The sequence below is a fragment of the Citrobacter sp. BDA59-3 genome (genome assembly GCF_015167655.1).
GTDB classification, from domain to species: domain Bacteria; phylum Pseudomonadota; class Gammaproteobacteria; order Enterobacterales; family Enterobacteriaceae; genus Phytobacter; species Phytobacter diazotrophicus.
In genome coordinates this window covers 4,138,188-4,250,356 of record NZ_CP063427.1, presented here as the reverse complement: position 1 = coordinate 4,250,356, position 112,169 = coordinate 4,138,188, and the positions used below count along the sequence as shown (strand labels likewise).

122 protein-coding genes, 5 tRNA genes and 1 other RNA gene (2 of these 128 cut by a window edge) are annotated in these 112,169 nt (G+C 53.5%); 44 read left to right on the top strand and 84 right to left on the bottom strand.

Annotated elements, in window-relative coordinates:
* Positions 1–102: the 5' end (the start) of a nucleoside recognition domain-containing protein gene (locus tag IP582_RS20015; RefSeq protein WP_039077663.1), read on the bottom strand. Its footprint begins 831 nt before the window's first position; 102 of the gene's 933 nt are visible here — the first part of the coding sequence; the start codon lies at positions 100–102; the stop codon falls past the left edge of the window.
* A gap of 272 nt (positions 103–374) precedes the next feature.
* On the opposite strand from IP582_RS20015, the gene IP582_RS20010 reads away from it, so the two are divergent.
* Together IP582_RS20010 and IP582_RS20005 are read left to right on the top strand one after the other, a co-directional pair.
* On the top strand, positions 375–1,166 hold the full coding sequence (locus IP582_RS20010) for an OBAP family protein (protein WP_039077662.1): 792 nt from the start codon (positions 375–377) through the stop codon (positions 1,164–1,166).
* An 18-nt stretch (positions 1,167–1,184) separates the two neighbouring features.
* Positions 1,185–2,018 carry an MBL fold metallo-hydrolase gene (locus IP582_RS20005; protein ID WP_193794233.1) on the top strand — a complete coding sequence of 278 codons (834 nt, stop codon included), beginning with the start codon at positions 1,185–1,187 and terminating at the stop codon, positions 2,016–2,018.
* 56 nt (positions 2,019–2,074) lie between these two features.
* Here the strand turns inward: IP582_RS20005 and IP582_RS20000 are convergent, their stop codons facing one another.
* From IP582_RS20000 to IP582_RS19965, 8 genes are all read right to left on the bottom strand, one after another.
* The gene (locus IP582_RS20000) at positions 2,075–2,992 is read right to left on the bottom strand and encodes a bestrophin family protein (protein ID WP_039077660.1); all 918 of its coding nucleotides are present in this window, start codon (positions 2,990–2,992) and stop codon (positions 2,075–2,077) included.
* Between the two features lie 179 nt (positions 2,993–3,171).
* A complete protein-coding gene (locus IP582_RS19995; RefSeq protein ID WP_039077659.1) occupies positions 3,172–3,867 on the bottom strand; it encodes a response regulator in 696 nt (231 codons plus the stop codon).
* An 85-nt stretch (positions 3,868–3,952) separates the two neighbouring features.
* Positions 3,953–4,609, bottom strand: a complete 657-nt coding sequence (locus IP582_RS19990; protein WP_228007915.1) for a GNAT family N-acetyltransferase — start codon at positions 4,607–4,609, stop codon at positions 3,953–3,955.
* 403 nt (positions 4,610–5,012) lie between these two features.
* On the bottom strand, positions 5,013–5,432 hold the full coding sequence (locus IP582_RS19985; protein WP_193794231.1) for a hypothetical protein: 420 nt from the start codon (positions 5,430–5,432) through the stop codon (positions 5,013–5,015).
* Positions 5,433–5,468: 36 nt separating this feature from the next.
* Positions 5,469–6,200: a proteasome-type protease gene (locus IP582_RS19980; RefSeq protein ID WP_071194752.1), complete on the bottom strand. Its 732-nt coding sequence runs from the start codon at positions 6,198–6,200 to the stop codon at positions 5,469–5,471.
* 18 nt (positions 6,201–6,218) lie between these two features.
* Positions 6,219–7,037, bottom strand: a complete 819-nt coding sequence (locus IP582_RS19975) for a transglutaminase family protein (RefSeq protein ID WP_193794230.1) — start codon at positions 7,035–7,037, stop codon at positions 6,219–6,221.
* The gene (locus IP582_RS19970) at positions 7,034–7,963 is read right to left on the bottom strand and encodes an alpha-E domain-containing protein (RefSeq protein ID WP_039077654.1); all 930 of its coding nucleotides are present in this window, start codon (positions 7,961–7,963) and stop codon (positions 7,034–7,036) included. The genes IP582_RS19975 and IP582_RS19970 overlap by 4 nt, the downstream gene beginning before the upstream one ends.
* On the bottom strand, positions 7,963–9,396 hold the full coding sequence (locus IP582_RS19965; protein ID WP_039077653.1) for a circularly permuted type 2 ATP-grasp protein: 1,434 nt from the start codon (positions 9,394–9,396) through the stop codon (positions 7,963–7,965). The genes IP582_RS19970 and IP582_RS19965 overlap by 1 nt, the downstream gene beginning before the upstream one ends.
* A gap of 276 nt (positions 9,397–9,672) precedes the next feature.
* Between IP582_RS19965 and IP582_RS19960 the strand changes: the two genes are divergently transcribed.
* Entirely contained in the window at positions 9,673–10,017 is a 345-nt protein-coding gene (locus tag IP582_RS19960; protein ID WP_193794229.1) for a nitrous oxide-stimulated promoter family protein, read from the top strand.
* A 29-nt stretch (positions 10,018–10,046) separates the two neighbouring features.
* Here the strand turns inward: IP582_RS19960 and IP582_RS19955 are convergent, their stop codons facing one another.
* From IP582_RS19955 to hypA, 6 genes are all read right to left on the bottom strand, one after another.
* The gene (locus IP582_RS19955) at positions 10,047–10,475 is read right to left on the bottom strand and encodes a molybdopterin-binding protein (RefSeq protein ID WP_107223858.1); all 429 of its coding nucleotides are present in this window, start codon (positions 10,473–10,475) and stop codon (positions 10,047–10,049) included.
* 132 nt (positions 10,476–10,607) lie between these two features.
* The gene (gene hypE, locus IP582_RS19950; protein WP_110296181.1) at positions 10,608–11,618 is read right to left on the bottom strand and encodes a hydrogenase expression/formation protein HypE; all 1,011 of its coding nucleotides are present in this window, start codon (positions 11,616–11,618) and stop codon (positions 10,608–10,610) included.
* On the bottom strand, positions 11,615–12,736 hold the full coding sequence (gene hypD, locus IP582_RS19945) for a hydrogenase formation protein HypD (RefSeq protein WP_039077648.1): 1,122 nt from the start codon (positions 12,734–12,736) through the stop codon (positions 11,615–11,617). The genes hypE and hypD overlap by 4 nt, the downstream gene beginning before the upstream one ends.
* The gene (locus IP582_RS19940; RefSeq protein ID WP_039077647.1) at positions 12,736–13,008 is read right to left on the bottom strand and encodes a HypC/HybG/HupF family hydrogenase formation chaperone; all 273 of its coding nucleotides are present in this window, start codon (positions 13,006–13,008) and stop codon (positions 12,736–12,738) included. The genes hypD and IP582_RS19940 overlap by 1 nt, the downstream gene beginning before the upstream one ends.
* On the bottom strand, positions 12,999–13,871 hold the full coding sequence (gene hypB / locus IP582_RS19935) for a hydrogenase nickel incorporation protein HypB (RefSeq protein WP_193794228.1): 873 nt from the start codon (positions 13,869–13,871) through the stop codon (positions 12,999–13,001). Before hypB ends, IP582_RS19940 begins: the two co-directional genes overlap by 10 nt.
* Positions 13,872–13,874: 3 nt before the next feature.
* The gene (gene hypA / locus IP582_RS19930; RefSeq protein WP_071194748.1) at positions 13,875–14,222 is read right to left on the bottom strand and encodes a hydrogenase maturation nickel metallochaperone HypA; all 348 of its coding nucleotides are present in this window, start codon (positions 14,220–14,222) and stop codon (positions 13,875–13,877) included.
* Positions 14,223–14,458: 236 nt separating this feature from the next.
* Between hypA and hycI the strand changes: the two genes are divergently transcribed.
* Positions 14,459–14,932 carry a hydrogenase maturation peptidase HycI gene (gene hycI, locus IP582_RS19925; RefSeq protein WP_193794227.1) on the top strand — a complete coding sequence of 158 codons (474 nt, stop codon included), beginning with the start codon at positions 14,459–14,461 and terminating at the stop codon, positions 14,930–14,932.
* A 374-nt stretch (positions 14,933–15,306) separates the two neighbouring features.
* Here hycI and IP582_RS19920 read toward each other — a convergent pair whose 3' ends face one another.
* Both IP582_RS19920 and ascF read right to left on the bottom strand, forming a co-directional pair.
* On the bottom strand, positions 15,307–16,731 hold the full coding sequence (locus tag IP582_RS19920; RefSeq protein ID WP_039077643.1) for a 6-phospho-beta-glucosidase: 1,425 nt from the start codon (positions 16,729–16,731) through the stop codon (positions 15,307–15,309).
* A 12-nt stretch (positions 16,732–16,743) separates the two neighbouring features.
* On the bottom strand, positions 16,744–18,192 hold the full coding sequence (gene ascF / locus IP582_RS19915) for a PTS cellobiose/arbutin/salicin transporter subunit IIBC (protein ID WP_193794226.1): 1,449 nt from the start codon (positions 18,190–18,192) through the stop codon (positions 16,744–16,746).
* A gap of 253 nt (positions 18,193–18,445) precedes the next feature.
* Between ascF and IP582_RS19910 the strand changes: the two genes are divergently transcribed.
* The 4 genes from IP582_RS19910 to hypF all read left to right on the top strand — a co-directional run bounded on the left by IP582_RS19910 (position 18,446) and on the right by hypF (position 24,561).
* Entirely contained in the window at positions 18,446–19,459 is a 1,014-nt protein-coding gene (locus IP582_RS19910) for a LacI family DNA-binding transcriptional regulator (protein ID WP_193794225.1), read from the top strand.
* Between the two features lie 133 nt (positions 19,460–19,592).
* Positions 19,593–20,138, top strand: a complete 546-nt coding sequence (gene hydN / locus IP582_RS19905) for an electron transport protein HydN (RefSeq protein ID WP_193794224.1) — start codon at positions 19,593–19,595, stop codon at positions 20,136–20,138.
* A gap of 34 nt (positions 20,139–20,172) precedes the next feature.
* The gene (gene fdhF / locus IP582_RS19900; RefSeq protein ID WP_193794223.1) at positions 20,173–22,323 is read left to right on the top strand and encodes a formate dehydrogenase subunit alpha; all 2,151 of its coding nucleotides are present in this window, start codon (positions 20,173–20,175) and stop codon (positions 22,321–22,323) included.
* 6 nt (positions 22,324–22,329) lie between these two features.
* Entirely contained in the window at positions 22,330–24,561 is a 2,232-nt protein-coding gene (hypF, locus tag IP582_RS19895; RefSeq protein WP_193794222.1) for a carbamoyltransferase HypF, read from the top strand.
* A gap of 197 nt (positions 24,562–24,758) precedes the next feature.
* Here the strand turns inward: hypF and norW are convergent, their stop codons facing one another.
* Together norW and norV are read right to left on the bottom strand one after the other, a co-directional pair.
* Positions 24,759–25,892: an NADH:flavorubredoxin reductase NorW gene (gene norW / locus IP582_RS19890; protein WP_193794221.1), complete on the bottom strand. Its 1,134-nt coding sequence runs from the start codon at positions 25,890–25,892 to the stop codon at positions 24,759–24,761.
* Positions 25,889–27,337: an anaerobic nitric oxide reductase flavorubredoxin gene (gene norV / locus IP582_RS19885; RefSeq protein ID WP_193794220.1), complete on the bottom strand. Its 1,449-nt coding sequence runs from the start codon at positions 27,335–27,337 to the stop codon at positions 25,889–25,891. The genes norW and norV overlap by 4 nt, the downstream gene beginning before the upstream one ends.
* Before the next feature lie 179 nt (positions 27,338–27,516).
* On the opposite strand from norV, the gene norR reads away from it, so the two are divergent.
* Positions 27,517–29,034 (top strand): nitric oxide reductase transcriptional regulator NorR, encoded by a 1,518-nt coding sequence (gene norR / locus IP582_RS19880; protein WP_193794219.1) that lies wholly within the window; start codon positions 27,517–27,519, stop codon positions 29,032–29,034.
* On the opposite strand, the gene gutQ is transcribed toward norR, so the two are convergent.
* The 7 genes from gutQ to srlA all read right to left on the bottom strand — a co-directional run bounded on the left by gutQ (position 29,031) and on the right by srlA (position 34,068).
* Positions 29,031–29,993, bottom strand: coding sequence for an arabinose-5-phosphate isomerase GutQ (gene gutQ / locus IP582_RS19875; protein WP_193794218.1), 963 nt, complete (start codon positions 29,991–29,993; stop codon positions 29,031–29,033). The two genes, norR and gutQ, sit on opposite strands and share 4 nt — an antisense overlap.
* Positions 29,986–30,759, bottom strand: coding sequence for a DNA-binding transcriptional repressor (locus tag IP582_RS19870; RefSeq protein ID WP_193794217.1), 774 nt, complete (start codon positions 30,757–30,759; stop codon positions 29,986–29,988). The genes gutQ and IP582_RS19870 overlap by 8 nt, the downstream gene beginning before the upstream one ends.
* Positions 30,760–30,826: 67 nt before the next feature.
* Positions 30,827–31,186: a transcriptional regulator GutM gene (gene gutM / locus IP582_RS19865; RefSeq protein WP_039077632.1), complete on the bottom strand. Its 360-nt coding sequence runs from the start codon at positions 31,184–31,186 to the stop codon at positions 30,827–30,829.
* Between the two features lie 180 nt (positions 31,187–31,366).
* Positions 31,367–32,146, bottom strand: coding sequence for a sorbitol-6-phosphate dehydrogenase (gene srlD / locus IP582_RS19860; protein ID WP_039077631.1), 780 nt, complete (start codon positions 32,144–32,146; stop codon positions 31,367–31,369).
* 17 nt (positions 32,147–32,163) lie between these two features.
* Complete coding sequence (srlB, locus tag IP582_RS19855; RefSeq protein ID WP_193794216.1) at positions 32,164–32,526, bottom strand: PTS glucitol/sorbitol transporter subunit IIA; 363 nt, start codon at positions 32,524–32,526, stop codon at positions 32,164–32,166.
* Between the two features lie 10 nt (positions 32,527–32,536).
* Entirely contained in the window at positions 32,537–33,508 is a 972-nt protein-coding gene (locus tag IP582_RS19850; RefSeq protein ID WP_193794215.1) for a PTS glucitol/sorbitol transporter subunit IIB, read from the bottom strand.
* Positions 33,505–34,068: a PTS glucitol/sorbitol transporter subunit IIC gene (srlA, locus tag IP582_RS19845; RefSeq protein WP_193794214.1), complete on the bottom strand. Its 564-nt coding sequence runs from the start codon at positions 34,066–34,068 to the stop codon at positions 33,505–33,507. Before srlA ends, IP582_RS19850 begins: the two co-directional genes overlap by 4 nt.
* Positions 34,069–34,336: 268 nt before the next feature.
* Here srlA and mltB point away from each other — a divergent pair, with 268 nt between their 5' ends.
* The 20 genes from mltB (at position 34,337) to IP582_RS19745 (ending at position 49,494) form a co-directional block, all read left to right on the top strand.
* Positions 34,337–35,434: a lytic murein transglycosylase B gene (gene mltB, locus IP582_RS19840; protein ID WP_193794213.1), complete on the top strand. Its 1,098-nt coding sequence runs from the start codon at positions 34,337–34,339 to the stop codon at positions 35,432–35,434.
* Between the two features lie 226 nt (positions 35,435–35,660).
* On the top strand, positions 35,661–36,338 hold the full coding sequence (locus IP582_RS19835) for a metal ABC transporter ATP-binding protein (RefSeq protein ID WP_193794212.1): 678 nt from the start codon (positions 35,661–35,663) through the stop codon (positions 36,336–36,338).
* Entirely contained in the window at positions 36,335–37,198 is an 864-nt protein-coding gene (locus tag IP582_RS19830) for a metal ABC transporter permease (protein ID WP_193794211.1), read from the top strand. The genes IP582_RS19835 and IP582_RS19830 overlap by 4 nt, the downstream gene beginning before the upstream one ends.
* Positions 37,198–38,076, top strand: a complete 879-nt coding sequence (locus tag IP582_RS19825) for a metal ABC transporter substrate-binding protein (RefSeq protein WP_193794210.1) — start codon at positions 37,198–37,200, stop codon at positions 38,074–38,076. The genes IP582_RS19830 and IP582_RS19825 overlap by 1 nt, the downstream gene beginning before the upstream one ends.
* 124 nt (positions 38,077–38,200) lie before the next feature.
* On the top strand, positions 38,201–38,698 hold the full coding sequence (pncC, locus tag IP582_RS19820) for a nicotinamide-nucleotide amidase (RefSeq protein ID WP_039077623.1): 498 nt from the start codon (positions 38,201–38,203) through the stop codon (positions 38,696–38,698).
* Positions 38,699–38,787: 89 nt separating this feature from the next.
* Positions 38,788–39,852 (top strand): recombinase RecA, encoded by a 1,065-nt coding sequence (gene recA / locus IP582_RS19815; RefSeq protein ID WP_039077622.1) that lies wholly within the window; start codon positions 38,788–38,790, stop codon positions 39,850–39,852.
* A gap of 69 nt (positions 39,853–39,921) precedes the next feature.
* The gene (recX, locus tag IP582_RS19810; RefSeq protein ID WP_193794209.1) at positions 39,922–40,422 is read left to right on the top strand and encodes a recombination regulator RecX; all 501 of its coding nucleotides are present in this window, start codon (positions 39,922–39,924) and stop codon (positions 40,420–40,422) included.
* Between the two features lie 129 nt (positions 40,423–40,551).
* Entirely contained in the window at positions 40,552–43,179 is a 2,628-nt protein-coding gene (gene alaS / locus IP582_RS19805; protein ID WP_193794208.1) for an alanine--tRNA ligase, read from the top strand.
* A 243-nt stretch (positions 43,180–43,422) separates the two neighbouring features.
* Positions 43,423–43,608: a carbon storage regulator CsrA gene (csrA, locus tag IP582_RS19800; protein WP_000906486.1), complete on the top strand. Its 186-nt coding sequence runs from the start codon at positions 43,423–43,425 to the stop codon at positions 43,606–43,608.
* Positions 43,609–43,929: 321 nt separating this feature from the next.
* Positions 43,930–44,022, top strand: a tRNA-Ser gene (locus tag IP582_RS19795).
* Positions 44,023–44,025: 3 nt separating this feature from the next.
* Positions 44,026–44,102 (top strand) — tRNA-Arg (locus IP582_RS19790).
* Between the two features lie 63 nt (positions 44,103–44,165).
* Positions 44,166–44,242: transfer RNA gene (locus tag IP582_RS19785), tRNA-Arg, on the top strand.
* 192 nt (positions 44,243–44,434) lie between these two features.
* Positions 44,435–44,511: transfer RNA gene (locus IP582_RS19780), tRNA-Arg, on the top strand.
* Between the two features lie 62 nt (positions 44,512–44,573).
* Positions 44,574–44,650: transfer RNA gene (locus IP582_RS19775), tRNA-Arg, on the top strand.
* Positions 44,651–44,953: 303 nt separating this feature from the next.
* The gene (locus tag IP582_RS19770; protein WP_039077619.1) at positions 44,954–45,268 is read left to right on the top strand and encodes a BON domain-containing protein; all 315 of its coding nucleotides are present in this window, start codon (positions 44,954–44,956) and stop codon (positions 45,266–45,268) included.
* 115 nt (positions 45,269–45,383) lie between these two features.
* Positions 45,384–45,950, top strand: coding sequence for a fructose-1-phosphate/6-phosphogluconate phosphatase (gene yqaB / locus IP582_RS19765; protein ID WP_193794207.1), 567 nt, complete (start codon positions 45,384–45,386; stop codon positions 45,948–45,950).
* The gene (locus IP582_RS19760) at positions 45,947–46,375 is read left to right on the top strand and encodes a YqaA family protein (RefSeq protein WP_193794206.1); all 429 of its coding nucleotides are present in this window, start codon (positions 45,947–45,949) and stop codon (positions 46,373–46,375) included. Before yqaB ends, IP582_RS19760 begins: the two co-directional genes overlap by 4 nt.
* A gap of 80 nt (positions 46,376–46,455) precedes the next feature.
* Complete coding sequence (gshA, locus tag IP582_RS19755) at positions 46,456–48,000, top strand: glutamate--cysteine ligase (RefSeq protein ID WP_193794205.1); 1,545 nt, start codon at positions 46,456–46,458, stop codon at positions 47,998–48,000.
* A gap of 152 nt (positions 48,001–48,152) precedes the next feature.
* Positions 48,153–48,668 carry an S-ribosylhomocysteine lyase gene (luxS, locus tag IP582_RS19750; RefSeq protein ID WP_039077615.1) on the top strand — a complete coding sequence of 172 codons (516 nt, stop codon included), beginning with the start codon at positions 48,153–48,155 and terminating at the stop codon, positions 48,666–48,668.
* Positions 48,669–48,720: 52 nt separating this feature from the next.
* The gene (locus IP582_RS19745) at positions 48,721–49,494 is read left to right on the top strand and encodes a helix-turn-helix domain-containing protein (protein WP_193794204.1); all 774 of its coding nucleotides are present in this window, start codon (positions 48,721–48,723) and stop codon (positions 49,492–49,494) included.
* 2 nt (positions 49,495–49,496) lie between these two features.
* Here the strand turns inward: IP582_RS19745 and leuA are convergent, their stop codons facing one another.
* Positions 49,497–51,146, bottom strand: coding sequence for a 2-isopropylmalate synthase (gene leuA / locus IP582_RS19740; RefSeq protein WP_193794203.1), 1,650 nt, complete (start codon positions 51,144–51,146; stop codon positions 49,497–49,499).
* 436 nt (positions 51,147–51,582) lie between these two features.
* Here leuA and IP582_RS19735 point away from each other — a divergent pair, with 436 nt between their 5' ends.
* A complete protein-coding gene (locus tag IP582_RS19735) occupies positions 51,583–51,918 on the top strand; it encodes a hypothetical protein (protein WP_228007914.1) in 336 nt (111 codons plus the stop codon).
* 50 nt (positions 51,919–51,968) lie between these two features.
* The gene (locus IP582_RS19730; RefSeq protein ID WP_193794202.1) at positions 51,969–54,020 is read left to right on the top strand and encodes an FKBP-type peptidyl-prolyl cis-trans isomerase N-terminal domain-containing protein; all 2,052 of its coding nucleotides are present in this window, start codon (positions 51,969–51,971) and stop codon (positions 54,018–54,020) included.
* Between the two features lie 34 nt (positions 54,021–54,054).
* On the opposite strand, the gene IP582_RS19725 is transcribed toward IP582_RS19730, so the two are convergent.
* From IP582_RS19725 to IP582_RS19660, 14 genes are all read right to left on the bottom strand, one after another.
* Positions 54,055–55,170 carry an AAA family ATPase gene (locus IP582_RS19725; protein WP_193794201.1) on the bottom strand — a complete coding sequence of 372 codons (1,116 nt, stop codon included), beginning with the start codon at positions 55,168–55,170 and terminating at the stop codon, positions 54,055–54,057.
* The gene (locus IP582_RS19720) at positions 55,167–55,874 is read right to left on the bottom strand and encodes an RNA ligase family protein (protein WP_193794200.1); all 708 of its coding nucleotides are present in this window, start codon (positions 55,872–55,874) and stop codon (positions 55,167–55,169) included. The genes IP582_RS19725 and IP582_RS19720 overlap by 4 nt, the downstream gene beginning before the upstream one ends.
* Before the next feature lie 294 nt (positions 55,875–56,168).
* On the bottom strand, positions 56,169–57,707 hold the full coding sequence (emrB, locus tag IP582_RS19715) for a multidrug efflux MFS transporter permease subunit EmrB (RefSeq protein WP_193794199.1): 1,539 nt from the start codon (positions 57,705–57,707) through the stop codon (positions 56,169–56,171).
* 15 nt (positions 57,708–57,722) lie between these two features.
* The gene (gene emrA / locus IP582_RS19710) at positions 57,723–58,895 is read right to left on the bottom strand and encodes a multidrug efflux MFS transporter periplasmic adaptor subunit EmrA (RefSeq protein ID WP_039077608.1); all 1,173 of its coding nucleotides are present in this window, start codon (positions 58,893–58,895) and stop codon (positions 57,723–57,725) included.
* A gap of 127 nt (positions 58,896–59,022) precedes the next feature.
* On the bottom strand, positions 59,023–59,553 hold the full coding sequence (gene mprA / locus IP582_RS19705) for a transcriptional repressor MprA (RefSeq protein WP_039077607.1): 531 nt from the start codon (positions 59,551–59,553) through the stop codon (positions 59,023–59,025).
* 546 nt (positions 59,554–60,099) lie between these two features.
* Entirely contained in the window at positions 60,100–61,284 is a 1,185-nt protein-coding gene (locus tag IP582_RS19700; RefSeq protein ID WP_193794198.1) for an MFS transporter, read from the bottom strand.
* Positions 61,285–61,574: 290 nt separating this feature from the next.
* Entirely contained in the window at positions 61,575–62,570 is a 996-nt protein-coding gene (gene proX / locus IP582_RS19695) for a glycine betaine/L-proline ABC transporter substrate-binding protein ProX (RefSeq protein ID WP_193794197.1), read from the bottom strand.
* A 71-nt stretch (positions 62,571–62,641) separates the two neighbouring features.
* On the bottom strand, positions 62,642–63,709 hold the full coding sequence (gene proW / locus IP582_RS19690; RefSeq protein ID WP_193794196.1) for a glycine betaine/L-proline ABC transporter permease ProW: 1,068 nt from the start codon (positions 63,707–63,709) through the stop codon (positions 62,642–62,644).
* Positions 63,702–64,904, bottom strand: coding sequence for a glycine betaine/L-proline ABC transporter ATP-binding protein ProV (gene proV, locus IP582_RS19685; RefSeq protein ID WP_193794195.1), 1,203 nt, complete (start codon positions 64,902–64,904; stop codon positions 63,702–63,704). The genes proW and proV overlap by 8 nt, the downstream gene beginning before the upstream one ends.
* A gap of 455 nt (positions 64,905–65,359) precedes the next feature.
* Positions 65,360–66,322 (bottom strand): class 1b ribonucleoside-diphosphate reductase subunit beta, encoded by a 963-nt coding sequence (gene nrdF / locus IP582_RS19680; protein WP_193794194.1) that lies wholly within the window; start codon positions 66,320–66,322, stop codon positions 65,360–65,362.
* Between the two features lie 10 nt (positions 66,323–66,332).
* Positions 66,333–68,477, bottom strand: coding sequence for a class 1b ribonucleoside-diphosphate reductase subunit alpha (gene nrdE, locus IP582_RS19675; protein WP_193794193.1), 2,145 nt, complete (start codon positions 68,475–68,477; stop codon positions 66,333–66,335).
* Positions 68,450–68,860 (bottom strand): class Ib ribonucleoside-diphosphate reductase assembly flavoprotein NrdI, encoded by a 411-nt coding sequence (gene nrdI / locus IP582_RS19670; protein ID WP_193794192.1) that lies wholly within the window; start codon positions 68,858–68,860, stop codon positions 68,450–68,452. The genes nrdE and nrdI overlap by 28 nt, the downstream gene beginning before the upstream one ends.
* Complete coding sequence (gene nrdH / locus IP582_RS19665; protein ID WP_193794191.1) at positions 68,857–69,102, bottom strand: glutaredoxin-like protein NrdH; 246 nt, start codon at positions 69,100–69,102, stop codon at positions 68,857–68,859. Before nrdH ends, nrdI begins: the two co-directional genes overlap by 4 nt.
* A gap of 251 nt (positions 69,103–69,353) precedes the next feature.
* Positions 69,354–69,680, bottom strand: a complete 327-nt coding sequence (locus IP582_RS19660) for a DUF883 family protein (protein WP_193794190.1) — start codon at positions 69,678–69,680, stop codon at positions 69,354–69,356.
* Between the two features lie 163 nt (positions 69,681–69,843).
* Here IP582_RS19660 and IP582_RS19655 point away from each other — a divergent pair, with 163 nt between their 5' ends.
* A complete protein-coding gene (locus tag IP582_RS19655) occupies positions 69,844–70,188 on the top strand; it encodes a DUF2002 family protein (RefSeq protein ID WP_039077596.1) in 345 nt (114 codons plus the stop codon).
* Between the two features lie 32 nt (positions 70,189–70,220).
* Here the strand turns inward: IP582_RS19655 and alaE are convergent, their stop codons facing one another.
* Together alaE and IP582_RS19645 are read right to left on the bottom strand one after the other, a co-directional pair.
* A complete protein-coding gene (alaE, locus tag IP582_RS19650; protein ID WP_047369158.1) occupies positions 70,221–70,667 on the bottom strand; it encodes an L-alanine exporter AlaE in 447 nt (148 codons plus the stop codon).
* A gap of 474 nt (positions 70,668–71,141) precedes the next feature.
* Positions 71,142–71,321, bottom strand: coding sequence for a hypothetical protein (locus IP582_RS19645; protein WP_071194717.1), 180 nt, complete (start codon positions 71,319–71,321; stop codon positions 71,142–71,144).
* A gap of 215 nt (positions 71,322–71,536) precedes the next feature.
* Here IP582_RS19645 and IP582_RS19640 point away from each other — a divergent pair, with 215 nt between their 5' ends.
* A complete protein-coding gene (locus tag IP582_RS19640; RefSeq protein ID WP_039077593.1) occupies positions 71,537–71,695 on the top strand; it encodes a YqaE/Pmp3 family membrane protein in 159 nt (52 codons plus the stop codon).
* 146 nt (positions 71,696–71,841) lie between these two features.
* Positions 71,842–72,693 carry a hypothetical protein gene (locus IP582_RS19635; protein ID WP_193794189.1) on the top strand — a complete coding sequence of 284 codons (852 nt, stop codon included), beginning with the start codon at positions 71,842–71,844 and terminating at the stop codon, positions 72,691–72,693.
* A gap of 32 nt (positions 72,694–72,725) precedes the next feature.
* On the opposite strand, the gene IP582_RS19630 is transcribed toward IP582_RS19635, so the two are convergent.
* A complete protein-coding gene (locus IP582_RS19630) occupies positions 72,726–73,331 on the bottom strand; it encodes a short chain dehydrogenase (RefSeq protein ID WP_193794188.1) in 606 nt (201 codons plus the stop codon).
* Between the two features lie 99 nt (positions 73,332–73,430).
* Between IP582_RS19630 and IP582_RS19625 the strand changes: the two genes are divergently transcribed.
* Positions 73,431–74,330 carry a LysR family transcriptional regulator gene (locus tag IP582_RS19625; RefSeq protein WP_193794187.1) on the top strand — a complete coding sequence of 300 codons (900 nt, stop codon included), beginning with the start codon at positions 73,431–73,433 and terminating at the stop codon, positions 74,328–74,330.
* Here the strand turns inward: IP582_RS19625 and IP582_RS19620 are convergent.
* The 9 genes from IP582_RS19620 to smpB all read right to left on the bottom strand — a co-directional run bounded on the left by IP582_RS19620 (position 74,305) and on the right by smpB (position 82,204).
* Positions 74,305–75,735: a DNA cytosine methyltransferase gene (locus IP582_RS19620; protein ID WP_193794186.1), complete on the bottom strand. Its 1,431-nt coding sequence runs from the start codon at positions 75,733–75,735 to the stop codon at positions 74,305–74,307. The two genes, IP582_RS19625 and IP582_RS19620, sit on opposite strands and share 26 nt — an antisense overlap.
* 144 nt (positions 75,736–75,879) lie before the next feature.
* Positions 75,880–76,521: an NrsF family protein gene (locus IP582_RS19615; protein WP_079497826.1), complete on the bottom strand. Its 642-nt coding sequence runs from the start codon at positions 76,519–76,521 to the stop codon at positions 75,880–75,882.
* Positions 76,508–77,080, bottom strand: coding sequence for an RNA polymerase sigma factor (locus IP582_RS19610; RefSeq protein ID WP_193794185.1), 573 nt, complete (start codon positions 77,078–77,080; stop codon positions 76,508–76,510). The genes IP582_RS19615 and IP582_RS19610 overlap by 14 nt, the downstream gene beginning before the upstream one ends.
* 20 nt (positions 77,081–77,100) lie before the next feature.
* Positions 77,101–78,324, bottom strand: a complete 1,224-nt coding sequence (locus tag IP582_RS19605; RefSeq protein ID WP_193794184.1) for a protein-disulfide reductase DsbD — start codon at positions 78,322–78,324, stop codon at positions 77,101–77,103.
* Positions 78,325–78,366: 42 nt separating this feature from the next.
* Positions 78,367–78,930, bottom strand: coding sequence for a peroxiredoxin (locus IP582_RS19600; RefSeq protein ID WP_110296153.1), 564 nt, complete (start codon positions 78,928–78,930; stop codon positions 78,367–78,369).
* Positions 78,931–79,567: 637 nt separating this feature from the next.
* A complete protein-coding gene (locus IP582_RS19595; protein ID WP_039077584.1) occupies positions 79,568–79,972 on the bottom strand; it encodes an H-NS family nucleoid-associated regulatory protein in 405 nt (134 codons plus the stop codon).
* Between the two features lie 528 nt (positions 79,973–80,500).
* Positions 80,501–80,887, bottom strand: coding sequence for a hypothetical protein (locus IP582_RS19590; RefSeq protein WP_193794183.1), 387 nt, complete (start codon positions 80,885–80,887; stop codon positions 80,501–80,503).
* 176 nt (positions 80,888–81,063) lie between these two features.
* Positions 81,064–81,426, bottom strand: a transfer-messenger RNA (tmRNA) gene (gene ssrA, locus IP582_RS19585).
* Between the two features lie 295 nt (positions 81,427–81,721).
* Entirely contained in the window at positions 81,722–82,204 is a 483-nt protein-coding gene (gene smpB / locus IP582_RS19580; RefSeq protein WP_039077570.1) for an SsrA-binding protein SmpB, read from the bottom strand.
* Positions 82,205–82,361: 157 nt separating this feature from the next.
* Here smpB and IP582_RS19575 point away from each other — a divergent pair, with 157 nt between their 5' ends.
* Both IP582_RS19575 and IP582_RS19570 read left to right on the top strand, forming a co-directional pair.
* Positions 82,362–82,799, top strand: a complete 438-nt coding sequence (locus tag IP582_RS19575; protein WP_197718602.1) for a type II toxin-antitoxin system RatA family toxin — start codon at positions 82,362–82,364, stop codon at positions 82,797–82,799.
* On the top strand, positions 82,789–83,079 hold the full coding sequence (locus IP582_RS19570) for an RnfH family protein (RefSeq protein WP_193794182.1): 291 nt from the start codon (positions 82,789–82,791) through the stop codon (positions 83,077–83,079). The genes IP582_RS19575 and IP582_RS19570 overlap by 11 nt, the downstream gene beginning before the upstream one ends.
* Positions 83,080–83,085: 6 nt before the next feature.
* Here IP582_RS19570 and IP582_RS19565 read toward each other — a convergent pair whose 3' ends face one another.
* The 4 genes from IP582_RS19565 to nadK form a co-directional block, all read right to left on the bottom strand.
* On the bottom strand, positions 83,086–83,601 hold the full coding sequence (locus tag IP582_RS19565; RefSeq protein ID WP_193796313.1) for a ClbS/DfsB family four-helix bundle protein: 516 nt from the start codon (positions 83,599–83,601) through the stop codon (positions 83,086–83,088).
* 57 nt (positions 83,602–83,658) lie between these two features.
* Positions 83,659–84,000, bottom strand: a complete 342-nt coding sequence (bamE, locus tag IP582_RS19560; RefSeq protein WP_039077567.1) for an outer membrane protein assembly factor BamE — start codon at positions 83,998–84,000, stop codon at positions 83,659–83,661.
* A 148-nt stretch (positions 84,001–84,148) separates the two neighbouring features.
* Positions 84,149–85,810 (bottom strand): DNA repair protein RecN, encoded by a 1,662-nt coding sequence (recN, locus tag IP582_RS19555; protein ID WP_193794181.1) that lies wholly within the window; start codon positions 85,808–85,810, stop codon positions 84,149–84,151.
* 86 nt (positions 85,811–85,896) lie between these two features.
* Positions 85,897–86,775: an NAD(+) kinase gene (nadK, locus tag IP582_RS19550; protein WP_039077565.1), complete on the bottom strand. Its 879-nt coding sequence runs from the start codon at positions 86,773–86,775 to the stop codon at positions 85,897–85,899.
* Between the two features lie 122 nt (positions 86,776–86,897).
* Between nadK and grpE the strand changes: the two genes are divergently transcribed.
* Entirely contained in the window at positions 86,898–87,491 is a 594-nt protein-coding gene (gene grpE / locus IP582_RS19545) for a nucleotide exchange factor GrpE (RefSeq protein WP_193794180.1), read from the top strand.
* A 48-nt stretch (positions 87,492–87,539) separates the two neighbouring features.
* On the opposite strand, the gene IP582_RS19540 is transcribed toward grpE, so the two are convergent.
* On the bottom strand, positions 87,540–88,826 hold the full coding sequence (locus IP582_RS19540; protein WP_039077563.1) for an HlyC/CorC family transporter: 1,287 nt from the start codon (positions 88,824–88,826) through the stop codon (positions 87,540–87,542).
* A 13-nt stretch (positions 88,827–88,839) separates the two neighbouring features.
* A complete protein-coding gene (locus tag IP582_RS19535; protein WP_039077562.1) occupies positions 88,840–89,628 on the bottom strand; it encodes an inner membrane protein YpjD in 789 nt (262 codons plus the stop codon).
* A 168-nt stretch (positions 89,629–89,796) separates the two neighbouring features.
* Here IP582_RS19535 and ffh point away from each other — a divergent pair, with 168 nt between their 5' ends.
* From ffh to rplS, 5 genes are all read left to right on the top strand, one after another.
* Positions 89,797–91,158, top strand: a complete 1,362-nt coding sequence (gene ffh / locus IP582_RS19530) for a signal recognition particle protein (protein ID WP_193794179.1) — start codon at positions 89,797–89,799, stop codon at positions 91,156–91,158.
* Between the two features lie 255 nt (positions 91,159–91,413).
* On the top strand, positions 91,414–91,662 hold the full coding sequence (gene rpsP, locus IP582_RS19525; RefSeq protein ID WP_039077560.1) for a 30S ribosomal protein S16: 249 nt from the start codon (positions 91,414–91,416) through the stop codon (positions 91,660–91,662).
* Positions 91,663–91,680: 18 nt separating this feature from the next.
* On the top strand, positions 91,681–92,229 hold the full coding sequence (gene rimM / locus IP582_RS19520; RefSeq protein WP_047369183.1) for a ribosome maturation factor RimM: 549 nt from the start codon (positions 91,681–91,683) through the stop codon (positions 92,227–92,229).
* 30 nt (positions 92,230–92,259) lie between these two features.
* The gene (gene trmD, locus IP582_RS19515) at positions 92,260–92,997 is read left to right on the top strand and encodes a tRNA (guanosine(37)-N1)-methyltransferase TrmD (RefSeq protein WP_039077558.1); all 738 of its coding nucleotides are present in this window, start codon (positions 92,260–92,262) and stop codon (positions 92,995–92,997) included.
* A gap of 69 nt (positions 92,998–93,066) precedes the next feature.
* Positions 93,067–93,414, top strand: a complete 348-nt coding sequence (rplS, locus tag IP582_RS19510; protein ID WP_006178051.1) for a 50S ribosomal protein L19 — start codon at positions 93,067–93,069, stop codon at positions 93,412–93,414.
* 168 nt (positions 93,415–93,582) lie between these two features.
* Here the strand turns inward: rplS and IP582_RS19505 are convergent, their stop codons facing one another.
* The 25 genes from IP582_RS19505 to IP582_RS19390 form a co-directional block, all read right to left on the bottom strand.
* The gene (locus IP582_RS19505) at positions 93,583–93,801 is read right to left on the bottom strand and encodes an ogr/Delta-like zinc finger family protein (RefSeq protein WP_193794178.1); all 219 of its coding nucleotides are present in this window, start codon (positions 93,799–93,801) and stop codon (positions 93,583–93,585) included.
* A 67-nt stretch (positions 93,802–93,868) separates the two neighbouring features.
* Positions 93,869–94,969 (bottom strand): phage late control D family protein, encoded by a 1,101-nt coding sequence (locus IP582_RS19500; RefSeq protein ID WP_193794177.1) that lies wholly within the window; start codon positions 94,967–94,969, stop codon positions 93,869–93,871.
* On the bottom strand, positions 94,966–95,463 hold the full coding sequence (locus IP582_RS19495) for a phage tail protein (RefSeq protein ID WP_193794176.1): 498 nt from the start codon (positions 95,461–95,463) through the stop codon (positions 94,966–94,968). Before IP582_RS19495 ends, IP582_RS19500 begins: the two co-directional genes overlap by 4 nt.
* Positions 95,460–98,699, bottom strand: coding sequence for a phage tail tape measure protein (locus IP582_RS19490; RefSeq protein ID WP_193794175.1), 3,240 nt, complete (start codon positions 98,697–98,699; stop codon positions 95,460–95,462). The genes IP582_RS19495 and IP582_RS19490 overlap by 4 nt, the downstream gene beginning before the upstream one ends.
* The gene (locus IP582_RS19485; protein WP_193794174.1) at positions 98,692–98,811 is read right to left on the bottom strand and encodes a GpE family phage tail protein; all 120 of its coding nucleotides are present in this window, start codon (positions 98,809–98,811) and stop codon (positions 98,692–98,694) included. Before IP582_RS19485 ends, IP582_RS19490 begins: the two co-directional genes overlap by 8 nt.
* A 14-nt stretch (positions 98,812–98,825) precedes the next feature.
* On the bottom strand, positions 98,826–99,149 hold the full coding sequence (locus IP582_RS19480; protein WP_108700775.1) for a phage tail assembly protein: 324 nt from the start codon (positions 99,147–99,149) through the stop codon (positions 98,826–98,828).
* 57 nt (positions 99,150–99,206) lie between these two features.
* Complete coding sequence (locus tag IP582_RS19475; protein ID WP_193794173.1) at positions 99,207–99,722, bottom strand: phage major tail tube protein; 516 nt, start codon at positions 99,720–99,722, stop codon at positions 99,207–99,209.
* Between the two features lie 11 nt (positions 99,723–99,733).
* Positions 99,734–100,906 (bottom strand): phage tail sheath protein, encoded by a 1,173-nt coding sequence (locus IP582_RS19470; protein WP_193794172.1) that lies wholly within the window; start codon positions 100,904–100,906, stop codon positions 99,734–99,736.
* 263 nt (positions 100,907–101,169) lie between these two features.
* The gene (locus tag IP582_RS19465) at positions 101,170–101,403 is read right to left on the bottom strand and encodes a hypothetical protein (RefSeq protein ID WP_193794171.1); all 234 of its coding nucleotides are present in this window, start codon (positions 101,401–101,403) and stop codon (positions 101,170–101,172) included.
* 2 nt (positions 101,404–101,405) lie between these two features.
* Complete coding sequence (locus IP582_RS19460) at positions 101,406–102,668, bottom strand: phage tail protein (protein ID WP_108700779.1); 1,263 nt, start codon at positions 102,666–102,668, stop codon at positions 101,406–101,408.
* Positions 102,658–103,272, bottom strand: a complete 615-nt coding sequence (locus IP582_RS19455; RefSeq protein ID WP_193794170.1) for a phage tail protein I — start codon at positions 103,270–103,272, stop codon at positions 102,658–102,660. Before IP582_RS19455 ends, IP582_RS19460 begins: the two co-directional genes overlap by 11 nt.
* The gene (locus IP582_RS19450; protein ID WP_193794169.1) at positions 103,265–104,173 is read right to left on the bottom strand and encodes a baseplate assembly protein; all 909 of its coding nucleotides are present in this window, start codon (positions 104,171–104,173) and stop codon (positions 103,265–103,267) included. The genes IP582_RS19455 and IP582_RS19450 overlap by 8 nt, the downstream gene beginning before the upstream one ends.
* On the bottom strand, positions 104,173–104,514 hold the full coding sequence (locus tag IP582_RS19445) for a GPW/gp25 family protein (protein WP_193794168.1): 342 nt from the start codon (positions 104,512–104,514) through the stop codon (positions 104,173–104,175). Before IP582_RS19445 ends, IP582_RS19450 begins: the two co-directional genes overlap by 1 nt.
* The gene (locus tag IP582_RS19440) at positions 104,511–105,083 is read right to left on the bottom strand and encodes a phage baseplate assembly protein V (protein ID WP_193794167.1); all 573 of its coding nucleotides are present in this window, start codon (positions 105,081–105,083) and stop codon (positions 104,511–104,513) included. The genes IP582_RS19445 and IP582_RS19440 overlap by 4 nt, the downstream gene beginning before the upstream one ends.
* A gap of 66 nt (positions 105,084–105,149) precedes the next feature.
* On the bottom strand, positions 105,150–105,596 hold the full coding sequence (locus IP582_RS19435; RefSeq protein WP_193794166.1) for a phage virion morphogenesis protein: 447 nt from the start codon (positions 105,594–105,596) through the stop codon (positions 105,150–105,152).
* A complete protein-coding gene (locus IP582_RS19430; protein WP_193794165.1) occupies positions 105,589–106,020 on the bottom strand; it encodes a phage tail protein in 432 nt (143 codons plus the stop codon). The genes IP582_RS19435 and IP582_RS19430 overlap by 8 nt, the downstream gene beginning before the upstream one ends.
* Positions 105,974–106,228 (bottom strand): Rz1-like lysis system protein LysC, encoded by a 255-nt coding sequence (lysC, locus tag IP582_RS25415; RefSeq protein WP_255520056.1) that lies wholly within the window; start codon positions 106,226–106,228, stop codon positions 105,974–105,976. Before lysC ends, IP582_RS19430 begins: the two co-directional genes overlap by 47 nt.
* Positions 106,128–106,550, bottom strand: a complete 423-nt coding sequence (locus IP582_RS19425; protein ID WP_193794164.1) for a hypothetical protein — start codon at positions 106,548–106,550, stop codon at positions 106,128–106,130. The genes lysC and IP582_RS19425 overlap by 101 nt, the downstream gene beginning before the upstream one ends.
* Positions 106,547–107,056: a lysozyme gene (locus IP582_RS19420; RefSeq protein ID WP_193794163.1), complete on the bottom strand. Its 510-nt coding sequence runs from the start codon at positions 107,054–107,056 to the stop codon at positions 106,547–106,549. The genes IP582_RS19425 and IP582_RS19420 overlap by 4 nt, the downstream gene beginning before the upstream one ends.
* Entirely contained in the window at positions 107,043–107,258 is a 216-nt protein-coding gene (locus IP582_RS19415) for an HP1 family phage holin (RefSeq protein ID WP_193794162.1), read from the bottom strand. The genes IP582_RS19420 and IP582_RS19415 overlap by 14 nt, the downstream gene beginning before the upstream one ends.
* Before the next feature lie 4 nt (positions 107,259–107,262).
* Entirely contained in the window at positions 107,263–107,469 is a 207-nt protein-coding gene (locus tag IP582_RS19410; RefSeq protein WP_108700789.1) for a tail protein X, read from the bottom strand.
* Positions 107,469–107,936 (bottom strand): head completion/stabilization protein, encoded by a 468-nt coding sequence (locus IP582_RS19405; RefSeq protein ID WP_193796312.1) that lies wholly within the window; start codon positions 107,934–107,936, stop codon positions 107,469–107,471. The genes IP582_RS19410 and IP582_RS19405 overlap by 1 nt, the downstream gene beginning before the upstream one ends.
* Positions 107,937–108,034: 98 nt before the next feature.
* Entirely contained in the window at positions 108,035–108,691 is a 657-nt protein-coding gene (gene gpM, locus IP582_RS19400; protein WP_108700790.1) for a phage terminase small subunit, read from the bottom strand.
* A 2-nt stretch (positions 108,692–108,693) separates the two neighbouring features.
* Positions 108,694–109,848, bottom strand: coding sequence for a phage major capsid protein, P2 family (locus IP582_RS19395; RefSeq protein ID WP_108700791.1), 1,155 nt, complete (start codon positions 109,846–109,848; stop codon positions 108,694–108,696).
* Positions 109,849–109,863: 15 nt separating this feature from the next.
* Positions 109,864–110,682 (bottom strand): GPO family capsid scaffolding protein, encoded by an 819-nt coding sequence (locus IP582_RS19390; protein WP_193794161.1) that lies wholly within the window; start codon positions 110,680–110,682, stop codon positions 109,864–109,866.
* A 145-nt stretch (positions 110,683–110,827) separates the two neighbouring features.
* On the opposite strand from IP582_RS19390, the gene IP582_RS19385 reads away from it, so the two are divergent.
* Positions 110,828–112,169 carry the 5' portion of a terminase ATPase subunit family protein gene (locus IP582_RS19385; protein WP_193794160.1) on the top strand. The gene runs 425 nt beyond the window's last position, so the window shows 1,342 of its 1,767 coding nt (coding positions 1–1,342); it begins with the start codon at positions 110,828–110,830; its stop codon lies beyond the right edge, outside the window.

Below are 112,169 nucleotides of genomic sequence, written 5' to 3'. Positions count from 1 at the left end.
TTTCATCACGATGAGCATAACAACCATGACGGGAATAAGCGTGTAAAGCGCAACATCAACAGACGCCTTTCCTGCTGACATAATGACATCAATAATATTCATTAAGCTATCCAGTGAAGATCCACGCAAGGCAATCTACACCTCCGCGACAGTAAGTAAAATCCATGTCGTGCTTTTATAATTTAGTCGGATGGAAGTGACGCTTTGTTGGCTGAAGGACATAAGGAGAACGTCTGACGCATTGGGGAATATCATGCCAAATGCGATAATTCTCTAGCTTATTATTTTTATTATCCCGCTTAGTTTAAGATTTTTATCGTTCAATCTCCTTTAGTGTACTACGTTCAATAATGTCACTGTGCTGAGGAGAGCGGATGAAACCATTATCTCTATTGATGTTAACAAGCCTGGCGTTAGCGGGATGTGGGGCGAATAATTCGCCGCCGAAAACCCCCGTTCCCGGCGAAAAAACCTCTGCCCAAATGCGTACCCTCGAAACCGGTGCGCAAATGATTCAATCCCGCCCGCCAGTCGATGCGATAAGCGCCTACCTCGACGGGTTCCATTTCTATAACGGCGATAAAAATGGCCAGATGGAAGCCCATCACTATGTGACGGTGCTTAATGACGATGTCATGCAGGCCGTGATTTATGACAGCAACACCAAAGATGCCCGGCTGATGGGCGTTGAGTACATCATTAGCGAACGTTTATTTAAGACCCTGCCGCCAGAAGAAAAAAAGCTTTGGCATAGCCACCAGTATGAAGTGAAGTCCGGGAGTCTCATTGCCCCTGGTTTACCGGCAGTGGCGGATAAGTCACTGATGAAAAAGATTGTGAATACGTACGGGAAAACCTGGCACACCTGGCATACCGATCGTGACAAGACCCTACCGTTGGGTATTCCGGCGCTAATGATGGGCTTTACCGGGGAAGGGCAGCTTGATCCCCGGCTACTGGCAGACAGAGACCGTCGGTTTAATGTGCAAACGCAGGCTATCAAGCGTGAGCGTGAAGATCTGGTGGCCCACCCTGTCGTTGACGGCGCTAACGCATGGCAACGCGGCGAGGTGATTCAACTCAAGCGGACAACCGGCGGCGGTGAGCATGCACAGGGCGAAACCGCGCATTTTGGCGCATCCGAGCAAACCCTGCAGGCAAAGTGACTATGATCCGGAGGCCTAATGAAAATTCACCACCTCAACTGTGGTTGCATGTGCCCGTTTGGCGGCGCGTTTTATGATGGGTTTAGTAAAGGGCTTCACGCGCATCTGGTCTGCCACTGTTTGCTGATTGAAACGGACCGGGATGGGCTGATTCTGGTGGATACGGGGTTCGGTCGTGACGATATACGCCACCCCGGCCAGCGTTTGTCTGGCTTTTTCCGCCTGATGAATAATATCCAACGGCGGCAAGAGCTGACGGCGCTTGCACGTATAGAAGCGCTCGGGTTTAACGCGGCGGATGTGCGGCATATTATTCTGACACATCTTGATTTTGACCATGCGGGTGGGCTTACCGACTTTCCTCACGCCCGGATACATCTGTTGCAACAAGAGATAGATACCGCGCATCAGCGCCACAGTTGGCTTGCACGTGAACGCTATCGACCCGGACAGTGGGGCGGAACTTCCGGCTGGGTTGGCTACCAGCCAAAAGGGGAGAACTGGTATGGCTTCGAGGCGGTGACCGCGCTTGAAAGATTGCTGCCAGACATCCTGCTGGTTCCGCTGGCGGGTCATACGCTGGGGCATGCGGGCATTGCCATTCGCCAGCCGCAGGGCTGGCTGCTGCACGGTGGCGATGCATGGTTTTATCGTGGCGAAATGCGACAACCAACGCGCCACTGTACGCCGGGCCTGCGTTTTTATCAGTGGATGATGGCAATGGATAATGATGCCAGACGCCATAATCAGCAGCGACTTCGGGCGCTTTCCTGCCGCCACGGCGATGAAATTACCTTTTTCTGTAGCCATGATGCGCAAGAGTTGCAGACATTAGCGGCCCCCGAACACTAAGCGCGTCGGTGTAATCGCGACCCGTTTCAGGTCGCGATAACCGCATGAGTGGTCGTTTAAATCAGGTTGAAACGCTTATCCGGTACAGGCAATGGCGGCAGCGGACTTTGCCCGGTGATATCCATCAGATTGCGTTCTATCGTGGTGCAGATGGCGTTCAGTGCCAGGTTATTGGGGTGTGTGCCAAACGGATGTTCCATCTCTTCGGCAATCGAATCCCATGACAGGAAAGCGTAAGAGATAAACGCTGAAACAAACGGTGTCATCAGGTGAAGGTCGGACACCAGCGCCAGCGGCAGAAGGGTACAGAACAGATAGACCGTACGCTGTAAAATCAACGCATAAGCGAAGGGAACCGGCGTGTTGGCGATACGCTCGCAGCCCCCCAGGCAACGCGACAGCTCGTTAAGATTCTCATCAATATTCTGCCAGACAAAATCATTGATCTTGCCTTCCCGGCGCAGGCTGGCGTACTCCTTGCCAATGAAAATCAGGATGCGATGACAGGCCGAAGTGCTTTTCATCACCTCGGCCGCCGCGTCCGCAGGCAGCAAACGTTGCATATCCTGGGTGGCATCTTGTTGGCGAAGCTGGTGGTTCAGACACCAACTGAACGCGGTCAGGTAGTGGGAAAGCTTCTGCTGGATTGCCGTATCGTCAGGCAGGGCGCTGACGGTCTGCCGCATCAGGCTGCGGGAGGTGATCGTCACCGAACCCCAGATCATTCTCGCTTCGGTGTAACGGCTGTAGCTGGCGTTGTTACGAAAGCCAAGAAATATGGCAATGGCGATACCCAGCAGGCTAAACGGGGCAACGGTCAGGTGAATGTTCAAATTCTCGTAGTACGGCCAGGCAATGATCGCCACGATAGACATGAACAGGTTCAGTCCCAGCCGGAAGATAATCATCGATAGCACGGAGCCATGCCAGTTAAAGAGCCGCACAAACCAGCTCTGGGGTGGACGTATGATCATACGGATTCCTTGACGGTCTATTGTTTTATTGTTTGCAGGTGGCCGGTGTGAATCCGGCGCGGGAATTGTAGCCTGATCGGATTTTCCCGCAAGCTGATGCGAAAGGAGGAGGTAGAACGCAGGGCTTAGTAAGGCATCACGCACCCGCAGACCGGGTGCGACACGATCGGCCGGAGGAGTTATGGCTGTCGGAACCGGTAGCCGATGCCACGCACGTTGAGCAGCACCTCTGTGATCCCGGCGGATTCGAGTTTCTTGCGCAGATTATAAATATGGGTATCCACGACACGCTCAAGAGCATCGCTTTCCGGGAGGCACTGTTCCAGTAATGAAAGGCGCGACCAGGCGCGAACGGGTGAGCGCATAAGCAGGGTTAATAATGAAAATTCGGTGGGCGTCAGCTCAAGTAAAACCGGTTTTTGATGGTCGACCGTTACCGTGGCGGTCATTGCTGTGGTGTCGACTTCCAGACCTTGCCAGCGCAGGATCTCTTGCGATTCAGCCTGATGATGACAGCGTCTCAATACAGCCTGGACCCGCACAACCACCTCTTTGGGATCGTAGGGTTTGACGATGTAATCATCCGCACCGTAGCGCAGGGCGCCAATTTTATCGGGAAGATCGCCCATCGCCGAAATCATAATGACAGGCGTAAGCCCGTCGCGACGCACTGCGGCCAGCACTTCGCTGCCGTTCATTGACGGCAGCATGATATCAAGCAGAATAAGGTCCGGTTTCCACTGCCGCGCCATATCAAGCCCGATGCGTCCGTCGCCGCAAATCGCAATGTCGAAATTTTCCCGCTTAAGATAGGCCTCAAGAACGCCCGCCGCATCGGCATCATCTTCAATTATCAGCACCCGACGTTGACTCATCGCCTCTTCCTGTTGCACAGAACCTGTTAAGCATGATGATACCCTGGGCAACGGCTTTGCGATATCAGGGGCCACGGCGGTTTACTTAGCGGAAATCCTTAAGTTTTTTCAACTGCCGTCCCATACCGTCGAAATTATTCTCTCTCAGCCAGGCTTTGATCGGGATCTCTAAATCGTGCCATTCGCTGGCGATGATTGAGAACAGCGCGAGGTCTTCCGAGTGGCCTTTAGTCACTTTTTTGTCCCGCAATATTCCTTCTTTGCGAAAGCCGAAGCGCTCGGCAGCTTTAATCGCCCCGTCATTGAAAATGTTTGTACGCCATTCACATCTGCGGTAGTGGAGCGCATCAATAAAATAAGCCAATACTAAATAGATTGCTTCGGTGCTGATGCGTGTTTTTTTTAACGCTGGCGTCCAGTTGATATCCGTAAGCTCGAACGTGCCGTGTAGTGGATTAATCCTTGTGATGCAGAAAATGCCTTTCACGGTGTCGTCATTTTTATCAATAACCGACATGTGCATGCCATTTTTTGCGCCGATAAGCTCGCGAAAATAGTTATAACACGCCTCTTTGGTGGCAGGTCGCTTTCCTGGTAAATAGGTCCAGTCACGATCATCATCAATACTTTGCCAGGCATGAAATAAATCTTCTGCATGATCGACAGACAGCGGCGTAACCATGCAATAATTTCCGCTAAGGGAGAATTTTTCAGGGGTGTTTCTGGGCGTCCAGTCTTGCATTTCCTGCCCCAGGCACTGGCCGTAGCTATTTCGGTATTGCATAATATGCCCCCTTAAATGAAGGTCATTCTCATTGAATTAAAAACCATTGCATTGTAATGCTAATTATATCAATGGTAGCTTATCAATAATACGATCATGATCGTGTTTCCCGTTAATAAAATAATTTCGCGGCATAAAGCGTAATTATTAAGCGGACGTATATTTCATCCATCTGGTATTTTTTTTAGCGACCATAAGAAAAATTACCGTAATAAAAATATGGAATAGCATACGTGTTAATATTTTCTTTGGAATGGGTTTTATCACTATTATTGTGCCAGTGTAGTACTTGTTAACAATACCGGAAAGGGGGGCAGAAGAGTGACCTCAGCGGCTTTCACCGCCGGGATCGAACAATATATTACTGACTGGTTAAATTCTGGCATTCCGCAGCGGCGTACTGTGCGGCGCTGAGCGGCACATTATCCAGTGCCTTTTTAATGGCGGAAGAGGAGGAGAACTGGTTGACCGCGTCCCTTTGCATGATCTCAAAACTTTTTTGAATATTCGCGGTGATGTCGTCGCAATTTGCCCCCTGATTCAGGCCGCCAATCACCACGTTATTGATGCGCTCGGACATTTCGGCCCCCATTTTTTGGCCCATTTTTGCCGGGTCTGCTTTGCCTTCTTCCGGCATGGCGCCGGTAAGTAGCGCAGACTTATACAGCGCCTGGCCCAGGGTGACTTTCGCTGCCGTGACTGTCTCTTCGTTCGATGTTGATGCCAGCACGGACGTTGACGCTGAAAGCAAAAATAATGTGCTAATGACTGCCAGTCTCATTGAGAAGCTCTTTGTTTATTACAGGTCTCGCCCAACTTAGCCCTGCGCCGGAAAAGGCGGCAACTGGCGGAAGGTGTTAACCAGGCCTTCCGACCAGGCTTTGCGGATACCGGTAAAATAGGGATCGTTTTCCGTGATGCGTCGCTGTTCGCTGGCATCATAGGTATTCGCGCGATAAATCATGACATCCAGCGGCATACCGACGGACAGATTACTGCGTAACGTCGAATCGATGGAGATCAAGGCGCAGCACATAGCGTGCTCCAGAGGGGTATCGACCGTCAACACCCTGTCGATAATCGGCTTGCCGTATTTGCTCTCGCCAATCTGAAAGTAGGGGGTGTCATTCGTCGCTTCAATGAAATTACCTTCGGGATAGATATGAAACAGGCGCGGGACTTCGTTGCCAATCTGCCCACCGAGCAGCATATTGCAGCCAAAATTGGTACTGCTGTTTTGCTGCGCCGCGCTGTCGCGGTGAATCACTTCGCGCACTGTCTCCCCGACCAGCGTGGCGGCGTCATACATCGTCCCCATCTGCATCAGGTTTGGCGTATGCTGGCCCTGTATCCGTTCGTTAAGCAGGCTGACAATACTCTGTGTTGTGGCCAGGTTCCCCGCCGACTGGATCACCAGCACCCGTTCCCCCTCCTTGCTGAACACATGGAGTTTTTTAAACGTTGCGATGTGGTCGACACCCGCATTGGTGCGGGAATCGGAAGCAAAAACCAGCCCGTCGGAAAGACGCATGGCCACACAGTAAGTCATTAAAATACCTTTATTAATTCATTGTTGCTGCTGCATCTGATGTTGTCGCTCAAACAGACTTACCTCGGCAGCGGAAAACATCTCTTCGCAGCCGCCGCCAAAACGGCTACCCCGCACCGGGCAGGCATCCAGATAATCCATTCCGATCGCCAGGCGAAGATGTTGGTTCAGATCACGCGTGTTATTAGTGATATCAAAACTTTGCCAGCGGCCATCAAGCCAGGCTTCTGCCCAGGCATGCATCGCCACATGCTCGGTATCCCGGCTGTAAACATAACCACTGACGTAGCGCGCCGGAATGCGCAGGCTACGACAGCAGGCCAGGAAAACGTGCGTATGATCCTGGCACACCCCTTTTCCTTTGGCAAAAGCGACGGCGGCGGTGTCGTGAACCTGGGTGGCGCCGGGCGTATACGGCATTTTCAGGCGTAATTCCGCCATCAATTCTTCCAGGCTGCCAGGCGCATCTTCTTCCCGGTAATAACGCCGGGCAAATTCGCGGATCGGCGAGTCCGGGTCGGTTAACGGAGTCGTGCGCAGGAACACCAGTGGAGAGAGTGACTCGCTGATCTCTTCCTCTTCTTCTGCATTATCGGCGATCTCAACCACACCTTGAGCATGAATGATTATCTCTTGATGAGGGTGATCGAGGGTTAAAACATGCATCAGATTCCCGTATGCATCGGTCGTCGCTACCGCCGAGGCGGGCAACAGCAGGTTCCATTCCTTAATATACTGGCGACCAGAGGTTTGCGGCGTCAGACGCAGATACTGCGTACTGAACTTCACCTCTTCATCGTAGTGATAATGCGTCAGGTGATTAATGGTCAGTTTCATAACGCCTCCAGATAGGTCTGGCGGATACTGTCGGCCAGCTCATTGATTTTGGTAAGAAAACGGTTTAACCACTCCTGAAGATCGTCGGCCAGGGCATCATCAAGGGAGCCGAAACGCAGCTCCACATGCAACTGATGGGCAAGACGCAGCGGAACGCGCGCCCGCTCGCTGCCAATCATCTCCAGTTGTTGAACCAGGTCGCCGACGCAGGCATGCAGCGAGCGCGGCACGTCATTGCGAAACACCAGTAATTCGGTGACGGTTTCCCGGCTGATTGGCTGGCGATAAATACTGTGGTAGGCCTCCCGGGCGCTCACCGCACGCAATAACGTATCAAGACGGTAATATTCGCGTACCGGATCCGGGTCATTGCTGAGCTGCTGATCTTTTAGCGCCAGCAACTGGGCGGTGGCGAACGCACGCTCAATCAGGGTACCGATACGGATAAAACACTGGGCGTCGTTACGCAGCAGGGTGCCGAACATGGCGCCACGGAACAGATGCGCCCGTTCTTTCACCCAGTCGAAAAAGGCGTCGATACCAATTTTATCCACCCCGGTCTGGCGCAGATTGCGGATATCGATACGGGTGGTATTGATGCACTCCCACACTTCCGATGAAAGACTGCCGCGCACGGCATGGGCGTTGTTCCAGGCCATTTCTATACAACTGTAGATACTGCTCGGGTTCTGCCCATCAAGGGCAAAGAAATTCAGCAGATTATTCATACTGAACCGGGCATAACGCTCCTGAAACAGCTCATGCCCGAACGTCAGATTGAGCGGCAGGGCTAAATCATGCTGTTGCTGGCTGTGGCGCGGCATCATTGATAATTTGTAGGTCACGTCAAGGACGCGGGCAAAGCTCTCTGCCCGTTCCAGATAACGGGCCATCCAGTACAGTTCGCTGGCGGTGCGGCTTAACATTATTCATCCTCCTCCATCACCCAGGTGTCTTTCGTGCCACCCCCTTGCGAGGAGTTCACCACCAGCGATCCTTCGGTCAGCGCCACGCGGGTCAGCCCGCCAGGCACCAGCCTGATCTCTTCGCCGTACAGGGCAAACGGACGCAGGTCAATGTGGCGTGGAGCCAGCCCTTCCTCGACAAAGGTCGGGCAGGTAGAGAGCGCCAGCGTGTTTTGTGCAATATAGTTGCCGGGGTTTGCCAGCAGCCGCTGACGGAACGCATCGATCTGCGCCCGGGTTGAGCGGGGGCCGACCAGCATGCCGTACCCGCCTGCGCCGTGGACCTCTTTCACCACCATCTCATCCAGATGGGCCAGCACGTAGCTCAGGTCTTCGGCTTTACGGCACTGCCAGGTGGGGATATTGCCGAGGATAGGCTCCTCAGAAAGATAAAAGCGGATCATGTCCGGCACGTATGGATAGATGGATTTGTCATCCGCCACGCCGGTGCCAATCGCATTGGCCAGCACCACGCCACCTGAACGATAGACCGACAACAGGCCCGGTACACCCAACATTGAATCTGAGCGAAACGCCAGCGGGTCGAGGAAGGCATCGTCAATACGGCGATAGATAACATCGACCCGGCACGGGCCTTCGGTGGTGCGCATATAGACACCGCCTTCTTTGACGAACAGGTCGGCGCTTTCTACAAGCTCTACCCCCATTTGCTGGGCAAGAAAACTGTGTTCGAAGTAGGCGCTGTTAAAGCGACCAGGCGTCAGCACCACCACGCAGGGGTCATCAACGTACGTGCTTTCACGCAGGGTTTGCAGCAGGTAACTGGGGTAACGTTCGACCGGCGCGATATGCGAACTGGCAAACAGATCCGGATACAGGCGCATCATCATCTTACGGTTTTCCAGCATATAAGAGACGCCGGATGGGGTGCGCAGGTTATCCTCCAGCACGTAGTACCCGCCGTCACTGTCGCGGACCATATCAATGCCGGTGATATGGGCATAAATATTGTTGTGCAGATCGACGCCCTGCATACAGGGCTGATACTGCTCATTAGCAAGCACTTGCTCACGGGGGACAATTCCGGCATTGAGAATATGCTGGTGGTGGTAGATGTCGTACAAGAAGGCGTTGAGCGCTTTTACCCGCTGGCGTATTCCTGCATCAAGCATCCGCCATTCGTGGGCCGGAATGATACGCGGCACGCTGTCGAATGGAATTAAACGCTCTGTTCCTCCTTCTTCACCGTAAACATTAAACGTAATGCCGACGCGGTGAAACAGCAGCTCGGCCTGCTCTTTCTTCTGGTGAATGGCATGCTGGTCAGTTTGCTGTAACCAGTGCCACCAGGCGTCATAATGCTGGCGCTGCTGACCTTCTGCGGTGAGCATTTCATCGTAGTAAGGCGCGCTCGGAAGCGTCATTTTTATCATTGTCATCCCCTGCATTCCGCTTGATGAAGATAGAGTTAAAATGCAGAAAACATGCCAGCGCACCAAAAGCGCGGCTTATCACGCTATGGCGAGGCGGGACGCACCGTTATGAGGAGAAAGTGGCGAAAAAGCGCACCACAATGGCGTATAAGCGGCAGAAAAAGGGGAGTGATGGTGCAAGTGTAAAGACGGCTGCACCAGCCGGAAAAGCGGTAATAAGTGTTCGCCTGACTCGTTTATAGATGTAAAATAAATGCATTTTTAAGGGGGGCTACGATGACGGGAAAACGCATTCGCCGCGAAAAACTGACCATTCGCTCTATGATTACGCTTTACCAGCAGCGCTGTCCGCAGGCGCTGGCGGATGAAGCGCACTATCAGGCGTTGAATGATTACGCGGATAAACGGCTGGATAAATGTGTGTTTGGCGAAGAGAAACCGGCCTGCAAACAATGCCCTGTGCACTGTTACCAGCCAGCTAAACGTGAAGAGATGAAGCAGATTATGCGCTGGGCCGGGCCGAGGATGCTGTGGCGACACCCTGTGTTGACTATCCGTCATCTGATTGATGACAAACGTCCTGTTCCCGAACTGCCGGAAAAATACCGCCCTAAAAAATAACGCCGTGGCGGGCACGGCGTTATCTGTTCTCAGGCGCGAGTGGCTATAAGAATAGACGATGCTTTAATCAGGGCAATGACGCGTTTTTCCGGTGCCAGTTGCAACGCCTCACAGCTTTCGTTGGTCACTACCGCCACTATTTCAAAACCGGCGTCTGTGGCGACATGTACGGTTGCATTTACCGCCCCTTCGGTCACGGCGCTTACCGCTCCGGCAAACTGATTACGGGCGGAGAATTTCAGGCCGCAGTCCTCGGTTGCCAGCGTGATCCACGGCGCTTTAATCAGTGCGATGGCTTCTTTTCCGGGATTCAAACCCAGCGCTTCCTTACTGCTGGATGTGACGATAGCGACAAGCTTCGCGCCTCCTGCGAGGGTTAATTCCACTTCATCGTTTACGGCACCGTGCGCGGTTGCGCTGACTTTACCGACAAGTTGGTTACGAGCTGAAACGGCCATGTTGCCTCCGGGATAATGAGAAAGAGTCAGTTATCTCAGGTCATTGTCTGTTTATCCATACCCATTTTCTTATCATGGGTATAGCTGTGCAGACCAATGCGGGCAACGTGGCGCTTCCACGCAGAGACAGCATCAGCAAATCCGCGGCAGGGGCTCGGCGTGCGGTAAGTCCAGAATACGCTTCACACCGTATAAGCCCGCCAGCCGCACCCCTTTACGCTCCACCACTTCGCCGATGATCGCGGCATCCTGGCCGAGCGGGTGGGCGCGTAACTGAGCCAGTACCTGCTCCGCCGACTGGCGCTGGACAGCAATCACCAGCTTGCCTTCGTTAGCAAAATTCAGCGCTTCCAGCCCTAATAGCTCGCACACGCCGCGCACCGCAGTTTTCACCGGCAGGTCACGTTCGTTAAGTTCGATACCATAACCGCTGGCGGCGGCAAACTCATGCACCACGGCGTTGACTCCGCCGCGCGTCGCATCGCGTAGTGCTTTCACGCCCGGAATATCGCGCAATTGTTGAATCAACGGGGTTAACACCGCACAGTCGCTGGTCAGTTCGCCGTCCAGCCCCAGTTGTTCGCGCAAATTGAGAATGGTCGCACCGTGATCGCCGAGCGTACCGCTGACCAGCAGCACATCACCGGCCTCAAGGGTGCTGGCGCCCCAGCGGATATTGGCCGGAATAGCGCCAATGCCTGCCGTATTGATAAACAGCTTATCTGCCGCCCCGCGCTGCACCACTTTGGTATCGCCGGTAACAATGGCGATATCCGCGCGGCGGGCGGTTTCCGCCATGCTGGTGACCACGGCTTTCAGGGTCTCCATCGGCAGGCCTTCTTCAAGAATAAACCCGCAGGAGAGATAGCGGGGAACGGCGCCGCTTACCGCCACATCGTTCGCCGTGCCGCAAATGGAGAGCTTGCCGATATCGCCGCCGGGGAAGAACAGCGGGTCGATAACGTAGCTGTCGGTGGAAAAGGCCAGTCGGTCGCCGCTGGCGGCGAGAGTCGCAAGATCGAGACGCGCCTGATCTTCCTGTTCACTGAGCCACGGGTTCGCGAACGCATCGATAAAAAGCTGGCTGATAAGCTGTTGCATCGCCTGTCCGCCGCTGCCGTGCGCCAGTTGGACTTCATTCATACTTCGCACTCCTGAGCACGATATTGATACCAGGCGGCGCAGGCTCCCTCAGATGAGACCATCAGTGCGCCAAACGCGGTTTGTGGGTTACAGGTATTGCCGAAAAGCGGGCACTGATGGGGCTTACATTTGCCGGTCAGTACTTCGCCGCAGCGTGCGCGTGGGTCATCACAGGCTTGCTGCGGCGCAGGATTAAAGTGGGCTTCGGCATCAAAACGCTGATAGGGCGCGGTTAAGCGCACCCCGGAGTCGCCAATCATTCCCAGTCCGCGCCATTCGCTATCGCCCCGGACCTCAAACACCTCGCTAATGGCCTGTTGCGCGAGAGGGTTGCCTTCGTCCGGTACCACGCGACGGTACTGGTTTTCTACCTGATGACGGGCGCTGATTTTCTGTTCGACCAGCATCAATACGCCTTGCAGCAGGTCCAGTGGTTCAAACCCGGCCACCACCAGCGGGCGCTGGAACTCCCCGGCGATAAAACCGTAGGCATCGGTGCCGATCACCATGCTAACGTGACCCGGCGCAAGAAACGCGTCGATACCGTTATCCGGTTCCTCCAGCAGGCTGCGCAGGGTCGGAATGATGGTGATGTGCTGGCAGAAAAAGAAAAAGTTACTCACATCCTGCAATTTTGCCTGTTGCAGCGTGATGGCGGTGGCGGGCATGGTGGTTTCGAAGCCGAGCCCAAAAAAGACTACTTTGCGCTGTGGATTCTGCTTTGCCAGGGTCAGCGCATCCAGCGGGGAGTAAACGATACGCACATCCGCGCCGCGCGCTTTCGCCTGCAGCAGAGAACCGTTTTTCCCCGGTACACGCATCGCGTCGCCGAAGGTACAGAAGATCACTTCCGGATGGCTGGCGATCTCCACGCAGGTATCAATGCGCCCCATCGGCAGGACGCACACCGGGCAGCCTGGCCCGTGGATAAACTCAATGTTGTCCGGCAATAACTGATCGAGGCCGAACTTAAAGATCGCATGGGTGTGGCCGCCACAGACTTCCATCACCCGTAGCGGGCGCTTCGCGGTATAGGTGAGCAGCGCGGCCCGCTCACCTAAGTGAGCGATAAGCTGCATGACCTGTTCCGGCGCGCGGTATTCATCCACAAAACGCATTATCTCTCCTCACCAAACAGCAGCGCGCCAACATCCGGCTCGACATCGTACATATTTTGTAGTGCCGCCAGTGTCTCGCGGGCCTCGTCTTCGTTTATCACGCTCATGGCGAAGCCCACATGCACCAGCACCCACTGCCCAAGGCGAGAATGCCCCGCTTCGTCCGTGCTGCCCACCAGCGTTAAGTCGACGTCGCGCTGAATACCGCAGACATCGACTTTCGCCTGATTACCATCAATGGCGCTAATTTGTCCCGGAACGCCTATGCACATCGTTGGGTCTCCAGCCAGTCCAGCCAGCGGTCCATACCTTCACCGCTGGTGGCAGAAACCAGAAAAATTTCGATAGAGGGGTTCACTTCGCGGGCGCAGGCGAGGCATTTTTCGACATCAAATTTGAGGTAAGGCAGCAGGTCGATTTTATTGAGCAGCATGATGGAGGCCGCAGCAAACATGTGCGGGTATTTCAGCGGTTTGTCTTCGCCTTCGGTCACCGACAGCACGGCGACTTTGTGACGTTCGCCGAGATCAAAACTGGCCGGGCACACCAGGTTGCCGACGTTTTCGATAAACAGAATGCCATTGTCCGCCAGCGGCAGGCGCGGTGTGGCGTCGGCAATCATTTGCGCATCCAGATGACACCCCTTGCCGGTATTGACCTGAATCGCCGGGGTGCCGGTCTCGCGGATGCGCGCGGCATCGTTAACGGTCTGCTGATCCCCTTCGATTACCGCACAAGGCACACGGGCGTTGAGACGGGTCAGGGTTTCGGTCAGCAGGGTGGTTTTACCGGAACCGGGGCTGGAGACCAGGTTCAGCACTAACTGATGTCTGGCGGCGAAGCGGGCGCGGTTATGCGCGGCGATGCGATTGTTTTTATCTAACACATCGATTTCCACTTCCAGCATCCGCCGCTGGCTCATCCCTGGCGCATGGGTTCCGGCTGCGCCGTGGCCGTAATGTAAATCACCATTTTCCGCCGCCGTCGGGCTGAAATTGTCGGTCTTGACGCCTGTGATTTTCATTGTCGGACGGGCAGCGGGAGCAAAAGGCGCGCTGCGAAACGCAGAATGGGGATTATGCTCGTCGCCCTCGATATAGAGGTTACCTTCCTGACAACCACATGTCGTACACATTGCTCACTCCTCGATTTCCAGCCGCTGAATCTGCATGCCGTCGTCGGCGACGATGTGCAAATTGTCGCTGTTGCATTGCGGGCAGCGACGCACGTGCTGGCTTAGTAAGGTCACGTATTGCTGGCAGCTTTCGCACCAGCACTCCGCCTGTTGTTCTTCGATGTGCAGTGTACAGCCCTCTGCCAGGGTGCCACGGCAGACCAGATCAAAACAAAACGTCAATGCGGCAGGTTCTACACAAGAAAATGCGCCAACTTTGATCCAGACCTCAGTTACGCGCCTGGCGGCGTGCTGTTTCGCCTGTTGTTCAATAATCTCCAGCGCACGCTGGCACAAGGTAATTTCATGCATACTGCCTCCTCATTAATCAGGCGCGTGTTGCAATTACAGTGCCAGGGTTATTCGCTTTATTGCGGTGAGGATCAAGGCGCTAATACATTGTTTTCCGGCAAAATAGCCGCCGCTGATAGCTTCGGGCATTCCATTGATGACGAAAATGACGATCGCGCATTTCCCGGACGTCAAAAATGACCAGGCGGCAATCTATTGATCGGGTAAACACCACCATCAGGTGGCGAGGAGAGAACGTGACGGACGTATTGCTCTGTGTGGGGAACAGCATGATGGGTGACGATGGCGCAGGCCCGCTGCTGGCGGAGATGTGTGCGGGGACTCCGCCCGGAAACTGGCAGGTGATTGACGGTGGCAGCGCGCCGGAAAACGACATCGTAGCGATCCGCGAGCTTCGCCCCGACAGACTGTTGATTGTCGATGCGACAGACATGGGGCTAAACCCTGGCGAGATTCGTATTGTCGATCCGGACGATATTGCCGAGATGTTCCTGATGACCACCCATAATATGCCGCTTAATTACCTGATCGATCAGTTAAAAGAGGATGTGGGCGAGGTGATTTTCCTCGGTATTCAGCCGGATATCGTCGGCTTTTATTACCCGATGACGCCCCCGGTAAAAGAGGCCGTCGAAACTGTCTATGCACGCCTTGCCACCTGGCAGGGTAACGGTGGGTTTGCGCTGCTGGAAGCCGGGGAAGAGGAGTAGTTGGCCGTCCCGGATGGCGGCGCAAGCGCCTGATCCGGGCTACCAGACGTTCAGGCCGCACGAAATAGTCCACTCGCCCTGTGGGGTGAGGAATCCCCACAAAAATGCGAGCACGAACGGTCCCCTCTCCCTGAGGGAGAGGGCCAGGGTGAGGGGGAAAATGCGGCTCTGATGGTCATTCCGTTCACCTTATGTTCCTTGCTTTTCTGTCGCGACAGAACCCGTGAACGTGCCAGGGGACTCAACCCCCTCGCTGCATGCCCTGCGACAGGGGGGCACAAAGATGTCGCTGTGGTCGTCATGCTGGAAAACGGGTCAGCCATGGATAACAAGGTTGAAGACGTTCACAGTATCTACAACATAACCGGCAGCGCTTAGTCCAAATCTGCCCCGTTGCTGGCAATCACTTTTTTGTACCACCAGAACGATTTTTTGCGCTTACGCTCCAGCGTACCGTTACCTGCGTCGTCACGGTCAACATAGATAAACCCGTAGCGCTTGCTCATCTCACCGGTGGAGGCCGCTACCAGATCGATACATCCCCAGGTGGTGTAACCCATCACCGGAATACCGTCTTCAATGGCATCGCCCATGGCACGGATATGCTCGCGCAGATAGCTAATACGGTAATCGTCTTCTATTTCACCCTGGGCATTGAATTCATCTTTTGCACCCAGCCCGTTCTCCACCAGAAACAGCGGTTTCTGGTAACGGTCATACATCATATTCATCGTGATACGCAGGCCTAGCGGGTCAATGCCCCAGCCCCATTCGCTTACCTGAATATGCGGGTTACGCAGCGATTTGACGATATTAGCCGCCGAGGTATTTTGCGCATTCATTTCGGCAGAAGCGCAGCGCGAGGCGTAATAGCTGAATGACACAAAATCAACAGTATTTTTCAGGATCTCGTCGTCACCCGCTTCTTTTACAATGCTGACGCCTTTTTCGCGGAACACGCGGGCCGCGTAGGCCGGATAGGCACCGCGCGCCTGCACATCAATAAAGAACAGGTTTTCCCGGTCTTTTTCCAGCGCCGTCCACACATCTTCCGGCTTACAGGAGTAGGGATAGAAATTGCCGCCTGCCAGCATGCAGCCCACCTGATTTTCCGGGTTCACCTCATGGGCGATTTTGGTCGCCAGTGCGCTGGCAATCAGCTCGTGGTGCGCCGCCTGATATTTTACCTGGTCCTGATTTTCGCCCTCTTCAAACACCAGCCCGGCACCGGAGTACGGGCTATGCAGCATGATGTTGATTTCATTAAAGGTCAGCCAGTATTTCACCAGACCATCAAAGGCTTCAAAGCAGGTGCGGGCGTAGCGGGTAAAAAACGCCACCATCTTGCGGTTACGCCAGGAACCGTATTCGGTAACCAAATGCATCGGCACATCAAAGTGGCACAGTGTCACCAGCGGTTCGATACCGTACTTTTTGCACTCTGCGAACATGTCGCGGTAAAACGCGATGCCCTCGGCGTTCGGCGTCAGCTCATCACCCTGCGGGTAAAGGCGGCTCCATGCGATAGAGGTACGAAAGACGGTGAAGCCCATCTCCGCCATCAGCGCGATATCTTCCTTGTAACGATGGTAGAAATCGATCGCCTGATGACTGGGGTAGTATTCGTCTTCACGCAAAGTGAAGCGTTTTTCCAGACCGAGTTTCACCGGCAGACGGTTCGCGCCGTGGGGAATGGTGTCGACGGTGGTTAACCCTTTACCGCCTTCCAGATACGCCCCTTCGGCCTGGTTGGCGGCAATGGCGCCGCCCCATAAAAATCCTTTCGGAAATACAGACATGCGTTACCTCGCTTATTGCGCCCGGGCTTCATGAACAACGGCTGTGTTTGCCGCCTGCGGTTTCTGCGCCTCTGCTTCCACCGGGATATCTTCAAAACCGAGAAGCAACGTCAGAACAAAGGAGAGCACCACCGCCAGCGCCATCACGCCGAATACCCAGACAATGGTCATTGGATTAGCCGGATCGAAAAACTGTACGCTGGTAAACAGACCCGGCGCCGCCATGGAGTGGCTAGCAAGCCCGGCTATCCCCGCGACGGCACCGCAGATAAAGCCGCTTATCAGGCTCGCAATCAGCGGACGTTTCAGGCGAACGGCCACGCCGTACAGCGCCGGTTCAGAGATACCGGCCAGGATAGCCGAAGCCGCTGCCGCAAGGGCAGTCTGGCGCAGCTCCGGGTTTTTGGTTTTCCACGCCACCGCCAGAGACGAGCCGCCGAGCGACAGGTTAGCGCCAATCTCTGACGGCATTACCATGCCTTCTTTGCCTGTTTCGGCAATGGTTTGAATGATAGTGGGAGTAAATACGCGGTGCATCCCGGTCATCACCAGCAGCGGCCACAGGGCGCCCATAATGGCAACGGACAACCAGCCCAGATAGCCATGAATGGTGTAGACCAGCGCGGAGATGGCGCTACCAATCCAGATCCCCAGCGGGCCAATCAGCACAATAGCCAGCGGTGCGGCAATCAGCACAATCAGCATCGGTTTCAGGAAGTTTTTCGTCACCGCCGGGGTAATTTTGTCCACCCAACGTTCGATATACGACAGACACCAGGTCATCACCAGCGCCGGAATCACGGTGTAGGTGTATTTCACCGCCGTCACCGGCACCAGCGCAAACTCCACATGCTCACCCTGCGCGGCTTTCGCCATCAGTTCGATAAAGCTTGGGTGTACCAGCACGCCCGCAATGGCAATCGCCAGCGACATATTGGTTTTAAATTTCACGGCGGCAGACGCGGCCACCATCAGCGGCAGGAAGAAGAAGGCACCGTCGCCAATCACCGTCAGAATAGTCAGCGTTGAAGAACCTTTTGGCAGCAGGCCGGACATTTCCAGCACCATCGCCAGCAGTTTGACCATCGAGCCGCCGATGATCGCCGGGATCAGCGGTGACATGGTGCCGATCAGCGCATCGAGAATACCTGCGCCAATGCGCTTAAGGGTCAGCCTCTGTTTACCGACCGGTTGAGCGGGCTGCATATCGCCGGGCAGCAATGTCACCACTTCACGATAGGCATGCGACACCGTATTGCCGATGATGACCTGGCACTGGCTGTCGTTGCGTACCACGCCCATAACGCCGCTAATGCCTTTGAGCGTCGCGCTGTCAATTTTGGCGTCGTCTTTCACCACGAAGCGCAGACGCGTCATGCAATGGGTGACGGCAGCGATGTTGTCAACACCACCTAACGCGTTCACCACCGAGCCGGCAAGCGCCGCATAATTCTTCGACATCGGGTTATATCCTGTTTTATCAATAAGGTACGGCTCCATTGCTCTGTTTTACGCAGGCAATGAAACATCAGATAGGAAACCGGTTCCACAAAATAATGATGAGTTTCATGTATTCAAACAAGATCAAAAATTCATCTTTATCTATTTTTGTGATGATGATCGCTTAATATTTTTTGACCGTTTTTATCCCATTGCGACATTCTTTAGTGGGTGAAGTACACTGCATGGCATCGAAATCAAACGGATAAGCAACATGACCACAATGCTTGAGGTGGCAAAGCGGGCAGGGGTGTCGAAGGCGACAGTCTCCCGTGTGCTATCGGGCAACGGCTACGTCAGCCAGGAGACCAAAGACCGGGTGTTTCAGGCGATCGAAGAGAGCGGATATCGCCCGAACCTGCTGGCGCGCAGTCTGGCGACGAACAAAACGCAAACGCTGGGGCTGGTGGTTACCAACACGTTGTATCACGGGGTCTATTTTAGCGAGCTGCTGTTTCATGCCGCGCGGATGACCGAAGATCAGGGGCGGCGTTTAATTCTGGCAGACGGTAAACACAGCGCTGAAGAAGAGCGCGAAGCGATTCAATATCTGCTCGATTTAAAATGCGATGCGATCATTATTTATCCGCGCTTTTTAAGCGTCGATGAAATGGACACTATCGTCAAAAGCCACAGTCAGCCCATTATGGTGCTTAATCGTCGATTACGTAAAAACAGCAGCCACTGTGTCTGGTGCGATCAAAAAGCCTCCAGCTTTAACGCGGTGGCGACATTAATTGCGATGGGGCATCAGGATATTGCATTTATTACCGGCTCGCTGGATTCCCCGACCGGTATTGAGCGGCTTTCTGGCTATAAAGACGCCCTGGCGCAGCACGGCATTGCGTTACGTAATGAGTTGATTGTAAAAGGGAAGTGGTCACCGGAAAGCGGGGCGGCAGGCGTGGAAACGCTGCTGGCAAAGGGTGTCAGTTTTAGTGCGCTGGTGGCGAGCAATGATGATATGGCGATTGGCGCCATGAAGAGACTGGATGAGCGGGGAATCGCTGTACCCACGCAGGTTTCGGTTATTGGATTTGATGACATTGCCATTGCCCCGTATGTTATTCCCGCACTCTCCAGCGTTAAAATCCCGGTCACGGAGATGATTAAAGAAACCATCGAGCGGTTAATTTTTATGCTTGATGGCGGTGAGTTTAATTACCACCAGCCATTTCTTGGCGAATTAATGTTACGTGATTCACTCATTCCCGGCCCCACACGCTAACCTCGTCAACTGTCATCGTCACTTCTGTCGATGACAGGATGCCATCTTATAAAATCTGATAAATAACAATGACATAATAACTGGCATGAAACGTGTATATCCGGCGTGATGAAACTCATTGCTGGAGAAGACGATGAACCGTTTTATTATGGCGGATGCCAGTAAATGTATTGGCTGTCGCACCTGTGAAGTTGCCTGTGTGGTCTCACATCAGGAACAACAGGACTGTGCGGCCCTTACCCCTGAAATCTTTTTACCCCGCATTCACGTTATCAAAGGCGTCAACGTATCGACGGCAACACTCTGCCGCCAGTGTGAAGACGCACCCTGCGCCAATGTCTGTCCGAATGGCGCCATCAGCCGCGACAAAGGGTTTGTCCATGTCATGCAGGAACGCTGCATTGGTTGCAAAACCTGCGTGGTCGCCTGTCCCTACGGCGCCATGGAGGTCGTGGTCCGCCCGGTCGTTCGCCATAACGGCATCGGCCTGACCATGTCCGGGCAGAAGGCTGAAGCCAACAAATGCGATTTATGCTACCAACACGAAAGTGGCCCGGCCTGTATTTCCGTATGTCCGACCAAGGCGCTGGTCTGCGTTGACCGGGAAATACTGGAAAACATGAGCGAAGAGAAGCGTCGTCGCACTGCGCTGGAAAGTGCCGTGTCGCTGGGTTTTTAAAAAATAACTTTCACTTTTAACAGGTCTGTTACTGATGAAAAAAATTACGAGCGTATGTCCCTATTGCGGCGCTGGCTGCAAACTGAAACTGGTCGTGGATAATGACAAAATTATCCGCGCCGAAGCGGCGGACGGGGAAACCAACCAGAACGAACTTTGCCTGAAAGGCTACTACGGCTGGGATTTTCTTAACGATACCAAACTGCTGACGCCTCGCCTGACACAACCGATGATCCGCTATGAGCGCGGCGGTAAACTCACCCCGGTGAGCTGGCAGGAGGCCATTCGCTATACCGCAAAACGGCTCAGTGAAATCAAAGCCAAGTTCGGCCCCCGCGCCATTATGACCACCGGTTCATCTCGCGGCACCGGCAATGAGACCAACTACGTGATGCAGAAATTTGCCCGAGGGGTCTTACATACCAATAACGTCGACTGCTGCGCACGTGTTTGTCACGGTCCTTCCGTTGCCGGGTTACAGCAAACCCTGGGCAACGGCGCAATGAGTAACTCCATCGGCGATATCGAAAACTCCCGTTGCCTGCTTGTCTTTGGCTACAACTGTGCCGATTCGCACCCAATTGTGGCAAGAAGGGTGGTTAAAGCAAAACAGAACGGGGCGAAAATTATCGTCTGCGATCCGCGCCGCATCGAAACCGCACGCATCGCTGACCAACATTTACAGCTCAAAAACGGCTGCAACATGGCGCTGGTGAACGCCTTTGGTTATGTCCTGCTGGAAGAAAAACTCTACGACCAGCGCTACGTCACGAACTTCACCACCGGGCTGGATGCCTACCGGGAAATCGTCAAAGACTATGCGCCGGAAGCGGTTGAACATCTGACGGGGGTTCCGGCACGCCAGGTCCGTGAAGCAATGCGTACTTACGCCGCCGCGCCGACCGCCACCATTATGTGGGGGATGGGCGTTACGCAATTTGGTCAGGCGGTGGACGTGGTAAAAGGGCTTTCGAGCCTGGCGCTGCTGACCGGTAACCTCGGGCGTGAGAACGTCGGCGTCGGCCCGGTGCGTGGGCAGAACAACGTGCAGGGCGCCTGCGACATGGGTGTGATCCCGAACCAGTTCCCTGGCTACCAGGATGTGGTTGATCCGCATGTCCGCGCCAAATTCGCCAAAGCCTGGGGAATCGATCCGGCGGTAATGGATGACAAAGTCGGCGTGCGTATCACCGAGGTGCCGCATCTGGCGCTGGAAGGCAAAGTTAAAGCCTATTACATCATGGGTGAAGATCCGTTACAGACCGAAGCCGATCTCAGCCTGGTGCGCAAAGGCTTTGAGGCGCTGGATTTTGTGGTCGTACAGGACATCTTTATGACCAAGACCGCGGAACAGGCGGATGTGCTGCTGCCTGCTACCTCCTGGGGCGAGCACGGCGGCGTCTTTACCTGTGCGGATCGCGGGTTCCAGCGTTTCGAAAAAGCCATCGAACCGCAATATGACGTCAAGCGTGACTGGGAAATTATCAGCCTTATCGCTACCGAAATGGGCTACCCGATGCATTACGACAATAACCAGCAAATCTGGGACGAAATGCGCGAACTGTGCCCGCTGTTCTACGGCGTAACCTACGAAAAAATGGGCGATATGGGACACGTTCAGTGGCCGTGCCCGACGCTGGATCATCCGGGAACGCGTTATCTGTATAAAGATAACAAATTCGATACTCCGGACGGGAAAGGCCTGCTGTTCGCCGCGCCATGGCGTGCCCCGGCCGAGGTGCCGGACGCGGACTTCCCGCTGGTGCTCAGCACCGTGCGCGAAGTCGGCCATTACTCCTGCCGCTCAATGACCGGTAACTGTGCGGCGTTGCAAACGCTCGCAGATGAGCCGGGTTTCGTGCAGATAAATCCGCACGATGCCGCACAGCTAGGAATTAAAAACCGGCAACTGGTATGGGTGGAGTCACGCAGGGGGAAAGTCATCAGCCGTGCCGATGTTAATGAGCGTGTTAATACCGGTTGCGTGTACATGACTTATCAATGGTGGATTGGCGCGTGTAATGAACTGACGCAGGATAATCTTGATCCCATCTCTAAAACACCGGAAACCAAATATTGCGCGGTGCGGGTGAGTGCGATCAACGATCAGGCCTGGGCCGAGGAGTACACTCAGTCGACCTATCAGCAGATGAAGACACGCTTGCGGCATGCAGCGTTGCAATAAATAACGATGACCCACAACGGCGTTTGTATTCGCGTCTATGGAAAAGTACAAGGGGTGGGCTTCCGCCCCTTTGTCTGGCAACTGGCGCAACAGCTCAATCTTACCGGTGATGTCTGTAATGACGCCCAGGGCGTCGAAGTACGCTTATGGGGCGATGAACGCCGTTTTCTCCCGTTGTTGTACCAGCAATGCCCGCCGCTGGCGCGCATTGACGATACGCAGGTTACGCCCTATCAGTGGCCACAAGCGCCGCTCAGTTTTACTATCCGCGAGAGCGCGGGCGGCACGATGAATACGCAAATTGTTCCCGATGCCGCCACCTGTCCTGCCTGTCTGGCGGAGATGAATGACCCGACAGAACGTCGCTATCGCTATCCATTTATCAACTGTACCCACTGCGGCCCGCGTTTTACCATTATTCACGCCATGCCTTATGACCGCCCCTACACCGTGATGGCGGCATTTCCCCTGTGCCCTGCCTGCGAGGCGGAGTATCGCCATCCGGCTGACCGCCGTTTTCATGCCCAGCCCGTTGCCTGCCCGGCGTGCGGCCCGCAGCTTGAGTGGCGCAGCGGAAAACAGCAGTTGACTGGCGAGGCGGCGCTACAGGCCGCCATTGCGCTGCTCAACTCCGGCGGTATCGTTGCGGTGAAAGGTATCGGCGGTTTTCATCTGGCATGTGACGCACAGCGGCAGACGGCGGTGGAGCATCTGCGTGCCCGTAAGCATCGCCCGGCGAAACCGCTGGCGGTGATGCTCCCCTCAGCAAGCGGCCTGAGCGAAGCGGCCACCCGTTTGCTGACCACGCCCGCGGCACCCATCGTGCTGGTGGCGAAAACGTTGCTGCCAGAACTGTGCCCGGCTATTGCTCCGGGGCTTGATGAGGTGGGGGTGATGCTGCCCGCCAATCCGTTACAACATCTGTTAGCCCAGGCGTTGCAGCGCCCGCTGGTGATGACGTCCGGCAACCTGAGCGGCAAGCCGCCTGCGCTGACAAATCGCCAGGCGCTTGACGACCTGGCAGAGATAGCGGACGGGTTTCTGCTGCACAACCGCGATATTGTGCAGCGTATGGACGATTCGGTGATACGCGAGAGCGGCGAGATGTTACGCCGCTCGCGTGGTTACGTGCCGGATGCCGTGCAACTGCCGCCCGGATTTCGCCATATCCCGCCCATGTTGTGTCTGGGGGCGGATATGAAAAACACCTTCTGCCTGGTGCGGGATGACAGCGCCGTGTTAAGTCAGCATTTCGGTGATTTAACCGATGAAGGGGTAGAGACACAGTGGCGTAACGCCCTGCGTCTGATGCAGACGATTTATGACTTTACCCCACAGCAGGTGGTCGCCGACGCGCACACGGGCTATCGCGCCACCCACTGGGCACAGGAGACGGGGCTTTCGCAGCACACCGTGTTGCACCACCACGCACATATCGCGGCAACGCTTGCAGAGCATGGCTGGCCACGCGACGGGGGAGATGTGATTGCCCTGGCGCTGGACGGTATCGGCATGGGGGAGAACGGGGCGCTGTGGGGGTGCGAATGTCTGCGCGTGAATTATCGCGAGGTTGAGTATTTGGGCGGGTTGCCCGCCGTGGCGCTCCCCGGCGGCGATCTGGCGGCAACCCAGCCGTGGCGCAATCTGCTGGCACAGATGCTGGCGTTTGTCCCTGACTGGCAGAATTTCCCGGAAACCGCCGTGCTGCAACGACAGAACTGGCCTGTGCTGGCGCGGGCCATAGCGCGCAATATCAACGCGCCGCTGGCGTCATCGACCGGGCGGCTGTTTGATGCCGTCGCCTGTGCGCTGGACTGCGCGCCGCTGCAGTTAAGTTATGAGGGGGAGGCGGCCTGCCGACTGGAAGCGCTGGCGATGGGCGGCGCGGATGTTACGCATCCGGTCACGCTGCCGCTTGATGGCAATCAGCTTGATTTAGCCACCTTCTGGCAGCAATGGCTGGCATGGCAGGCACCGGCCGCGCAGCGTGCCTGGGTCTTTCACGATGCGCTGGCGTGCGGCCTGGCGCAGCTTGCCCGTAAGCAGGCGGATGCGCGGCAGATTGCCACGCTCGCCTTTGGCGGCGGCGTGTTGCATAACCGTCTGCTGAAAGCCCGGTTGTCGCATTATCTTGCGGATTATACGTTGCTCTTCCCACAGCGTTTTCCCGCAGGCGATGGCGCAATCGCGTTGGGGCAGGGGGTTATCGCCGCCGCGCGGTGTCTGGCGCAGGGGTGAGGCATCGTCCCCGGTGGCGCTGCGCTAACCGGGGCTACGAGGGGGGGCGGCGTATCCAACAACCCTCTCCCTCAAGGGAGAGGGGACCGATCGTGCTCGCATCAGGCACTGACTCCCGCTGGTGCTTCGGTATGACGTAGCCCGGATAAGGCGTTTTACGCCGCATCCGGGAATGGTCACAGATTTTATTACGGCTCTCAAACAGGCAGCGTTTTTAACAACGCGAACGCTTCCTTCATCCGATCTTCGCTCACCACAAAAGCGCACAACTGCCCTTCATTGTTCAGACCGCGGGCGACCATACCCTGGGCTTCGGTAGTGATATGCCAGTTCAAATCGCGGCGTGCCGTCTCGCCTGCCAGATGCAACGGCATCTCCGGCGTTTTGACCTTCACCAGCATGGCAGGAAGCTTAAGCGGCACAGCCACGCCAGACAGATTTTTCGCCAGATACATGGCGCTAAGCTGAATCGGCTGCAGGAACGGCAGCAGCTTACCGTCAATCTCCGCACAGTCGCCGAGCGCATAAATATCCGGATTGCTGGTTTGCAGATAACTGTTCACACAAATCCCATGATTGACCGTCAGCCCGGCGCTCCGGGCCAGCCCGGTTTCTGCGCGCAGCCCGGTCGCGGCAATCACCGCATCTACTTCTATACCGCGCTGCCTGTCCAGCGTGGCGCGGATGCCCGTTTCTGTTTTCTCAAGCGCCATAAGCTGTGATTTCAACAAAAGATGTACGCCCATCCCGGTCAGTCGATGCTGCAGACGGCTACTCACTTCTGGCGGCATCAGCGAAGAGAGAATACTGGCTTCGCTATCCACCAGCGTCACCGCTTTCCCCGCGCGACAAAAATCCATCGCCAGTTCGCTGCCAATTAACCCGCCGCCGATAATCAGCACCCGTTGCGCGTCACGCAGTTGCGCTTCACAGGCCTGGTACTCCTGCTGGCTGTTAAGGGTAAGCATCAGTTCGCTGCCCGCGACGGGCGGAACAAACGCACGGGCCCCGGTTGCCAGCACCAGCTTGTCGTACTGCCACTGTTGATCTGCGCTTTTGATGACTTTCGCCTCTGTATCCAGCGCCGTCACCCGCATGTGGGGAAACAGGCGCAGGTTGAACTGCTCGGCGAAATCCCCCGCCGACTGGCGGGTGAGATCTCTGGCGCGCTGCCCAAGGCTGATGACATGGCTCAGATCCGGCTTGTTGTACTCATCCATACTGTCACTGGCAATCAGCGTCAGCGGCGTGGTGGTGTCGGTCTTGCGGATGTTTTTTACCAGTTGGCGGGCGGCAAAGCCCGACCCGATAATCACAATACCTGCGCTCATACTGCCTCCGTTGCCAGCACATCGAAGACCTCTTTGCCAAGCGAACATTCAGGGCAAAGAAAATTATCCGGCACATCACACCAGGCGGTTCCTGGCGCGACATCCTGCATGGGTTCGCCTTTTGCCGGATCGTAGACCCACTGGCAGACGCTGCACTGCATAGACGGGCCTGAATCAGCGGCGGCTTTCGCGGCACAGGCGCAGGCGGACGCCTCAACCGGTGTAGTGTTAAGCGGTGTAGGCAGAGGAGCGAGCGCCCACTGGCGGGCAATCTCCCGACCGTGCTGACGGCAGAGTTCCAGCGCATCGATATCCGGGCGCCATTTGGCTTTCAGGCCCAGCGACATCTCAAAGCCCGCATCCTGTAATCGGGTAGACAGACGATCCACCGCGCCGCCGCTCCAGCCGTGGGAGCCGAAAGCGCTGGCACGTTTGTTACGAAAACGCAGGCCGGTTATCTCTTCGACCAGGCCAGCGATTTTCGGCATCATCACGTTGTTCATGGTGGACGTGCCGACCAGCACACCTTTGGAGCGGAAGACGTTGGTCAGAATGTCGTTTTTGTCGCTGCGGGAGACGTTGAAAATTTTCACCGCCACGTTCGGGTCAACTTCATTGATGCCCTGGGCAATCGCGTCCGCCATCATGCGGGTGTTGTTCGACATGGTGTCGTAGAAAATGGTGATACGGTCTTCCTGATAATCCGCGGCCCATTTCAGGTACAGCTCAACAATCTGCGTCGGATTTTCGCGCCATACCACACCGTGGGAAGTGGCAATCATCTCCACCGGCAGATTGAAGCCAAGGATCTCGGTGATTTTTGGCGTCACCAGGCGGCTGAACGGCGTGAGGATGTTGGCGTAGTAACGCTGGCACTGCTCGAACAGTTCGGTCTGGTCCACTTCGTCGTTGAACAGGCGCTCGTCACAGTAGTGCTGACCGAAGGCGTCGTTACTGAACAGCACGGCATCGCCGGTCATATAGGTCATCATGCTATCCGGCCAGTGCAACATCGGCGTTTCGACGAAGATAAGCTGTTTGCCATTGCCGATATCCAGTGCGTCACCGGTTTTCACGGTGTGGAAATTCCACTCCGGGTGGTGGTGGTGACCGTTAATGGAGTCGATGGCATTGGTGGTGCAATAAATCGGGGTGTTCGGAATCCAGGACATCAGCTCGGTGAGTGCGCCCGCGTGGTCTTCTTCCGCGTGGTTAATAATGATGTAGTCAATCGCGTTGAGGTCGATCTCCGTGCGCAGGTTCTGCACAAACTCGCGACTGAATTTATGATCGACGGTATCAATCAGTACGTTTTTGCCTTCACGGATGAGGTAGCTGTTGTAGCTGCTGCCGCGCAGCGTTTTGTATTCGGTACCGTGGAAATCACGAACTTCCCAGTCACGTTGCCCAACCCAATGAATGTTATTTTTTACGTGAATAGCCATTTTGCTTACCTGTTCTGTGTTAAATAAGATGTGATAACTATTTCAAGATGCGTGCCATTTTTTATTTTGTTGATTTTTATAAATTTATTTTTATTTGCCCCCTGATGGGTAGTCAAAAAGACTATGAAAAAGACTGTCATTATGACAATCTGCATTGTCAAAATGACTGCGAGGCGACGATGAGTTTTTCCGTGAACGTGCTGGCGGGTATCGCCATTGAATTACAGAGCGGCATAGGCCATGCCGACCGTTTTCAGCGCCTGATGACCACCCTGCGTCAGGTGCTGGAGTGTGACGCTTCAGCGCTGCTGCGCTACGAGGCGCGGCAATTTATCCCGCTGGCGATTGATGGCCTGGCCCAGGATGTGCTGGGGCGGCGCTTTACGCTGGAAGGGCACCCGCGGCTGGAGGCGATTGCCCGCGCCGGGGATGTGGTGCGCTTCCCTGCCGACAGCGCATTGCCGGACCCCTATGACGGGCTTATCCCCGGCCAGGAGAGTCTGAAAGTCCATGCCTGTGTGGGTCTGCCGCTGTTTGCCGGGCAGAGCCTGATTGGCGCGCTCACTCTGGATGGCATGGCGCCGGATCAGTTCGATAGCTTTAGCGATGAAGAACTGCGTCTGATTGCGGCGCTGGCGGCAGGGGCGCTCAACAATGCTTTGCTGATTGAAAAGCTCGAAAGCCAGAACATGGCGCCCGGCCTGCCGACAACCTTTGAACAGGTCGCGCATACCGAAATGATCGGTCTTTCGGAGGGTATGGCGCAGCTTAAAAAAGAGATAGAGATTGTCGCCGGTTCCGATTTGAACGTGCTGATAAGCGGTGAAACCGGCACCGGTAAGGAGCTGGTGGCAAAAGCTATCCACGAAAACTCGCCCCGCGCGGCAGATGCCCTGGTCTATCTGAATTGCGCGGCACTGCCGGAAAGCGTGGCGGAAAGCGAACTGTTTGGTCATGTGAAAGGGGCGTTTACCGGGGCCATCAGCAACCGTAGCGGCAAGTTTGAAATGGCCGATAAAGGCACGCTGTTTCTGGATGAGATTGGCGAGCTGTCGCTGGCGCTGCAGGCCAAGCTGTTGCGAGTATTGCAATACGGCGATATTCAGCGTGTCGGGGATGATCGCAGCCTGCGGGTGGATGTGCGCGTGCTGGCCGCCACCAACCGCGATCTGCGCGAAGAGGTACTGGCCGGGCGTTTTCGCGCTGACCTGTTTCACCGCCTGAGCGTCTTTCCGCTGGTTGTCCCGCCGCTGCGTGAACGCGGTGAGGATGTGGTGTTACTGGCGGGGTATTTCTGCGAGCAGTGCCGTCTGCGCCTTGGCCTTGGTCGTGTCGTGCTTAGCCCCGGTGCGCGGGCGCATCTGCTGGCGTACCGTTGGCCGGGAAATGTGCGTGAGCTGGAACATGCTATTCACCGTGCGATTGTGCTGGCGCGCGGTACGCGAAGCGGGGATGACATCGTACTGGAAACGCGTCATTTTGCGCTGAGCGATGAGCCGGAGCAGAGTGTTGTTAGCGCACAGACATTGCCCGTGGAGAGACAAAATTTGCGGGAAGCGACCGATAATTTTCAGCGTACCGCCATTCGCCAGGCGCTGGAACAAAGCCAGTATAACTGGGCAGCCAGTGCGCGGCTGCTTGAGATGGATGTCGCCAACCTGCATCGGCTGGCGAAACGTCTGGGGCTGAAGGATTAAATAATTCCGGCCTGATAAAAGGCCTGCAGGTTAATCGCGCCAACCAGCTTACCGCTGTCATCCACCACCGGAGCCGCGGAGATTTTGCGTTTCATTAGCACCTCTTTGGCATCGATAGCGCGGCTCCCGGCGTTAAGGGTGATGCCCCCTTTCGTCATCGCGTCACTGATGTTCGCATCCAGCGCACCGCCTGCAACCAGCCAGCGTCGCAGGTCGCCATCAGAGAAGATACCCAGAATCTCCTCCGCGTCACCGCAGACGGCCACCATCCCCATCCCCGTATGGCTAAGTTCCAGCATCGTGTCCATTACCGTGGCGTTAATGCGCACATGGGGGATATCTTCTTTACGCATCAGGTGATGGACTTTGTTGAGCAGACGCGCACCCAGTGCTCCTGCCGGGTGTGAACGGGCAAAATCTTCCTCGTTAAAGCCGCGCGCCTGCATAACGGCCATCGCCAGCGCGTCACCGAGCATCAATGTATTGACGGTGCTGGAGGTAGGGGCCAGCAACATTGGGCAGGCTTCACGTTCAACGGAAATATCCAGCACTGCGTCTGCCGCCAGCGCCAGCGGCGACAAAGATTTTCCGGTCATGGCCAGCACGGTCACCGATCGTTCCTTTAACTGCGGCAGGATCAGATCCAGCTCTTTAGCCGATCCGGAATAGGAGATAAAGAGCAGCACATCGCGGCTTTCAATCATCCCTAAATCGCCGTGCAGGGCTTCTGCCGCATGGACAAAGAAGGCAGGGGTACCAGTACTGGCGAGGGTGGCGGCAATCTTTTTGCCAATATGTCCGGATTTGCCAATGCCCGAGACAATCACTTTACCCCGGCAATGAATAATGGCATCAGCGGCGCGTAAAAACGCCTCGCCCAGGCGCTCCGGCAGGCGGCTGGCTTCTTGCAACTCTAGCAGCAGCGTCTGACGTGCGGTGTTCAGTAAAAGCTCACTCATTTTTTTCTCCGGCGACGATCACTTCGATCCCTTTCTCTTCCAGTGCGGCGCGAAAATCTGTCGGGATCCCGGCATCGGTAATTAATTTATCGACGCTTTCCAGGCTGCACACAATGTTCGGGCTTTTGCGGCCAAATTTGGACGAATCCGCCATCAGGATCACTTCCCGTGCCGCGTTGCACATGGCTTTACTGACGGTGAAAACTTCATTGAAGGTGGTGACCCCTGCATTCAAATCGATGCCGTCGGTACCCATAAACAGTTTGTCGAAGCTGAAATGTTCGAAGGCGTTTTCCGCCAGTTGCCCATGAAAGGAGGCGGATTTTTTACGAAAGGTGCCGCCCGGCATCAGGATGGTTTGCTCGTTATCGAGTTCGGATAGCGCATTGACGATATGCAGGCTGTTGGTCATCACGGTGATGTTATTGAAATGGCTTAGTAAAGGAACCATTTGCAGCACGGTGCTGCCCGCGTCAAGAATGATGGAATCGCCATCCTGAATAAAGCCCACGGCGGTTTCGGCAATCAGCCCTTTTTGCAGGGTGTTGATGAGGGTCTTATGGTCGATCGGGGGATCGGCTTCGTCTTTATTGAGCACGACGCCGCCATAGGTGCGGATGACCGCGCCGGAGTGTTCCAGCACCACTAAATCTTTCCGTATGGTGGTGCCCGTGGTGTCGAAGTGTGCTGCCAGCTCTTCAACAGAACATTTTCCCTGCTTTTGCAGATGCTCAAGAATGGCTGCCTGCCGCTGACGTGGTTTCATGGGCGCTTTTATCCTGCGTTAAGTTGCAAAATGATAATTTCGCAAGCTCATTGCGTTCACAACGAAATTATCCATGTTTCAATTTAAGCGCCAATAATAGAGCATTCTGACAGCCCGGATCATGGGGAAAGATCACATCAGGCTCTAATTCCTCACGTTTCATGCCGAGCAGGGCGTCGATTTTTGCGGGCCTGGCAAAAACGGTGAGTCCGCGCATGAGCAACGTATCGGTGACGCGGTCTTGTTTATCGAAGGCAACCGCAAGGATAACGCGTGGTTTGAAACGCCCGCCAGAGCGTCCGACGCCAACGCGCCCTTGCTGGCAGAGCGCATCAAAGGCGCGGTTAAACTGGCGAATCTGCCAGCCGCCCAGTGCCAGTTGGCTGAGCCAGGCGATGACAGCTACGGTGATGAGTGCAGAAACCATCATGTCTCCTTTTCCCGGATGTCGGCGCGAGCGCCTTATCCGGGTTACGGTTTATGTGCCGGGCGGTGCCCGGTTTCCTCCCTCTCCCTGTGGGAGAGGCTACGGTTTGGTAGCGCCGATAAGCGTAGCGCCACCGGGGGATACCCTCAGGAACGGGCGGAGGGCATCAGGCCACCCGGTTCAGAACATCACCTGCCCGCCGGTAATATTGATTGATTGCCCGGTACAGTAAGAGGCCTTCGTGCTTGCGTAAAACAGCAGCACATCCAGCACATCCTGATAATCGCAGCCACGTTTAAGCGGAACCTTATCAATGTAATGCTGCTCAACCTGATCGGCGGCAATCCCCAGTTTGCTGGCATATTGCGGGATCAGGGACTGGAACATCGGTGATTTCAGAAGGTTGCCGAGCATCAACGAATGAACCGTAATCCCGTATTCCGCGAGATCCAGCGCCAGGGATTGTGTCAGGCCCACACCGCCAAACTTCGCCGCGCTATAGCCTGAGTTGTGCTTACTGCCCACCTTGCCGGACTTCGAATTGATCTGAATAATGCGCCCCTTAATCCCGTCGCGAATCATCAGCCGCGAAAACTCACGGGCACACAGGAAATAACCCACCAGATTGACCTGCAATGAGCGGTCAAAATCCCCGAGCTGCACATCGCTGATAAACGCCGCTTTGGCAATTCCCGCGCTATAGACCAGCAAATCCGTGCGGCCAAAAATCTCATCCACGCCACGGGCAAGCGCCAGTACGCTCTGCTCGCTGGTGGCATCAGCGCCAAAACCGTAGGCCATGCCTTCACCGAACTCCGCGTTAATTTCGTGTGCCACGGTTGCGGCTTTATCACTTTGAATATCCACTACCGCTACGCGATAGCCCTCTGCGGCCAGCCCACGGCTGAGGAACGCCCCGAGTGTTTGTCCCCCACCAATGACAACGGCAACCTGTTTCATACTTTTCTCCTTACGACTTAAGCGACAAATTTCAGTGTGCAACCAGGATTGATGCTTTCCGGCACGTCACCTGCGACGTGTACCGTGCCGGGATATTCCGCCTGCGTCTGTCCATCGAAGCGCAGGGTAATATGGCCAAGCTCGCGCAGATTCAGCTCTGCCACCTCACCGACGGCGGTAACCGGATACTGCTTACCGCCCAGCTCGAAGCGGGCGCCAGGCGTAAGGTGTCCGCAAAAGTCGCTATGACAGTGGATAAAACAAAACTCAGCCACATCGGCGGGGGCCCCTTCCCGGAAGGTAATCAGCATCCGGTCGCCAAGCGCGTCGCGTGCGCAGTCGCCAATCTGAGTAATGGTGGTTTGATAAATCACGCTCATGAGCAACCTCTTATTGATAAATAAAGCCCGAAACAAACCAGGCGATAAGCACCGTTGGCGCACCCGTTAAGAAGCGGCTAACCAGTACAGACGGCACGCCGACGCGCACGGTGTCCTGGCGTGCTTCTGCCAGGGAAAGCCCAACGGGGATAAAGTCACATGCGGCCTGGGCGTTAATAGCGAACAGGGCTGGCAGGGCAAGGTACGGTGGGATATTTCCCTGACCGATTTGCACACCAATCAACACGCCAATAACCTGAGCAATGACCGCCCCTGGGCCGAGGAACGGTGACAGCAACGGGAAGGAACAAATCAGCGCTAGCGTCACCAGCCCTAACGGATGACTGGCAAGGGGGGCCAGGCCGTGGGCTATCCAGTCACCCAAACCGGAGGCCATAATGATCCCGATAAGTGCCGAGACGAATGCCATAAACGGCAGGATGGTTTTCAGCACCGTATCGATGGTGTCGCGCCCGGCCTGGAACAGTACAGCGACGGCTGAGCCCATACCCATGCCGACTTTGGCCAGCAGACCATCGCTCTGCTCGGTGATTTTTTTGCTGGTGTCATAATCACGGGCAGTAGCTTCGCGTTGTGCCGGTGTACGGGGCACCTCGCCATCCTGCCAGTAGATATTTTCCTCTCTTACGCCAGAGACATAGATATCTTCCAGGATGTACTGCGCCAGCGGGCCTGACTTGCCGGTGGCATGGATATTGATGGTGGGAATGCGCCGTTTCGGGTAAATGCCGCAGCGTAACGTACCGCCGCAGTCGATGACTGCAACGCCGATTTCCGCTTCTGCCGGTTCTCCCTCTTTAAAGCCATCCACCGCTTCCCAGCCGGTCATTTGTGCCAGCTTGTCGACGATCGCCGGTCGCGTTCCGGCCGTGATATAGACGATCTTCTTGTTCGCGGTGGGATCGAGCGCCAGTGGGCCGCCCCAGCCGCCGGTACCTTTTTCAATCACAATGCGGCTCATGATGTTGCTCCTGCCAGTTGTACTTTCCGCTCAAGCTGAATGCCCATTTTTTTCTCGAAAATCGCGGTCGTCAGATCGGTAATCCAGCCACGGAAGAAGTTAGTGACCAGACCAACCAGCAGGTAGCTCACGGCAAGTGGCCCCAGCGGCAGACCGAGGGTAGTCAGACCGTTGGCGATGCCTAAATAGACGAACAATTCGCCGGGATTGATATGGGGGAACAGGCCATTCATTGAGTGGCAACTGTAAGAAGCGGCGGCGTAATAACTGGGCTTGTAACGTTCCGGCATAAAGCGTCCGAGACTGAGCGTCATCGGGTTGCAGAAAACAAAGGTGCCCACGCACGGCAGCAGCAGATAACGGGTTACCGGATTGCCAGCGCAACGCTGCGCCAGCCGCTCAATACGATGCTGACCAATGAAATTGATCAGTGCGTTCATGATAACCAGCAGACTTATCAGCAGCGGCAGAATACCGGTGACCATCCCGGTAAACACAACCCCGCCTTTCTGAAACAGCCCGATGAACCATTCGGCACCATGAGTAATGGTTTCGATCATTGTTCTCTCCTGTAGGGTTTTCTCGTTGTTGCAAAACTGGGACTTATAATAATCATTATGAAAGTTTAAAAAGTGTTATTTAGATCTCAATATGAAAGATAAAATGATCATTGTGAAAGTTTTTGGTAAGTAGAAGGTGTGAAGTGAAGACAAACACGGCATTTCAGATAAGAGGAGAGAGAAGAAACATGGAAGCCGCTTCCTTGTGGAAGCCCGCATGCTTTACCATAATTCCTCCTGGTTGAATGAATTGTTAAATGGATGTCCCATGTTTAAGCGTCGTTACGCAGCGCTCCTCCCTGCGCTCGTTTTACTTGCCGCCTGCAGCAGCAAACCTCATCAAACCGCAGCATCTACCGACGGTGTGATAACCGGTCAGCCTGCGGAACCCTCTGGCGGTTTCCTGCTCAAGCCGCAGCATAATGTGATGGCAATGGGCGGCGACTTCGCCAATAACCCGGCGGCGGAGCAGTTCATCAATGAAATGGTGAGCAAACACGGCTTTGACCGTCAGCAGTTACACGAAATTCTCTCTCAGGCGAAGCGACTTGATTACGTGCTGCGCCTGATGGACCGCCAGGCACCAACCGGCCCGGCGCCGGTAGGGCCGAATGGCGCATGGCTGCGCTATCGCAGCCAGTTCATCACTCCCGATAACGTGCAAAACGGCGTGGCGTTCTGGAATCAATATGAAGACGCTCTGAATCGCGCATGGATGGTCTACGGCGTACCGCCGGAAATTATCGTTGGCATTATCGGCGTGGAAACCCGCTGGGGCCGCGTGATGGGCAAAACGCGTATTCTTGATGCGCTGGCGACGCTCTCCTTCGACTATCCACGCCGCGCCGCGTATTTCTCCAGCGAACTGGAAACGTTCCTGCTGATGGCGCGAGATGAAAGTGATGATCCGCTCGATTTGAAAGGTTCGTTCGCCGGTGCGATGGGCTACGGTCAGTTTATGCCGTCGTCTTACAAACAGTATGCCGTTGATTTTAATGGCGATGGGCATATCAACCTGTGGGATCCAGTTGATGCCATCGGCAGCGTGGCAAACTACTTTAAAGAACATGGTTGGGTGAAAGGCGATCTGGTGGCGGTGCCTGCTAATGGCCAGGCTGCCGGACTGGCGAATGGCTTTAAAACCAACTACAGCGTGGCGCAACTGGCGTCAGCGGGCTTAACGCCGCAGCAACCGTTGGGTAACCACCAACAGGCCAGCCTGCTGCGTCTGGATGTTGGCACCAATTATGAGTACTGGTACGGCTTACCCAACTTCTACACCATCACCCGTTACAACAGCAGCACGCACTACGCGATGGCGGTCTGGCAGCTTGGTCAGGCGGTTGCGCTGGCGCGCGTTCGCTAATTGTCAGCCCCTCCTGCGGGAGGGGTTGAAACATTTCGACGCATTCACCCGATAAATTCCCGTTTACTTCATCACTGCTTCTGATTATTGTTATGTTATAACATTATGAAGGTTCAGTGATGATGGATATAACCCTTTTCTCCTGCGCCAGCGCGGTCCGGCTTGGACTGGCTGCGGCGTTGCTAGTTGTGCTGTGGCTGCTTACGGCATGGTCGGTGGCGCTGGCATGATTGAGCTTGATCATCTGGTGGCGGGCTACGGCTCGCGCGCCATTACCCCTTCTCTGTGTGGTGTCATTGAAGCCGGCAGCATGACCGCAATTGTCGGGGCCAATGGCTGCGGCAAATCGACGTTACTCAAAACGCTGGCAGGCATACTGCCGCCGGTCAGTGGCACGCTGCGCTGGACGCCTTCACGCCCGGTTATCGGCTGGCTGGCACAGCGGCAGACGCTGGACCCGCATTTTCCCATTACGGTGCAGGATGTGGTTAGCATGGGGGCCTGGCCGCGTATCCCGCTTTTTCGCGGTCTTAATCGCCAGGCCAGGGCGCATGCTGCAGAAGCGCTGGAGCGGGTGGGGCTGCTGACGATGGCGCGCACCACCGTTGAAGCCCTCTCCGGTGGTCAGTTTCAGCGCATGCTTTTTGCCCGCATGTGGTTACAGCATGCGCCGCTCGTCATGCTCGATGAACCCTTTACCGGCATTGATGAGGCCACAAGCCAGGTGCTGATGGAGCAGATTGTCGATATGCATCAGCAGGGGCAAACCATCCTCGCCGTGTTGCACGATAGCGAACGTGTCAAACGCTACTTCCCCCAGACGCTGCGTTTGGATACAGAAAGCGCCCATTGGGGGGCGACTGACGTGACCCTGACGCAGAACAGCGGAGCGTGCCTGGCATGATATGGCATCTCTTTTTCCAGCCGTTTATTGAGTTCGGCTTTATGCGCCGCGCGCTGGTGGTGTGTCTGGCTTTATCCGTCAGCACCACGGCGCTGGGTGTCTTTTTGCAACTGCGGCGTATGAGCCTGATGGGCGATGCGCTCTCGCACGCGATTTTACCCGGCGTGGCGGCAGGCTACTTGCTCAACGGCATGTCATTACTGGCGATGAGTCTGGGCGGTTTTTGTGCAGGAATTATCGTGGCGCTGGTGGCCGGGATCATCAGCCGACGCACGCCGCTCAAAGAGGACGCCAGCTTTGCCGGTTTGTATCTCGCGTCACTGGCGCTGGGCGTGACGCTGGTCTCGCTGCGTGGCTCAAGCGTTGACCTGCTGCATTTACTGTTTGGCTCGGTCCTGGCGGTCGATCAGGACGCGGCGTTGTTTGTCGCGGGCGTCGCCAGCCTGACGCTCCTGTGTCTGGCGCTGTTTTATCGCGGACTGGTGAGTGAAGCCTTCGACAGCAGTTTTTTGCAGATTAACGCGCCGCGACTGCCCGCTCTGCTGCACAGCCTGTTTCTGGCACTGCTGGTGTTAAACCTCGTGGCCGGGTTTCAGGTGCTGGGCACATTAATGGCGGTGGGGGTGATGATTTTACCGGCGGTAGCCGCACGCTGCTGGGCGCGAACACTCCCTGGCCTGCTTTTATTTGCAGGCGTTAGCGGCGCGCTGTGCGCATGGTTTGGTCTGAGCCTTTCGTGGATGGCAGGGCTACCTGCGGGGCCATCTATCGTCCTGAGCGCGAGCGTCGTGTTTATTTTTTCCATCTTATTCGGCGTGCGCAGCACCTTACGCACACAAAAAACAGGCAAGGAGACATAATGAAAAAGGCAGGTGTGGTTCTGGCATTAGCACTTGGGCTGATGACGCAAAGTGTCATGGCGAAAACATTAAACGTGGTCGCCAGTTTCTCGGTACTGGGGGATATCGCCGCCAAAACCGGTGGCGATCATGTGAAAGTCACTACGCTTGTCGGGCCGGATGGCGACCCGCATACCTTCGAGCCGAGCGCCAAAGATAGCGCGTTGCTCAATAGGGCCGATGTGGTGGTGGTCAATGGTCTGGGGCTGGAAGGCTGGCTGGACCGGCTGGTGAAAGCGTCTGGCTTTAAAGGGGTTGTGGTTGTCGCTTCTGAGGGCGTTTCGACCCATACGCTGCAAGAAGACGGCAAAACTGTGACCGACCCGCACGCCTGGAATAGTGCGGCTAACGGTGCGCTCTATGCGAAGAATATTCTTGCGGCGTACGTCAAAGCCGATCCGCAGGATGAAGCGGCGCTGAAGGCGACCGGCCAGCGTTATATTGAGCAGGTTCAGCAGCTCAATAGCTGGGCGAAAACCCAGTTTGACGCGGTACCGCAAGAGAAACGCAAAGTGCTGACCAGCCACGACGCGTTTGGTTACTTTGGCCGGGCGTACGGCGTAACGTTCCTCGCCCCGCAGGGTATCTCCTCTGAAAGTGAAGCCAGCGCGCAGCAGGTGGTCGAGCTGATTAAGCAGATTAAAGCCGACGGCGTGCATACCTGGTTTATGGAAAACCAGCTTGATCCGCGCCTGGTCAAACAGATTGCCAGCGCGACCGGCGCACAGCCTGGCGGAGAGCTCTATCCTGAGGCGCTGAGCAAAAAAGGGGGCGTGGCGGACTCATACGTCAAAGCGTTTCGCCACAATGTTGAAACCATCGCCAACAGCATGAAATAACCTCTCTAAGCCAGCGAAAGCTGGCTTTTTTCTGAAGCCTCCTCGTAAATTCGTCACCGCATCCCCACCTTTATCCTGAAAGTGGTATCTTTTGCGCCACGGTTTTTGTACGACAGGGGGCACTATGACTGACAGCGAATTAATGCAACTAAGTGAGCGTGTGGGGCTGGCGCTCAAGGCGCGCGGGGCGACCGTCACCACGGCGGAATCCTGTACGGGTGGCTGGGTGGCAAAAGCCATTACCGATATCGCAGGGAGCTCCGCCTGGTTTGAGCGTGGCTTTGTCACCTACAGTAATGAGGCCAAGTCGCAGATGATTGGCGTCAAGGCCGAAACGCTCGCGGCACATGGCGCAGTGAGTGAACCCGTAGTGGTGGAGATGGCGATTGGCGCGCTAAAAGCCGCGCGGGCGGATTACGCTATCTCAATAAGCGGCATTGCCGGGCCGGACGGTGGCAGCGACAGCAAGCCTGTCGGCACCGTGTGGTTTGGGTTTGCCAGTGTAAGCGGGCAGGGCATTACCCGCCGCGAGTGCTTCGATGGAGACCGCGAAGCGGTGCGTCGTCAGGCGACGGTGTATGCGTTGCAAACACTGTGGCAACATTTTCTACAAAACACTTGATACTGTATGACCATACAGTATAATTGCGACAACAGAACAGAAATTCACGGCGGAGCATAGTCGCTTCACCTTGCATGACAGGAGTAATAATGGCTATCGACGAAAACAAACAAAAGGCGCTTGCGGCCGCACTGGGTCAGATCGAAAAGCAATTCGGTAAAGGCTCCATCATGCGTCTGGGTGAAGACCGTTCTATGGATGTCGAAACGATCTCCACCGGTTCACTTTCGCTGGATATCGCACTGGGTGCGGGCGGTCTGCCAATGGGCCGTATTGTTGAAATTTACGGGCCAGAATCGTCCGGTAAAACGACGTTGACCCTCCAGGTTATTGCCGCGGCACAGCGTGAAGGTAAAACCTGTGCGTTTATCGACGCCGAACACGCTCTGGACCCTGTATACGCACGTAAGCTGGGCGTTGATATCGACAACCTGCTGTGTTCTCAGCCTGATACCGGTGAGCAGGCGCTGGAAATCTGTGATGCGCTGGCACGCTCTGGTGCCGTTGACGTTATCGTTGTCGACTCCGTTGCGGCGCTGACGCCGAAAGCAGAAATCGAAGGCGAAATCGGTGACTCTCACATGGGCCTCGCGGCACGTATGATGAGCCAGGCGATGCGTAAACTGGCAGGTAACCTTAAGCAGTCCAACACGCTGCTGATCTTTATCAACCAGATCCGTATGAAAATTGGCGTCATGTTCGGTAACCCGGAAACCACCACCGGTGGTAACGCGCTGAAATTCTACGCCTCTGTTCGTCTGGATATTCGTCGCGTTGGCGCGGTGAAAGAGGGCGACAATGTGGTGGGTAGCGAAACCCGCGTGAAAGTGGTGAAAAACAAAATCGCTGCACCGTTCAAACAGGCTGAGTTCCAGATCCTCTACGGCGAAGGTATTAACTTCTACGGCGAGCTGGTTGACCTGGGCGTGAAAGAGAAGCTGATTGAAAAAGCGGGCGCCTGGTACAGCTACAACGGCGAGAAAATCGGTCAGGGTAAAGCGAATGCGACAAACTGGCTGAAAGAAAACCCGGCAACGGCGAAAGAAATCGAGAAGAAAGTTCGTGAGATCCTGCTCAGCAATCCTTCCTCCGGTGCCGATTTCTCGGTGGACGACAGCGGTGAAGGTGTCGAAGAAACCAACGAAGATTTCTGATAATCTGAATGACAATCAAGGGCTGCGGATGCAGCCCTTTTGTTTTTCAGAGTCTGCCAGGATTTAACCATGTCTGACAACATGCCCCGACGCTCCGCTTACGCCCGCCTGCTTGACCGCGCCTTACGCATTTTGGCCATGCGTGACCATGCGGAACAGGAACTTCGCAGAAAACTTACCGCCCCGGTTATGGGGAAAAATGGTCTGGAAAAAATGGATGCCACGCCGGAAGATGTCGATAAAGTCATCGCCTGGTGCATGGAAAATAACTACCTCGACGATGCGCGCTTTGCCCGTCAGTTCATTGCCAGCCGCAGTCGCAAAGGATACGGCCCTGCGCGTATCCGCCAGGAAATGGGCCAGAAGGGGCTGGCGCGGGATATCTGCGAAAGCGCGATGCGAGAATGCGATATCGACTGGTGCGAACTTGCCCGGGAACAGGCGCAACGCAAATTCGGCGAGCCGCTACCCGTGGCTTTTGCGGAGAAAGTAAAAGTGCAACGCTTTTTACTCTATCGCGGTTATTTACTGGAAGATATTCAGGAAATCTGGCGAAATTTTGCCGGTTGACCGCATACGGGATTTTACTTCGTAGTAAAGAAAACTTATCTTATTCCCACTTTTTCCAGTAGCGGGTTGCTGTCTGTCAAAGGGTAGTAATCCGTTACGACATTTCGTTAGCTTGATTTCAGGATAATTATGAGCAAGAGCACCGCTGAGATCCGTCAGGCGTTTCTCGATTTTTTCCATAGCAAGGGCCATCAGGTAGTTGCGAGCAGCTCCCTTGTGCCGAATAACGACCCGACTCTGCTGTTTACCAACGCCGGGATGAACCAGTTCAAGGACGTATTCCTTGGGCTCGACAAGCGTAATTATTCCCGTGCTACTACCGCGCAGCGCTGCGTGCGTGCGGGTGGTAAACACAACGACCTGGAAAACGTCGGTTACACTGCGCGCCATCATACCTTCTTCGAAATGCTGGGTAACTTCAGCTTCGGCGACTACTTCAAACACGATGCTATCCAGTACGCATGGGAACTGCTGACCGGTGATAACTGGTTCAAACTGCCAAAAGAGCGTCTGTGGGTAACGGTGTACGAGACCGACGACGAAGCCTACGAAATCTGGGAAAAAGAAGTCGGAATTCCGCGCGAGCGCATTATCCGTATCGGAGACAACAAAGGCGCGCCTTATGCTTCCGATAACTTCTGGCAGATGGGCGATACCGGTCCGTGCGGCCCTTGCACCGAGATTTTCTACGACCATGGCGACCATATCTGGGGTGGCCCTCCGGGAAGCCCGGAAGAAGACGGCGACCGCTACATTGAGATCTGGAACATCGTCTTTATGCAGTTCAACCGTCAGGCTGACGGCACCATGGAACCGCTGCCGAAACCGTCCGTTGATACAGGTATGGGGCTCGAACGTATCACTGCGGTGCTGCAACATGTGAATTCCAACTACGAAATCGACCTGTTCAGCAAACTTATCAAAGCGGTCGCTGATGTGACCGGCGCGACCGATTTGAGTAACAAATCCCTGCGCGTGATCGCGGACCATATTCGTTCCTGTGCCTTCCTGATTGCTGACGGCGTGATCCCGTCGAATGAAAACCGTGGCTATGTGCTGCGTCGTATCATTCGCCGTGCAATCCGTCACGGCAACATGCTGGGCGCGAAAGATACGTTCTTCTACAAACTGGTTGGCCCGCTGCTCGACGTTATGGGATCTGCCGGTGAAGAACTGAAACGCCAGCAAACGCAGGTTGAGCAGGTTCTGAAAACCGAAGAAGAACAGTTTGCCCGTACGCTGGAGCGTGGCCTGGCGCTGCTGGACGAAGAGCTGGCGAAACTCAAAGGTGACACGCTGGATGGCGAAACCGCTTTCCGCCTGTATGACACCTATGGCTTCCCGGTGGATCTGACGGCTGACGTATGCCGCGAGCGTAATCTGAAAGTCGACGAAAAAGGCTTTGAAGCCGCAATGGAAGAGCAGCGTCGTCGTGCGCGTGAATCCAGCGGTTTTGGCGCCGACTATAATGCGATGATCCGTGTCGATGGCAGCTCAGAATTTAAAGGTTATGACCATCTGGAGCTGACCGGCAAAGTGACCGCGCTGTTTGTTGATGGTAAAGCTGTGAATGCGGTGAACGCTGGTCAGGACGCTGTTGTGATTCTGGACCAGACCCCGTTCTATGCCGAATCCGGTGGTCAGGTGGGCGACAAAGGGGAACTGAAAGGCAACGGCTTTACGTTCACCGTCAATGATACGCAGAAATACGGCCAGGCGATCGGTCATCTGGGGCGCGTTGCCGCAGGTTCACTGAAAGTGGGCGACGGCGTGAAAGCCGAAGTCGACGAAGCTCGTCGTCTGCGTATTCGTCTGAACCACTCTGCAACACACCTGATGCATGCCGCACTGCGCGATGTGCTGGGCACGCATGTGGCGCAGAAAGGCTCACTGGTTAACGATAAGGCGCTGCGTTTCGACTTCTCGCATTTCGAAGCGATGAAACCGTCTGAAATCCGTGCGGTAGAAGATCTGGTGAACGCGCAAATTCGCCGCAACCTGCCTATCGAAACCAACATCATGGATATCGACGCGGCAAAAGCCTCTGGCGCAATGGCGCTGTTTGGTGAGAAATATGATGACCGCGTGCGTGTTCTGCGCATGGGAGATTTCTCCACTGAACTGTGTGGTGGTACTCACGCATCGCGTACGGGCGATATCGGCCTGTTCCGCATTGTATCTGAGTCCGGCACTGCTGCGGGCGTCCGTCGTATTGAAGCGGTTACTGGCGAAGGCGCCATTGCGGCCCTGCATGCGCAAAGCGACCAGTTGCAGGATATTGCACAATTGCTGAAAGGCGATAGTGCCAATCTCGGTGACAAAGTTCGTTCCACGCTGGAGCGTACCCGTCAGCTAGAGAAAGAGCTGCAACAGCTTAAAGAACAACAGGCCGCTCAGGAAAGCGCAAGCTTGACCGGGAAGGCTGAGGATATCAACGGCGTTAAACTCCTTGTCAGCGTGCTGGAGGGTGTTGAACCGAAGATGCTGCGTACCATGGTCGACGATCTCAAGAACCAATTAGGTTCTGCCGTTATCGTTCTGGCCACAGTGGCAGAAGGTAAGGTTTCTCTGATTGCGGGTGTGTCTAAGGATGTGACCGACCGCGTTAAAGCAGGGGAACTGGTTGGGATGGTTGCCCAGCAAGTGGGCGGTAAAGGCGGCGGGCGTCCGGATATGGCGCAAGCCGGTGGCACGGATGTGGCAGCACTTCCGGCAGCAATGGCCAGCGTAAAAGGCTGGGTCGGCGCGAAACTGTAAAAATTACAAAGCGAATAGCAGTCGCCATGGCCTTGTCGCCATGGCGTTCTTGCCACTACGCTATTGAAAACGATAAAGTCAGGTTGAAGTTGTGTATATCGGCTAAACTTACGTCTAACAGAATGTGATGCCGTGACTGCTTACACTTAACGTGTTTGTCATCGCTTACTTTTTGGCGTTATATGATGGAGAATGCCGGGATACAGAGAGACCCGACTCTTTTAATCTTTCAAGGAGCAAAGAATGCTGATTCTGACTCGTCGAGTTGGTGAGACCCTCATGATTGGGGATGAGGTCACTGTGACTGTTTTAGGGGTTAAAGGTAACCAAGTGCGTATTGGCGTTAACGCTCCTAAAGAAGTATCTGTTCATCGTGAAGAAATCTACCAGCGTATCCAGGCTGAAAAATCACAGCAGTCCAGTTATTGATATTACCGCGTCTCGCCATCCCGGCGAGACGCAACATTTTTCCCCGATTCTCTCCTCATCACGTTACCTTTTTATTTCACACTCTCTATTCTCACTTCTTTTTCTCAGCCTTTTGTCCGTACTTGCGTATAGGGCGCATCGGTAATTTCTGCTGATAAAACATCCTTTTTGCACTTTTAACCGGCTAATTGTCTGCGAAGTGTGCAAACGATTCAGGGGCTGGAAAAATTGTTTGACTTATAAGTCCCAGAAAGTAATATGTGCGCCACGCAGCGACGATGAGCAGAAACAAGTTCTTCGAAGCACTCGTAAGAGGCGTGTGGTGAGGTGGCCGAGAGGCTGAAGGCGCTCCCCTGCTAAGGGAGTATGCGGTCAAAAGCTGCATCCGGGGTTCGAATCCCCGCCTCACCGCCATTTGCATCCATAGCTCAGCTGGATAGAGTACTCGGCTACGAACCGAGCGGTCGGAGGTTCGAATCCTCCTGGATGCACCATCTTTCTCAGTGTTGCGGCTTGTTGAGCAGCATTGAATCGGTAGTAAAGCAGTAAATCCTGATGCATCCATAGCTCAGCTGGATAGAGTACTCGGCTACGAACCGAGCGGTCGGAGGTTCGAATCCTCCTGGATGCACCATCTTCCTGGAAACAACATCAGTATTGTTGTTTCATTGTCTGCGCAATAATCGCCAGCACCAGGGAGGATAACGTTGCGTCAGCAACGGCCCGCAGGGCGAACGCAGTGAGTCATCCTCCTGGATGCATCATCTTTCTCAGTGTTGCGGCTTGTTGAGCAGCATTGAATCAGCAGTAAAGCAGTAATCCCGATGCATCCATAGCTCAGCTGGATAGAGTACTCGGCTACGAACCGAGCGGTCGGAGGTTCGAATCCTCCTGGATGCACCATCTTTCTCAGTGTTGCGGCTTGTTGAGCAGCATTGAATCAGCAGTAAAGCAGTAATCCCGATGCATCCATAGCTCAGCTGGATAGAGTACTCGGCTACGAACCGAGCGGTCGGAGGTTCGAATCCTCCTGGATGCACCATTTTCTCCGGAATAACATCAGCATTGTTGTTTCATGGTCTGCGCAATGATCGCCAGCACCAGGGAGGATAACGTTGCGTCAGCAACGGCCCGCAGGGCGAACGCAGTGCGTCATCCTCCTGGATGCACCATCTTCCTTCTCTAAAACAACGTTCTCTTCTCCACCTTCTTATTTTTCGTACACATTTTTCACGTATCCTTTTTCATTCCCTGACAGATTTTTATTGGCAGGTTGTTCTTTCCTCTATAATTTATCTGCTCGTAACGATGTAAATTGAGTAAGGCGAAGGCAAGGAGAGATATCATGAAAGGGTACAAAGCTATTTCTGCGTTTTGCGCAATGTTACTTGTCGCACTAACCCTGAGCGGTTGTGCGGGCTCATCTAAAAAGGAAAGCACCGGCGGCTATATAGACGACACCGTCGTGACAACTAAAGTCAAAACCGCGCTCTTCAATGATAAAAACATTAAATCTTCGGAAATCAGCGTTGAAACCTTTAAAGGGCGTGTGCAACTGAGTGGTTTTGTCTCCTCTGCTGAAAGTGCTAAGCGCGCGGTGGAGGTCGCCCGCCGGGTTCCAGGCGTGCGGGTGGTCGAGAACGATTTGAGGATCAAATAATCTTCGCAAAACACAAAGACGCCCCAGGGCGTCTTTGTTGTCTCTACGTCCGGCAGCGACAAAAATCTTTGTTTACGATAAAGTAACGTTTTGTTATCCGCTCGATGAGAACACGATGTACGAATGTTACGATGGTCTGATTTTCGATATGGATGGCACCATCCTGGATACCGAACCGACTCACCGTAAAGCCTGGCATGAGGTGCTGGGGCATTATGGTCTGCGTTACGATATACAGGCGATGATTGCGCTGAATGGCTCGCCTACCTGGCGCATCGCACAGTCGGTAATTGAACTCAATCAGGCCGATCTTGACCCTTATGCGCTCGCACGTGAAAAAACAGAAGCGGTAAAAGCGATGCTTCTGGATACCGTTCGTCCGCTACCGCTTATTGATGTTGTCAAAGAGTGGTATGGTCGCCGTCCGTTATCGGTCGGGACGGGGAGCGAAAGCGCGATCGCCGAAGCATTGTTATCCCATCTTGGTCTGCGTCACTATTTCGCTGCCGTGGTTGCAGCCGATCATGTAAAAAACCATAAACCGGCGCCCGATACTTTTTTGCTCTGTGCGGAAAAAATGGGTGTCGCACCGGAAAGATGCGTGGTTTTCGAGGATGCGGACTTTGGCCTGCAGGCGGCACGCGCGGCCGGGATGGATGCTGTGGATGTGCGCCTGTTGTGAGTGAAGCGCTTTCTCTCGTTTCACTGTTTGCCAGCAGTTTTCTTAGCGCCACCTTGCTTCCAGGTAACTCTGAGGTGGTGCTGATTGCTATGCTGCTTTCCGGCCTTAGTCAGCCGTGGTTACTCGTATTAATAGCAACAATGGGTAATAGCCTTGGAGGGTTGACTAACGTTATTCTTGGGCGTTTCTTTCCAATGCGTGAAAAATCGCGCTGGCAAGAAAAAGCAACAGGTTGGCTAAGACGCTATGGTGCAGCCACACTGTTATTAAGCTGGATGCCTGTAATCGGCGATTTGCTGTGCCTGCTTGCGGGATGGATGCGCATTCCCTGGGGGCCAGTCGTGTTTTTTTTGTGCCTTGGGAAAGCGTTGCGCTACGTGATTGTAGCTGTCGCAACGCTCCAGGGTATGACGTGGTGGCACTAATTGGACTGAGTGAGTGACCTTTAATCGTCAACCATTACAATTATGCTTAATAAAATGAATATTACAGGCGGGAGGTCAATTTGATCCCGGACGTATCACAGGCATTGTCCTGGCTGGAAAAAAATCCTCAGGCTCTAAAGGGGATTCAACGTGGTCTTGAGCGCGAAACGCTGCGCGTCAAGGCCGATGGCACGCTGGCAACCACCGGCCATCCACACGCCCTTGGTTCCGCGTTGACCCATAAATGGATTACGACAGATTTTGCCGAAGCATTGCTGGAGTTTATTACTCCGGTAGACGGTGATATTCAGCATATGCTGACCATCATGCGTGATATTCACCGCTTTGCCGCGCGTGAAATAGGTGATGAACGCATGTGGCCGCTCAGCATGCCGTGCTATATCGAAAATGGCCAGGATATTGAACTGGCGCAGTATGGCTCGTCAAATATTGGTCGCCTGAAAACACTGTACCGTGAAGGCTTGAAAAACCGCTATGGCGCGTTGATGCAGACCATTTCAGGCGTGCATTACAATTTTTCGCTGCCGATGGCTTTCTGGGAAGCCAAATGTGGGGAAACTGATAAAGAATCCGTTTCTGACGGTTACTTCCGTCTGATCCGTAACTATTACCGTTTTGGTTGGGTCATTCCGTATCTGTTTGGTGCGTCCCCGGCGATTTGCCCCTCTTTCCTGCAGGGCAAACCTTCGACGCTGCCTTTCGAGAAAACCCCCGGCGGCATGCATTATCTGCCGTATGCCACTTCGCTTCGTTTGAGCGACCTGGGGTACACCAACAAGTCGCAAAGCAATCTTGGCATCACCTTTAACAACCTGTCTGATTATGTCGTGGCGCTGAAACGCGCGATTAAAACGCCCTCTGAGGAATACGCGAAGATTGGTCTGAAAAAAGAGGGTAAGTACCTGCAGATCAATACCAATATCCTGCAGATTGAAAACGAACTTTATGCCCCGATTCGCCCGAAACGCGTAACGCGTAGCGGTGAGTCGCCGTCAGATGCGCTGTTGCGCGGCGGAATTGAATATATTGAAGTGCGTTCGCTGGACATCAATCCGTTCACCCCGATTGGCGTGGATGAGCAGCAGATCCGTTTCCTCGATCTGTTTATGGTCTGGTGTGTGTTGGCGGATGCGCCGGAAATGAGTAGCGACGAGCTGCTGTGTACGCGTAAAAACTGGAATCGTGTGATTCTGGAAGGGCGTAAACCGGGCCTGACGCTGGGAATGGGCTGCGAAACGGCGCAATTCCCACTGCCACAAGTCGGGAAAGATCTGTTCCGTGACCTTAAACGAGTCGCGCAGACGCTTGATGGACTGTACGGTGGCAACGATTATGAGCAGGTTTGCGATGAACTGCTGGCCTGTTTTGACAACCCGGAGCTGACATTCTCGGCGCGCATTTTACGTTCTATGCTTGATAAAGGTATTGGCGGTACGGGCAAAGCGCTCTCGGAAGAGTATCGTTCGATGTTGCGCGAAGAACCGCTGGAAATTTTGCGCGAAGAGGATTTCAGAAAAGAGTGCGAGGTTTCCTGGGCGCGCCAGAAAGAGGTTGAAGCGTCGGATACTGAGACATTCGAGGCGCTGGTTGCAAGACACGCCTGACAGAAAAGAAAAAGGCCACATTACTGTGGCCAAAATATTCATCTCTGAAAACAGGGATGATGATAACAAATGCGCGTCTTTCATATACTCAGACTCGCATCAGAATGAAGAGTTCATTTTATTTTAAAAAAAATCACTGCGGAGGTGACTAAATGCCATTGTTGGATAGCTTCACTGTCGATCATACCCGTATGGAAGCGCCTGCGGTTCGTGTTGCAAAGAGCATGAACACTCCTCATGGCGACGCTATTACCGTTTTCGACCTGCGTTTCTGCGTGCCTAACAAAGAAGTCATGCCGGAAAAAGGTATCCATACGCTTGAGCACCTGTTTGCAGGTTTCATGCGTGATCATCTGAACGGGAATGGCGTGGAGATTATCGACATCTCCCCGATGGGTTGCCGTACTGGCTTCTATATGAGCCTGATCGGTACGCCTGATGAGCAACGTGTGGCCGATGCCTGGAAAGCGGCGATGGCTGACGTATTGAAAGTGCAGAACCAGAACCAGATTCCGGAACTTAACGTCTATCAGTGCGGCACATATCAGATGCACTCGCTGAGCGAAGCGCAGGACATTGCGCGCCATATTCTCGAAAAAGACGTGCGTGTAAACAGCAATGAAGAGCTGGCGCTGCCGAAAGAGAAACTGCAGGAACTGCACATCTAGTGCGAATGTTCCCTCTCCCAACGGGAGAGGGATGGGCAAAGGAGGTTAAGCGATGTCCACAACCTTAACCTTCTCCTTTACCCATCGCCCTCTGGTCCCCTTTGCCCATGATTATGAACACGGAGAAAGCGAGCCGTGGCATCAGCATGAGTGCGCCCAATTGCTGCATATCTTAAGTGGCGTTGTCCGGGTGGACACGGCATCAGGTTGTTGGGTCGTACCGCCAGGGCGCGGCGTCTGGTTGCCTGCCGGAACACAACATGCGATTCGCATTACGGGTAAAGTTGCCGCACGCACGCTGTTTATTGACCCACTTGCCCGAGCGGATTTACCCGCCTCCTGCCAGATTGTGCAAATTACGCCACTGCTACGCGAGCTGATTGTCGCCTCGTTTTCTCTTGCCGAAAAATATGCGCCGGCCAGTCGTGATGAGCATGTTTATGAGCTGATACTCGATGAAATCCGCGGTATGCGCGTGCTGCCCTTTTTCTTGCCGGAGCCCGAGAGTGAAGTGCTGAAAAATCTGTGTCTGCGCATTCGCGAGTCGATAGCCCAGCCCTGGAGCAGCACACAGGCGGCGACGCTGATCGGCATGAGTGAAAAGACCCTTAACCGCCATTTTCAACGGCAAACGGCGTTAACTTATGGCGAATGGGTTCGGCAGGCAAAGCTGATGGAAGCGCTGGTCAGGCTTGCGCAAGGTCACTCAGTGTTACGTGTCGCGCTGGATCTGGGATACGGCAGCCATAGTGCGTTTACGGCGATGTTTCGCCGGGTGATGGGGATATCACCCAGCGATTATTTTCGCGCACCGGAAAACGAGTGATGTTAGCTCAGCGCATTCAGTAACGCCTGTAAAGATGCCCTCGCCACATCATTATCGATACCCACCCCCCAACTTCCGCTACCGTCCGGATACAGACAGTGAATGTAGGCCACAGAGCGGCTGTCGCTACGTTCTCCGAGCGTATGTTCGTGATAATCCTTAATGCTGAAAGGCTGTTTAAGCAACTGGCTTAGTGCGCCGGCGGCGGCAGACAGTAATCCATTACCCAGACCTTCGATTTTACGATGGGTCCCCTGTAGCAGTAATGTGGCCTGCAAATGTAACTGACCATCCTGGCGGCTTTCGCTTTTATAATCCACCAGGGCCAGCGCAGGCTGCGCAATCAGACCGTAGCGCTGGCGGAAGAGCTGCCACAGCGCATTTTGCGTCATCTCTTTACCGTGGTTGTCCGTTTCACGCTGTACATGCTGGCTAAAATCCTGCTGTAACGCGCGGGGTAATTTCAGCCCGTGATTTTGCTCAATCAGCCACGCGCTTCCGCTCTTACCGGACTGGCTGTTCACGCGGATCACCGCTTCGTAGGTACAACCAATGTCCTGCGGATCGACAGGCAGATAGGGCATCTCCCAGCGCTCTTCAGCTTTGCGGGCATCGAAGCCTTTTTTAATTGCATCCTGATGCGATCCAGAAAAGGCGGTATAGGCCAGGCGACCGGCCCACGGGTGACGTGGGTGAACGGGCAACTGATTACAGTTTTCCACCACATCGACCACCTGCTGCATATTGCTGAAATCAAGTTCCGGGGAGATACCCTGGCTATAAAGGTTCATCGCCAGCGTAACCAGACAAACATTACCGGTGCGTTCGCCATTACCGAACAGACAGCCTTCAACGCGATCGGCACCTGCCAGCAGCGCCAGCTCAGCACTTGCCACGCCAGTTCCGCGATCGTTATGCGGATGAACGCTGATACTCACCGCCTTCCGACGGGTAAAGTGGCGGCAGAAATATTCAATCTGATCGGCGTAAACGTTGGGCGTGTTGACTTCCACCGTCGCGGGCAGATTAATAATCATGGGACGTTCAGCGCCGGGTTCCCATACATCGGCCACGGCTTCACAAATTTCCAACGCAAATTCCGGTTCGGTAAAACAGAAGGTTTCCGGGGAATACTCGTACTGCCAGCGGGTTTGCGGATGCTGTTCACAGAGTTGACGAATGAGCCGTGTAGAACGTACCGCAAGGGCGATCACGTCGGCCTTTTCCATGCCAAACACCAGCTTGCGAAACAGCGGTGCCGTCGCATTGTAGAGGTGAATGGTGGCGCTGTGCGCTCCCGTCAATGATGCGAAGGTTCGGTGAATCAGGTCTTCGCGCGCCTGGGTCAATACCTGGACAGTGACATCCTGTGGAATACGGTTTTCTTCAATCAACTGGCGTACAAAGTTAAAGTCGGTTTGTGATGCAGACGGGAATGCTACTTCGATCTCTTTGAAACCGCAGGCGAGAAGCAGATCCCAGAACTGCAACTTACGCTCACTGTCCATGGGCTCTGCCAGTGCCTGGTTGCCATCGCGCAGGTCTGTAGAGAGCCAGCGTGGCGCGTGGGTTTGTTGCTTTTCAGGCCAGCGACGATCGGGTAACGAAATTGGCGTATAAGGACGGTATTTTTGTGCAGGGTTTTTAAGCATTGTCTTCTCCTTTGGTCTGTGAATTATCCTGGCGGCAGACAAGAGACGATGCTTTAGCGCAGCGGACAGAAACTACCGAGAAACGGACAATCTGGCCGTCAACATCCGATGTAAAAGTCCTGGCGCCTGTACGCATATTTTATTTATTACGACTTCCATTAATTGTATTCTGCAATTGGTTTATTTTTATAATAAATATTGTTGTGCTTTAAATGTATTATCTGAATGCTTTTATTGACAAGGTTCGAATCGCTAACCACCTGTTTAATTTCTGCTTGTTGTTATTTTCTTTCTGTCGTGATAGGTTTTATTTTTCTTTTTTTGTGGTTGATAACCAAACGGGAATGAATGTATTCATACTACGGATGCATTCACAGGGAATATTATGCTCAGGTATGAGGCTACTATGCGGTCATCACACGTCGGATTCATAATAATGACACTCGCACTACTGCTGGTAGGGTGTTCAGCGAAAAAATCATCGACACCTCTGACTTTAACATCGGGAAAACAGAGTGAAGTTCAATGCTATCAAATGTTTACCGCATTAAAGTCACTTGATAACGCATCTTTTAAAAAGTACCAGCAACAATTCAGTGTTATCAATAATAATTATGAAATATATAAAAAGAATCAGTCCCTTATAGATGGGAATTCTTCTGAGATCATTAGGCTTGAGCTAAATAATAAGGTTGATATTGTTTGTGCTCGTGTGCGTAGCGCCGTGTTTGCCAATATGTCAAAGCGTGCAAATGAATTGAATAAATTATGAGAAAATTATTATCTATTGCTGTAATAATGTCGGGTGTAATTTTCTCGGATATGGTTAAGGCTGACTCAACATTATTAATTGAACGGCTGCAGCAAGAAGGGATGTTGGCTCCCGAACCGAATATTCTGTTTAAAAATGCGGGTGAGAAATCGCAAATTACTACGCCTGCTGTTCCTCTGATGACGCCTTCTTCACCTGCAACGCAGGTAAAAAATACTCCGGTAGTCAAGAAGAGTGCTGCGCAACAATCGGAACTTAGTACCCTGAAACGAAAGCTCAGCACTCTGCAACGTGAGTTGCAGGTGCTTCGTAAGCAGAATGCATCACTTAAAAATCGACAGCCAGGCCTGTTAACGGAACAGGGCGAAGCATTCAGAGATGAAAATAAACAGTTGCACCAGCAACTCCTGGCGAGTGAGAAACAACTGGCTGAAAACGCGCGTCGCTATGAAAAACAGATTGGCGAACTGACCGCGCGGGCAGAAGAATTACAGACGCAAATGACCCACTTTCAGTTGGCTGCCAATGAGGCCACCAGCCAGAAGGTATTGCTGGAGCAGCAACTGGCGAAGCAGTCTGACAGCGATAAAGCGCTGGCGACGCAGCGGGCGGAGGCCGAAAAATTGCGCGCCCAGCTTGCGGCGGCGAATGAGAAAACCGCGACGCTTGGCAAGAATATCGCAGAACTGGAGAAAACCGCGCAGGCGAATAGCGCGCGCACCGCCGCACTCGAACAGAGCCTGAAAGAGGATACCAGCCAGAAGGTATTGCTGGAGCAACAGCTGGCGAAGCAGTCCGACAGCGATAAAACGCTGGCGACGCAGCGGGCGGAGGCCGAAAAATTGCGCGCCCAGCTTGCGGCGGCGAATGAGAAAACCGCGACGCTTGGCAAGAATATCGCAGAACTGGAGAAAACCGCGCAGGTGAATAGCACGCGCACTGCCGCACTCGAACAGAGCCTGAAAGAGGCCACCAGCCAGAAAGCGCTGCTGGAGCAGCAACTGGCGAAGCAGTCCGACAGCGATAAAACGCTGGCGACGCAGCGGGCGGAGGCCGAAAAATTGCGCGCCCAGCTTGCCGCAGCGAATGAGAAAACCGCGACGCTTGGCAAGAATATCGCAGAACTGGAGAAAACCGCGCAGGTGAATAGCGCGCGCACCGCCGCACTCGAACAGAGCCTGAAAGAGGCCACCAGCCAGAAAGCGCTGCTGGAGCAGCAACTGGCGAAGCAGTCTGACAGCGATAAAGCGCTGGCGACGCTACTTGAGCAAACCAGTAAACAAAATAGCGAACAGCTCATTCAGCTTAATACTGCCAAAGGCAAGATCGCAGAACAGCTCGCACGTCTTGCCAAACTTGAGCAGCAGGCCAAAAAAGCCGACGAAGAGAAAAAGCAGGCGCTGGACAGTCTGGCAGCGTTACAAAAGGAGCACGATGCAGCTTCCCTTGAACTGGTTAAAGCAAAGCAGTCTGCCTACTCACTGAAGAAGCACAAATCTGAAGAAGCAAAAATAAGCTATGCCTACGGTGCGTATTACGCGGTTAAGGTTCTCTACGAATTCAAAGTGCTGGAGAATGCCGGGCACAAGTTCTTACCTCTGGCCTTCCAGCAGGGGTTCAAAGATAAGCTCGCCAACACGATGCAACTGAGCGAAGAAGACGTTGGTCAGACTTTAACTCGTTTTGATCAGCAGGTGGGGGCGGCGAACGAGCGAGAACGGGAGCGTAACAAAAAACAGAGCATCCAGTTTGTCGCGCAGGCTGCGAAAGTCAAAGGCGCTGAGCGGACCCACAACGGCGTGGTTTACCAGGTTATCAAAAAAGGCAAAACACCGCTATTAACCGCAAACGATACGGTTCGTTTCCGGCTTGATGAAAAAATCAGTACCGGAAAGAAAATTTCTGTCGGCGAAGTACGAATTGGTATGGTGAGTAAGCTTCCGGAATTAATGCAGCAAGGCTTGCTGCGTATCGGCAGTGGAGGCAAGGTCAGGATCACCGTTCCGAGTGAACTTGCCTATGGTGAACAGGGGATACCCGGTTCTGTGCCGCCAGGCGTGGCCTCGGAAATAACCCTCGAAATTCTTGGCATCGTGAAATAACAAAAGAAGGGCCTCCTGGCTGGAGGCCCTTAGGTTATGCATCTGTGACCCGGTACTCAACGCAATGTGCTTCATCGGGCTGAGGAACCTCAAGCCTGGACGACATGCGCAGAATGACCTCTTCCGGTACGGCATGCTGACGATTTGCATTCTGCGTTTTCCATTGCGGCCAGGGCACTTCCAGATAAACAATTTTTACCCTCGCCCCGTAAGCCGTGAACAGGCTGATAAGCTGAGTTCGCAGTTGTCGGCTGATGTTTGTCGCATTCCACACGAAGGGCGATTTTTGCCGCAAAAGCACGCGCGCTTCCTCTTTCGCCAGTTGTACGACTTGCCCGGTTGCCGTGCGATCGGCGGGACTTACGCCCAGCCGCCTGCGAATATCATCCAGGCTTATGATAGCCAACCCTTTGCAATGTTCACTGATATAGCGATCTTTTCCCATTCCGGGCAGTGCGCTAAGCAAGGTCACCTCGAAGGACTCCGTGTCCCAGGGCACGAAATCTGCCGGGCTGTTCTCATGCGTCAGGTAATGCCAGCGTGCGGTATCGGATACAAAGGGGCGCGCTTGCCCCCAGCAGTGCTGCTCCTGACAAAAGAGCTCAAACAAAGCAATGCGATCAAGCATCTCCTGTTTGTCTTCGCAATGACGCCCCTCCATATCGGCACGCGCGAGCAATGCCAGCAGTCGAGTGTCAATACGCATCGCAGCACTCAGCAGTAAGCGCTCAGGCGACGGGCGTTCCAGCAGCCACAAGGGGAGGCCATGCAGACGCACCAGCGCTGCAATCTGCTCGCGCAGGGCAAATGGCGTCGGGATGTCACGCCACAAAATATGCCGTGCAGTAAGTTCACCTTTGCGGGCATGGCCAGGCGAGTGGATACGTCCGTCATCGTCCTGGTGCGTGGTACTGCGCTTTTCGACATCGTGCAGGAGCGCCGCGGCCCACATTATTTCCTGCTGCTGGCGTGGTAGTTGCTCATACGCATCCATTTCCGTCAACGCATTGAGGACCATCTCGGTGTGGATCCCTACATTGCCTTCCGCATGGTGAAAGGGATCCTGTGGAACCTGATGCATCTCTTCCACCCAGTTAAAACGCTGGCGTAAAGTGGCCCAGTTTTTGTCTTCGCTTAGCTGCCAGATCATCGTGTGCCTCCTGCTGCAAACTCATACGCCATACGGGCGCGTTGCCAGTTGCGCTTCCAGTGCTCGGTGGTTTTCACATGATTTTTGCGCACAAACTTGAAGACATTATGCGCAAATTCATCAACAGGAAATTCTTCACTGTTGCGGGTGACCACACCTTCGAGCGTACACGGCTTGCCGGTCTGGGTATCCCACGGCGCAAATGCGCCACTGCCAGTTGTGAGCGCCAGAAACTCACGCTGCCACGCCTTTTCATCGTTTCCAGGCTGTGGGCCTTTCATCTCTGGTACGCAGGGAAAATCAAAGAGCGCAGCATAAAATTTGACCTCTTCCCAGCTTAACCAGACGTCCCGGCAGCGGATCGCAAAGAGAAAGAAATCCTGCTCCAGCGCGTGATACTCAATGGAATGGACGGCGTAAAGATTCTCACCAAAGAGTTCGAGATCGCCGAGATCGTTTTTCAGCAATTGCCAGCGCTGGCGAATCTTATGTGTCCATGCGGATTGGGTAGGCGTAGCGTGCGAGCGCGCAAAAACGCCATAGCGGTTCAGGCAATTATTCTCACCGTCCAGCTTTTCCGTATGGACCAGCGACGCGATCGACTGCACATCACGCCAGTAATCGGCATTGATGCGGTCATCGCTGGTGGTGCCAGGGGAGAAAGGATAGTGCCAGGTTCTCCCGTATTTTCGTTGTGAATTCATGATAATCCATTATTTTTTGTGTAATTATTGTTCGCCCGCGCGGCGTGCAAATGCCAGGTTGGGTGGGTTAAAAATGTGAGGTTAACAATCACCCGCAAAAGGGGTGGACGACGTCAGAGGGATAAACAACCTGAGCGCGTTGCTCAGAACCGGTTAAGGTGAATGGAAGATTTCGGGGCGGGCGTAAAGATACACGCGTTATGATGATAAAACAACCACCTGCGAGTACGGGCATAAAAAAGGGATCCGAAGATCCCTCAGGTGAAAGCTTTTTTCTGCCGGAATAAGCGGTGCTTAGTGCGCACCACCACCGCCGCCGCCAGCACCAAACGGTGGTCTGGCAAACCACACAAGGCCCAGCAAGACCAGAAATACCGCGGCCGACATCCAGAAAATCTCATTGGCGGAAATAATCAGCCCCTGATTGGTGATTTGCTGGGCTATCCAGCCGGATGCCTGCTGCTGTGACATCCCCAGCCCCTGCAACTGGTTATACATTTCCTGCGCGTTCGGGTTGTAAGGGTTTACCGACTCGGTTAACTGCGCGTGATGCATCGATTCCCGGTTGGTCCACATGGTGGTGGTGATCGATGTCCCGATGGAACCTGCCAGCGTTCGGGCAAAGTTCGACAGGCTCGACGCCGCTGCCAGACGCTCCGGCGGCAGACCGGACAGGGTAATCGTCGTCAGCGGCATAAAGAAGCAGGCCACGGCGAAACCCTGAATAAATTGCGGCCATGCGGAAGCGCCAAAATCCATTCCCGGCTCAAAGGTATATGCACGCCAGTAGAAGCAGACGGCATACATAATAAAGCTGAATGTAACCAGCCTGCGCATATCGAGCTTATGGGCAAAACGACCAATGATCGGCGACAGCAGGACCGGGATCACCCCAACTGGCGCAGAGGCGAGCCCCGCCCATGTCGCGGTGTAGCCGTAAACTTCCTGCAATAGCTGCGGCAACAGAACAATCGCGCCGAAATAGAGCATATAGGCGAGACTGATACACAAACAGCCGATGGTAAAATTCCGCGACTTAAAGAGCGACAGGTCGACTATTGGGTTCTCATCCGTCAGCTCCCACACCACAAGAAAGCTTATCGCCACCACGGCGACAATGGTCAGGATGATGATCTCGCGGGAGTTGAACCAGTCCAGCTCTTTACCCTGGTCGAGCATCACCTGCAGGCTACCGATACCAATCACCAGTAACGCCAGGCCCACGCCGTCGATGCGGCGCTGTTCAGTGCGCGTTTCACGGCCACGCAGCGATTGCAGAGTCAGCAGTACGACCAGTACGCCGATAGGGACGTTGATAAAGAAGATCCAGCCCCAGTGGTAGTTATCACTGATATAACCGCCGAGGATCGGGCCGCAAATGGGGGCTACGATCACCGTCATCGACCACAGCGCCAGCGCAATGGAACGTTTAGCGGGCGGGTAGTTACTCAGCAACAGACTCTGTGAGAGTGGAATCAACGGCCCGGCGACAATCCCCTGAATGACGCGGAAGAAGATCAGCATGCTCAGGCTACTGGAGACGCCGCACGCCCAGGAGGCGATAGCAAAAGCGACGGTAGACCAGAGGAACAGTTTGACCTCACCCACACGCTTCGCCAGCCAGCCGGTGATCGGAATCGAGATGGCGTTTGCCACCCCGAAAGAGGTGATAACCCAGGTACCCTGGCTCAGGGAAGAGCCAAGGTTGCCGGCAATCGTTGGGATCGCGACGTTAGCGATGGTGGAATCCAGCACCTGCATGAAGGTCGCCAGTGACAGCGCAATGGTCATAATGACCAGTTGCGCTCCTTCCAGCGGTTTTCTCTGTTGCATTACGCGTACCTCGGATTAACCCGCGTTGGCCTTCACGATATTTTCAATCAGGGTGTTGACCGGTTTCAGGTCAAGCTCACGTGCGTTGCTCTCATAGGCCGGGCTGGTGCGAACCTGGCTCGACAGTACCTGGCCGTCACGGTTTGTGGTATCAACATTGACCAGCGTTGAGAGGCCAATACGCAACGGGTGATCGCTCAACTGTTTTGCATCGAGTTCGATACGTACCGGCAGGCGCTGAACCACTTTGATCCAGTTACCGGTGGCGTTCTGAGCCGGAAGCAGAGAGAAGGCGCTGCCTGTACCCATATCCAGACCTACCACTTTGCCGGTGTATTTCACTTCATCACCGTAAAGATCGCTAACGACGGTGGCTGTCTGGCCGATACGCATATGCGCAAGCTGAGTTTCTTTGAAGTTTGCGTCCACCCACAAACCCGTGGCCGGTACGACGGCCATCAGCGAGGTTGTCGGGCTTATCTGCGCGCCAGGCTGAACGGCACGGCGAGAAACATAACCAGTGATCGGGCTGACAATTTTGGTACGTTGCAGCGCAAGCCAGGCGTTACGCAGTTCAGCGGCGGCCTGTTTTACCGCAGGCTGATCTTCCAGACGGGTATCCAGGATCATCGCCTGGTTGGCGTTATATTGCTGAATAGCAACATCCAACTGCGCCTGTGCGGTGGCGACAGCATCACGGGCATGTTGCAGCTCTTCACGGCCAATCAAGTTGGCGTTGCCCAGCGGCACACGGCGATTTAAATCCGTTTGCGCCTGAGCCAGAGCGGTACGTTGCAGTTCGATGCTTGCCTGAAGCTGCTTGCCGTTGATCATCAACTGACGGGTCTGGCGAACGCTTGAGGCCAGCGCGGTCTGCGCTTTTTCAAATGCCTGTTGGGCATCGGTAGCATCAAGGGTGACCAGCACATCCCCTTGTTTGACGTAGTCGGTATTGTCAGCCCAGACTTTCGTCACGCTGCCGGATACCTGCGCCATGATTTGAACCTGGTTCCCTGCCACGTAGGCGTCATCGGTTTCCTCAAAATGACGCAGTACTAAAAACCAATAAATCCCATATGCCACGGCAATAACAATAAAGAGCAAGGTCAACAGCAGAAGGGCGCCTTTACGTTTGCCTTTCTTTTTGACCGGTTGCTGCGGGGTTTGACTCTCCGCATTTGCGCTCATGCTTTTCTCCACGATCTTATTATTTCATATCGGCAAGGCCGACCTGTTTTGTCAGAAAGGCCAGCAGTGTGACGTGCCGGCCTGACGGAATTCTTATTCAATCTGGATGTTCGAGCGGATCTCAGCGTTAGCGCAGCGCCTCGAGGATGGTGCCGTCTTCGTCCATTTGATCCAGGCGAGTGAGCAACTTGCGTGTGATGTGCTCGAGTTGGTCTTTTTCAGCGGTAGTCAGCGAAGACCAGAGTTGGTGCAGACAGTTGTGCTGCGGTGGCAGAACCTGACGCAGGAATTCATGCCCTTTTTCGGTCAACTGCAGATGAAGGCAGCGACGGTCATTGTCGCTTTCACGGCGTTCAATCCAGCCGCGTTTTTCCAGTTCATCGGCGATACGGGTCGCATTGGTGCGGGAAGAGCCTAGCGCGCTGCTCAGTTCCGATGGCTGAATACTGTGATTTTCCTGCGACTCCAGGGTGATTAACGCCATAAATAATGTTTCGTTAATCCCTTGAGCTTTCAGCATTTTGTTGCGGTTTTCCAGCAGTTTGCCCTGCATGTGCATACACAGGCGGGTGAGCAGAATTTCCTGGAACGGGAAATCTTCATAGCGGCTGGCGCGGAATTTAAGCATTTGTTCAATGGGCGTAAACGAACTATCCATTTGGGCATAACCTCATTAATTGCAGTCGATATAGTAACGACAGTGACAAATAAAGTAAATGTATTATTTTCTCTAATAAATTTGCTTTAGTTATGGGACTGTCAGTAATTTCCAGACGATTCCGTAAGCGAGCGCGCGCAATAATCCAGCAAGAATCAGTCTGCGCGTTTTCCAGAAACGCAGCCCCAGAAAGATAAATAAAACGTTAACGCAGCCTGTAAGGGGCGCGGCGGGGATGGAGAACAGAGTGATGCGGGAGATGAACTCGCCGGGTGGCGAAAAATCTGGCTTCGTGGCATTCAGGCCGAATGGGAGTGCCACAGGAGCGTAACGTAATACACCAGGAAGACGGTTTCTAAACCCTTCCGGAAAGGCTGCAAGTGCAACGGGGAAGGGGTCGGTTGTTGTATCTCTACTATCCATAGTATTTGTTAAATATCACCCACGTTAAAATCACCGGGATAAATAAGTCGCATAACCATATCAGACTCAGGGGCACCTTAACACCCCGGTTTTTTGGTGTTGCGACCTGGCGTGGGCGGGATTTTATTCTGCTTTTTGCGGGTGCTGATAGCCTCGCCACCAGACCAACAGGTTAAGGGCAGCGAAACTGCCACCTGCAATACTCACCCCGGTCCAGCCTGCATGCTGCCATGCCGATGCGGAGATAAGCGATCCGGCCGCGCCACCGACGAAATAACTGGTCATATAACCGGCGGTCAGGCGGTTACGGGCTTCTGGTTTGAGACGATAAATGACGGTCTGGTTGGTAATGTGGACACCCTGTACGGTCAAATCCAGTACCAAAATCCCGACGATCAGCGCCAGCACCGAGCTTTGCCCCCAGGCAATCGCCAGCCAGGAGAGAAGCAGTAACCCCAGTGAGACGGTGGTGGTCAGGTGAGCTTTGCCTTTGTCCGCCAGGCTACCAAAAGGACGCGCACCCAGTGCGCCTGCGGCGCCCACCAGGCCAAATAGCCCAATCACCCCTTCTGAGAAGTTAAAGGGCGGCGAGGCGAGCAGGAAGGCCATCGAGGTCCAGAGAATGCTGAAATTGGCGAAGGAGAGGCAGCCCAGCAGTGCGCGGGTGCGCAGTACTTTTTCGTTGGCAAACAGGGTGAAGATCGATCCCAGAAGCTGCGGGTAATTCAGCTGATTGTCCTGTTTGACCTTTGGCAGACCACGCCATAGCGCAATCGCCATGATAACCATCAGCACGCTGGCTACCCAGTAGACCGTACGCCAGCCGCCGAGACTTGCCAGTAATCCGGCAACGGTTCGCGCCAGCAGAATGCCAAGCAGCAGGCCACTCATAATGGTGCCGATGACTTTGCCACGTTTTTCCGGCGCGGCAAGGGTGGCGGCCAGCGGAACAAGGATTTGCGCCACCACTGAGAAAAGGCCCGTCAGTGCGGTTCCAAGAACCATCATCCCAAGCGTGGTGCTGCTGGCCGTGATCAACATCCCTCCCGCAGCCAATAGGGTCATGGAGACGATGAGCCGTCTGCGCTCAAACATATCGCCCAGGGGAACCAGGAACAGCAAGCCAGCCGCATAGCCGAGTTGGGCCGCGGTGACAATAAAGCCAGCCTGATTGGGAGAAAGCGCGAAGGCGCGGGCAATCGCATCGAGCAACGGCTGCGCGTAATAGTTACTGGCGACGGAAAGGCCGGTGGCGACGGACATGAGCGCGATCAGCGCCGGGCTAAGCCCTTGATGTTGTTTGGTCATTTTTCTGTGACTGATTCATTAGCTGATTATTTTCGTGGATATCAATAATAACTAATGAAGAGAAAAAGGTGGGAGGGATCGCGTGTCGCTTAGTGCGGTTATGAGGGGATTGTGCGCTCTGATGCCCTCTTCCACGGGAGAGAGAAAATTATGGGGGAGGGAAATGTAGCCCGGATAAGGTGCGTTAAGCACCGCATCCGGGATTGGTCCCCGGTGGCGCTTCGCTTACCGGGGCTACGGGAGAGAGGGGTAGGGTGAGGGGGAAAAGGCCGCACTCAAACCCAACCCCCTTACTTCTGCGCGGCCAGCGCCTCTTTCACCCAACCGTCAAACTGCTGCTGGTGGGCTTTGATCCAACCATCAACATGACCCTGAATATCCGCTTCGGAGGCGTGACCGGCGTGCATCATCGCATTCTGAGCATTGATATCAGAAATCGGCAGCTTCATTACGGAGAACAGTTTCGCCGCCGCCGGGTTTTTCTCGGCCCAGGCTTTATTGGCGACAATGTGCATTGTGTTCACCGGGAAGCCGTAGTTCATACCGTTAGGCAGTTTGGTGTCGATATTTTTCTGCTCGCCCGGCAGAGAAGAGAATGGCACCTGCAGCCAGACCACATCTTTCCCCGGTTTCAATACGTCACTAACCCAGTATGGCGTCCAGGTGTAATAGAGCACCGGTTTGCCTTCTTTAAAGCGAGTAATGGTATCAGCCATCATCGCCGCGTAATTGCCCTGGTTATGCACCACGGATTTACTCAGACCAAAGGCGTCAAGCTGGTGGTTGATCACCGCTTCACAGCCCCAGCCTGGCGTACATCCTGTCAGGTCCGCTTTACCGTCGCCGTTGGTATCAAACAGTTTGGCAATGTTGGGATCTTTAAGTTGATCGATGCTTTTAATGTTGTACTTCTCAGCGGTCTTCTTATCGATCAGATACCCCTGCGCTGCGCCGGTAACGAAATCCCCCTCCCGGTAGAACTTTTTATCTCCGCCGGCCGCCGCGTACATATCATCATGCAGTGGTTGCCAGTTCACGGCGGTAAAGGTCACATCGCCCGCCGCCAGTGAGGTGTAACCGACGTTGTAGTCCACTTCGCTGGGCTTGTTGACGGTGTAGCCGAGTTTTTCCAGCCCACGGCTGACCAGCAGGGTCTGGAATGTTTCTTCAGAGATAGTGCTCTGGAAGGGTTGTACGGTGATGCCTTTGCCGGGCAGGTCGGCCGCAAATGCGCTGGTGGAGACAAGGGTGGCAAACGCTGTGGCGAGAATGATGTTCTGTCGCATCGTTGTTATTCCTTCAATTTTAGGTAGGACTCAGTAGGCCCGGAGCGCGTGTCTCCGGGCGAGCTACATCGTTATTTAATGAACGGGCGAGTAATCAACCCAAGTGGGCCGGTGCTGTACCAGCGACGATTACCCCGGCTGCGGGCATCGCGACCCATCGCCTGTGTCAGGCGGTCGAGGATGATGGCGAGGATAACAATCCCCACGCCACCGACGGTTGCCAGCCCCATATCGAGTCGGCCAATACCGCGAAGTACCATCTGACCAAGTCCACCGACGGCGATCATCGATGCGATCACTACCATGGAGAGGGCAAGCATAAGCGTCTGGTTGATCCCCGCCATAATGGTGGGCATGGCCAGTGGTAACTGTACTTTGAACAACATCTGACGCGGGCTGGCGCCAAATGACCGTGATGCTTCAATTAAATCTTCCGGCACCTGGTTAATACCCAGGATAGTCAAACGCACCACCGGCGGCAGGGCGAAAATAATGGTCACCACCACGCCCGGCACATTGCCGATACCAAACAACATCACAATCGGCACCAGGTAGACAAACGCAGGCGTTGTCTGCATGGCGTCGAGCAGCGGACGGATGATCTTCGCCGCACGTTCACTGCGTGCCAGCCAGATGCCAAGCGGTAGCCCGATGATGATGCAAAACAGCAGGGCGGTCAGCACCAGTGCCAGCGTGACCATCGCCTGCGACCAGGCGCCAATGGCACCGATCAAAATCAGTGACACCAGTGCCGCGACGCCCATTCCGGCGCTGCTAATCTGCCAGGCGATCAGTGAAAAAACAATGATCGCGACCGGCGCAGGCATCCCCAACAGCAACTGCTGGAAGGCGCTTAAGATGTAATCCACCGGGACACGGATGCCCTGGAACACCGGGCGGAAGTGCGTCACCACCCAGTCGATCCCCTGCGTGACCCAGCTATCCAGTGGGATCAGCGTCTTATGGAAGGGATCCATAATATTAAAATGCTCCGGCGCAGGTGCCGGGGCATTGGCGAGCCAGTCGGCACCGCCGCCATCCGTTGGTGCGGAGGCGGGTGATGATCCCCACGCATCAGCCGATTGTGCCGCGCTGTCGGTTGCCGGTGCGCTCTCCCACGGGTTATTTTGATCAGCCATTGTTTGCTCCCTCGCGATCTAAAGCCTGCAGCAGCATCCGTTTGGAGATGATGCCGACGTATTGTTGTTCTTCACCGACCACCGGTACCGCGCAGGGTGCCTGGCCAACATGAGAGAGCAACTCGCTGAGCGGCGTTTCCGCGTCCACGGCAAGCGGGGAGTCGATTAACGCCGCATCGATACCCTGATTCTGGCTTAGCGCCGTTTTCAGAGAGTCGATGGAGACAATGCCAACAAATTTATTACCGCGTTCAATCACATAACCATATTCACGGTCTTCATCCTGCAACATCTTCAGCGCTGAACGTGGGCCAAAACCTGGCGTTCTGCGAATAAGGCCGACCGGCGTGCGGCGGGCAATATCTTTTGCGCTGAATACCTGGCTAATATCCACACCACGGAAGAAGGTTCGCACATAATCATTCGCCGGATTATTCAGAATTTCATCCGGTGTTCCGACCTGAACAACTTCACCGTTTTGCATAATGGCAATCCGATCGCCAATACGCATTGCTTCATCCAGATCGTGGGAAATAAAGACCACAGTGCGTTGATGACGCGACTGTAATTTCACCAGTTCATCCTGCATCTCGGTACGAATTAATGGATCGAGCGCCGAGAAGGCTTCGTCCATTAATAAGATGTCGGGATTAATCGCTAATGCGCGAGCGAGACCTACGCGCTGGCGCATACCACCAGAGAGTTCATCCGGATAAGCGTGGGCATAATTCTCCAGCCCGACCTGACGCAATGCGTCTAAGGCTTTTTCCTGACGCTCACTGACGCTCGCACCCGCTAATTCCATGCCAAACGCAGTGTTATTTAACACTGTCATATGCGGCATTAGCGCGAATGACTGGAAGACCATCGCAATCTTTTTCCTGCGCACCTCACGGAGTTCGGCATCTGATATTTTGGCGATATCCACGCCATCAATCAGTACCTGTCCGCGGGTGGGTTCAATCAGGCGATTGAGAAGGCGTACCATTGTGGACTTACCCGAACCGGATAATCCCATGATGACAAATATCTCGCCTTCTTCAATGGCCAGACTGGCGTCTTTAACGCCAAGCGATAGCCCTGTTTTTTCCAGAATTTGTTCTTTCGAAAATCCTTTTTCAATATATTTGAAAGCCCGCTGCGGATGCTCGCCAAATACTTTATATAGGTTTTTAACTTCTAATTTAATTGCCATGCAATAGAACGTTTCCTGTTATTTATTTATGTCGATATGTTACCTGATGCGAATAATTGACCGCGTATACCCTAGCATACTGAGATTCTGTGACAACCCTCATGACTTGTATTGGGGGAATTTTGCAAGTGTAAAATCGTCTGAATTTCCCATGAGATAAGGGCTGAGCGGTGATTGAATTTTTATGAGATTTTTCGTATTCGCTGCTGAAATTACGGTGCGATGATGGTGATTGTGGGTGAATATGGCGAAAGAATGACGGAAGAAATATTACGGAATGTTTGTAGTGAGTGAGTGGGAATAATATTGAACAATGTGCGAGTATTTCCCCTCACCCTAACCCTCTCCCCCTGGGGAGAGGGGACCGGATCGGTGCCGGTCAGATAAGCCGGGTACGGCCTGTTTTTCGCCCTCTCCCCTGGGGGAGAGGGCCGGGGTGAGGGGAGACGGGCGGCTCAGAAATCCCAGTCTTCATCCTCGGTTTCCACCGCTTTGCCCATCACATAAGACGAACCGGAACCCGAGAAGAAGTCATGATTTTCATCCGCCCCCGGTGAGAGGGCGGCGAGAATTGCCGGGTTTACTTCTGCCATTTCCGCCGGGAACAAGGGCTCATAGCCCAGGTTCATTAGCGCTTTATTGGCGTTGTAACAGAGGAAGGCTTTCACATCCTCGGCCCAACCCGACTCCGCATATAAGTCCTCGGTGTAGGTCACTTCGTTATCGTAGAGATCCATCATCAGCTCCAGCGCGAAATTTTTCAATTCTTCACGCTTTTCACTGCTGACTTTTTCCAGTCCTTTCTGAAACTTATAGCCAATGTAATAGCCGTGAACCGCCTCATCGCGAATGATCAAACGAATCAGGTCCGCCGTATTGGTCAGCTTGCCGCGGCTGGACCAGTACATCGGTAGCCAGAAGCCGGAATAGAATAAAAATGACTCCAGGAACACGCTGGCAATTTTCTTCTTCAACGGATCATCGGCACGGTAATACTCGAGAATGAGCTGTGCCTTACGCTGCAACGCGCTGTTCTCTTCACTCCAGGCGTAGGCCGCATCCACATCTTTTGTCTGACACAGCGTGGAGAAAATCGAGCTGTAAGAGCGGGCATGCACCGCTTCCATAAAGCTGACGTTCGACAAGACCGCCTCTTCATGGGGCGTCAGCGCATCAGCCATTAATGTCGGCGCACCCACGGTATTCTGAATGGTATCGAGCAGCGTCAGCCCGGTAAAAACGCGGATCGTCAGTTGCTGTTCCGCGTGGCTTAGTGTCTGCCAGGCGGGGATATCGTTCGACAGCGGTACCTTTTCAGGTAGCCAGAAGTTACTGGTCAGGCGGTTCCAGACCTCAAGATCTTTATCATCCTGAATCTTGTTCCAGTTGACGGCGCTCACGCGTGATAGTGGTTTCATCCTTTTCTCCTTACAGCGCGCAGGACACGCAGCCCTCGATTTCAGTACCTTCCAGCGCCAGTTGGCGCAGGCGGATGTAGTACAGCGTCTTGATACCTTTCTTCCACGCATAAATCTGCGCTCTATTAATGTCGCGCGTGGTGGCGGTGTCCGGGAAGAACAGCGTCAATGACAACCCCTGATCCACATGACGCGTGGCCTCAGCGTAGGTGTCGATGATCTTCTCCGGCCCGATTTCATAGGCATCCTGATAAAACGCCAGGTTTTCGTTGGTCATAAACGGGGCAGGGTAGTAAACGCGCCCGGTTTTGCCTTCCTTGCGAATCTCAATTTTCGACACGATAGGGTGAATACTCGACGTGGCGTGATTGATGTAAGAAATAGACCCGGTGGGCGGAACTGCCTGCAGGTTCTGGTTGTAAATGCCGTAGCGCATCACGCTCTCACGCAACTGCTCCCACATATTGCGGTCAGGGAGGGTGATACCGCTTCGGGCAAAGAGCGCACGGACTTTCTCTGTTTTTGGCTGCCAGTCCTTTTCCAGGTACTGATTGAAAAATTCCCCACTGGCATAGCGCGACTGTTCGAAGCCTGCAAAACGCTGGTTGCGTTCGCGGGCCATCATCATCGAGGTATTCAGCGCATGCCAGGTGATGGTGTAAAAATAGAAGTTGGTGAAATCCAGCCCCTCTTCACTGCCGTAGGCAATGCCTTCACGCGCCAGATAGCCGTGCAGGTTCATCTGCCCCAGGCCAATAGCGTGTGATGCCGCATTCCCGGCTTCTACGGAGGGAACCGAGCGGATATGGCTCATGTTTGAGACCGCGCTCAGGCCACGCACCGCCGTTTCCACCGTGCGGCCAAAGTCAGGCGAATCCATGGTATGGGCAATATTGAGCGAGCCGAGGTTGCACGAGATATCGTGGCCAATATCCACGTAGTCCAGGTTTTCATCCAGCGTGGACGGGCTATTCACCTGCAAAATCTCGGAGCACAGGTTGCTCATATTAATACGCCCGGCAATGGGATTAGCGCGGTTCACCGTATCTTCAAACATGATGTACGGATAGCCTGATTCGAACTGGATCTCCGCCAGCGTCTGGAAGAAATCGCGGGCGTTGATGTATTTCTTACGTATGCGGTCATCGGCAACCAGTTGTTCATACATCTCACTTACTGCGATATCACCGAAGGGTTTGCCGTACAGGCGCTCCACGTCATAGGGTGAAAACAGCGCCATGTCAGCATTGTCTTTTGCCAGACGGAAAGTGATATCCGGGATCACCACACCCAGTGAGAGCGTTTTAATACGAATTTTTTCGTCGGCGTTTTCCCGTTTGGTATCGAGAAAACGCAAAATATCCGGGTGGTGCGCGTTGAGATAAACGGCACCCGCTCCCTGACGCGCGCCTAACTGGTTTGCATAAGAGAAGGCATCTTCCAGCATCTTCATTACCGGAATCACACCCGACGACTGGTTCTCAATGCGCTTAATCGGCGCACCGGCCTCGCGCAGATTTGAGAGCAAAAAGGCCACGCCACCGCCGCGTTTGGACAACTGCAACGCTGAGTTCACCGCGCGGCCAATGGATTCCATATTATCTTCAATACGTAACAGGAAGCAGGAGACCAGCTCGCCGCGCTGCTTTTTGCCGCAATTGAGGAAGGTCGGTGTTGCAGGCTGGAAGCGACCGGCCAGGATCTCATCGGTCAACTGCCGCGCCAGGGTTTTATCTCCTTGGGCGAGGGTAAGCGCGACCATGCACACGCGGTCTTCGAAATGCTCAAGATAACGTTTGCCGTCGAAGGTTTTCAGCGTATAGCTGGTGTAGAACTTCCATGCGCCAAGGAACGTCTGGAAACGGAAACCGCTGGCATGGGCGTGAGCAAAAAGGTCGACCACGAAAGCGCGATCATAACGCGCCAGCACGCTTTCATCGTAATACTCTTCCTGCACCAGATAGTTAAGGCGCTCATCCTGGCTAGCGAATGTCATGCTATTGGGCAGGACATGGTTGCTGTAGAACGCGTCTACCGCCTGGTGGTCTTTGTCGAACTGGATGCGGCCTGCTTTATCGTACAGATTCAGCATGGCGTTCAGCGCATGGTAATCCGGTGCGGCTTGCATTACGCGCTCTGCGGTTGTCGTTGCCAAAATTCGCTCACTCCTTTACGCACGTTTTCAATGTCCTGCTGGGTTCCCATCAGCTCAAAACGGTAGAGATACGGCACGCCGCATTTCTGCGAGATCACATCTCCCGCTCGCCCGTAGGCTTCGCCAAAATTGCGATTGCCGGAGGCGATCACGCCGCGAATCAGCGCACGGTTATGCTGATCGTTTAAAAAGCGGATGACCTGACGCGGCACGGCACCTGCCGTACCGCCGCCGCCATAACTGGGAACAACAAGAATGTAGGGTTCGTCTACCCGGATGCGCTCACGCTCATTGAGTGGAATACGCACCGCCGACATCCCCAGTCGCTCAATAAACCGCTGCGTGTTTTCCGAGCTGCTGGAGAAGTAGACGAGGAGGCTCATGCGCTGGCCACACGCGGTGCGGTGTGCAGGCGGTTGATCATGTCCGGGCGGAAACCAGACCATCGGGTTTCACCTGCAACCACGACCGGTAACTGACGAGAACCCATTGCGCGCAGTTCATCTGCGGCGTCCGGTACCAGATCGACATTCACCATTTCGAATTCAAGTCCACGGCTTTCCATTGCCCGTTTTGTGGCGTGGCACTGTACACAGTCATTTCGAGTGTAAATAGTAATGCGCATGATTCGTGTTTCCATTTAAAATGAGAGAACGGCGCGAAGGTTCGCGTCAGTCGTGTGCTCGCTGCTAACAGGAATACTAGATGTAGTTGATAAAAGTTTCAACCACACAACATATAGGAAATTAAGATAAGTTTTTCCTGGTTGATGAGCGCAACGAGGAGGGGCTGTATATGCGTAAAACAGGCCAACAGGCAATAAAAAACCCCGCACGTGCATCACGTCCAGGGTTGAGGAGGGGAGAGTAAGCGGGTTTAACGGCGGTTACAAATCAGCGCACCCAGGAAAATCCCGACGGCGGCAACTGCCCCCAGGGCATAGACCGGATTCTCTTTCACATAGGTACCTGCACAGCTTACCGCGTCACGCGCCGCCTGATGTGCTGGTGTCCGACCATGCAGACGCGCCCGGGTCTCTCTTAACAGCGCCTGCGCTTTACGACGTGCGGTATCCGCTTCGTCTTTTGCATCGCTACCCAGAGACTTGAGTACATCTTCCAGGCTATCGGCCAGTTTATGAACATCATTCTGGATATCCTGAACGCCATCATCTACATCACTGCGATTAGGTCTGTTAAACATCGGATCCTCCTTTGTTTTCGATGTGAATTTTAGTTTAGACCATAATTTTGTGCCGCTAATCACCGAAACGGCATTTGCCCTCGTTTATGGACTTTTCTGAAAGCGTTGCTAATGCTGAGTAATGTAAGGTTGCGGTGCAGTAAAAAGATGACGAGGAAAAAATATGTATTTACGACCCGATGAGGTGGCACGCGTTCTTGAGAAAGTGGGATTTAAAATGGATGTCGCTACACCGAAGACCTACGGTTATCGCCGTGGGGATAATTACGTGTATGTTAATCGGGAGGCGCGCATGGGCCGTACGGCGCTGATCATTCACCCCACGCTAAAAGAACGAAGTCTGTCCCTTGCGGAACCCGCCTCGGAAATCAAGACGTGCGATCACTATCAAAACTTCCCGTTATATTTAGGCGGGGACGCGCAGGAACATTACGGTATTCCACACGGTTTCAGTTCCCGGCTGGCGCTTGAGCGTTTTTTATCGGGCCTGTTCGGCGAGTTTCAATAAGCAGTGACAGGCGCAGGCCTGTCACTCTACCTTCAGGCTTTCGCCTGCTGAAAGCTCACGCCAAACAGACGGCGGCAATAATCCAGGAAGTAGCCGTACAGCGCACCCATCAGCATCGACAGTACCGCATTTGAACTCACCGCAGCGACAATCTGATGCCAGTCGGCGCCGACAGTCAGCAAAATAGCGACATATACCGGTGACTGAAAGGTGACATAGGCCACCACATCGGCCAGCGTTCGCATTCCGCTTTTCGGGCTAATACGGCGGGCATACCGCATGATCGCATCGCGATACAGACCATAAGGCCAGGCAATAATAATGTTGACCGGAATAGCAACCAGACGTGATGAAAGTGACTGCTCGAAGGTCATTCCAGAGAGGAATATTTCAATGAGCATGTTCACTACCGAACAATAGACAACCATTGCAAAGGTGTCTGCCACGGCATGACGCAGGCGGGACTGCGAAGAGAACATGGTACTGCTCCTTGAAAAGAGAAAATAAGCTGATACCGGACGGTAACTAGCGGTTTGCTGTGGTACATTTGATGGTGCTAGATTATATGTCTGGATATAAACTAACAACTAGCTAATAATTTTTATTTATTTTCTTTTTCTGGATAAATTGCTCTGCCTTTGCCTGTTTTTTGCGCATTTCGTTATTTTTGTTGGAGAGGGCAATAAAAGCATTTGATATCATTAACTTATGGATGAGCTGTGATGCTATTCACAAAATGACTTATCGTAGCAACGCGTACTTTTAGCGAACAATCCTTCCCTGATGTTCATAATTCAATCAGTAGCATTTTTTATGCTAAACAAACGCTTTTCCCAGCGTTAAATGCTGTTTCTCTGTTTGGGTAAATATGCGGATTGTTTGCATAAAGAAAGGTAATGAAGGGGGGGGGATTCAGATAAGTTGCGGTGAGAAATGCTCACCGCAAAAAAGAATTAGCAGACGCCGAAATCGCCGTCTTCTTTATAAAGAGATACGTCCGCAGCTTTGAGGGTAATTTTCTCTGCCGCGTCATTATGCACCGGTACGGCAACGATTTGGTCCTCATGCACTTCAATGACTTTTAACTTCGGTCCGCCAATACGCGGCTGCACTACATCACCAACAGTAATCATATTGTCCTCCTTATTTCCTGGTCATTAAACCTTAGCGCGAACTGCCCACAAGGTACAGTTGGGCCGGATGATGACTGCTATTGATGAAATGTCGTTTTGCGTAAAAGAGGGTAAAAGCGCAAGGCTCGGCTGGCGGTGTTCCGTAAAGTGGCTAAGCTTTTACATTAAATTCCTTTTTTAACAATCACCTGCATTTTTATCGCAATGGAGAAGTTATGGGTTTCTGGCGTATTATTTTTACGATTATTCTTCCCCCGCTGGGCGTACTCATTGGTAAAGGCTTTGGCTGGGCTTTCATTCTCAACGTGATTCTGACGTTGCTTGGCTATTTCCCAGGCCTGATTCACGCTTTTTGGGTTCAGTCACGTGACTAAGAGGCGAAGGGCGAGAGCTTTCGCCCTCATGTTTTTATAACTGATTGTTAACCTGATATTTTCTCCGATTTTTTGTGCAAGTCCGTAAAGTTCTTCGCCATTGAGACGATAAAAAATACGTTTGGCATCAATTCTAAGGAGAAGATATGAGCATTAAGGATGTAAGTTCGGCTGCCTCGTTGAGGGACATGCCTGCCACTACCCGTTTGGAAACGGTGCATGCCGTGACGGGGAAAAACGTTGATCCCGTTGATTCCGTTGAGGTCAGTCTGTCGCCGGAAGCGATGGCGCAAGCAAGGGATAACTTAACGCCGCCGACTCAGGAGGAGATAGACGCGAGCGCTCGCGAAGCGCTCAACCTGCGTAACCAGGCGATAGCGCGAATGCCAACGGGACCAAGCCTTGCCAGTGATTTCTATTCCGATCCCGCCACCGCTAATGACGCGGTCAGTTTTCAGGCCTTTTTCCAGAACGCCACGGTTAACGCCGATGAGATGGCTGACGCACTGCATAAAGCCCTGACATCCCCAACCCAAAACGGGGATTACACCACCAATGCGATGGATCTGGCCTTAACACAAGCCAAGCTGAATCTGGTGGTACAGAAGTATGTGGCAACGGATTACCAGACTGAGGCCAGCGCATTTGTCGCTCAGTTTATTAGTGATAAATCTTCACAGGCCGATCAGATGACCAAAGTGGTCCTCACTCAGGCGAGCAGACTGGCGGAAAGCCTGGGGGATAACGACCAGGCACAGCATCATCAGGATGCCCTCGCACAACTGGCCGAAGGAACGCACGCTTCCCAGACAGTCCGCAATGCAATGCTGAGCCTCACCGCCAGCACCACAGACAGTGAGGCCTGGTTCTCTTCAATCAACGATTGGGTTGCGAAAAACCGCTCGATACCTTACATCCGTGAAATTGAGCAAGGCCATATCAGCGCACTACAGGAGCAGTGGCAGAGCTTTGTCACGGGCCTGAAAACGGATGTCTAATCCGCTGCCCCTCATTGACGGATGAGGGGCGATTAATATCCCACGGTATAGACGCGCCCTGTCTGCACGCCTTCAATACTGCGGCGATAAGCCAGCGCCACCCGCGCGGCCGGCACGCTCTCAAACCCCGGAAAGAAGGGGCCGTAGGCTTCTTGCGATTCGCTCAGCATAGTCGGGCTAACGACATTTATACGCTGCCCGTGTTTCAGTTCGCACGCCGCTGCCTTCACAAAACCTTCCAGCGCGGCGTTGACCGTCGTGGCATTTACCCCTTGCGCGATGGGCTCCTGGCCAACAATCCCGCTGGTTAGCGTAATTGAACCACCCTCGTTCAGGTAATGTTGCCCTGTCAACGCCAGACGTACCTGGCCGAGCAACTTATCCTGCAGGCCAATCGAAAAATCCCGGCTGGTCATTTTCTCCAGCGGCCCAAAGAAAAGGTTGCCGGTGGTGGCGACGATAGCATCGACTCTCCCCACATTTGCAAACAGTGCTGCCACGCTCTCATCGGACGTGATATCAACATGGAAATCACCGCTGGTGCGCCCCGCGCGGATAATGTCATGTTGACCCTGGCTCAGCTCCTGCTCAACCGCCCGACCTACGGTACCACTTGCGCCAATCAGTAGAATTTTCATCGTTATGCTCCTCTGTTGCAGTAGTGGCTATTCTTCCGCTAATTATTTATAAGATAAATGAGCTAAACGTTAATTGATTACTAACTGTGGGTTAGCAATATGGATAAGCTGCGCAGTATGGAAGTGTTCGTGACCGTTGCGGATTGCGGTAGTTTCACCCAGGCGGCAAGTCAATTGAATCTGTCGGCGGTGATGGTGGGGAAATACATCGGTGCGCTGGAGGAGCAGCTTGGCGCAAGGCTGGTGGAACGCAATACCCGGCGACAAAGTCTGACAGATGCCGGGCGTGTCTATTATGAAGAGGCACGCCGGGTGCTTGAGCAGGTACATATGGCGGATACCTCCATTGAACGACTGCGTGATACTCCCGCCGGTACGTTGCGGGTAAGTGCCTCCACGACGTTTGGCGCCTGCGTGGTGGCTCCGCTGACTGCCGCCTTTCTTAATGCGCATCCGCAGGTACGCGTCGAACTGGATCTGAGTAACCGACGGGTTGATCTGGTTGATGAAGGATTCGATCTGGCGATCCGCATTGGTGGGTTACACAACGATGACGTGGTTGCAAAGCCACTGTGCTTTTATCGCATGGTGATTTGTGCTTCACCCGATTACCTGGCGCGGTACGGTGAGCCACGGACGCCGGATGATTTACAGCATCACCGCTGCCTGTCGCATATGGTCTGGAACGCGAATAACGAATGGAAACTACCGGGAACGGACGGCGACATGTCCTGGCGGCGAGACCCGGTATTTCGTTGTAATGACGGGCAGGCATTGCGCCTTGCCGCCGTTGCGGGAGCGGGGTTATTACTCCAGCCGGAGATCTTACTGGCTGATGAACTGGCAAGCGGCAAACTGGTACGCGTGTTAACGGACTTTGCGCCACAGCCGCGCCAGGTGTGGCTGCTTTATCGCCAGCAGCGCCGTCCGTTACCTAAGCTCACTCGCTATGTTGCCCATTTGCTCGACCATATCAACGCGTGGGTTGCCCCTTCCTGAGAGTGACGGCACGCAATATAGAGGGCTCCAGCAGCCGGGCGACCGCAGCAAACACCGGCACCACCACGGAGTTACCAAACTGACGATAGGCCTGCGTGTCCGACACCGGAATGCGAAACGGTTTTTCGCCAGGTTTCTCAAAACCCATCAGGCGCGCACATTCGCGTGGCGTTAGCCTGCGCGGACGACGCTGCTGGTTGGCGGCGTCGCTAAAGTTGCTTTCACCCAGCGCTTTATCCCAGCCGCGATCGACCAGAATTTCTGAGCCATCTTTGTGATAGCGGGCAGATAAGGTTCGTGCCACGCTGGCTGCATTCGTGGGATCAACCAGTCCAAATCCAAAACCGTTACCTTTCGCCGCATGCTTCTTCGCATAATGGAAAAGGTAATCCCACAGTTTGGGCGACAGCACATACTTCGCATCAACAGTGGGCTCAAGGAGCTCACCGAAGGTCGGTCTGCTGCGCGGATAGAAGCGGTCGATATTACGCAGGGTAAAATCTTGCTTTAGCTGTAAATCGCGGCGAAAACCCACCAGAACAATACGTTCGCGGTGCTGGGGCAGAAAGTGTTTGCCATCCACAATCTTCGGGTCGTCTTTACCGGTCGCTTCGGCGTCGGCCACGTCGTACCCCAGTTCATCAAGGGTATTCATGATCACGGTAAAGGTTTTCCCCTGATCGTGGCTTTTCAGGTTTTTGACATTTTCCAGCACAAAGATGGCCGGGCGTTTGGCTTTAATAATCCGCGCGACATCGAAAAAGAGCGTGCCTTGCGCTTCGCATTCAAAACCATGGGCGCGACCGAGTGCGTTCTTTTTACTCACCCCGGCTAAACTGAACGGCTGGCACGGAAATCCTGCCAACAGGACGTCATGATCGGGGATCTGTTCGTCAATGTGCGCATAGGCCTGCGCGTCGGTGACGTCCGGTTTACCGCTCAGCGTAACTTCGCGAATATCCTGATTAAAACGATGGCTGCTTTCGTCGTTGTACCAGTTAGCTTTGTAAGTCCGCACCGCATTTTTGTTCCATTCGCTGGTAAAGACACACTGTCCGCCAATGGCTTCAAAACCATTGCGGATACCGCCAATACCGGCGAACAGGTCGATAAAGCGGAATTGATAATGCGGATGGTGCGCAGGCGGCGCAGGAAGCATTTTGCGCAGTAAGGCTTCCTCGGCGGCGGTTAATGGCGCAGGGGTGCCTTTGCCATTGACCCGCCGGTTTAATCTTTCACGACTCCATTCGTTTTGACCCAGTTTGCGTAACTGTTCCGCCACATACTTTTGTCCGTAGATTTCCAGTACCCGGCCCAGCAATGCGTTGTCGTCTTCTCGTTGCCGTTTCTCTTCTGCTTCGGCCTGGCGCTGAAGCTCCTGCGCGATTGAATCAAATTCCGACATGACGTCTCCTTGGGTTAATGCGTGAAAATATATCACTCATTTGACCCAGAGGAGAGTATTACCTGCTGTTATCAGTGAATGTCGGGACGGTGCGCAAAACCGCGCGCTGTCTGCGTGTTGTGCAGCAAAGGGAACGGCATACGTTTAATGGTGGGGCAGCGAAACCCATTTATAGCCCAACAGCATGGTGCCAAGGATGATCGTTGCCGTGGCGCTGAGATGCATCAGAAAATCCAGCGCACTCACATGGGTTGGGTGGCAAAGGGCCAGTAATGTCAGCGCCATGCAGGCGACGCCAGCCCCGGCGGCTGCCAGGCTCCGGGCGGGAAATAACGTGCGGGTACGGCGCAGATAACCAATCACGATCGCCATCATTGGCACGCTCACTACAACCATAAAGAGATAACAATTTGTTCCCACCTCGCTGCCTTGTACCGGGAGGTGGTGATGCAATTGCATATTGGCAAAGGAAATTGCGAGCCAGAGGCTAACCAGCGGCGTAAACCATTTCCAGCTCAGGGATTGCTGCCCGGCAATGCTCAGCAAAAAGGCGTTACGGATAGCCAGCGCGCCGGTAATAAAGGTCAGAAATAACTGCAAGATAACCCACGCGGCGCCTGTCTGAGACCAGTCGGTAAAAGTCCGGTGCACCAGTAAACTGGCCAGCGCCCCACAGGGCAATGCCATCACGATCCACGCTACAACCCGCCATCCTGGCTGCCACGGACGTTTTACGGGCTCGATAGTGCGACTTAACTGCTCAATGAAAAGATCATGATCGGCCATGATGTGCTCCTAACCGACGAAGGTTACTTAATGCGCGATGCAGCAGAGACTTAACGGCCGCCACCGTCAGGTTATTGTGCGTCGCGGTTTCTGAAAGGGTCATTTCGTGCAGGTGAACATGTTCAATTACCTGCCGCTGGCGCGCCGGAAGCTGGCTTAACAGCATGGCGAGTTCTTCCCTGGACTGGTGTTGTTCAACGCTGGCGGCCAGATAACGGTCTTCGTTTGCGTACTCAGGCACCTCGTTGCCGTCTTGCTCGCGCTGGCGATGACGGCCACGACGGCGCAGCGCATCAACCGAACGGGCATGGGCAATCGCCATCAGCCACGGCAAAAAAGGTGAAGCGGGATCGTAGGTATGACGTACCCTGTGCACGGTCAGCAGCACATCCTGAATGACATCTTCAACCAGCATGTCATCGTCAACCTGCTTACGTACCAGCGAGCGAATAACCGGTACCAGCGCCTTTAGCAACTGCGTGTAGGCCGCCTGATCGCCGGCCTGGGCAAGCGCCATCAATTGCGGCCATTGCTCACGCGTTGCCTCATATTTTTCCATATCCCGCCTTAGTTACGGCTTCATGTCTTTTTACCGCTGGCCTGTGTCAGGGCGTTGACCACAATCGACGGGGTGAGCACCTGCGGCAAAATTTTCGGTTCGCTACCATCTGCGGGGTAGACCACATACAGCGGCAGGCTGCCCTGACCCAGGGCGTTCATCGTATCATCGATATCGGCATTAAATTTAGTTGAGTCGGCCACCATATAAAGTGTGCCCGTGCGCGCCAGCGCCTCTTTCACGGCCTGCGTAGACAGCGACGTCTTCTCGTTTACCTGGCAAGTGATACACCAGGATGCGGTGAAATTGACGAAAATCGCTTTGCCGTGGCCACGATTATCCGCCACATTTTGCGGCGACCATTTTACCTCTTCGACATGTGCCGTCGTCTCAAGCGGGGCGCCATTTTTGATTACCGACGGCAGCGGAACAATCACTGCCAGAATCAGCGCAGCGGTGACTGCAAACAGCGCGAGATGCCGCTTACCCGCAAAGCGCCGTTGCTGCGCCATACCATAGAGCCAGGCGGCGAAACTCAGCACTACAGCGGCCGCCAGAATCGCGGCGAGCGCGGTGGTACCTGCCTGTTGAGCCAGCACCCATACCAGCCAGCCGAAGGCGCCGAACATTGGAAACGCCAGGCCACGTTTTAGCGTATTCATCCAGGCACCGGGGCGCGGTAGCCATTTTCCCAACGCCGGGAAGAGGGAGATAAGAGTGAATGGCGCGGCGAAACCGAGGGCGAGGGCAAAGAAGATAACCAGCGCCACGGCAGGTGGTTGCACCAGCGCATAGCCAATAGCACCTGCCATAAACGGGGCGGCACAGGGGGTTGCCACAATGATCGACAGCGCCCCGGTTAGCGCCGCCCGGACAAACGCACCGCGCTCAACGGAAATTTCCCCGGCGTGCTGCATCGACAAACCTACTTCAAACACGCCAAGTAAATTCAGCGCAGCGCCCAGAATAACCAGTGCGAGGAAGGCAATCACCAGCGGCGACTGGAGCTGAAACCCCCAACCGACGGCGGTACCGCCCGCGCGCAGGGCAAGCAAAACAGCGGCCAGTATCAGCATGGTAACAACCGTGCCGAGTAAGAAGCCAGGCCCTTCTTTGCGCGTCTGCACCGTACTGTGCGAATGGCGAACCAGCCCCAGCGCCTTAAGCGAGATTATCGGGAAAACGCAGGGCATAAAATTAAGGATAATGCCACCTGCGAAGGCGGCCAGCATTGCGGTTAACATAGTGAGTCTCTGATGGCTAATGGGGTGGTTGACGTCCGCCTTTTACGAGTGCGAATTTGCGTACTGTTTCACCGCATCCATCGTTTTCTGGATATGCGTTTCCGGGTTTCTGTCAGTGTAGCTCAGCAGGATCTTACCGTCCGGCGCGATAACAAATGACGTCCGGTCAGAAAGGGTTTTGCCATTCATCTGCATCAGCGTCTGGTACTCCGAGGCGACTTTTGCGCCTGGGTCAGCCGTGACAGTGAACTTATCGCGGCACTCCAGTTTAGAGAACTCATCCACCTGGTCCACATTACCTGCGGTCACGCCGATGACAGTCGCGCCCAGTTTTTTGAAGTCATCCGTGGCTTCGGCAAAGGCGTGGGCTTCAATGGTGCAGCCTTTACTGAATGCCGCCGGGAAGAAATAGAGCACGACCGGGCCTTTTTGCAGGGCCTGTTTCAGTGAGAACGTCAAAGGCTTGCCCGCAAGGGCGCCCTGCAGTTGAAAATCGGGGGCCTGCGCACCGGTTGGCAATGCGGCCTGGGCATTGAACATCGGCATTGAGGCGCTAAGCAGTACGGCAGAGGTAAGGCTCAAAAAGAGTTTTTTCATCGGTGTCATGTTGCGCTCCACGGGGTTAGGAAATTTAACGCTCATAGACAGTTCGCTGGATGTCGCGGGAAAGTTTCGCCTGGGGTAAAATTTTTCCTCGCTGAAAAAGCGGTTTAACAGCAGGGCTATTTCACGATGCGATATGGGTAGCGAGGAACGCTTTTGTGGCTGGTTGCCATTTTATCCTGCCTGGTTATTTGACAGTCGGGTGTCAGCATCGGCTTGATGAGGAGTCGTTGCGTTTCAAAAGTATATTCCACCGGGTATTAATTTTAATGGTCCAGCCTTTCGGGTACCCCCCCCCCGGGATGTTATTGGCCCGGCTCGACCTGGTAACCTGAGCATCTGTTTTTTCGGCTCTGCTGCTTATATTAGACGCTGGTTTTTTTATTGTAATAGAGAGTAAAGGATTACAGTTCGGCTAAACCGACTTGCCGCGACGGGGATATGAATATCAGGAGAGTGCGATAAAGCGCGGTAGTACAACGGAGAATATGGCGGTGTTTTTTAATTAACCGTCATGCGCTTAAGATTATTCTGTAGCTGATGGTCAATCATCTTATGTTATCGGCAGGGTGGGCGGATTTCACTATATAAAGAGTTTCATAGCATTGCGGGGGAGCGTGCCTCCCCCCATTGCTGGATATTAGATTGCGAAATCTTCCAGTTTTTTCCCTTTCTCAAGCGCGGAGGTAATCGCTTTAGGCGTGCGGCCCTGGCCTGTCCAGGTTTTTTCGCTGCCGTCTTCGTCGATATATTTGTATTTCGCCGGACGAGGCTCACGGGTCGATTTTGTTTTTGTCGCCTGTCCTTTTAAGGAGGAGATGAGCTCTGCCGGGTCAATGCCTTCCTCAAGAAGTTTCACACGAAACGCTTCGAGTTTTGCCTGTTTATCCTCGAGTTCCTTACGCTGAGAGGCTTCTTCTTCGCGGCGTTCTTCAACGATTACTGTGAATTTTTCGAGAATATCTTCAAGATATTCCAGGCTAACTTCACGCGTTTGAGCACGCAGTGTGCGAATGTTGTTTAAGGCTTTCAGTGCTTCTGACATTTGCAGATCCTTTTACTTGAATTTGGTGGTGTTTCGAATTGCTTCTTTACGAATGGTTCCTGGAAACCAAACGAGCGTATCACTTTTGTTTCTCGGGTGGACACAATATATATACCGCCGATGCAAAATAATTTATAGCAAATTATGAATGGAAATGTCTGTCTTTTAGTGTCATTACTCTTTTTTTTCTAAGTAGAGTATTTCGCTGCGCAGTAAAAAGCATAACCACTTCCCTCATCCTTACCAATTTCATGGGTAGTCATCGCAGAAAACCCCTTTCGTAACGGGTCTTTTTTCTTCTCAGTACCCTTACTCCTGGTAATTGACCGTCACGCTTTGCTTATATCCAAAATAGAATGAGAAAGATTTGTGCGCTTTGTCGCGAATTCAAAATCATGCCGCACCGTTTGTCCAGGTCAGCCCGTTGCGTCGGGAAGGTGTGTTGTACTTGATAAGCGGCAAGCTAAGCGTGTGAAATAGCGCTTTAAGAAATACCAATTGCAGGTTGTCTTCTCTTCACGCTTTTTGCTAAGTGCATTTATCCAGCTCGACAAGAAGTCTGTTTAGCTCATATTGAATGTGCTTCCGACGCTGTTTTAATAGCAAGCGGGCTGGAATGATTCGCTCGATGATTGTCGGCTTTTTCTTTATATACTCAGCTACAAGCTTTTTAATATCTTCTACTGACCAACCTTCCATTACCGGCGTTGGGTTATAAATAATATTAGCCTGGAGGGCTGGGGCAACCTCTTCATCCAGGATCATGAAGATCGTTTCCCGGCTAAGCCCGGATTCCTTTATTACCTGAGCCATCCATCGATAGTCATAGTCCTGGAGTTCCCGCCCCGTGAAAAGCTCCGATAATGCATACCAGACAGGGACGCGGCTCGCCAGCGCGCTTTCGGTAATATGCATTCTTTTCTCCCCTGCGGTGGAACAGACAAGGCGCTGGGAGAAGTTTTGCTAAACGAACGGAACGTGTCAATCCTATGCAGGATCGGGCGTATACAACAAAAAAGCCCGCAGGGCTTGCGCCGTGCGGGCTTTCAGGACTTCATCGGATGACTCTGGTAATCACCGATGGAGAATTTTGGTGGAGCTGGCGGGAGTTGAACCCGCGTCCGAAATTCCTACATCCTCGGTACTACATGCTTAGTCAGTCTTTACATTCGCCTGGCACCTGCGGACAGACACGCCACTACCAGACTAGCCTGATTAGTTTTAACGCTTCAACCCCAGGCAGGGCCTCCACGCGATCTCTTTTGGGTTTGACCTCTCTTTGATCCCCGTCTTAAGAGCGGAAGCTAGGGAGAGAGGGCTCAGAGCAGGTTATTAAGCTGCTAAAGCGTAGTTTTCGTCGTTTGCGACTATTTTTTGCGGCTTTTTACGAGGCAAACCGCCCCTCGGCATGCACCTTGGGTTTCGCAAATCCCGTCGAATCCAGAATCAGCCCCAAAAGTGTTGCGCTGAGTATAACAGATTTATGACGCAGCACACCAGTCCATATCGCTGTAACGCTTTTTGCCAGAGTTGTCTGACGAGAATGTGAACAATAACCACTGATATCGTTACGAATAAAGATGATTACGTTCAGAGAGTAAATTCAGAGAAGCGATATGGGAAGAGAAGGGCACGACATACGAGAAATCTTGATGTTCAAACATTTCTCTACACCCAAAGTGAGAGAGGCGCTGCGGGAAATAGGTGTTGCCCGGACACTCCCGCTGCGGAAGCATCCGGTGGGCGTCATTAGCGGCCTGCGTTTTTCATAATGCGTGCTTTATCCAGTTGCCATTCACGCTCTTTAAGATCGGAACGTTTATCATGCTGTTTCTTGCCTTTCGCAACGCCGATTTTGACTTTACACCAGGCATTTTTCCAGTACAGCGAAAGCGCGACAACGGTATAACCTTCGCGGTTTACGCGACCATAGAGGCTGTCCAGTTCACGTTGGTTGAGCAGCAACTTACGCGTACGGGTTGGATCGCAAACATAGTGGCTCGAAGCCACCGCCAGCGGGGTGAAGTTGGCACCGAACAGGTATGCTTCGCCATCTTTCAGAATCACATAGCTGTCGCCGATGTTGGCTTTGCCTGCTCGCAGGGATTTGACTTCCCAGCCCTGCAGAGACAGACCCGCCTCAAACTCTTCTTCGATAAAATATTCGTGGCGGGCGCGCTTATTCATCGCGATGGTGGCGGAACCGGGTTTGTGTACTTTTTTCTTCGTCATAAGTGTCGTGAAGCCATTGGTAATCTGATATCCAAAAAGACCTCATTGCATCCTGTGAGGTTCAACGCGTTATCTTAGCACGAGTTCCGGCGTAGCGTTTTCCTTTCATGTATGGGAAATGTTATTATTTGATGATTGTGTGATCGCAGGAAATGCTATGCCTCAGATTAGTCGCTCTGCACTGGTGCCTTACAGCGCGGAACAAATGTATGAATTGGTTAACGATGTGAAATCTTATCCGCAGTTTCTGCCAGGGTGCACGGGTAGCCGCGTGCTGGAGTCCGGCCCTACGCAGATGACGGCGGCAGTGGATGTCTCGAAAGCGGGAATCAGCAAGACTTTCACAACGCGAAATACCTTAACGGCAAACCAAACCATTTTGATGCACCTTGTCGATGGTCCATTCAAGAGGTTGATGGGGGGCTGGAAGTTTACGCCGCTATCAGCGGATGCGTGCCGCATCGAGTTTAACCTTGACTTTGAATTTACCAATAAGCTGATTGAGCTGGCTTTTGGTCGTATTTTCAAAGAGCTGGCCGCCAATATGGTAGATGCTTTTACCGTACGTGCCAAAGAGGTCTACAGTGCCGGGTAAGATTGTGGTGGAAGTGGCGTATGCGTTGCCGGAAAAGCAGTACCTGCAGCGGGTGAGCCTGGAAGAAGGGGCAACCATCGAACACGCAATTGTTGCTTCTGGCCTGTTGGAGTTACGTACAGATATCGATCTCAGCCGCAACAAAGTGGGCATTTATAGTCGCCCGGCAAAACTGCAAGATGTTGTTGCTGATGGTGACCGTATCGAAATTTATCGCCCGCTGATTGCTGATCCGAAAGAATTGCGCAGGCAGCGCGCGGAGAGAGCGGTGAAGAAATAGATCTGTTCAGGCTTCGGCGAGCGTTTTTAACAGGCTGTTCAGCCTGGTGCTGGCATTCTTATACGGTGAGGCGCTGTTGAATTGAATCATACGTCCTCGCGTCCATTTTCCGTACCAGGGCTGGTGGTACAACTCATCGTCACTAAAGCCATTCACCAGTGATACCAGTTGCTGTTGATTCTCTTCCAGCATGGCTAGCAGCGTTGGCCATGACGTAATATGCTGGTAATCAGCGTAGTATTTCTGTGCAAGCTTCCCCAGTTCATTCCATTTAAAGCCTTTTGCCGGGAAGTCTATTTCTTCGCCTGCGGCTTCCTGTTGGTGCCAGTTGAGAACTTGCTCTCCCCAGCCAATCAGATAGCTGACAAGATTAGCAACACTCATGCGGCTACCAGCCACGTGCCCTTCCAGGCATTGCTGATAAGCGATGTCCGCCGGAATGCGGATGAGTTTTTTGCGCAGGGCGCTTGCCGATTTTTCCATTGCTTCCAGTAAGGCAGTTTTGCTTTCTGGCACGGCCATCTTCTCTTCCCCTGAAATGAAAAATGGCGCCATTGGGCGCCATTTCTAATCCTGCGATTACTCTTTTGTCAGTGCGGGTTTGTTATCAATGTTGGTTAATACGCCGCTGCTGTTAAAGGTAAGAGTCAGCGTCTGCTGGGTCACACCTTCATGCCCTGGCTGCTGACGGAATACGTAGAACCAGGTACTGCTTCCGAACGGATCGGTCATCATCGGCGTACCCAATGCGTATGCAACCTGCTGTTGCGTCATCCCTACGCGGATTTTAGAAACGTCATTCGGAGTCAGGTAGTTCCCCTGATTGATATCAGGACGGTAAACCACTCGCTCCAGAGTGGAACAGCCTGCGGTCAACATCAGAAGAACCGCTGCGGCAGCAGTCAGCATTTTACAGCGCATAGTGATTTGATTCCTTTTCGGGCCCGAACAGTACGTGGCTCATTTGTAATGTGCCGATAATAATAGACCTTTAGCCAGTTTAAAACCTTTGCTACCTGGTCTGACGGCGAATTTATCGTGTACTGAGACCTTACTAATGGCAAAAAGTTTACGCAGCGAGTAGCTCTTTCGCATTTGCCAGTGTATTTCGGGTGACTTCACTACCACCTAACAGCCGTGCCAGTTCCTGTAAACGTGCTCGTTTATCTAAAGGCAGCATATGTGTTTCAGTCATTGCGCCATCGGTCTCTTTGCTAACAAAGAAGTGATGGTGCCCACAGCCCGCAACCTGAGGCAGGTGAGTCACGCACATCACCTGGGTAGATTCCCCTAGCTGGCGGAGAAGTTTGCCAACGACCGCTGCCGTTGGACCACTGATCCCTACATCCACTTCGTCGAAAATCAGCGCCGGGGTTTCCATTTTACGGGCGGTGATGACCTGAATGGCTAATGCGATACGTGACAACTCACCGCCGGAAGCGACTTTAGAAATAGCCTGTAAGGGCTGACCGGGGTTCGTTGTAACGCGGAACTCAATACGGTCTGCACCATCTGCCGTGAGCGTGTGCTCATCAAAGCTGACGTCGATATCAAACACCCCATGGGGCATCGAGAGCATATGCATGCTGTCTGTGATTAATTGTCCCAGTTCTTGCGCGTAGTGTACCCGCTGCGTATGAAGCTGACGGGCTGCGTCCAGTGCCAGTTGGTGGTGCTTCGCCACCGCAAGCTTCAGGGTTTCCTGGGAGTCAGCCTGGTCATCAAGCTGTTGCTGTTCTTCCAGCAATGCCTGATGAAATTGCGGCAGTGCTTCCGGACTGACATGGTGTTTGCGTGCCAGCGAAATCTGTTTTGAAATACGCTGCTCAAGCTCATACAAGCGGTTCGGATCGAGGTCCAGACGGTCACAGTAATGCCGCAGTTCATCGCTGGCCTCGCTGACCTGAATTGCCGCTTCTTCGAGCATCGTGAGAACGCCGGACAGGCTGGCATCCATACTTACCAGTTCGGTAACCATTTGGCGTGCGGTATAGAGCTGGCTTTGCAGATTGGCATCTTCGCCGTCGGCCAGCAAATTCAGCGCATGCTGACTGGTGCTAAGTAACTGACCGCTGTTGGCGAGGCGTTTGTACTCTTCATCGATCTGCTCAAATTCACCCGCCTTTGGGTTGAATTCGTTCAGCTCTTTCAATTGATAGTGCAGCAGTTCGGCACGCGCGGTACGCTCCTGACTTTGCTGCTGATGCTGCGCCAGCTCGCGGCAGCTTGTATGCCACTGGCGGTAATGTTCTGCCATCTGTTGAGTAAGTGCATACTCACCTGCGTAGCCATCCAGCAACGCTTTCTGATGCTCAGATTTTACTAGCAGCTGGTGCGCGTGTTGGCCGTGGATTTGAATCAACAACTGCCCCAGCTCGCGCAATTGCGAAAGGGGAACCGCCGTGCCGTTGATAAAACCACGAGAGCGCCCGTCACTGCTGATAACGCGGCGAAGTAAACACTCACGCCCGTCTTCAAGCTGGTTTTCTTCCAGCCAGCGCTGTGCCGCAGGCGTATCTTTCAGGGCGAAACGCGCGCACAGGTCAGCGCGTGCGGATCCCGCGCGCACCATGTCGGCATCGGCACGACCACCCAGGCAAAGCCCCAGCGCATCAATCGCGATGGATTTACCTGCGCCGGTCTCACCCGTGATAGCCGTCATTCCGCTATGGAAGTCGATCTCGAGTTCACGAACAATCGCAAAGTTGCTGATAGTCAGTTGTGCCAACATGGTTGCTTTCCTGTATGAATAACCATAACTGTGTTTAAATACAGTATAAACTGGTTTTATATACAGTAAAGCCCTGGGGCACGTTTTCAGAACAATTTTTTTGACCAGCCGAGTTTCGAGCTTAATGTATTGAAATAACTGTAGTCTTTAGGGTGTATCAGATTGAGATGGTAGTCGCAGCGTCGAATTAATACATCTTCGCCTTCCTGGATAGGCAGCGCGATTTGGCTGTCGCAACTTACTTCCAGATCGCTACGACGGTGTGAGAAACGCAGGCGAATGGTGCTGCTGCTGTTAATGACCAGCGGGCGTGCTGAGAGCGTATGCGGGAACATGGGTACCAGAGTGATGGCATCCAGTGAAGGGGTCAGGATTGGGCCGCCCGCTGAAAGCGAGTAGGCCGTGGAACCTGTCGGCGTGGAGATGATCAGGCCGTCTGAACGTTGGGAGAAGGCAAATACCTCATCAATATAAACTTCGAACTCAATCATGTGGGCAACTTTACCCGGATGGAGAACGACTTCATTGATGGCAGTGCTGATGCGCTTCTGACAGTCCTGCTGGCAGACTTGTACTTCCAGCAAAAAACGCTTTTCCGCAATATAATAACCTTCCAGAACGTCAGCCAACTGCTGCTGTGCGTTGTCGGGGTCAAGGTCTGTCAGAAAGCCCAGATTGCCACGGTTGATGCCAATGACTTTAATATCGTAGCGCGCCAGCGTGCGTGCGGCGCCAAGCATATTACCGTCACCGCCGACGACAACCGCGAGATCCGCCTGCTGACCAATTTCGGCCAGCGTACCGGTACGTACGTTTTTAAGCTGTAACTCTTGTGCAATCTGCTGCTCGACAATGACGTCATACCCTTTTGTACACAGCCAGCGATAGAGCATTTCATGTGTGGTCAGCGCGGTGGGGTGACGTGGATGACCGACAATACCGATACACTTGAAATGATGAGCCATTTTCTGGTGGTCCTTGTGCCAAATGAATGATGACAATCTGTCGCGTTCCCTTGAAACCCGGAAACTGATCCCCATAATAAGCGAAGTTAGCGAGATGAATGCGAAAAAACGCGGAGAAATTCATGAGTAGTAAAGAACAGAAAACGCCTGACGGGCAAGCCCCGGAAGAAATTATCATGGATCAGCACGAAGATATTGAGGCGGTTGAACCAGACGCTTCTGCTGAGCAGGTGGATCCGCGCGATGAGAAGATTGCCAACCTCGAAGCGCAACTGATTGAAGCGCAGAACCGTGAGCGTGACGGTATTCTGCGTGTGAAAGCAGAAATGGAAAACCTGCGTCGTCGTACCGAGCTGGACGTTGAGAAGGCGCATAAATTTGCGCTGGAAAAATTTATCAACGAACTGCTGCCGGTAATTGATAGCCTGGATCGCGCACTGGAAGTTGCGGACAAGAACAATGCCGACATGTCCTCCATGGTCGAAGGTATTGAACTGACGCTGAAATCTATGCTGGATGTGGTGAAAAAATTCGGCGTGGAAGTCGTGGCTGATACCAACGTTCCGCTGGATCCGAATGTGCATCAGGCTATCGCGATGGTGGAGTCAGAAGAGGTGGAGCCGGGCAACGTGCTTGGCGTGATGCAAAAAGGCTTTACCCTCAATGGCCGTACGATTCGTGCCGCGATGGTGACGGTGGCGAAAGCGAAGGGTTAATTTTCCCCTCACGTTAACCCTCTCCCTGCCGGGAGAGGGTTATAAGCATTATTCCGCCACGCTGTCGCGAAGGGATTTGACCGGAATAACCCGCACCTGCTTAATCATATTGTCCTGCACATCGAGAATATCGATATCATAGTGTTCAATGCGCACACGCGTACCAGCGGCCGGGATCTCTTCCAGGGCTTCAAGTAACATTCCGTTAATTGTCCGGGCCTCTGCTTCCGGTAACTGCCAGTTAAAGGCTTTATTCAACTCACGTACGTTGGCGCTGCCATCAATGATCACAGACCCGTCATTCTGCGGTGTTACCTCTTCGGCCAGCGACGGCGACATCGATGTCGTAAAGTCCCCAACAATCTCTTCAAGAATATCTTCAACCGTAATCAGCCCCTGAATATCGCCGTATTCGTCCACGACCAGGCCGACTTTCTTTTTATTGCGTTGGAATTTCACCAGTTGAATGCTGAGCGGCGTACCTTCCGGCACATAATAAATCTCATCAGCGGCGCGTAGCATGACCTCTTTGGTGAACTCTTTTTTCTCCGTCATCAGGCGGTAGGCTTCGCGCACGCGAAGCATGCTGATGGTGTCGTCAAGCGAATCCCGATAGAGCACGATACGGCCATGCGGCGAATGGGTAAGCTGGCGCACGATGGACTTCCAGTCGTCGTTGATATCGATACCGACAATTTCGCTACGCGGTACCATGATGTCATTGACGCTTACTTTTTCCAGATCCAGTATCGACAACAGCATGTCCTGGTTGCGTCGGGAAATCTGGGAGCGGGATTCGTTCACGATGGTACGCAACTCCTCCTTACTGAGGGCCCCGCTGATAACGACATCAGCTTTGATTCCCACCATCCTCATCAGAATCCGCGTCACACCATTAAGCAGCCAGACCAGTGGCATCATGATGATTTGCAGCGGTACTAACAGAACGCTACTGGGAAAAGCGACTTTTTCGGGATACAGGGCGGCAATGGTTTTCGGCAGGACTTCGGCAAATACCAGCACGACAAAGGTCAGCACACCGGTTGCAATTGCCACGCCAGCGTTACCGTATAAACGCATACCAACAATAGTCCCCAGCGCAGAGGCGAGGATATTGACGAGGTTATTGCCAATCAATACCAGGCTGATGAGTCGGTCAGGTTTACGCAGCAGTTTTTCGACACGCTTAGCGCTTCGATGGCCCTGTTTTGCCAGATGACGCAGGCGATAACGGTTAACGGTCATCATACCGGTTTCAGAACCGGAGAAGTACGCCGAAATCACCACCATGATGATCAGGGTGACGATCAGCGTCGTGGTGGAAATGTGTTCCAGGGGGAACTCCTTATTAACTTAGGAAATGCTGCAGAACGCGGCTACCAAAATAGGCCAGCGTTAAAATGCCCGCGCCTGCGACGTTAAACCACACGACACGGCGCCCGCGCCACCCTTTATGGTAATGGCCCCACAGCAAGACGATATAGACGAACCAGGCGATGATCGACAGGACAGCTTTGTCGATATTCTCCATGCTGAACAGGTTTTTGAGGAAGAAGAGACCTGTACAGAGCGTTAAAGTCAGCAGAACCACGCCAATCTGCGTGATATGAAACATTTTGCGCTCGATACTCATTAACGGCGGCATTTCACTGCTGAATGCCAGTCGTTTATTCTTCAGTTGGTAGTCAATCCACGCCAGTTGCAGCGCATACATCGCCGCGATAATCAGTGTGGCATAGGAGAAGAGTGAAAGCCCAATATGAACCATCATACCAGGCGTGGTTTCGAGATGCGTGATGTACTCGTTCGGCACAAAAATAGCGAAGGCGAGGTTGATCAGCGCAAAGGTATAGACGATGGGCAACAGCAGCCAGCCGCGGTTTTTCGACGCCACAATGGTCATGACCGTACAGATCATCAAACTGACCAGCGAACCGACGTTTAATAAGCTTAGGTTTTGCCCACCATCGTCCGGGAAAATCCGTTCTTTAAGCGCGAAGCCGTGAAACATCAGCGCGACAACCGCTGATAAAATCGCCATGCGGCGCCAGCCGCTGTTTTTCTGCAGCAAACCGGGAACGATCAGTGCGAGGCTGATGGAATAAGCGGCAAGAGAAATTAAGGCGAACACGGGCATAGTGACGTCGACAGTTGACCTAAGAAGAAAGAGAAGCAGTATAACGTTACGTGACTCTGGCTCCAACCGTTGCATCACATACATCACGAATGTCTTCATGTTATACTGACGCAAATTTCTGTTATGCGTCGCCCTGGCGGCCCATCGTTTTACCTCAGGCGAGAGACAATGTTTGATAATTTAACCGATCGTTTGTCGCGCACCCTGCGCAATATCAGTGGTCGTGGACGCCTCACTGAAGACAACATTAAAGACACGCTACGCGAAGTGCGTATGGCGCTGCTGGAAGCGGACGTCGCCTTGCCGGTCGTGCGTGATTTCATCAACCGCGTAAAAGAAAAAGCGGTTGGTCATGAAGTGAATAAGAGCCTGACCCCGGGTCAGGAGTTCGTCAAAATCGTGCGCAACGAACTGGTTGCGGCGATGGGCGAAGAGAACCAGAGCCTTAACCTGGCCGCTCAGCCGCCAGCCGTTGTATTGATGGCGGGTCTGCAGGGGGCTGGTAAAACTACCAGCGTAGGTAAACTGGGTAAGTTCTTGCGTGAAAAACACAAGAAGAAGGTAATGGTAGTTTCCGCGGACGTTTATCGCCCGGCGGCGATTAAACAACTGGAAACTCTTGCGCAACAGGTGGAAGTCGACTTCTTCCCCTCTGATGTCGCGCAAAAGCCGGTGGATATCGTTAATGCGGCGCTGAAAGAAGCGAAGCTTAAGTTCTATGACGTGCTGCTGGTGGATACCGCCGGTCGTCTGCACGTTGACGAAGCGATGATGGATGAAATCAAACAGGTTCATGCCGCGATTAACCCGGTAGAGACCCTGTTTGTTGTTGACGCCATGACCGGTCAGGATGCGGCGAATACCGCAAAAGCGTTTAACGAAGCGCTGCCGTTAACCGGCGTGGTGCTGACCAAAGTGGACGGTGACGCCCGCGGCGGTGCGGCGCTCTCCATTCGTCATATCACCGGTAAGCCGATCAAATTCCTCGGCGTGGGCGAAAAAACCGAAGCGCTGGAGCCGTTCCACCCGGATCGTATTGCCTCCCGTATCCTCGGCATGGGTGACGTGCTGTCGCTGATCGAAGATATCGAGAGCAAGGTTGACCGCGCTCAGGCTGAGAAACTGGCGTCCAAACTGAAAAAAGGCGACGGTTTCGATCTGACCGACTTCCTGGAACAGCTGCGTCAGATGAAAAACATGGGCGGTATGGCGAGCCTGATGGGCAAGTTGCCGGGCATGGGGCAGATTCCGGACAACGTGAAAGCGCAGATGGATGACAAAGTCCTGGTGCGTATGGAAGCGATCATCAACTCAATGACCTTTAAAGAGCGCGCGAATCCTGAAATCATCAAAGGCTCTCGTAAGCGCCGTATTGCTGCAGGCTGCGGGATGCAGGTGCAGGATGTTAACCGCCTTCTGAAACAGTTCGACGACATGCAGCGCATGATGAAGAAAATGAAGAAGGGCGGTATGGCGAAGATGATGAGAAGTATGAAGGGGATGATGCCGCCGGGGTTCCCGGGCCGCTAAGACTAAATCGGCCTGGCTTATTGGCCATTTTGGTGCCGGGGTGTGCTCGCCATCCTCACATACTGCGTGTACGCTCCGGTGGCTGCGCGCACGCCGGCACCAAACTGACTGCAACGCCGACGGCCTTGATATCACAGTTTCTAAACTGTTGATTGCAATTTCCCCAGAAATCAGTAAAATTTTCGGGCTTTTAATATGACACCGGGCTCCGTTCCTCGATGGGGCCCGGTTGTTTTATTCACACAAGAGGATGTTATGGTAACTATTCGTTTAGCACGTCACGGCGCTAAAAAGCGTCCGTTCTACCAGGTTGTTGTCACCGACAGCCGTAATGCACGCAACGGTCGCTTCATTGAGCGCGTTGGCTTCTTCAACCCGATCGCGTCTGAGAAAGAAGAAGGCACCCGCCTGGATCTGGATCGTATCGCTCACTGGGTTGGCCAGGGCGCTACCGTTTCTGATCGCGTAGCTACGCTGATCAAAGAAGTAAACAAAGCAGCTTAATCTGTCACGGTGGTCATGATGAGCAAGCAACACGCCGCGCAGAGCCCTGTTAATCCTATCGTTCTGGGTAAACTGGGATCTTCCTACGGTATCCGTGGTTGGCTCAGAGTGTTTTCTTCCACCGAAGACGCCGAAAGCATTTTTGACTATCAGCCCTGGTTTATTGAACGGGCGGGTCAGTGGCAGAGCATTGAGCTGGAAAGCTGGCGCTACCACAATCAGGACATTGTCATCAAACTGAAAGGTGTTGATGACAGAGATGCCGCGAATCTGCTGACCAATTGCGAAATTGTCGTAGATTCATCGCAGTTGCCGGAACTGGAAGAGGGTGACTATTACTGGAAAGACCTGATGGGCTGCCAGGTAGTGACCACCGAAGGTTATAGCCTCGGTAAAGTCATCGATATGATGGAAACCGGGTCAAATGACGTTCTCGTCATCAAGGCAAACCTGAAAGATGCATTTGGTATCAAGGAGCGGTTGGTTCCGTTCCTCGATGGGCAGGTTATCAAGAAAGTCGATCTCGCTACTCAAACCATTGAAGTAGATTGGGATCCTGGTTTTTAAACCTCCGGATATACGGTAAAAGACGGCGCTATGTGGATTGGCATAATTAGCCTGTTTCCTGAAATGTTCCGCGCGATTACCGACTACGGGGTAACTGGCCGGGCAGTTAAAAATGGCCTGCTGAGCATCCAGAGCTGGAGTCCTCGTGACTTTGCTCATGACCGGCACCGTACCGTGGACGATCGTCCTTACGGCGGCGGACCGGGGATGCTAATGATGGTGCAACCTTTGCGGGATGCCATTCATGCAGCAAAAGATGCGGCCGGTGAAGGCGCAAAAGTGATTTATCTGTCACCTCAGGGGCGTAAGCTTGATCAAGCGGGCGTCAGCGAACTGGCAACGAATCAGAAACTGATTCTGGTGTGCGGGCGCTACGAAGGGATAGATGAGCGCGTAATCCAAACCGAGATTGACGAAGAATGGTCTATCGGCGATTACGTTCTCAGCGGTGGTGAGTTACCAGCCATGACGCTGATTGATTCGGTCTCCCGGTTTATTCCGGGTGTGCTGGGACATGAAGCTTCTGCAACGGAAGATTCCTTTGCTGATGGATTACTGGACTGTCCACACTATACTCGACCTGAGTTGTTAGAAGGGATGGAAGTACCGCCAGTGTTACTGTCGGGAAATCATGCCGAGATACGTCGCTGGCGTTTGAAACAGTCGCTGGGCCGCACCTGGCTTAGAAGACCTGAACTTCTGGAAAACCTGGCTCTGACTGAAGAGCAAGCAAGGTTGCTGGCGGAGTTCAAAAAAGAACACGCATAACAGCAACATAAACATGATGGGACAGCGTAAGCCCCCAATATCAGTTTACCCAGGATAAGAGATTAAATTATGAGCAACATTATTAAGCAAATTGAACAAGAACAGATGAAGCAGGACGTACCTTCCTTCCGTCCGGGTGATACCGTGGAAGTGAAAGTATGGGTTGTTGAAGGTTCCAAAAAACGTCTGCAGGCATTCGAGGGCGTGGTTATCGCTATTCGTAACCGCGGTCTGCACTCTGCATTCACTGTTCGTAAAATTTCCAACGGCGAAGGCGTTGAGCGTGTCTTCCAGACTCACTCTCCGGTAGTTGACAGCATTGCTGTTAAACGTCGTGGTGCTGTACGTAAAGCTAAACTGTACTACCTGCGTGAGCGCACTGGTAAGTCTGCTCGTATCAAAGAGCGTCTTAACTAAGATTCGCTTTCGCGACATCCAAAGTTATTGTGTAAAAACAAGGGGTTGGCTTCGTGCCAGCCCCTTTTTTATTGTGGTATGTCCACAAATTGCCCACAGAAACTGTGGACGGTGGACTCTGTGGACACCGGGTTCAGCTATAAAAAAACCCGCTTTCGCGGGTCTCTTTCAGAATGACATGTGCGTTTGCCCGCCGGATTTCGGGTGAGGTGGGGCGGTTGTTACCAGAGTGGGCTTATTAATCGATCTGACGAATGTCTCATGCGTGACAAACGTATGACCGCATTCCACGTTCTGGCACTGGTTGTAACGTTCTTTCGTTTGGGTGGACACCTGAAACGAAGACCGGGTGTGCGCGGCACTACCGCAAAGCGGGCAATTCATCATAACAGGCATCTCCATTTTGCATTTTTGAGAATATTACTCGTTTAACTTGCAAAGTTAAACCGCTTCGTTATTCCATATCCAAATCGGAAATTTTCACTTCCAGTTCTAGCGCTGTGGTAAAGCCGCTGTCATTAATCGTGTTAGTGACAGTTGTGATAATCCAATCGGCGGTATCAATGACCGGTTTGAACCCGGAAACTCTGACGGGCTGCTCTGGGAAAAGCTCTTCGCGACCCATAGCAAGGGTAATAGAAAATGATGCGACACCGCGCTGGATACGCGACCAGTGCTCTTTTGCTGCACGTTCCGCATTGCTCTTGTTGGCGTAAGTACGACTCAGGACCAGGACATTTTCATCACTGCCAACCAGATACTCACCCTGTTTAGCCTCAGGCGTTTTAGTTTTGGTCGTGGTCTTCCTCCGTCGACGGCGCTTAACCTTCACTGTCGGTTTCTTTTTGGCTTCCCTGGTATGAAGCCAGGATGCCACTACGCCCGTATAGGCGCTACGGTCGATAATGCTGAATCGGTGCTGATCACCAGAGCTGCGGGTGATGGTGGCGACCGGCAGTGCCTGACCACTGGCAGACTTCCCCTGGCCCTGCCGGATGAACATCAGATTCCCGGATTTTACTGCTGCTATTGCCCCGTACATCTTCGCGAGGCGCGCCAGGAATGACCCGTCAGATTCATTTGTCTGGTCGATGTGATCCACTTCCTGTGCCGCAATATCCTTACCCACAGCGACTTTTAGCTTATGCCGGGCGGCTATCTCCTGCATAACCTGGCCTATTGTCGTTTTATGCCAGGATTTCTCCCGTTTGATATTGAGCGTCTGCCGGAAATCGGCACTGCGAGCGCGCACGCTGATGCGGTCCGGCGCTCCGAAGTGCTCGATCTCATCAACGGTAAAATCCCCTTTGACCTCCAGTGCCTGACCTTTCCAGCCCAAGGCCAGTGAAAGTACCGCGCCACGAACCGGCATTTCCAGCAGGCCGTCGGCGTCGTCCAGCTCAATGTCCAGCAGGTCGGCTTCAAATCCGCGGTTGTCAGTGTGCGTCAGCGAGATCAGCCGGGGCGAGAGATCGGCGGTAATGTCTTTATTGCTGACCCGTATCCGATAATCTGGCACGACTTCAATTCCGGACAACATTGTCATTTCTGTCATTGCAGAAGACTCCCGACGCTATTTGTTACTGAACTTGCAGCGTTTTTGGCGGCACTTATAGCGTTATCCTTGAGTTCTGAAAGCTGCCCTGACAGGTCCCCGAGCATTTGTGTCAGTGATTCGTCCATCCGGGTTAGCTTGATAGTGAAATCTATTTTGCGCGGCGCACCGCTGCTGACCTGGTCGGTTTCTGTTTTGCCTATTTCGGAAATAACAAACATACCGTAAATCGTCCCGTCACCACGTATCAGCGGCCAGCCGCGCCCGGTTTCTGCCATTTGCTCCAGCACAAGCAAAGACAGCTTGCCACCAGTTACCGACGGCATCAGCACGCCGGACAGTGTGATGCTGTCGGAATCCGGCCCCAGGAATTGCATCGTCGGGCGCTTCCCCACTCGGTTGTTACTGGCGTGCCGCCATTGCTGTTGTTGCTGCAACTGCTGAAAGGGTATTGTTTTCAGCATAAACACAAAGAACCCCAACACCATCATCATGAAAAATCTCCCGTATCACTGTATCTGCCACGACGTGCGGCTGCCTCTCTGCGTTGCGTGTCTTCCAGTTTTCGCAGTACCCGGTCAACCAGGTCATCTGCGCTTTCGCCGGGTAGTTGGTTAATATGGAAAACTGCCTGAATTGGCGCAGGCTGAATGAACCCGTTAGCCTGACTACCACCATGTGCGGGAGTCGATTCCCGGTATTCACTGACGGGCAAGCTGAACGGATGCAGCGGTTTAGCGGCGACGGGTTGCGCAAGACTGCCCATCGCCAGCACCGTTGCGGTAGCTATAGCTGCCGCACGGTTCCGGATGCCCGATGAATCGTCTGGTAATGACGGCATCATTAACGGGGCGGCGCTGCGGGTTTCTGCCTGGAGGCGAAGCGGGGCTAGCATTCGCGCAGCGGTTAGCTGAGACGCATCACCGTTGTTATAGGCGCTGGCCGCAGCAACGGCTAACGCTGCCGTTTTGCGGCGGCTGGTGATGTTTGCCGGGCCGTTTACCAGCTCCGGGCCATACTCGCCGACAATGCCAATCTCGCCTGATGGAATAAAGCCGCCGTTGTCATGCATTGGGATTTCATACGGCTGGTAGGTAGTTTTCCCGGGTGTGGTAATACCGTAATTGCTGTAACCACCCGGCGCTGGAATCGGAGAAGGGCCAGGCCTGGTGCTTTCATCCACTTTTGGCAGATTCGTTGATTTCTCCTGAACAATCCCAAGCTTTTCAAGCAACCAGCTTACGCCCTGCTTGAGCGTGTCCAGCGGATGCATGACCATATTCAGACCGTCTGCCAGCGCCTGACCAAACGCCCGGCCCATTGATGCGGCATTGTTCAGTTCTTCTGCGGTGGACTTTACCGGCGTCAGCAAATCACGGAACCAGCCGAACAGCGCCTGAACCTTGTCACCTATCCACTGAAAGACAGGCCGGACAGGGGCAAATGCCTGTTCAATAGGTGCGGCAGCGGCTTTGAAACCCTCGACGACACCTGACAGAAATGCGCTGATTGGCTCCCAGTATTTCCAGACGACCAGCGCCACCGATGCCAGCGCGGCCACAACCAGCCCTATCGGGCTGAGCAGGATTCCCAGCACGGTTGAAATACCCATCAGTGCAATGCGCAATACTGCTATGGGGCCTGATGCCAGCACACTCAGAAGACGACCCAGAGAACTCAGCGGGTTGAGAAAAACACCCAGGACGGCAGACAGACCGGACATCGCCCCACGGAAAAGAGAAGCAGGCACGCCCGCAATCGCTGACAGGGCATTTCCGGTAACTCCGGCAGTGGCACGCAGCGCGGTCAGCGGTGCGGTCAGTAATCCGGTGCTACCCGACGCACCACGTAACCCGCTGCGTAAGACTTTCAAAGGGGCCGATCCCAGCCAGGACAGAATGTTGCCTGTTCGCTGTGCCGCCGCCGAGAGCACCGGCAGTGATTTGATACCGAGAATATTCAGACTCAGCCTGGCCAGCGCCAGCGGGCCAAGTACGGCAGCAACTGCGATGCCGAGCGTACCCAGTACTACCAGCAGCACCGCCACGGCAGCGGTGGCTTTCATGATTGCGCCAGCCAGTTCCGGGTTAGCTTCAATCCATCGCCGGACAGTACCGGTGACGGATTTCATCATTTGCATGATATCCATCAGTGGGCCGCGCAGCGTCTCGCCCAGGCTGCTCATTGTGTTTTGGGTGCCTGCCTTGACCAGCATCCATTGCGCTGAAAGTGAGTCTGCGTTGATGTCAGATTCTTTTTGCATCGACCGTTCGGAAGCTTTCCCTTTGACTAGATCAAGCTGCTTGTACAACTCGTCCATGTTGTTTGCCAGCTTGCCCGCAGCCGTACCGTACTCTTTACCAAATAGCTGCGTCAGCACGTTCATTTGCTTGTCTTTTGGCAGCTTCTTAACCATTTCCATCACTTTAATAATCGTGCCCATGGCGTCGACTGTCATCGCTTTTTCTAACTTTTCGGGCTTCAACTTAAGCGCATCCATACCGTCCATAAACCGATTAGACTGCATGCTGGCAATGGATAATTCGCGCACCATGGCGTTTGCTGCTGTGGCAGCCACTTCCGGCGCGGCACCCAGGGTCAGGAATGTGGAACCGAGCGCTGCCGCTTTTCGAAAATCGAGCTTGTCAGCGACGCCGCCCATGCGCTGCATGACTTCGATGATGTCGGCACCTTTGGACATGGCGTTATCGTCCAGATAGTTGATCACGTCTCCGAGCTGCTCGATGTTTTTTATCGGAACTTTGTATAGGTTTGCGATTTTTCCGAGGTTTTCTGCCAACTGGTCGGCGGGTAACTCAAACGCGGTTGCCGCTTTAGCAGACACCGAGGCGAAATTGAGCAAATCTGTTTTCAGCTCCTCCCACGTTTTTGCATCTTTACCGATCCCCATACGCGCCCCACCTTCAACGAGGGATGCATAGTCAATCGCGCCGTTTTGCATTGGCAGTTTTTCGGCGGCAGCCTTAATTTCCTTCTGCATTTCATAAAATTGCGCGGTGCGATTGCCTTTGTCGTCGCGCAAGCCGTTAACCTGTTTTGCCACACCTTTCATGGCATCTTCAAAGCTGGCGTAGTCTTTCACTGCGGCGACGACCGGCGCACCGATCCCCACGCCCGCCGCCGTGGTTGTTGCCGATGCCCCGGCGATGCGGTCCCTGACTTCCAGCGTCTTGCTGTACTGGTTACGGGCATTTGATAAGCGGCGCTGCTGTTCCCCGGCGCGCTTTAGCCTTGATTCCTGCTCTGCCAGCTCTGTATTAAGCCGTGCGGTCTGCGTCCTGATTTGTTCCGTTGCGCCCGCTGCGTCTTTTGACGAAATCCCCATGCGGTAGAGTTCGGCGCGGAGCGTGCCGAGCTGCTGCGCCTCTTTCTCCTGCTGGGTTTCCAGGCGTGAGACGGCGCGCCACTGGTCATCAACGGCTTTGGTCTGTTTCTTTGTCGGATTTTCCAGCCCGGAGAGTTCGCGCGTCATCATCTGTGCGCGCAGGCGGGCTTTTTCCAGCTCGGTATCCAGGCGACCAATCGACGTTGTCAGCGTGCCGATGCTGTTCAGTTTTGTTCCGGCATCGTCGAGGGATTTCAGCGCATCGCAGGACGCTTTGACGGCGGCAGCCAGCTCTTTTGTGCTGGCGCGCGCCTCTTTGAAAGGGCGGGTCAGTTTATCGACCGCGCTTAAAACTACCTGCAACCGGAGATTCTTATCACTCATCTGATGCCCCGCTACGTAAAATCGCCTTATGCCGCCACTCCAGCAACTCGGTGAGTGACATCACGTCCGTAACGGGTGGCGTCCAGTGAAAGATGGTGGCGATGTCTGCCACCAGGTCTTCTACCGTCAGGCTGTCGGGGAATCGGCAATCACCGATTTCTTCAACAAAAAATAGACCACCTCAACGGACAGAGTGAGCAGATCTGCCGGGTCCATCTGATTGATTTCGGCGGGCGTCAGGGCAGGGGTTGTGACGCGAGGCAATACAACAGTCATTGCGTTTACATCCATATCCATCAATGCCTGTAAACGAGTACCTCGCAATGCGCCCGCCTGGGGTTTGCGGATCACTACGCTTTCGATAAGCTGATTACCGCGTTGGATAGGAGTGTCGAGTTCAACGTTTTTTTCAGTTGAAATAACAGTTACATCAGCAGTTTCGTTTTTCATTTTTTATTCCATTCAGAAAACAGAGAATATGCGGTGCGACTAAGCGCACCGGAATTATCAGAGGCCAAGCGCGCTACGATGCGCTTCCATCAGATCGACGCCATTAACGATTTCGACCATATTCAACACGTCCACCTCATAGCAAACCTCACCGTTAATGGTCAGTTTTGCGTATGTATTGACGCTGGATACCTTCGTCGTGTTGCTTTCGCCGGTTTTCAATTCGCCACCGTCGATCTCTTTATGACGACCACGCACGACTAACTCCACGGCCTGTACTTCGGCGGTATCGTCACGCTGGATGGACCCGGTAAAGCGCAACTGAATACCGTCGGCTGTTGCTATGCCCATTTGCTTGAATAACAAAGCCTCCATGCCTCCGATAGAAAATTCAGTGTCCAGCGCGCCGTCATCCAGCCCCATGTCGATGTCGACCGCGCCAGGCATACCGCCGCCACGGTATTTCTCAAATTTGCGTGTAAACTTTGGCAGCGTTAACGACTCGACGATCCCCTGCCAGTTGTTGCCGTCGTTGAACAAATTCAGGTGTTTTAACTTGCGAGGTAATGCCATGTGCTTTCTCCTTACGCGCTGACCTGGCTTGCGAAATCAACCAGGTACTGATCGGTGATACGCTGGCGCAACATCAGATTTTCCAGCGGCGGGACGGGGGTATAGTCATAGTCGATGGTGAGTTTGCCCGCCTTGAGCGTGTCTTTGTCGTTCACGGACTCATCCAGCCAGGCGTTAGCCCCGATGATGTATCCCTGGCCCACGAGGCTGCGGAATTTCGCACGAATACCTTCAATGATGTCGCGGGCTAGAGACGGGTTCAGTGGTTTATCCACCGCCCACATATGCGCCTCTGCGATGGTGTCCGCGATCACCTGCGCGGTGCGGGTATAGTTTTCAAAGGCGAAGAGTGGATCATCACTCAGGCAGCGGGAACCCCAGAAGCGATAGCCGTCCTGACGGATTAGCGTGGTGATGTCGTTCTGGTTCAGCAGACCGGCATCCGTCGCCGGGTCCTGTAAATCCCAGAAAACATCGGCGCTGATCCCGGTTACTCCGTTTACTGCGACATTGGACAGGCTCTTATGCCAGCCGGTGTCGTTATCGATTTTTGCCCGCATACCGAGTGCGCGGGCGGTAGCGTACGCCGTGGCGTCTGCCTGTGTTACCGTGTCGAAATTGATGAAATCAGGCCAGATCAGCATACCTTCGCGCTGTCCGAAGTTGGCACGGTATGCGATCACCTCCTCGACAGTTTTGCAACCATACGCTGAAAGGTAAGCAAAACCGCGTAAGCTCTGTGCAACACTCAGCAGTTCTGTTGCAACAGCCTGGGTATCATGACCGGGTACGCCGAGAATGTGCGGTTTCACCCCGCACTTGGTCTTTGCTGCCAGTAGCGCTTTCATGCCAGTACGTTTACCTTCGGCGGTCACACCACCGATGATATTCGCCGTGGTCTCGGCTTCGGTTTCACCCTGGGCAACGCGTACTACAACGGTCACGGGTTTGGTCTGATCGGCAATAGCATCCAGCGAGCGTGCCAACGTGCCAGATTCACCCGCTTTACCGCTGGCGGTCAGTACATCGGTGAGAAGTACCGGTGTGTTTAACGGGAATGTTGATGCATCGGCGTCGTCTGCTGTGCAGACCATACCGACAATTGCGGTACTGACAGTTGTAATTGAGCGAGTTCCGTCGTTGATTTCCGCAACGCGGACGCCGTGATGATAATCCTGAGCCATTTAGCGAATCTCCACATGTGGTGTGCTTCGCTATGTTGAAAGGTGCGCCTGAATTGCGCATCTGCGTGGCATTGTGTGGGCTTTCGTACAATGGGAAACTGCAGCATTGTCATTTTTAGCCGTGGCGGCCAGCGTATCGAGCACCGTCACTTTTGACTATGCTGCAGGATGCGCCGAGCGATAAATGCGCCTATTTCCGTGAGATAAATGGCATCGCTGCGGCGTTTCAATATTTGCAAAAGAATTACAGTCCTACCGCGATGTTATTCCACTGGATATCTGAATGGTGCATCATATGCGGTGACGTACTCATGCAACTTTGGCGGGTATGTCACCGATGCCTTATTCCCTTCAACGGTAAAAGTATCCGCTCCCCAGATAACAGCTTTCCTCAAGAATGCTTCCACTTCCGGTGATACCTCTAGTGCATCATCAGGACGATCCTGTTCAGATATATAAAAACCCACCGTCGTCGGGCTGAAATAGTTATTTCCCATAGTTAATACCCTATTGATTCAAAGTGCACAGTCGGAATTTCACCAAGATTTGGCGTCGTATACGCTACGGTAAATCTTGCCCTGGAGACATCAGTGCCTGAGTCGGTATCCCTGTGTGTTGAAATTGATTTTCCGGCCATGGTTGCCTGATTCGAATAGGTGTAACTGGCTAATGTAGCTATCGTTGCTATCTGGGCATTAGGAAATAATCGCGGAAAGTTAACTCGATAATAGTGTGTGTAATATGTCACCCCTCCCAGAACCTGCGGGTTGAAGTTGCCTACTGGTGCCAAAGATAAAGTGCCTACTTGTCGAATCATACCATTAGGGAGAATATCCCAGGCATTTTGCCCGTTTCGTGAAAAGTCAAAAGCTGACATGTCAGGGAGTTGATTTGCACCTGTGCCGACACCTCGTTTTGCAGCATCACCCAGGCCAAGATATGTAAGGAGCGCTGATATGGATTTCCCTGATAATGCGGTGAGGGTATTGTCCAATGGTTGTTTGCCTGCCAGCGCATTTGTAATTGTAGTCGCAAAGTGAGGATCGTTACCCAGCGCTTCTGCCAGTTCATTCAGTGTGTCGAGCGCTGCTGGTGAACTGTTGACAAGCTGCGCGATGATGGTCCGGACAAATGCAGTGGTGGCAAGCTGGGTACTGTTGTTACTGGACTCTGGCGTCGGTGCTGTCGGGATGCCGGTAAAGGTGGGTGATGCTTTGCGTGCATATTGAGTGTGTGGGTCTGGTGCAGCAATGTGTTTAGACATCAGGTCATCGACATAGACTTTCACTACAATAATCTGGTCATCAACATATTGGCGGGTAGCCAATACTACGGACGGGTCTATTTTCAGTGTCACAGCGTCAGTACTGCTGACGATCAGCACCATGCGTATAACCTGTGTACGGCCTGACCCCTCAGAAAGCACTGGCTTGTATGTTTCCGCGCAGTTAGCAACTGCGATAAGTTCTCCCGCGTCGTCATACAGACCAATTTCACGTATCCAGAAGCCACCCTCATCTTCCGGGATAATCTGCTCTGCAATAATCTGGCTACTGTTCAATGGGTCGATACTCAGTGAGTTAACCACAGCACGACGGCGCTCATTGACCAGTTTTGTCTGTGATGAAGACGGGACCGGTAGAAAACCGCCGCCGTCACCTATCGCCATCTGGGTGATTTTTACCTGTGTCCCCAGCGCTGTAGCCTGCGCAATTTTTACCGCGCCGCGCTCGGTTAACAGTGCGAAATATTTAGACGCCATTTTGTACCCTCATCGTATCGATTGTGTGGATAGCCGCACCTGTCCACGGCGTACCGCCGACCTGAATTGTTTCCGGCATGTAGGGGTAAACCGTCAACGTTTCGCCGGTATAGCACCCAACCCCTGTGTTTATTTTCCCCTGGCTTTGCAGATTTATACTCATACCCAACATGTGCCGGGAGCATGGTTTTGCATCACTTATCAACCGTTCCAGTTCGGCATACGTTTCTTCTGAAATACCCTGTTCCTGAACACCGATATCCAGCCTGAACGTGCCAGGCGGGTCGCCGTTCTGCCACCATTCAATTACTCGGATGAGGAAGCCAAATGGCTGAACCACACGGCGGATAGCGCTGATGGTGCCTTTGTGCTGATGAATATAGAAAGCATCCTGAATAACCTGGCGTTTTAAACTTTCTGACCAGCTTTCATCCCAGCGATCAACCGAAAACGCCCAGGCGAGATAGGGCAAAAAGCTGGCGGGACAGGTCGCCGGGTTCCACAGATCACGTAACGGGACATCCAGCCCGCTGATACCACTGCATACCTGTGCTAAGCGACGCTCAAGCGCGCTGGAGCCGGTTGGTAACAAACTGTTATTCATCTGTGCCCCCGCCTGTTACCGACCAGTCTGTACACCATGACGCCTGCGTTTTATCCAGCACCACGTCGGCGGCTGGAAAAGTCAGTTCGACGCGCTGCACTCCCTCAACGTGTAACGCTGCGTAAATTGCTGAACGTCGGATATCGCGCCCCAGGCGCTGCACACTGGCTATATAGCTCTGGAGCCTGGTTTTTGCGGCGGCAATGATGGGTTCAGCTTCTGGCCCAGGGTAGAAATAGAGCGTGGCTGCAATTTTATAGGGCACAATTTGAGCGGCCTGGACTATGAGACGATCAGCAACCGGCCTGATAGTCTCGTCATTCAAAGCCGCTGCAACAGCATCGACGAGATCAGCGGGTGGCGTTCCGTCACCATCGCGACCCAGTACGGTTACAACAACCTGTGCAGGTGCTGGGCTTGTTGCTGTTACGTCTGCAACGCGTCCATCGGCGCTACGTGCATGAAACTCGTAAGCTGCGGTTGGTCCGGCAACTGAAAGGCCTTCAAATGCGGATTGCACGCGAGCGCGCAGATCATCATCAGCCTCCATCACTGCATCGACCGGCGGTACTGCCGCTGTATCGGCTGGCGTAACTGTCAGTCGTTCAACGTTGAACAGGGCGCCGAGCTGGTCAAGGTCTGTATTCAGTGCATAGGCCAGCATGACCGCCTGTGCCGCTTCGTTGATACGCTGTCGTAAAAGAATTTCACGGTAAGTGTTTTCCTGGAGGATTTTCACCATTGGTTCAGATTCCAGTGCCAACGCTCGTGTAACGGATTCTTGCTCATCTCGCGGATAGAGCGCGATGAGTTCCGCTTTACGCGCAGCCAGCAGGATTTCAAAATCCGGGACGTCGATGATCTCCGGTGCGGGCAACTGCGATAAATCTACTGTGCTCATCAGACCCCCACATCAACACTGACATTCAACGGCGAGCCGTCAGCGCGCCAGCCTGTTAACTCAATAACCATCTTTCCGTCTGCCGTGGTCTCGATAGAAATGCTGCTTAATCTGATGCGTGGCTCCCATTGATTCAGTGCGCTGTAGACTGCCGCATACACACGCAGTCGGTTTGCCGTGTTCTGGGGGGAATCAATGAGGGAAAAAAGTAAGGAGCCATACTCGCGGCGGTTAATGCGTGAGCCTACCGGTGTAATGAGAATATCGCGCACAGACTGGCGAATGTGCTCCAGATCGGTGATAGCAGCGCCGCTTTGTTGGTTCATGCCGAGATACATCATGCCGGGCCACCTGTATTTGAACCACCGCTGCTTACACCCCCGTGTGTATGGGTGTGAACAACGATGCCATTAGATGACATGTTGCCGCCGCTCTGCTCTACCGTGCCGTTAATGCTCGTTTTGGCTGCCGAAATTTTGAGATTTGTTGTTGTTATTTCGATACTGTCGGGGGCGTTAATAACCACACTTGACGCGGCTTTGATTAACCATTGACCCGTCTCAGGCTCATACTCAAGCCAGCCCCCATCAGGAAATGACATCACCATCGCCTCTTCCGATGTGGAAGGGGGAGGAGCGTCGTTGGAATAGATGCCCGGCAACACAAACGCCGTGGTGAGATCGCCGCCAATCGATAGCAAAAGTACCTGCTCGCCAACGGACGGTTTCCACCATGTGCGTGATTTACCCGCTCGCATAGTGAGCCAGTTCAGCCAGTTTGTTTCGAGATCGCCTGTCTGTACGCGGCATAACCATTCATCGGCGTCAACTTCTGTCACAACGCCGATGCGTACGATATTGAGTAACAGGCGATATAACTCAGCCAGGGAGTTTTCAGAGTTCGGTTTCATAATGATGAGTATTCCAGTAGGCAGCAGGCACGTTTAGTGCCTGCCGTTGTAGGAAAAACCAGACAATTAACGAGAAAGGTGCTCAAGGATCAGATCGGCGATCAGTTCATTTGATACGTCTGAAATGCCAAGCAATTGACGGGTAGGGTAAGTGATTTCCGGGCCTTTTTTGCTTACCCGGTCGCGCAAACCGTAATGGTGAATGCGGGCTATACGACGGGCTTTCGCATCAAATTCAACACCGGCGGTGTTCCCGGTGATTTGAGTTTTCAGGTACCGCGTCGTGCGCATTTTTGAAAACATTTGTCTTTTGATTCGCCCTTTTTTCGCTCGTAGCTGGGGTTTTCTTGGCTCAAATGCGCTGCCGTCAGGGTTTTTCTGCTGTTGGATGTTTTTTTGCTGTTGCTGACGCAGTCGGATTGCCACATCACGCAGGAGCTTGCGCCGCTGTTGTGCGGTCAACTTTTCCAATAGCGCATTAATCCAGGACTCGACATGGACGATATTATCCATGACGATGATCCAGCCAGATTTCAGGCTCATCCGGTTCAGTGGCTGCGGCAACGGTCGCTATGCCGCCACTTTCTGTGACAATCACGCGCTCAGTCAGCATCAGATAAATAGCGATATCCACCAGGTCATTGCGGATAATGTCGACTTCAAAGCGGAAGATTTTTTCCCGCAATTCCGGGTTGTTTAATGCGTCGGGCTGATGCGTGGATAACCAGTTGCAGACGACGGCAGTCACGAGATTTTGATCGCCGGCAAAATCGGTTATCACTGCGTTGAGGGTGTAGCGGTACTCCCAGCCGTTTGCGGGAAAGCCCGAACTGACTACGGACCCTTTATCAACATAGAGCTGTAGTGCATCCGGGTTGTGACCAAGATACTCAATTCCCTGGCTTAAAGCCTGCCGCAGTGAGTCGGGCTTGTTCATCGGTTTTCTCCTGACAGTCCACTATCATGTCTACTTTCGCAGCGCACAACGCCCAGTCTTTTTCAGCCTGGTCTTTGGCTGCTGCAAGCTCGCCATTCGTTGCGGGATCACTGGCCTGTAGTACGCACCGCGTCACTTTCGGACAGGTAATGAAGGTAAGCGTCGGCCCCGACAAATGCCGGTCTGGTGTGCAACCGGATAATGTCAGCAGGCAAAGCAGCGCCAGCCCAGGCGCTATTTTCTGGTTTATCATTGAAGACCTTCTTGACGTTGGCTGCGCGAAGATTTGATGCGGATTCGATACCGGATGACTTTTGCTGTAACCCGACCTGGTATGCGTCATTCATACGGTTCAACATATTGGTAGCGATGAGCTGACTGTTTGCACGTGACAAGTCGGCCTCTTTAGTCGCAATTGTTTGCTCTTTTTCGCCAATGGTTTCATGCGCCCGGAGAAGCTGCCAGCCCAAAAAAGCCGACAGCACAAGCAACATCGCCATAAAGCCAATCATGCCGCGTGATAACATCATTGGCCGACTCCCTTAATGCACCAGGCTAACTCACGCGCGCGGCGCTTTTCCAGTCCGGCACTTTTGACACCATCGATATAGACCCAGCGCGGCAATTGATTACAGGCCTGCCACCACTGCTGGCGTTTGAGAAATTCCACCATGGTTGACCGGCAGATTGCTCCGGTCCCGACATTGAAAGACAGACTGACCAGTGAGTCATAGACTGACTGCGGCATTTTGACCGGCGCACAGACAGCCAGGCGACGTTCTACCAGCAATACATCAGTCACAAAATTATCGGCGGCCTGACGTTCGCTGACTGTCTGACCGGGCTTAACGCCTGCCGTATGTCCGATCCCGCTGGTCCATATTCCGGCACTACATTTGTAAGGGGTGAGCTGGCAACCCTCATAATCTGCAATGAGTCGCAAGCCTTCCGGTGAGGTTTGCAGTAACTGATATGAGGGGAGTGTTGCGGCAATCGTCAGGATCACCGCCGCGATACAGCGTTTAACGATTTGCACGCTCGTAGTCCTCCGCAGAGATTTTACCGGCGGCCAGGAGCTGAAAGGTTTTACGGCGGTAATACCAGTAAACAGCGAAGGTACATGCACCGATCAGCATTGCAAAAATAGAACTGAGGTCTTTCACAGAAAAATCGCCCAGCCATGCCAGAAAAACCGCGATTGCATAAGTGATTGCTGCGTTGATGCGTTCTGCGTTCATTCCACTACTCCCACAGCTTGATGGTCTGTGTGACCGTTGATGACGATGCCTGCTCAGGCAATTCAATTTCCAGACCATGCGGCAGCACTGGCCCCATATCGGCAAGGCCGGGGTTCGCGTTTAACACGATTTCCGTCATGCCCTGTGTTTTGCCGTAGTAGCGCCAGCAAATGGCATCCACGGTGTCTGATTGCTGTGCCCGGACTTTCATCAAATCAGCTCTACTGTCATATGTGGCAGATCACGAAGCCGCGATAATGCCCAGCGCACGTCACGCCACACATCGCCGAGCGATGTTTCCAGCTCATCAGCTTTTTTGTTTCCTTCACCAGTTGAGTCAAAATCCCGGTAACGCTCGATCAGACTGGCTTTTGCCCAGCCAAAAATGGCGCAGCGGTAAAGCCGGACCCGTTCGCTTTCACCGTCGATCTTCTCGGCGGGAACCTGTTCCAGTGTCTCCAGTCCGCGTGCCATCTGTTTTTCGCGGAATGTGTACAGCTCGGCGTTGACCTCTGAAATTGCCGTCAACAGCGCAGAACGAAGCCGCTCAGGCGTAACTGTGCCGTCTGTTCTCATAGACGCCCGGTAATCTGCGGGTCGGATTTCAGGCCAAAAGAAGGTGTTTTTGATAACGTCCTGCGCGCTCTCTTTCGCCGGTTCTGGCGAAACGAATTTCATGTTCATTGTTTTCCCCGATAGTTGGGCGGTGGACGGGGTTTTGATGCGGCTGAAAGCCTGTCTCCTCCCCGTGCCGCCCCGCGCGTGGGCACGATTCATTAACCCGTCACGGCTTTACGTAAGCGGGCCTCAAGTTGTTTGATGTCAGTTTTTACGCCGATGTTGTTATCCAGTTGAACAGCCCGTTTGAGGTAATTCAGTGAAGCGACAGCCTGATCGTTGGCCCGTAAGGCATAACCCATTGCTTTAAAAAGACGTGCGCGGGACTGGTCAGGCATATCTTCGTCATCAACCAGGTCAACAACCTGTGTCAGAATGGCCGCGCTGAATTCTTCATCTGCTGTGAAAGCGCGCATTGCAACGTCAGAGAATTCTTCGGCAATGGCGGTTCCGGTTGTTCGGTTGAAACGGTCTGGCATCACCCAGCCGTGCTTTACCGCATGACGGGCGATATCGAGTGCGCCGGTATAATCCCCGGCGTCGATACGCCAGATCATAATGAACATCGCGACATCGTCCTGATTCGCTGAGTTGGCCTCAAGTAACCCGGCCACCCAGGCGGCATAGGCAGGAAGAAACTCACGTTTCAGTGCGGCCTTGCGTTCATTAGACTGCACGCCTTTGAGGCGCCTGCGATGCTCGGAGAGCTGCAACAACATCCGGTTATAGCCAGACAATGCCGCTGTGGCATTGCCGCCCTGACGGGCGGCCTCCTGTGCCTGGATATACTGCGTATGCGTTCGAAACGGATTCATCGTTACGCCCCGGAACCCGCATTACCTGTCGATGCCTGACCGCTCAATACACCCTGAACCGCAGCAGAAACGATTTCCTGGATGTTTTCAGTTGTCAGCGGTACGCCGGAATTACCGTCGGCTTGTTCGGCCAGCATTTCGATATTCTCAATCAGGCACGCGCAGTCATAATCTTCAACAACGTAGGCTTCATTGATGGATTCGAAATTCTCCACACGGTCACGTTTTGGATTATCGATAACCGAGCGACGGCGGGTTTCGGACTGCCAGTAAATGGAGAGGTTATCAAGGCGGGTGATCAGCATGGCATTGGCCGGGAAGAACGGCACCCGGACCGCAGGCAGATTGCCGATACGCTTCTGGCTGATAATAAGATCTGCTGCGAGTGATTCGCTGTTAGGCTGGTCGCGGTTGACGATCGGGAAATATTTGTCAGCCAGCAGAGCGCGACCACAAATCACGACCAGTTCAGTATCTTCCTGATACCATGCGGCAATTTTTTCATTAACCGCTCCCATTACCAGCGCGTCGAGATTTTTGAAATCGCCTGCTTTGCCAACACGGATCACCTGTGAAATTACCTGGCCATCTTCACCGATAACTTTATCCAGTACCTGAACGGGTTTTTCCTGGCGAATTTTTTCAAGCCAGCCGATGTTCACATCCTGGAGTAAAGGATTCGCCACACGGTCAGAGGTTTTTTCACGCTTCACACCATTGAAACCGATCATGATGCGGTCAAGCGCCTGGCGCTGGATGATAGCGTCGCGGATGCGGGTCTGAAAATCCTGAAACTTTGCCCACAAATCCAGCTTCTGATACGGGAGGGCGGTATCAAAATTGGTCTGCGTGCATTTGTAACCTTCGCCATCAATATAGGTCGGGTCGGTTGGTTCGCGGTCTTTCTGAGTGGTATCAGTTGTCCCCGCGATAGTTGCGCCGATGCCGAGGCCGAGACGTTCCCCGGACTGCTCATCCACCGGGATGATATTGATTTTTTGCAAGAAGCTGGAGGATTCCTGAATTTTGGTTTCCAGCGTCTGTGCCACTGATGGCGCAGCAGTGTATTTTTTTGCGACATCGTCGGCAGTAATACCATTCAGCTCTGCTAACTGCGTCAGATAGCCATTGAATTTAAAGCGGGTTTCTTTTTTCATTACGCTTTTGCTCCGTCAGCAGTTGGTCAGGTTTTCGTTGTGATTTCCGCTACCCGTTGCCTGCGGGCGAAAATCGCTTCGACTGTCCTGAATGGAAAGCTGGGTTTTCAGTTCAGTAAATTCTTTTGATAGCGTTTCAAGCTGCCGTGCATAGCCGCCCTGTTTCTCACTTAGTGAGGTCACGCTTTCTGAAAGCGTCTGATGCTCCAGCGCAACGACTTCAACTGCCTGTTGCACATCAGAAAAACGTTTATTGTCACTGGTCGTTTTTGCAGAAAACAGGCTTTTGATACGTTCCAGAATGCTGACTGAGTCGGCTACATCCTCAAACTCGATCACAGTTTCTTCTGCTGCGGTGAAGAGATTCCCTGCGTCGAGTTTGCGACGTGCCAGTGGGTTTACCGGTGCTGTCGCGCTGAACTGCAACATTTCCGTGCCCAGGCTTGCAGGATCATCGGTGACAGCCAGGCCAACCAGATAGGCTTTTCCGCTGTCGGCGAAAGCAGGATTTACCTCCATGGAGGTGAAAAGTTTTTGCCATTTGTCCGTGAGTGCGACGAGGTCATCTGTCGGAGATAACCATGCATAAAGCGCCATTTTTCCTTTCAGCGGACCTTCGGAAATTTCAGCCGCTTCGAGCTTGTCTACTTTCCCGTAGCGGCGAAATGGACTGTCAGCGGTATAACCCTTGATGTGTTCCATATTGACCAGAGCGGTATATACCGTCGGGTCATAGGTTTCAGCCATCTGCGTTAACCAGTCGCGCTCAATAGTGCGTCCGTCAGTCGTGGCGCCTTCTACACCGACACGAAAACGCTTTGATTTTTTTGCCATCTGTCCGGCTCCGGTTGTTTCGTAACATGTTCAGAGCCTTATGTTTGCGGCGATGGGGAGTGATAAACAACGCGGGACCATTGTGGGGAAAATGGCACAATTTAGCAGAGAGGTTAAGGAGAGCGGCGGGCCGTAGTCTTGCGGCATGAACCCGACACTAGTCAATCCCGATCTCGACCCGCGAAAACAGGCCATGTTCCTGTATTTCAGCGGCATACGCATAGCCCGCATTGCTGAAATGCTGGGCGAGAAAGCCGCAACTGTTCACAGTTGGAAAAAGCGTGACAAATGGGCCGAGATCGGCCCGCTTGAACAAATGCAGCTCACAACGGCAGCGCGCTATTGCCAGTTGGTTATGAAGCAGCAGAAGGAGGGGCGCGACTACAAAGAGATTGATCTGCTTTCGCGACAGGCAGTACAGCAGGCAAGGATCGGGAAATTCAATAACGGCGGTAATGAAGCCGATCTGAATCCCAAAGTTGCCAACCGTAATAGCGGGCCGCGCAAAGCACCTGAGAAAAATGTCTTTACTGACGAGCAGATCGAACAACTCCAGGAGATTTTCCAGGCTGGGATGTTCGAATACCAGAAGCACTGGTGGCGAGCTGGCGTTGAAAACCGTATCCGCAATCTGCTGAAATCCCGCCAGATAGGGGCGACTTACTATTTTGCTCGTGAGGCGTTAATTGACGCACTTACAACCGGGCGAAACCAGATTTTCCTTTCAGCAAGCAAGGCTCAGGCGCACGTCTTCAAACAGTACATTATTGAGTTTGCCAGAGAGGTCGATGTCGACCTGAAAGGCGACCCAATGACACTACCCAATGGCGCGACATTGTATTTCCTCGGCACTAATGCCCGCACCGCGCAGAGTTATCACGGCAACCTTTACCTTGATGAATACTTCTGGATACCTAAATTTCAGGAGCTGCGTAAAGTCGCATCGGGTATGGCGCTACATAAAAAATGGCGTCAAACCTATTTTTCAACCCCTTCCAGCCTGACGCACAGCGCTTATCCGTTCTGGTCTGGTGCGTTGTTCAACAAGGGCCGCCCTAAAGCGGACCGCGTCGAATTTGACCTTTCACATACCCATCTTGCGGCTGGCGTTCGTTGCCCGGACGGGCAATATCGCCAGATTGTGACAATAGAGGATGCTGTCAACGGCGGGTGTAACCTGTTTGACCTCGATCAGCTGCGGCTTGAATACAGCCCTGATGAGTATGAAAACCTGCTGATGTGCCAGTTTGTGGATGACCTGGCATCTGTATTCCCGCTGGCAATGATGCAGGGATGCATGGTCGATAGCTGGGATGTCTGGGACGATTTCGAACCGCTGTTGATCCGCCCGTTTGGCTGGAAGCAGGTATGGATTGGCTACGACCCGGCGAAGGGGACGACAAACGGGGATAGCGCAGGATGCGTGGTCATTGCGCCGCCTGATGTTCCTGGCGGCAAATTTCGAATTCTTGAACGTCATCAGTGGC

Coding starts and splice junctions, on each gene's coding strand:
- IP582_RS20010 (WP_039077662.1), top strand. CDS start 375: ATGAAACCATTATCTCTATTGATGTTAACAAGCCTGGCGTTAGCGGGA.
- luxS (WP_039077615.1), top strand. CDS start 48,153: ATGCCATTGTTGGATAGCTTCACTGTCGATCATACCCGTATGGAAGCG.
- nrdF (WP_193794194.1), bottom strand. CDS start 66,322: ATGAAACCACTATCACGCGTGAGCGCCGTCAACTGGAACAAGATTCAG.
- fdhF (WP_193794223.1), top strand. CDS start 20,173: ATGAAAAAAATTACGAGCGTATGTCCCTATTGCGGCGCTGGCTGCAAA.
- pncC (WP_039077623.1), top strand. CDS start 38,201: ATGACTGACAGCGAATTAATGCAACTAAGTGAGCGTGTGGGGCTGGCG.
- IP582_RS19735 (WP_228007914.1), top strand. CDS start 51,583: ATGACACTCGCACTACTGCTGGTAGGGTGTTCAGCGAAAAAATCATCG.
- recN (WP_193794181.1), bottom strand. CDS start 85,810: ATGTTGGCACAACTGACTATCAGCAACTTTGCGATTGTTCGTGAACTC.
- IP582_RS19425 (WP_193794164.1), bottom strand. CDS start 106,550: ATGATGTTATCACGCGGCATGATTGGCTTTATGGCGATGTTGCTTGTG.
- IP582_RS19445 (WP_193794168.1), bottom strand. CDS start 104,514: ATGATGTATCTCGGCATGAACCAACAAAGCGGCGCTGCTATCACCGAT.
- hypD (WP_039077648.1), bottom strand. CDS start 12,736: ATGCGTTTTGTGGATGAATACCGCGCGCCGGAACAGGTCATGCAGCTT.
- IP582_RS19870 (WP_193794217.1), bottom strand. CDS start 30,759: ATGAAACCACGTCAGCGGCAGGCAGCCATTCTTGAGCATCTGCAAAAG.
- IP582_RS19645 (WP_071194717.1), bottom strand. CDS start 71,321: ATGATTACTGTTGGTGATGTAGTGCAGCCGCGTATTGGCGGACCGAAG.
- emrB (WP_193794199.1), bottom strand. CDS start 57,707: ATGCAACAGAGAAAACCGCTGGAAGGAGCGCAACTGGTCATTATGACC.
- gutM (WP_039077632.1), bottom strand. CDS start 31,186: ATGGTTTCTGCACTCATCACCGTAGCTGTCATCGCCTGGCTCAGCCAA.
- ascF (WP_193794226.1), bottom strand. CDS start 18,192: ATGTCGAAGAATTATGCGGCGCTTGCCGGCTCGGTGGTGAACGCGTTA.
- proW (WP_193794196.1), bottom strand. CDS start 63,709: ATGGCTGATCAAAATAACCCGTGGGAGAGCGCACCGGCAACCGACAGC.
- ffh (WP_193794179.1), top strand. CDS start 89,797: ATGTTTGATAATTTAACCGATCGTTTGTCGCGCACCCTGCGCAATATC.
- IP582_RS19965 (WP_039077653.1), bottom strand. CDS start 9,396: ATGATAAAAATGACGCTTCCGAGCGCGCCTTACTACGATGAAATGCTC.
- rimM (WP_047369183.1), top strand. CDS start 91,681: ATGAGCAAGCAACACGCCGCGCAGAGCCCTGTTAATCCTATCGTTCTG.
- hypB (WP_193794228.1), bottom strand. CDS start 13,871: ATGTGTACGACATGTGGTTGTCAGGAAGGTAACCTCTATATCGAGGGC.
- IP582_RS19410 (WP_108700789.1), bottom strand. CDS start 107,469: ATGAAAGTCCGGGCACAGCAATCAGACACCGTGGATGCCATTTGCTGG.
- alaS (WP_193794208.1), top strand. CDS start 40,552: ATGAGCAAGAGCACCGCTGAGATCCGTCAGGCGTTTCTCGATTTTTTC.
- IP582_RS19980 (WP_071194752.1), bottom strand. CDS start 6,200: ATGACTTACTGTGTGGCCATGCGTCTTTCCGACGGGCTGGTTTTTGCT.
- norV (WP_193794220.1), bottom strand. CDS start 27,337: ATGGCTATTCACGTAAAAAATAACATTCATTGGGTTGGGCAACGTGAC.
- IP582_RS19395 (WP_108700791.1), bottom strand. CDS start 109,848: ATGAAAAAAGAAACCCGCTTTAAATTCAATGGCTATCTGACGCAGTTA.
- IP582_RS19460 (WP_108700779.1), bottom strand. CDS start 102,668: ATGGCGTCTAAATATTTCGCACTGTTAACCGAGCGCGGCGCGGTAAAA.
- IP582_RS19910 (WP_193794225.1), top strand. CDS start 18,446: ATGACCACAATGCTTGAGGTGGCAAAGCGGGCAGGGGTGTCGAAGGCG.
- emrA (WP_039077608.1), bottom strand. CDS start 58,895: ATGAGCGCAAATGCGGAGAGTCAAACCCCGCAGCAACCGGTCAAAAAG.
- IP582_RS19920 (WP_039077643.1), bottom strand. CDS start 16,731: ATGTCTGTATTTCCGAAAGGATTTTTATGGGGCGGCGCCATTGCCGCC.
- IP582_RS19455 (WP_193794170.1), bottom strand. CDS start 103,272: ATGAATAACAGTTTGTTACCAACCGGCTCCAGCGCGCTTGAGCGTCGC.
- IP582_RS19955 (WP_107223858.1), bottom strand. CDS start 10,475: ATGGCCGTTTCAGCTCGTAACCAACTTGTCGGTAAAGTCAGCGCAACC.
- IP582_RS19465 (WP_193794171.1), bottom strand. CDS start 101,403: ATGGGAAATAACTATTTCAGCCCGACGACGGTGGGTTTTTATATATCT.
- IP582_RS19985 (WP_193794231.1), bottom strand. CDS start 5,432: ATGAGACTGGCAGTCATTAGCACATTATTTTTGCTTTCAGCGTCAACG.
- srlB (WP_193794216.1), bottom strand. CDS start 32,526: ATGAGCGTGATTTATCAAACCACCATTACTCAGATTGGCGACTGCGCA.
- IP582_RS19405 (WP_193796312.1), bottom strand. CDS start 107,936: ATGAAATTCGTTTCGCCAGAACCGGCGAAAGAGAGCGCGCAGGACGTT.
- mltB (WP_193794213.1), top strand. CDS start 34,337: ATGTTTAAGCGTCGTTACGCAGCGCTCCTCCCTGCGCTCGTTTTACTT.
- IP582_RS20005 (WP_193794233.1), top strand. CDS start 1,185: ATGAAAATTCACCACCTCAACTGTGGTTGCATGTGCCCGTTTGGCGGC.
- nadK (WP_039077565.1), bottom strand. CDS start 86,775: ATGGCTCATCATTTCAAGTGTATCGGTATTGTCGGTCATCCACGTCAC.
- nrdI (WP_193794192.1), bottom strand. CDS start 68,860: ATGAGCCTCCTCGTCTACTTCTCCAGCAGCTCGGAAAACACGCAGCGG.
- IP582_RS19960 (WP_193794229.1), top strand. CDS start 9,673: ATGACGGGAAAACGCATTCGCCGCGAAAAACTGACCATTCGCTCTATG.
- IP582_RS19595 (WP_039077584.1), bottom strand. CDS start 79,972: ATGTCAGAAGCACTGAAAGCCTTAAACAACATTCGCACACTGCGTGCT.
- IP582_RS19415 (WP_193794162.1), bottom strand. CDS start 107,258: ATGAACGCAGAACGCATCAACGCAGCAATCACTTATGCAATCGCGGTT.
- IP582_RS19630 (WP_193794188.1), bottom strand. CDS start 73,331: ATGAAAATTCTACTGATTGGCGCAAGTGGTACCGTAGGTCGGGCGGTT.
- IP582_RS19490 (WP_193794175.1), bottom strand. CDS start 98,699: ATGAGTGATAAGAATCTCCGGTTGCAGGTAGTTTTAAGCGCGGTCGAT.
- mprA (WP_039077607.1), bottom strand. CDS start 59,553: ATGGATAGTTCGTTTACGCCCATTGAACAAATGCTTAAATTCCGCGCC.
- IP582_RS19500 (WP_193794177.1), bottom strand. CDS start 94,969: ATGACAGAAATGACAATGTTGTCCGGAATTGAAGTCGTGCCAGATTAT.
- IP582_RS19600 (WP_110296153.1), bottom strand. CDS start 78,930: ATGACACCGATGAAAAAACTCTTTTTGAGCCTTACCTCTGCCGTACTG.
- IP582_RS20000 (WP_039077660.1), bottom strand. CDS start 2,992: ATGATCATACGTCCACCCCAGAGCTGGTTTGTGCGGCTCTTTAACTGG.
- IP582_RS19475 (WP_193794173.1), bottom strand. CDS start 99,722: ATGGCATTACCTCGCAAGTTAAAACACCTGAATTTGTTCAACGACGGC.
- IP582_RS19940 (WP_039077647.1), bottom strand. CDS start 13,008: ATGTGCATAGGCGTTCCGGGACAAATTAGCGCCATTGATGGTAATCAG.
- leuA (WP_193794203.1), bottom strand. CDS start 51,146: ATGCTTAAAAACCCTGCACAAAAATACCGTCCTTATACGCCAATTTCG.
- IP582_RS19660 (WP_193794190.1), bottom strand. CDS start 69,680: ATGTTTAACAGACCTAATCGCAGTGATGTAGATGATGGCGTTCAGGAT.
- IP582_RS19655 (WP_039077596.1), top strand. CDS start 69,844: ATGTATTTACGACCCGATGAGGTGGCACGCGTTCTTGAGAAAGTGGGA.
- IP582_RS19590 (WP_193794183.1), bottom strand. CDS start 80,887: ATGCATATTACCGAAAGCGCGCTGGCGAGCCGCGTCCCTGTCTGGTAT.
- yqaB (WP_193794207.1), top strand. CDS start 45,384: ATGTACGAATGTTACGATGGTCTGATTTTCGATATGGATGGCACCATC.
- IP582_RS19975 (WP_193794230.1), bottom strand. CDS start 7,037: ATGAAACTGACCATTAATCACCTGACGCATTATCACTACGATGAAGAG.
- IP582_RS19830 (WP_193794211.1), top strand. CDS start 36,335: ATGATATGGCATCTCTTTTTCCAGCCGTTTATTGAGTTCGGCTTTATG.
- hypF (WP_193794222.1), top strand. CDS start 22,330: ATGACCCACAACGGCGTTTGTATTCGCGTCTATGGAAAAGTACAAGGG.
- recX (WP_193794209.1), top strand. CDS start 39,922: ATGTCTGACAACATGCCCCGACGCTCCGCTTACGCCCGCCTGCTTGAC.
- alaE (WP_047369158.1), bottom strand. CDS start 70,667: ATGTTCTCTTCGCAGTCCCGCCTGCGTCATGCCGTGGCAGACACCTTT.
- rpsP (WP_039077560.1), top strand. CDS start 91,414: ATGGTAACTATTCGTTTAGCACGTCACGGCGCTAAAAAGCGTCCGTTC.
- proV (WP_193794195.1), bottom strand. CDS start 64,904: ATGGCAATTAAATTAGAAGTTAAAAACCTATATAAAGTATTTGGCGAG.
- srlA (WP_193794214.1), bottom strand. CDS start 34,068: ATGATCGAAACCATTACTCATGGTGCCGAATGGTTCATCGGGCTGTTT.
- IP582_RS19480 (WP_108700775.1), bottom strand. CDS start 99,149: ATGAAAAACGAAACTGCTGATGTAACTGTTATTTCAACTGAAAAAAAC.
- norW (WP_193794221.1), bottom strand. CDS start 25,892: ATGAGCGCAGGTATTGTGATTATCGGGTCGGGCTTTGCCGCCCGCCAA.
- gutQ (WP_193794218.1), bottom strand. CDS start 29,993: ATGAGTGAGCTTTTACTGAACACCGCACGTCAGACGCTGCTGCTAGAG.
- IP582_RS19970 (WP_039077654.1), bottom strand. CDS start 7,963: ATGTTAAGCCGCACCGCCAGCGAACTGTACTGGATGGCCCGTTATCTG.
- IP582_RS19640 (WP_039077593.1), top strand. CDS start 71,537: ATGGGTTTCTGGCGTATTATTTTTACGATTATTCTTCCCCCGCTGGGC.
- recA (WP_039077622.1), top strand. CDS start 38,788: ATGGCTATCGACGAAAACAAACAAAAGGCGCTTGCGGCCGCACTGGGT.
- IP582_RS19620 (WP_193794186.1), bottom strand. CDS start 75,735: ATGTCGGAATTTGATTCAATCGCGCAGGAGCTTCAGCGCCAGGCCGAA.
- IP582_RS19430 (WP_193794165.1), bottom strand. CDS start 106,020: ATGAACAAGCCCGACTCACTGCGGCAGGCTTTAAGCCAGGGAATTGAG.
- IP582_RS19725 (WP_193794201.1), bottom strand. CDS start 55,170: ATGATCTGGCAGCTAAGCGAAGACAAAAACTGGGCCACTTTACGCCAG.
- IP582_RS19440 (WP_193794167.1), bottom strand. CDS start 105,083: ATGAAACCGAACTCTGAAAACTCCCTGGCTGAGTTATATCGCCTGTTA.
- IP582_RS19615 (WP_079497826.1), bottom strand. CDS start 76,521: ATGGCCGATCATGATCTTTTCATTGAGCAGTTAAGTCGCACTATCGAG.
- IP582_RS19565 (WP_193796313.1), bottom strand. CDS start 83,601: ATGGCCGTGCCAGAAAGCAAAACTGCCTTACTGGAAGCAATGGAAAAA.
- hydN (WP_193794224.1), top strand. CDS start 19,593: ATGAACCGTTTTATTATGGCGGATGCCAGTAAATGTATTGGCTGTCGC.
- IP582_RS19470 (WP_193794172.1), bottom strand. CDS start 100,906: ATGGCTCAGGATTATCATCACGGCGTCCGCGTTGCGGAAATCAACGAC.
- smpB (WP_039077570.1), bottom strand. CDS start 82,204: ATGACGAAGAAAAAAGTACACAAACCCGGTTCCGCCACCATCGCGATG.
- IP582_RS19635 (WP_193794189.1), top strand. CDS start 71,842: ATGAGCATTAAGGATGTAAGTTCGGCTGCCTCGTTGAGGGACATGCCT.
- IP582_RS19390 (WP_193794161.1), bottom strand. CDS start 110,682: ATGGCAAAAAAATCAAAGCGTTTTCGTGTCGGTGTAGAAGGCGCCACG.
- nrdH (WP_193794191.1), bottom strand. CDS start 69,102: ATGCGCATTACTATTTACACTCGAAATGACTGTGTACAGTGCCACGCC.
- IP582_RS19700 (WP_193794198.1), bottom strand. CDS start 61,284: ATGACCAAACAACATCAAGGGCTTAGCCCGGCGCTGATCGCGCTCATG.
- proX (WP_193794197.1), bottom strand. CDS start 62,570: ATGCGACAGAACATCATTCTCGCCACAGCGTTTGCCACCCTTGTCTCC.
- grpE (WP_193794180.1), top strand. CDS start 86,898: ATGAGTAGTAAAGAACAGAAAACGCCTGACGGGCAAGCCCCGGAAGAA.
- IP582_RS19575 (WP_197718602.1), top strand. CDS start 82,362: ATGCCTCAGATTAGTCGCTCTGCACTGGTGCCTTACAGCGCGGAACAA.
- srlD (WP_039077631.1), bottom strand. CDS start 32,146: ATGAAACAGGTTGCCGTTGTCATTGGTGGGGGACAAACACTCGGGGCG.
- bamE (WP_039077567.1), bottom strand. CDS start 84,000: ATGCGCTGTAAAATGCTGACTGCTGCCGCAGCGGTTCTTCTGATGTTG.
- hypA (WP_071194748.1), bottom strand. CDS start 14,222: ATGCATGAAATTACCTTGTGCCAGCGTGCGCTGGAGATTATTGAACAA.
- IP582_RS19625 (WP_193794187.1), top strand. CDS start 73,431: ATGGATAAGCTGCGCAGTATGGAAGTGTTCGTGACCGTTGCGGATTGC.
- IP582_RS19605 (WP_193794184.1), bottom strand. CDS start 78,324: ATGTTAACCGCAATGCTGGCCGCCTTCGCAGGTGGCATTATCCTTAAT.
- IP582_RS19825 (WP_193794210.1), top strand. CDS start 37,198: ATGAAAAAGGCAGGTGTGGTTCTGGCATTAGCACTTGGGCTGATGACG.
- IP582_RS19610 (WP_193794185.1), bottom strand. CDS start 77,080: ATGGAAAAATATGAGGCAACGCGTGAGCAATGGCCGCAATTGATGGCG.
- norR (WP_193794219.1), top strand. CDS start 27,517: ATGAGTTTTTCCGTGAACGTGCTGGCGGGTATCGCCATTGAATTACAG.
- IP582_RS19835 (WP_193794212.1), top strand. CDS start 35,661: ATGATTGAGCTTGATCATCTGGTGGCGGGCTACGGCTCGCGCGCCATT.
- IP582_RS19505 (WP_193794178.1), bottom strand. CDS start 93,801: ATGATGAATTGCCCGCTTTGCGGTAGTGCCGCGCACACCCGGTCTTCG.
- IP582_RS19770 (WP_039077619.1), top strand. CDS start 44,954: ATGAAAGGGTACAAAGCTATTTCTGCGTTTTGCGCAATGTTACTTGTC.
- IP582_RS19450 (WP_193794169.1), bottom strand. CDS start 104,173: ATGAGCACAGTAGATTTATCGCAGTTGCCCGCACCGGAGATCATCGAC.
- IP582_RS19495 (WP_193794176.1), bottom strand. CDS start 95,463: ATGATGATGGTGTTGGGGTTCTTTGTGTTTATGCTGAAAACAATACCC.
- trmD (WP_039077558.1), top strand. CDS start 92,260: ATGTGGATTGGCATAATTAGCCTGTTTCCTGAAATGTTCCGCGCGATT.
- rplS (WP_006178051.1), top strand. CDS start 93,067: ATGAGCAACATTATTAAGCAAATTGAACAAGAACAGATGAAGCAGGAC.
- csrA (WP_000906486.1), top strand. CDS start 43,423: ATGCTGATTCTGACTCGTCGAGTTGGTGAGACCCTCATGATTGGGGAT.
- IP582_RS19730 (WP_193794202.1), top strand. CDS start 51,969: ATGGTTAAGGCTGACTCAACATTATTAATTGAACGGCTGCAGCAAGAA.
- IP582_RS19720 (WP_193794200.1), bottom strand. CDS start 55,874: ATGAATTCACAACGAAAATACGGGAGAACCTGGCACTATCCTTTCTCC.
- IP582_RS19745 (WP_193794204.1), top strand. CDS start 48,721: ATGTCCACAACCTTAACCTTCTCCTTTACCCATCGCCCTCTGGTCCCC.
- IP582_RS19850 (WP_193794215.1), bottom strand. CDS start 33,508: ATGAGCCGCATTGTGATTGAAAAAGGTACCGGCGGCTGGGGCGGCCCA.
- IP582_RS19535 (WP_039077562.1), bottom strand. CDS start 89,628: ATGCCCGTGTTCGCCTTAATTTCTCTTGCCGCTTATTCCATCAGCCTC.
- gpM (WP_108700790.1), bottom strand. CDS start 108,691: ATGAATCCGTTTCGAACGCATACGCAGTATATCCAGGCACAGGAGGCC.
- IP582_RS19990 (WP_228007915.1), bottom strand. CDS start 4,609: ATGCAAGACTGGACGCCCAGAAACACCCCTGAAAAATTCTCCCTTAGC.
- IP582_RS19435 (WP_193794166.1), bottom strand. CDS start 105,596: ATGGATAATATCGTCCATGTCGAGTCCTGGATTAATGCGCTATTGGAA.
- IP582_RS19995 (WP_039077659.1), bottom strand. CDS start 3,867: ATGAGTCAACGTCGGGTGCTGATAATTGAAGATGATGCCGATGCGGCG.
- hypE (WP_110296181.1), bottom strand. CDS start 11,618: ATGAATGAAGTCCAACTGGCGCACGGCAGCGGCGGACAGGCGATGCAA.